This window comes from Rhizobium sp. RU35A (assembly GCF_900156005.1).
Lineage (GTDB): Bacteria > Pseudomonadota > Alphaproteobacteria > Rhizobiales > Rhizobiaceae > Neorhizobium > Neorhizobium straminoryzae.
The window spans coordinates 1-110093 of sequence record NZ_FTMR01000011.1 but is presented as its reverse complement, the minus strand read 5'-3'; the positions used below and the strand labels follow the sequence as shown (position 1 = coordinate 110093).

117 protein-coding genes, 2 tRNA genes and 1 pseudogene (1 of these 120 running past the window's edge) are annotated in these 110093 nt (G+C 63.0%); 80 read left to right on the top strand and 40 right to left on the bottom strand.

Annotated features, from left to right (window positions below):
• From F3H95_RS21500 to pncB, 7 genes are all read left to right on the top strand, one after another.
• A protein-coding gene (locus F3H95_RS21500) for a microcin C ABC transporter permease YejB (protein ID WP_149747511.1) crosses the window boundary here: on the top strand, window positions 1-616 show its 3' portion. The gene continues 470 nt to the left of window position 1, outside the view; the window shows 616 of its 1086 coding nt (coding positions 471-1086); its start codon lies beyond the left edge, outside the window; it ends in the stop codon at window positions 614-616.
• The gene (locus F3H95_RS21495) at window positions 616-1770 is read left to right on the top strand and encodes an ABC transporter permease (RefSeq protein WP_149747510.1); all 1155 of its coding nucleotides are present in this window, start codon (window positions 616-618) and stop codon (window positions 1768-1770) included. The genes F3H95_RS21500 and F3H95_RS21495 overlap by 1 nt, the downstream gene beginning before the upstream one ends.
• A 64-nt stretch (window positions 1771-1834) precedes the next feature.
• The gene (locus F3H95_RS21490) at window positions 1835-2086 is read left to right on the top strand and encodes a siderophore-interacting protein (RefSeq protein WP_149747509.1); all 252 of its coding nucleotides are present in this window, start codon (window positions 1835-1837) and stop codon (window positions 2084-2086) included.
• Window positions 2083-2583: a PIN domain-containing protein gene (locus F3H95_RS21485; protein ID WP_149747508.1), complete on the top strand. Its 501-nt coding sequence runs from the start codon at window positions 2083-2085 to the stop codon at window positions 2581-2583. Before F3H95_RS21490 ends, F3H95_RS21485 begins: the two co-directional genes overlap by 4 nt.
• Entirely contained in the window at window positions 2580-4208 is a 1629-nt protein-coding gene (locus tag F3H95_RS21480; protein WP_149747507.1) for an ABC transporter ATP-binding protein, read from the top strand. The genes F3H95_RS21485 and F3H95_RS21480 overlap by 4 nt, the downstream gene beginning before the upstream one ends.
• A gap of 121 nt (window positions 4209-4329) precedes the next feature.
• Window positions 4330-4626, top strand: coding sequence for a hypothetical protein (locus F3H95_RS21475; RefSeq protein ID WP_149747506.1), 297 nt, complete (start codon window positions 4330-4332; stop codon window positions 4624-4626).
• Window positions 4627-4823: 197 nt separating this feature from the next.
• A complete protein-coding gene (gene pncB, locus F3H95_RS21470; RefSeq protein WP_143126608.1) occupies window positions 4824-6131 on the top strand; it encodes a nicotinate phosphoribosyltransferase in 1308 nt (435 codons plus the stop codon).
• 53 nt (window positions 6132-6184) lie between these two features.
• On the opposite strand, the gene F3H95_RS21465 is transcribed toward pncB, so the two are convergent.
• Window positions 6185-6580, bottom strand: a complete 396-nt coding sequence (locus tag F3H95_RS21465) for a DUF1236 domain-containing protein (protein ID WP_149747505.1) — start codon at window positions 6578-6580, stop codon at window positions 6185-6187.
• A 218-nt stretch (window positions 6581-6798) separates the two neighbouring features.
• On the opposite strand from F3H95_RS21465, the gene F3H95_RS21460 reads away from it, so the two are divergent.
• Window positions 6799-7917 carry a carbohydrate kinase gene (locus F3H95_RS21460; protein ID WP_143126610.1) on the top strand — a complete coding sequence of 373 codons (1119 nt, stop codon included), beginning with the start codon at window positions 6799-6801 and terminating at the stop codon, window positions 7915-7917.
• A 2-nt stretch (window positions 7918-7919) separates the two neighbouring features.
• The gene (locus tag F3H95_RS21455) at window positions 7920-8846 is read left to right on the top strand and encodes a pseudouridine-5'-phosphate glycosidase (RefSeq protein ID WP_149747504.1); all 927 of its coding nucleotides are present in this window, start codon (window positions 7920-7922) and stop codon (window positions 8844-8846) included.
• A 63-nt stretch (window positions 8847-8909) separates the two neighbouring features.
• On the opposite strand, the gene F3H95_RS21450 is transcribed toward F3H95_RS21455, so the two are convergent.
• Window positions 8910-9857 (bottom strand): nucleoside hydrolase, encoded by a 948-nt coding sequence (locus F3H95_RS21450; RefSeq protein ID WP_149747503.1) that lies wholly within the window; start codon window positions 9855-9857, stop codon window positions 8910-8912.
• A 199-nt stretch (window positions 9858-10056) separates the two neighbouring features.
• Between F3H95_RS21450 and F3H95_RS21445 the strand changes: the two genes are divergently transcribed.
• Window positions 10057-10830, top strand: coding sequence for an SDR family NAD(P)-dependent oxidoreductase (locus F3H95_RS21445; protein WP_149747502.1), 774 nt, complete (start codon window positions 10057-10059; stop codon window positions 10828-10830).
• Window positions 10831-10893: 63 nt separating this feature from the next.
• Here F3H95_RS21445 and F3H95_RS21440 read toward each other — a convergent pair whose 3' ends face one another.
• Genes F3H95_RS21440 through F3H95_RS21430 form a run of 3 tightly spaced genes read right to left on the bottom strand, consistent with a single transcriptional unit; the run spans window position 10894 to window position 14251 of the window.
• Window positions 10894-12114 (bottom strand): cyclopropane-fatty-acyl-phospholipid synthase family protein, encoded by a 1221-nt coding sequence (locus F3H95_RS21440; RefSeq protein ID WP_143126614.1) that lies wholly within the window; start codon window positions 12112-12114, stop codon window positions 10894-10896.
• Window positions 12111-12911, bottom strand: a complete 801-nt coding sequence (locus F3H95_RS21435) for a DUF1365 family protein (protein WP_149747501.1) — start codon at window positions 12909-12911, stop codon at window positions 12111-12113. The genes F3H95_RS21440 and F3H95_RS21435 overlap by 4 nt, the downstream gene beginning before the upstream one ends.
• Entirely contained in the window at window positions 12908-14251 is a 1344-nt protein-coding gene (locus F3H95_RS21430; RefSeq protein ID WP_149747500.1) for an FAD-dependent oxidoreductase, read from the bottom strand. The genes F3H95_RS21435 and F3H95_RS21430 overlap by 4 nt, the downstream gene beginning before the upstream one ends.
• Window positions 14252-14274: 23 nt before the next feature.
• Between F3H95_RS21430 and F3H95_RS21425 the strand changes: the two genes are divergently transcribed.
• From F3H95_RS21425 to F3H95_RS21340, 19 genes and pseudogenes are all read left to right on the top strand, one after another.
• Complete coding sequence (locus F3H95_RS21425) at window positions 14275-15045, top strand: sigma-70 family RNA polymerase sigma factor (protein ID WP_342782397.1); 771 nt, start codon at window positions 14275-14277, stop codon at window positions 15043-15045.
• Window positions 15042-15725, top strand: a complete 684-nt coding sequence (locus F3H95_RS21420) for a ChrR family anti-sigma-E factor (protein ID WP_149747499.1) — start codon at window positions 15042-15044, stop codon at window positions 15723-15725. The genes F3H95_RS21425 and F3H95_RS21420 overlap by 4 nt, the downstream gene beginning before the upstream one ends.
• Before the next feature lie 335 nt (window positions 15726-16060).
• Window positions 16061-16462, top strand: coding sequence for a DUF2177 family protein (locus F3H95_RS21415; protein ID WP_143126652.1), 402 nt, complete (start codon window positions 16061-16063; stop codon window positions 16460-16462).
• 144 nt (window positions 16463-16606) lie between these two features.
• Window positions 16607-16828 carry a hypothetical protein gene (locus F3H95_RS21410; protein ID WP_149747498.1) on the top strand — a complete coding sequence of 74 codons (222 nt, stop codon included), beginning with the start codon at window positions 16607-16609 and terminating at the stop codon, window positions 16826-16828.
• A gap of 2 nt (window positions 16829-16830) precedes the next feature.
• A complete protein-coding gene (locus F3H95_RS21405) occupies window positions 16831-17166 on the top strand; it encodes a hypothetical protein (protein ID WP_149747497.1) in 336 nt (111 codons plus the stop codon).
• Window positions 17163-18137 (top strand): hypothetical protein, encoded by a 975-nt coding sequence (locus F3H95_RS21400; protein WP_149747496.1) that lies wholly within the window; start codon window positions 17163-17165, stop codon window positions 18135-18137. Before F3H95_RS21405 ends, F3H95_RS21400 begins: the two co-directional genes overlap by 4 nt.
• Window positions 18100-18672: a hypothetical protein gene (locus F3H95_RS21395; protein ID WP_149747495.1), complete on the top strand. Its 573-nt coding sequence runs from the start codon at window positions 18100-18102 to the stop codon at window positions 18670-18672. Before F3H95_RS21400 ends, F3H95_RS21395 begins: the two co-directional genes overlap by 38 nt.
• A gap of 820 nt (window positions 18673-19492) precedes the next feature.
• Entirely contained in the window at window positions 19493-19957 is a 465-nt protein-coding gene (locus tag F3H95_RS21390) for a hypothetical protein (protein ID WP_149747494.1), read from the top strand.
• A gap of 36 nt (window positions 19958-19993) precedes the next feature.
• A complete protein-coding gene (locus F3H95_RS21385; protein ID WP_149747493.1) occupies window positions 19994-20617 on the top strand; it encodes a hypothetical protein in 624 nt (207 codons plus the stop codon).
• On the top strand, window positions 20614-22332 hold the full coding sequence (locus F3H95_RS21380) for a phage major capsid protein (RefSeq protein WP_149747492.1): 1719 nt from the start codon (window positions 20614-20616) through the stop codon (window positions 22330-22332). The genes F3H95_RS21385 and F3H95_RS21380 overlap by 4 nt, the downstream gene beginning before the upstream one ends.
• A gap of 116 nt (window positions 22333-22448) precedes the next feature.
• Entirely contained in the window at window positions 22449-22673 is a 225-nt protein-coding gene (locus F3H95_RS21375; RefSeq protein ID WP_149747491.1) for a hypothetical protein, read from the top strand.
• A complete protein-coding gene (locus F3H95_RS21370) occupies window positions 22670-23275 on the top strand; it encodes a hypothetical protein (RefSeq protein ID WP_149747490.1) in 606 nt (201 codons plus the stop codon). The genes F3H95_RS21375 and F3H95_RS21370 overlap by 4 nt, the downstream gene beginning before the upstream one ends.
• Window positions 23276-23339: 64 nt before the next feature.
• The gene (locus F3H95_RS27710) at window positions 23340-23876 is read left to right on the top strand and encodes a hypothetical protein (protein ID WP_348530076.1); all 537 of its coding nucleotides are present in this window, start codon (window positions 23340-23342) and stop codon (window positions 23874-23876) included.
• A gap of 101 nt (window positions 23877-23977) precedes the next feature.
• Window positions 23978-24466 (top strand): tyrosine-type recombinase/integrase, encoded by a 489-nt coding sequence (locus F3H95_RS27705; protein WP_348530075.1) that lies wholly within the window; start codon window positions 23978-23980, stop codon window positions 24464-24466.
• A 327-nt stretch (window positions 24467-24793) separates the two neighbouring features.
• The gene (locus F3H95_RS21360; protein WP_149747489.1) at window positions 24794-25156 is read left to right on the top strand and encodes an XRE family transcriptional regulator; all 363 of its coding nucleotides are present in this window, start codon (window positions 24794-24796) and stop codon (window positions 25154-25156) included.
• Entirely contained in the window at window positions 25149-25685 is a 537-nt protein-coding gene (locus tag F3H95_RS21355; protein WP_149747488.1) for an ImmA/IrrE family metallo-endopeptidase, read from the top strand. Before F3H95_RS21360 ends, F3H95_RS21355 begins: the two co-directional genes overlap by 8 nt.
• A gap of 531 nt (window positions 25686-26216) precedes the next feature.
• Window positions 26217-26459: pseudogene (locus tag F3H95_RS21350) on the top strand (tyrosine-type recombinase/integrase); the annotation flags it as partial.
• A 324-nt stretch (window positions 26460-26783) separates the two neighbouring features.
• Window positions 26784-27686, top strand: a complete 903-nt coding sequence (locus tag F3H95_RS21345) for a hypothetical protein (protein ID WP_149747486.1) — start codon at window positions 26784-26786, stop codon at window positions 27684-27686.
• Between the two features lie 103 nt (window positions 27687-27789).
• A complete protein-coding gene (locus F3H95_RS21340; protein WP_149747485.1) occupies window positions 27790-27984 on the top strand; it encodes a hypothetical protein in 195 nt (64 codons plus the stop codon).
• Between the two features lie 194 nt (window positions 27985-28178).
• On the opposite strand, the gene F3H95_RS21335 is transcribed toward F3H95_RS21340, so the two are convergent.
• Entirely contained in the window at window positions 28179-28793 is a 615-nt protein-coding gene (locus F3H95_RS21335) for an Arc family DNA-binding protein (protein ID WP_210248578.1), read from the bottom strand.
• Between the two features lie 38 nt (window positions 28794-28831).
• Between F3H95_RS21335 and F3H95_RS21330 the strand changes: the two genes are divergently transcribed.
• The 5 genes from F3H95_RS21330 to F3H95_RS21310 are packed head-to-tail and all read left to right on the top strand — an operon-like array spanning window position 28832 to window position 31415.
• Complete coding sequence (locus F3H95_RS21330; RefSeq protein WP_244618101.1) at window positions 28832-29002, top strand: Arc domain-containing protein; 171 nt, start codon at window positions 28832-28834, stop codon at window positions 29000-29002.
• A 49-nt stretch (window positions 29003-29051) separates the two neighbouring features.
• Entirely contained in the window at window positions 29052-29789 is a 738-nt protein-coding gene (locus tag F3H95_RS21325; protein WP_149747484.1) for a hypothetical protein, read from the top strand.
• Window positions 29782-30132, top strand: coding sequence for a hypothetical protein (locus F3H95_RS21320; RefSeq protein WP_149747483.1), 351 nt, complete (start codon window positions 29782-29784; stop codon window positions 30130-30132). Before F3H95_RS21325 ends, F3H95_RS21320 begins: the two co-directional genes overlap by 8 nt.
• 3 nt (window positions 30133-30135) lie before the next feature.
• Window positions 30136-30324, top strand: coding sequence for a hypothetical protein (locus F3H95_RS21315; RefSeq protein WP_149747482.1), 189 nt, complete (start codon window positions 30136-30138; stop codon window positions 30322-30324).
• Window positions 30321-31415, top strand: a complete 1095-nt coding sequence (locus tag F3H95_RS21310; RefSeq protein ID WP_149747481.1) for a tyrosine-type recombinase/integrase — start codon at window positions 30321-30323, stop codon at window positions 31413-31415. Before F3H95_RS21315 ends, F3H95_RS21310 begins: the two co-directional genes overlap by 4 nt.
• Before the next feature lie 30 nt (window positions 31416-31445).
• On the opposite strand, the gene F3H95_RS21305 is transcribed toward F3H95_RS21310, so the two are convergent.
• Window positions 31446-31535, bottom strand: a tRNA-Ser gene (locus tag F3H95_RS21305).
• A gap of 223 nt (window positions 31536-31758) precedes the next feature.
• Between F3H95_RS21305 and F3H95_RS21300 the strand changes: the two genes are divergently transcribed.
• The 10 genes from F3H95_RS21300 to deoA all read left to right on the top strand — a co-directional run bounded on the left by F3H95_RS21300 (window position 31759) and on the right by deoA (window position 41100).
• Complete coding sequence (locus F3H95_RS21300; protein WP_149747480.1) at window positions 31759-32073, top strand: hypothetical protein; 315 nt, start codon at window positions 31759-31761, stop codon at window positions 32071-32073.
• A gap of 43 nt (window positions 32074-32116) precedes the next feature.
• Window positions 32117-32770: a peptide-methionine (S)-S-oxide reductase MsrA gene (gene msrA, locus F3H95_RS21295; protein WP_143126626.1), complete on the top strand. Its 654-nt coding sequence runs from the start codon at window positions 32117-32119 to the stop codon at window positions 32768-32770.
• A gap of 241 nt (window positions 32771-33011) precedes the next feature.
• Entirely contained in the window at window positions 33012-34004 is a 993-nt protein-coding gene (locus F3H95_RS21290) for a BMP family ABC transporter substrate-binding protein (RefSeq protein ID WP_143126627.1), read from the top strand.
• A gap of 79 nt (window positions 34005-34083) precedes the next feature.
• Window positions 34084-35595, top strand: a complete 1512-nt coding sequence (locus F3H95_RS21285; RefSeq protein ID WP_185969902.1) for an ABC transporter ATP-binding protein — start codon at window positions 34084-34086, stop codon at window positions 35593-35595.
• Between the two features lie 13 nt (window positions 35596-35608).
• Window positions 35609-36712 (top strand): ABC transporter permease, encoded by a 1104-nt coding sequence (locus tag F3H95_RS21280; RefSeq protein ID WP_143126629.1) that lies wholly within the window; start codon window positions 35609-35611, stop codon window positions 36710-36712.
• A gap of 10 nt (window positions 36713-36722) precedes the next feature.
• Window positions 36723-37694, top strand: coding sequence for an ABC transporter permease (locus tag F3H95_RS21275; RefSeq protein ID WP_143126630.1), 972 nt, complete (start codon window positions 36723-36725; stop codon window positions 37692-37694).
• Window positions 37695-37696: 2 nt separating this feature from the next.
• The gene (locus F3H95_RS21270) at window positions 37697-38089 is read left to right on the top strand and encodes a cytidine deaminase (protein WP_143126631.1); all 393 of its coding nucleotides are present in this window, start codon (window positions 37697-37699) and stop codon (window positions 38087-38089) included.
• The gene (locus tag F3H95_RS21265) at window positions 38086-38889 is read left to right on the top strand and encodes a purine-nucleoside phosphorylase (RefSeq protein ID WP_149747479.1); all 804 of its coding nucleotides are present in this window, start codon (window positions 38086-38088) and stop codon (window positions 38887-38889) included. The genes F3H95_RS21270 and F3H95_RS21265 overlap by 4 nt, the downstream gene beginning before the upstream one ends.
• Before the next feature lie 127 nt (window positions 38890-39016).
• Window positions 39017-39787: a deoxyribose-phosphate aldolase gene (gene deoC, locus F3H95_RS21260; RefSeq protein WP_149747478.1), complete on the top strand. Its 771-nt coding sequence runs from the start codon at window positions 39017-39019 to the stop codon at window positions 39785-39787.
• A gap of 2 nt (window positions 39788-39789) precedes the next feature.
• Window positions 39790-41100, top strand: a complete 1311-nt coding sequence (gene deoA / locus F3H95_RS21255; protein ID WP_149747477.1) for a thymidine phosphorylase — start codon at window positions 39790-39792, stop codon at window positions 41098-41100.
• Between the two features lie 84 nt (window positions 41101-41184).
• On the opposite strand, the gene upp is transcribed toward deoA, so the two are convergent.
• From upp to F3H95_RS21225, 6 genes are all read right to left on the bottom strand, one after another.
• Window positions 41185-41814, bottom strand: coding sequence for a uracil phosphoribosyltransferase (upp, locus tag F3H95_RS21250; protein ID WP_149747476.1), 630 nt, complete (start codon window positions 41812-41814; stop codon window positions 41185-41187).
• Window positions 41815-41892: 78 nt separating this feature from the next.
• Window positions 41893-42906, bottom strand: coding sequence for an adenosine deaminase (locus F3H95_RS21245; RefSeq protein ID WP_149747475.1), 1014 nt, complete (start codon window positions 42904-42906; stop codon window positions 41893-41895).
• Complete coding sequence (locus F3H95_RS21240; protein WP_149747474.1) at window positions 42903-44123, bottom strand: phosphopentomutase; 1221 nt, start codon at window positions 44121-44123, stop codon at window positions 42903-42905. The genes F3H95_RS21245 and F3H95_RS21240 overlap by 4 nt, the downstream gene beginning before the upstream one ends.
• Before the next feature lie 93 nt (window positions 44124-44216).
• The gene (locus F3H95_RS21235) at window positions 44217-44819 is read right to left on the bottom strand and encodes a TadE/TadG family type IV pilus assembly protein (protein ID WP_143126638.1); all 603 of its coding nucleotides are present in this window, start codon (window positions 44817-44819) and stop codon (window positions 44217-44219) included.
• Window positions 44816-45445: a TadE/TadG family type IV pilus assembly protein gene (locus tag F3H95_RS21230; protein ID WP_149747473.1), complete on the bottom strand. Its 630-nt coding sequence runs from the start codon at window positions 45443-45445 to the stop codon at window positions 44816-44818. Before F3H95_RS21230 ends, F3H95_RS21235 begins: the two co-directional genes overlap by 4 nt.
• Window positions 45446-45586: 141 nt before the next feature.
• Entirely contained in the window at window positions 45587-45958 is a 372-nt protein-coding gene (locus tag F3H95_RS21225) for a pilus assembly protein N-terminal domain-containing protein (protein ID WP_143126640.1), read from the bottom strand.
• Window positions 45959-46355: 397 nt separating this feature from the next.
• Here F3H95_RS21225 and F3H95_RS21220 point away from each other — a divergent pair, with 397 nt between their 5' ends.
• The 9 genes from F3H95_RS21220 (at window position 46356) to F3H95_RS21180 (ending at window position 55214) form a co-directional block, all read left to right on the top strand.
• Window positions 46356-46541, top strand: a complete 186-nt coding sequence (locus tag F3H95_RS21220) for a Flp family type IVb pilin (protein WP_143126641.1) — start codon at window positions 46356-46358, stop codon at window positions 46539-46541.
• A gap of 107 nt (window positions 46542-46648) precedes the next feature.
• Window positions 46649-47161, top strand: a complete 513-nt coding sequence (locus tag F3H95_RS21215; RefSeq protein ID WP_149747472.1) for a prepilin peptidase — start codon at window positions 46649-46651, stop codon at window positions 47159-47161.
• A gap of 128 nt (window positions 47162-47289) precedes the next feature.
• Complete coding sequence (gene cpaB, locus F3H95_RS21210) at window positions 47290-48102, top strand: Flp pilus assembly protein CpaB (RefSeq protein ID WP_143126643.1); 813 nt, start codon at window positions 47290-47292, stop codon at window positions 48100-48102.
• Entirely contained in the window at window positions 48099-49700 is a 1602-nt protein-coding gene (locus tag F3H95_RS21205) for a type II and III secretion system protein family protein (protein WP_244618100.1), read from the top strand. The genes cpaB and F3H95_RS21205 overlap by 4 nt, the downstream gene beginning before the upstream one ends.
• Window positions 49701-49714: 14 nt before the next feature.
• Entirely contained in the window at window positions 49715-50365 is a 651-nt protein-coding gene (locus tag F3H95_RS21200) for a CpaD family pilus assembly lipoprotein (RefSeq protein ID WP_244618099.1), read from the top strand.
• 22 nt (window positions 50366-50387) lie between these two features.
• Window positions 50388-51671: a CtpF protein gene (locus F3H95_RS21195; protein WP_149747470.1), complete on the top strand. Its 1284-nt coding sequence runs from the start codon at window positions 50388-50390 to the stop codon at window positions 51669-51671.
• Window positions 51672-51708: 37 nt separating this feature from the next.
• The gene (locus F3H95_RS21190) at window positions 51709-53196 is read left to right on the top strand and encodes a CpaF family protein (protein WP_149747469.1); all 1488 of its coding nucleotides are present in this window, start codon (window positions 51709-51711) and stop codon (window positions 53194-53196) included.
• Window positions 53197-53209: 13 nt separating this feature from the next.
• Entirely contained in the window at window positions 53210-54223 is a 1014-nt protein-coding gene (locus F3H95_RS21185; protein ID WP_149747468.1) for a type II secretion system F family protein, read from the top strand.
• 10 nt (window positions 54224-54233) lie between these two features.
• Window positions 54234-55214: a type II secretion system F family protein gene (locus tag F3H95_RS21180; RefSeq protein WP_149747467.1), complete on the top strand. Its 981-nt coding sequence runs from the start codon at window positions 54234-54236 to the stop codon at window positions 55212-55214.
• A 39-nt stretch (window positions 55215-55253) separates the two neighbouring features.
• Here the strand turns inward: F3H95_RS21180 and F3H95_RS21175 are convergent, their stop codons facing one another.
• Complete coding sequence (locus tag F3H95_RS21175; protein ID WP_149747466.1) at window positions 55254-56093, bottom strand: tetratricopeptide repeat protein; 840 nt, start codon at window positions 56091-56093, stop codon at window positions 55254-55256.
• Between the two features lie 139 nt (window positions 56094-56232).
• Here F3H95_RS21175 and F3H95_RS21170 point away from each other — a divergent pair, with 139 nt between their 5' ends.
• The 4 genes from F3H95_RS21170 (at window position 56233) to F3H95_RS21155 (ending at window position 59363) form a co-directional block, all read left to right on the top strand.
• Window positions 56233-57615 (top strand): leucyl aminopeptidase family protein, encoded by a 1383-nt coding sequence (locus F3H95_RS21170; RefSeq protein WP_149747465.1) that lies wholly within the window; start codon window positions 56233-56235, stop codon window positions 57613-57615.
• A 78-nt stretch (window positions 57616-57693) separates the two neighbouring features.
• Window positions 57694-58044: a MarR family winged helix-turn-helix transcriptional regulator gene (locus F3H95_RS21165; RefSeq protein ID WP_143127208.1), complete on the top strand. Its 351-nt coding sequence runs from the start codon at window positions 57694-57696 to the stop codon at window positions 58042-58044.
• Between the two features lie 12 nt (window positions 58045-58056).
• Entirely contained in the window at window positions 58057-58908 is an 852-nt protein-coding gene (locus F3H95_RS21160; protein WP_149747464.1) for an NlpC/P60 family protein, read from the top strand.
• Window positions 58909-59003: 95 nt separating this feature from the next.
• Window positions 59004-59363, top strand: a complete 360-nt coding sequence (locus tag F3H95_RS21155; RefSeq protein WP_143127206.1) for a hypothetical protein — start codon at window positions 59004-59006, stop codon at window positions 59361-59363.
• A 133-nt stretch (window positions 59364-59496) separates the two neighbouring features.
• Here the strand turns inward: F3H95_RS21155 and F3H95_RS21150 are convergent.
• The 3 genes from F3H95_RS21150 to F3H95_RS21140 form a co-directional block, all read right to left on the bottom strand.
• Window positions 59497-59581 (bottom strand) — tRNA-Leu (locus F3H95_RS21150).
• Between the two features lie 118 nt (window positions 59582-59699).
• Window positions 59700-60017, bottom strand: coding sequence for a SelT/SelW/SelH family protein (locus F3H95_RS21145; protein ID WP_143127198.1), 318 nt, complete (start codon window positions 60015-60017; stop codon window positions 59700-59702).
• Window positions 60018-60022: 5 nt separating this feature from the next.
• A complete protein-coding gene (locus F3H95_RS21140) occupies window positions 60023-60892 on the bottom strand; it encodes an NAD(P)-dependent oxidoreductase (protein WP_149747463.1) in 870 nt (289 codons plus the stop codon).
• A 187-nt stretch (window positions 60893-61079) separates the two neighbouring features.
• On the opposite strand from F3H95_RS21140, the gene F3H95_RS21135 reads away from it, so the two are divergent.
• Window positions 61080-61829: a PRC-barrel domain-containing protein gene (locus F3H95_RS21135; RefSeq protein WP_149747462.1), complete on the top strand. Its 750-nt coding sequence runs from the start codon at window positions 61080-61082 to the stop codon at window positions 61827-61829.
• A gap of 135 nt (window positions 61830-61964) precedes the next feature.
• The gene (locus F3H95_RS21130) at window positions 61965-63251 is read left to right on the top strand and encodes a UDP-N-acetylglucosamine 1-carboxyvinyltransferase (protein WP_143127195.1); all 1287 of its coding nucleotides are present in this window, start codon (window positions 61965-61967) and stop codon (window positions 63249-63251) included.
• A gap of 6 nt (window positions 63252-63257) precedes the next feature.
• On the opposite strand, the gene F3H95_RS21125 is transcribed toward F3H95_RS21130, so the two are convergent.
• From F3H95_RS21125 to F3H95_RS21110, 4 genes are all read right to left on the bottom strand, one after another.
• Window positions 63258-63488, bottom strand: a complete 231-nt coding sequence (locus F3H95_RS21125) for a CcdB family protein (RefSeq protein WP_348530072.1) — start codon at window positions 63486-63488, stop codon at window positions 63258-63260.
• A 67-nt stretch (window positions 63489-63555) separates the two neighbouring features.
• Window positions 63556-63786, bottom strand: coding sequence for a type II toxin-antitoxin system CcdA family antitoxin (locus tag F3H95_RS21120; protein ID WP_149747461.1), 231 nt, complete (start codon window positions 63784-63786; stop codon window positions 63556-63558).
• A gap of 79 nt (window positions 63787-63865) precedes the next feature.
• The gene (gene lepA / locus F3H95_RS21115; RefSeq protein WP_143127192.1) at window positions 63866-65686 is read right to left on the bottom strand and encodes a translation elongation factor 4; all 1821 of its coding nucleotides are present in this window, start codon (window positions 65684-65686) and stop codon (window positions 63866-63868) included.
• A 105-nt stretch (window positions 65687-65791) separates the two neighbouring features.
• The gene (locus tag F3H95_RS21110; protein WP_149747460.1) at window positions 65792-67066 is read right to left on the bottom strand and encodes an MFS transporter; all 1275 of its coding nucleotides are present in this window, start codon (window positions 67064-67066) and stop codon (window positions 65792-65794) included.
• Between the two features lie 196 nt (window positions 67067-67262).
• Between F3H95_RS21110 and F3H95_RS21105 the strand changes: the two genes are divergently transcribed.
• Together F3H95_RS21105 and F3H95_RS21100 are read left to right on the top strand one after the other, a co-directional pair.
• Window positions 67263-67838, top strand: a complete 576-nt coding sequence (locus tag F3H95_RS21105; protein ID WP_143127190.1) for a helix-turn-helix transcriptional regulator — start codon at window positions 67263-67265, stop codon at window positions 67836-67838.
• Between the two features lie 24 nt (window positions 67839-67862).
• On the top strand, window positions 67863-68381 hold the full coding sequence (locus F3H95_RS21100; RefSeq protein ID WP_149747559.1) for a GNAT family N-acetyltransferase: 519 nt from the start codon (window positions 67863-67865) through the stop codon (window positions 68379-68381).
• A gap of 2 nt (window positions 68382-68383) precedes the next feature.
• Here the strand turns inward: F3H95_RS21100 and F3H95_RS21095 are convergent, their stop codons facing one another.
• Window positions 68384-69448, bottom strand: a complete 1065-nt coding sequence (locus F3H95_RS21095; RefSeq protein WP_149747459.1) for an alpha/beta hydrolase — start codon at window positions 69446-69448, stop codon at window positions 68384-68386.
• Window positions 69449-69635: 187 nt separating this feature from the next.
• On the opposite strand from F3H95_RS21095, the gene F3H95_RS27230 reads away from it, so the two are divergent.
• Entirely contained in the window at window positions 69636-69809 is a 174-nt protein-coding gene (locus F3H95_RS27230; RefSeq protein ID WP_188134448.1) for a hypothetical protein, read from the top strand.
• A 65-nt stretch (window positions 69810-69874) separates the two neighbouring features.
• Here F3H95_RS27230 and F3H95_RS21090 read toward each other — a convergent pair whose 3' ends face one another.
• The gene (locus F3H95_RS21090) at window positions 69875-70162 is read right to left on the bottom strand and encodes a hypothetical protein (RefSeq protein WP_149747458.1); all 288 of its coding nucleotides are present in this window, start codon (window positions 70160-70162) and stop codon (window positions 69875-69877) included.
• Window positions 70163-70350: 188 nt separating this feature from the next.
• Window positions 70351-71448 carry a TRAP transporter substrate-binding protein gene (locus F3H95_RS21085; RefSeq protein ID WP_143127187.1) on the bottom strand — a complete coding sequence of 366 codons (1098 nt, stop codon included), beginning with the start codon at window positions 71446-71448 and terminating at the stop codon, window positions 70351-70353.
• A 214-nt stretch (window positions 71449-71662) separates the two neighbouring features.
• Between F3H95_RS21085 and mbfA the strand changes: the two genes are divergently transcribed.
• Window positions 71663-72646 (top strand): iron exporter MbfA, encoded by a 984-nt coding sequence (mbfA, locus tag F3H95_RS21080; RefSeq protein WP_143127186.1) that lies wholly within the window; start codon window positions 71663-71665, stop codon window positions 72644-72646.
• Window positions 72647-73093: 447 nt separating this feature from the next.
• On the opposite strand, the gene F3H95_RS21075 is transcribed toward mbfA, so the two are convergent.
• Both F3H95_RS21075 and F3H95_RS21070 read right to left on the bottom strand, forming a co-directional pair.
• Entirely contained in the window at window positions 73094-73708 is a 615-nt protein-coding gene (locus F3H95_RS21075) for a transglutaminase-like cysteine peptidase (RefSeq protein WP_143127185.1), read from the bottom strand.
• A gap of 148 nt (window positions 73709-73856) precedes the next feature.
• Window positions 73857-74654 (bottom strand): alpha/beta hydrolase, encoded by a 798-nt coding sequence (locus F3H95_RS21070; protein ID WP_149747457.1) that lies wholly within the window; start codon window positions 74652-74654, stop codon window positions 73857-73859.
• Window positions 74655-74837: 183 nt separating this feature from the next.
• Here F3H95_RS21070 and infC point away from each other — a divergent pair, with 183 nt between their 5' ends.
• The 5 genes from infC (at window position 74838) to pheT (ending at window position 79916) form a co-directional block, all read left to right on the top strand.
• Window positions 74838-75374 carry a translation initiation factor IF-3 gene (gene infC, locus F3H95_RS21065; RefSeq protein WP_215568157.1) on the top strand — a complete coding sequence of 179 codons (537 nt, stop codon included), beginning with the start codon at window positions 74838-74840 and terminating at the stop codon, window positions 75372-75374.
• Window positions 75375-75578: 204 nt separating this feature from the next.
• Window positions 75579-75782 (top strand): 50S ribosomal protein L35, encoded by a 204-nt coding sequence (gene rpmI, locus F3H95_RS21060; RefSeq protein ID WP_099056273.1) that lies wholly within the window; start codon window positions 75579-75581, stop codon window positions 75780-75782.
• A gap of 39 nt (window positions 75783-75821) precedes the next feature.
• Window positions 75822-76226, top strand: a complete 405-nt coding sequence (gene rplT / locus F3H95_RS21055) for a 50S ribosomal protein L20 (RefSeq protein ID WP_143127182.1) — start codon at window positions 75822-75824, stop codon at window positions 76224-76226.
• A 156-nt stretch (window positions 76227-76382) separates the two neighbouring features.
• Window positions 76383-77468 carry a phenylalanine--tRNA ligase subunit alpha gene (pheS, locus tag F3H95_RS21050; RefSeq protein ID WP_143127181.1) on the top strand — a complete coding sequence of 362 codons (1086 nt, stop codon included), beginning with the start codon at window positions 76383-76385 and terminating at the stop codon, window positions 77466-77468.
• A 21-nt stretch (window positions 77469-77489) separates the two neighbouring features.
• A complete protein-coding gene (pheT, locus tag F3H95_RS21045) occupies window positions 77490-79916 on the top strand; it encodes a phenylalanine--tRNA ligase subunit beta (RefSeq protein WP_149747456.1) in 2427 nt (808 codons plus the stop codon).
• A gap of 1088 nt (window positions 79917-81004) precedes the next feature.
• Here pheT and F3H95_RS21040 read toward each other — a convergent pair.
• Window positions 81005-82000, bottom strand: a complete 996-nt coding sequence (locus F3H95_RS21040) for an aldo/keto reductase (protein WP_149747455.1) — start codon at window positions 81998-82000, stop codon at window positions 81005-81007.
• A gap of 151 nt (window positions 82001-82151) precedes the next feature.
• Here F3H95_RS21040 and F3H95_RS21035 point away from each other — a divergent pair, with 151 nt between their 5' ends.
• A complete protein-coding gene (locus F3H95_RS21035) occupies window positions 82152-83042 on the top strand; it encodes a LysR family transcriptional regulator (RefSeq protein ID WP_149747454.1) in 891 nt (296 codons plus the stop codon).
• Window positions 83043-83081: 39 nt separating this feature from the next.
• On the opposite strand, the gene F3H95_RS21030 is transcribed toward F3H95_RS21035, so the two are convergent.
• The 5 genes from F3H95_RS21030 to F3H95_RS21010 form a co-directional block, all read right to left on the bottom strand.
• The gene (locus tag F3H95_RS21030; protein ID WP_149747453.1) at window positions 83082-83525 is read right to left on the bottom strand and encodes a GNAT family N-acetyltransferase; all 444 of its coding nucleotides are present in this window, start codon (window positions 83523-83525) and stop codon (window positions 83082-83084) included.
• Window positions 83522-84472: an aldo/keto reductase gene (locus F3H95_RS21025; RefSeq protein ID WP_149747452.1), complete on the bottom strand. Its 951-nt coding sequence runs from the start codon at window positions 84470-84472 to the stop codon at window positions 83522-83524. Before F3H95_RS21025 ends, F3H95_RS21030 begins: the two co-directional genes overlap by 4 nt.
• Window positions 84473-84564: 92 nt before the next feature.
• On the bottom strand, window positions 84565-85563 hold the full coding sequence (locus F3H95_RS21020) for a helix-turn-helix domain-containing protein (RefSeq protein ID WP_149747451.1): 999 nt from the start codon (window positions 85561-85563) through the stop codon (window positions 84565-84567).
• Window positions 85560-86114, bottom strand: coding sequence for an isochorismatase family protein (locus tag F3H95_RS21015; RefSeq protein ID WP_143125666.1), 555 nt, complete (start codon window positions 86112-86114; stop codon window positions 85560-85562). Before F3H95_RS21015 ends, F3H95_RS21020 begins: the two co-directional genes overlap by 4 nt.
• A gap of 127 nt (window positions 86115-86241) precedes the next feature.
• The gene (locus F3H95_RS21010) at window positions 86242-87099 is read right to left on the bottom strand and encodes an EamA family transporter (RefSeq protein ID WP_149747449.1); all 858 of its coding nucleotides are present in this window, start codon (window positions 87097-87099) and stop codon (window positions 86242-86244) included.
• Between the two features lie 79 nt (window positions 87100-87178).
• On the opposite strand from F3H95_RS21010, the gene F3H95_RS21005 reads away from it, so the two are divergent.
• A complete protein-coding gene (locus F3H95_RS21005) occupies window positions 87179-87670 on the top strand; it encodes a MarR family transcriptional regulator (protein WP_149747448.1) in 492 nt (163 codons plus the stop codon).
• 86 nt (window positions 87671-87756) lie between these two features.
• Here F3H95_RS21005 and F3H95_RS21000 read toward each other — a convergent pair whose 3' ends face one another.
• Together F3H95_RS21000 and xseA are read right to left on the bottom strand one after the other, a co-directional pair.
• On the bottom strand, window positions 87757-88869 hold the full coding sequence (locus F3H95_RS21000) for an endonuclease/exonuclease/phosphatase family protein (RefSeq protein ID WP_149747447.1): 1113 nt from the start codon (window positions 88867-88869) through the stop codon (window positions 87757-87759).
• Window positions 88870-89017: 148 nt separating this feature from the next.
• Window positions 89018-90625 (bottom strand): exodeoxyribonuclease VII large subunit, encoded by a 1608-nt coding sequence (gene xseA, locus F3H95_RS20995; RefSeq protein ID WP_149747558.1) that lies wholly within the window; start codon window positions 90623-90625, stop codon window positions 89018-89020.
• Between the two features lie 229 nt (window positions 90626-90854).
• Between xseA and F3H95_RS20990 the strand changes: the two genes are divergently transcribed.
• Window positions 90855-91088, top strand: coding sequence for a hypothetical protein (locus F3H95_RS20990; RefSeq protein ID WP_149747446.1), 234 nt, complete (start codon window positions 90855-90857; stop codon window positions 91086-91088).
• A 66-nt stretch (window positions 91089-91154) separates the two neighbouring features.
• Here F3H95_RS20990 and F3H95_RS20985 read toward each other — a convergent pair whose 3' ends face one another.
• The 5 genes from F3H95_RS20985 to F3H95_RS20965 all read right to left on the bottom strand — a co-directional run bounded on the left by F3H95_RS20985 (window position 91155) and on the right by F3H95_RS20965 (window position 96475).
• Window positions 91155-93002: a hypothetical protein gene (locus F3H95_RS20985; RefSeq protein ID WP_149747445.1), complete on the bottom strand. Its 1848-nt coding sequence runs from the start codon at window positions 93000-93002 to the stop codon at window positions 91155-91157.
• Window positions 93003-93201: 199 nt separating this feature from the next.
• Complete coding sequence (locus F3H95_RS20980) at window positions 93202-94188, bottom strand: Gfo/Idh/MocA family oxidoreductase (protein WP_149747444.1); 987 nt, start codon at window positions 94186-94188, stop codon at window positions 93202-93204.
• 131 nt (window positions 94189-94319) lie between these two features.
• Window positions 94320-95573, bottom strand: coding sequence for an aminopeptidase (locus tag F3H95_RS20975; RefSeq protein ID WP_149747443.1), 1254 nt, complete (start codon window positions 95571-95573; stop codon window positions 94320-94322).
• Window positions 95574-95628: 55 nt separating this feature from the next.
• On the bottom strand, window positions 95629-96108 hold the full coding sequence (ybaK, locus tag F3H95_RS20970; protein ID WP_149747442.1) for a Cys-tRNA(Pro) deacylase: 480 nt from the start codon (window positions 96106-96108) through the stop codon (window positions 95629-95631).
• Window positions 96109-96127: 19 nt separating this feature from the next.
• Window positions 96128-96475, bottom strand: coding sequence for an ArsC family reductase (locus tag F3H95_RS20965; protein ID WP_149747441.1), 348 nt, complete (start codon window positions 96473-96475; stop codon window positions 96128-96130).
• Between the two features lie 220 nt (window positions 96476-96695).
• Here F3H95_RS20965 and F3H95_RS27225 point away from each other — a divergent pair, with 220 nt between their 5' ends.
• Complete coding sequence (locus tag F3H95_RS27225; protein ID WP_185969844.1) at window positions 96696-96860, top strand: hypothetical protein; 165 nt, start codon at window positions 96696-96698, stop codon at window positions 96858-96860.
• Window positions 96861-96928: 68 nt separating this feature from the next.
• Here F3H95_RS27225 and F3H95_RS20960 read toward each other — a convergent pair whose 3' ends face one another.
• Entirely contained in the window at window positions 96929-98017 is a 1089-nt protein-coding gene (locus F3H95_RS20960; RefSeq protein WP_143125676.1) for a LacI family transcriptional regulator, read from the bottom strand.
• Between the two features lie 414 nt (window positions 98018-98431).
• Between F3H95_RS20960 and F3H95_RS20955 the strand changes: the two genes are divergently transcribed.
• The 8 genes from F3H95_RS20955 to F3H95_RS20920 all read left to right on the top strand — a co-directional run bounded on the left by F3H95_RS20955 (window position 98432) and on the right by F3H95_RS20920 (window position 109176).
• Window positions 98432-99667: an ABC transporter substrate-binding protein gene (locus F3H95_RS20955; RefSeq protein ID WP_143125677.1), complete on the top strand. Its 1236-nt coding sequence runs from the start codon at window positions 98432-98434 to the stop codon at window positions 99665-99667.
• A gap of 234 nt (window positions 99668-99901) precedes the next feature.
• Window positions 99902-100804 (top strand): sugar ABC transporter permease, encoded by a 903-nt coding sequence (locus F3H95_RS20950; RefSeq protein WP_149747440.1) that lies wholly within the window; start codon window positions 99902-99904, stop codon window positions 100802-100804.
• Window positions 100797-101738, top strand: a complete 942-nt coding sequence (locus F3H95_RS20945; protein ID WP_149747439.1) for a carbohydrate ABC transporter permease — start codon at window positions 100797-100799, stop codon at window positions 101736-101738. The genes F3H95_RS20950 and F3H95_RS20945 overlap by 8 nt, the downstream gene beginning before the upstream one ends.
• Window positions 101739-101742: 4 nt before the next feature.
• The gene (locus F3H95_RS20940; RefSeq protein ID WP_149747438.1) at window positions 101743-102831 is read left to right on the top strand and encodes an ABC transporter ATP-binding protein; all 1089 of its coding nucleotides are present in this window, start codon (window positions 101743-101745) and stop codon (window positions 102829-102831) included.
• Between the two features lie 243 nt (window positions 102832-103074).
• Window positions 103075-105507: a glycoside hydrolase family 2 protein gene (locus F3H95_RS20935; protein WP_149747437.1), complete on the top strand. Its 2433-nt coding sequence runs from the start codon at window positions 103075-103077 to the stop codon at window positions 105505-105507.
• A 44-nt stretch (window positions 105508-105551) separates the two neighbouring features.
• Window positions 105552-106313: a sugar phosphate isomerase/epimerase gene (locus F3H95_RS20930; RefSeq protein WP_143125682.1), complete on the top strand. Its 762-nt coding sequence runs from the start codon at window positions 105552-105554 to the stop codon at window positions 106311-106313.
• Window positions 106314-106338: 25 nt separating this feature from the next.
• Window positions 106339-107472, top strand: coding sequence for a Gfo/Idh/MocA family oxidoreductase (locus F3H95_RS20925; RefSeq protein ID WP_149747436.1), 1134 nt, complete (start codon window positions 106339-106341; stop codon window positions 107470-107472).
• 93 nt (window positions 107473-107565) lie between these two features.
• A complete protein-coding gene (locus tag F3H95_RS20920) occupies window positions 107566-109176 on the top strand; it encodes a glycoside hydrolase family 43 protein (protein ID WP_149747435.1) in 1611 nt (536 codons plus the stop codon).
• The last annotated feature ends 917 nt before the right edge of the window (window positions 109177-110093 follow it).

Genomic DNA, 110093 nt, shown 5'->3' with positions numbered 1-110093 from the left:
CGGCTCGACCTTCGACGTCTGGACTTCCGGCATCATCATCATCGGCTATGCGGTGCCGAGCTTCCTGTTCGGCATCCTGCTGATCGTGCTGTTTGCCGGCGGCTCCTTCTTCGACTGGTTCCCGCTGCGCGGCCTCGTGTCGGACAACTGGAGCGACCTGCCCTGGTGGCAGAAGATCCTCGACTATTTCTGGCACCTGACGCTGCCGCTGATCGCGCTGTCGCTGTCGGCCTTTGCCACCACGACCCTGCTGACGAAGAATTCCTTCATCGACGAGATCAAAAAGCAATATGTTGTGACCGCACGCGCCAAAGGCCTCGGTGAACGGCGGGTGCTCTATGGCCATGTCTTTCGCAATGCCATGCTGATCGTGATCGCCGGCTTTCCGGCCTCCTTCATTTCGGCCTTCTTCACCGGCTCGCTCCTGATCGAGAACATTTTTTCGCTCGATGGGCTCGGCCGCCTCGGCTATCTCGCCGTCATCAACCGCGATTATCCGATCGTGTTTGGCACGCTCTACATCTTCTCGCTGCTCGGCCTCGTCGTCGGTCTGGTGTCCGACCTGATCTACACCTGGATCGATCCGCGCATCGATTTTGAAAAGAGGGAGGTGTGATGAGCGCTCCCGCATCCGCCATTGCCCGCGATGCCGTGGCCGCAACGCCGCCCGCACGCCGCCGGCTGTCGCCGACCAATCTGCGCCGCTGGCAGAATTTCAAGGCCAACCGGCGCGGCTACTGGTCGTTCTGGATCTTCCTGGTGCTGTTCGGCCTGTCGCTGTCAGCCGAACTCATCGCCAATGACCGGCCGATCCTCGTCTCCTACAAGGGCGAGCTTCTGGTGCCGGTCTTCGTCAATTATCCGGAGGAAAAGTTCGGCGGCTTCCTGGCGACGACCGATTACCGTTCCGACTTCATCCAGGAAGAAATCAACGCCAATGGCTGGATGGTCTGGCCACCGGTGCGCTACTCCTACCAGACGGTGAACTCCGAAATTCCCCATTCGGCGCCGACGCAGCCCTTCTGGCTGATGGGCGCCGAGGAACGTTGCAGCGCCTATCCGAAGGGTGTCGACGATCCGAAGTGCACGCTCGGCAATCTCAACTGGCTCGGCACCGACGACCAGGCGCGCGACGTGCTGGCCCGCCTGATCTACGGTTTCCGCATCTCGGTTCTGTTCGGTCTTGCGCTGACGGTGCTCTCGGCGCTGATCGGTGTCACGGCCGGCGCCATCCAGGGCTTCTTCGGCGGCTGGACGGATCTCCTGATGCAGCGCTTCATCGAGATCTGGTCGTCGATGCCCTCGCTCTACATCCTGCTGATCATCGCCGCCATCCTGCCGCCCGGCTTCTTCGTGCTGCTCGGCGTGATGCTGCTGTTCCAGTGGGTCGGCTTCGTCGGCGTGGTGCGCGCCGAATTCCTGCGCGCCCGCAATTTTGAATATGTGCGGGCGGCCCGTGCGCTCGGTGTCGGCGACTGGACGATCATGTTCCGCCACCTGCTGCCGAATGCCATGGTTGCGACCCTGACCTTCCTGCCCTTCATTCTCTCCGGCTCGATTGCGACGCTCACCTCGCTCGATTTCCTCGGCTTCGGCATGCCGCCCGGCTCGCCCTCGCTCGGTGAAATGATCGCCCAGGGCAAGAACAACCTGCAGGCGCCCTGGCTGGGGCTGACCGCCTTCTTCTCCATGTCGGTCATGCTGTCGCTGCTGATCTTCATCGGCGAAGCCGTGCGCGATGCCTTCGATCCTCGAAAGACGTTCCGGTGATGGGCGTCGTCTTGTGCGCCATTCTGTGGCAGAGTGGTGTCCTGAGAACATCAAGAGGCACGCCATGAACAAGATCGTGCGTGAGCATTATCCCGTGGAGAATCTGCCGGAAGACCTGCGCGAAGGGCTGCAGCCAGGCGCTACCGTGCGCGTGGTTGTTGAGGTGGATGATGCCGGGATCGAGCGACAGCCCATGAGTTTCGAGGAATCGATGCGCCTGATTAACGATTACAGGCGCGACCATCCGGAGCGCGTCTCCGTTGACGATGCCGTGCGCCGCATCCGCGACCTGCGTGACGAATGGGATGAGCGATGACGGTGGGTCACCGTCTCTATCTCGATACCAATGCGCTCATCCTTCTGAATGAAGGCGATGGTGCCGCGAGACGTGTTATGGAACAGATTGTCACCGTAGCGGCGTCGAAGCCTGCGCCGATTTTGATGACAAGCGCCCTGACCCTGTCGGAGCTTCTGGTCAAGCCATACCGTGACCGGCAGATACAGCTGATCAACGCCTACCGATCCTGGTTTGGTGGTCTCTCATGGCTCGAGATTCTCCCTGTATCGCATGATGCTCTTGATCTTGCATCCTTGCTGAGGGCGACGCGGCCCGGTCTGAAACTGCCGGACGGTATCCATATGGCGACCGCTCTCGTCGCTGGAGCGAGCGGTTTCGTCAGTGCCGACAGAGGCATCCACACGCTTGACCAGATTGTGCATCCTGTGCTCGGGCATCTGCCTTATTCGCCCCTCGCCGTCATCCGCCCCGACGAGCCAACCCTCACGACCCTTCTGGAAAGTCTGACTGCATGACCAACGCGCTCCTCTCCGTCCGCGATCTGTCCGTCGCCTTCCATCAGGGAGGCAGCCAGACTCTCGCGGTCGATCGGGTCTCCTTCGAGATCGGCGAGGGAGAAGTGCTGGCGCTCGTCGGCGAAAGCGGATCGGGCAAGTCGGTCACCGCCAATTCCGTGCTGCAGTTGCTGCCCTATCCCTCGGCCAGCCACCCGTCCGGAAAAATCCTGTTCGATGGCCGCGATCTGCTGACGGTGTCGGAGCGGGAACTGCGCGCGGTGCGCGGCAACGACATCACCATGATCTTCCAGGAGCCGATGACCTCGCTCAATCCGCTGCACACCATCGAGCAGCAGGTGGGCGAGATCCTTGAGCTGCATCAGGCCATGACGCCGCAGGCGGCGCGCAGCCGCACGCTGGAGCTTCTGGCCGAGGTCGGCATCCGCGAGCCGGAAAAGCGGTTGAAGGCCTATCCGCACGAACTGTCCGGCGGGCAGCGCCAGCGCGTGATGATCGCCATGGCGCTCGCCAACCGGCCGAAGCTGTTGATCGCCGACGAGCCGACGACGGCGCTCGACGTGACGGTCCAGGCGCAGATCCTCGAGCTTCTGAAGAAGCTGCAGCGCGATTACGGCATGTCCATCCTGTTCATCACCCATGATCTCGGTATCGTGCGCCGCTTTGCCGACCGTGTGTGCGTGATGACCAAGGGAAAGATCGTGGAAACCGGGCCGGTCGAGCAGGTCTTTCGCGATCCGCAGCATGACTATACCCGTCACCTCCTGTCGTCCGAGCCGCGCGGCGAGCCGCCCGAGGCCGATCCCTTGCGAGCGGTCGTGATGGAGGGCCGCAACATCCGGGTCTGGTTCCCGATCAAGGCCGGGTTCCTGCGCCGCGTGGTCGATCATGTGAAGGCGGTGGACGGCATCGACGTGACGCTGCGCGCCGGCGAAACGGTGGGCGTTGTCGGCGAAAGCGGGTCGGGCAAGACGACGCTCGGCCTGGCGCTCGCCCGTCTGATTTCCTCCGAAGGGCGTGTCAGTTTCATCGGCAGCAATATCGGCCGCTATTCCTTCCGCCAGATGCGTCCGCTGCGCGACCGGCTGCAGGTGGTTTTCCAGGATCCCTATGGGTCGCTCAGTCCGCGCATGTCGGTGGGCGAAATCATCGCCGAGGGCCTGAAAGTGCACCAGCCGCAGCTCTCGTCCGAAGAGCGCGACCGTGCCGTGGCCGCCGCGCTGGACGAGGTCGGCCTTGATCCTGCGACGCGCTGGCGCTACCCGCACGAATTCTCTGGCGGCCAGCGGCAGCGCATCGCGATTGCCCGCGCCATGGTCTTGAAGCCGCGCTTCGTGATGCTGGACGAGCCGACCTCGGCGCTGGACATGACGGTGCAGGCGCAGGTGGTGGATCTGTTGCGCGATCTGCAGAAGAAGCACGATCTCGCCTATCTCTTCATCAGCCATGACCTGAAGGTGGTGCGGGCGCTGGCCAACCACGTCATCGTGATGCGGGCCGGCAAGGTGATGGAGGAAGGTCCATCGCAGGAGATTTTTGCCGCTCCGAAGAGCGATTACACCCGCGCGCTGATGGATGCCGCCTTCAACCTGCGCGCTGTCGCGGCCACAGCCGTCGCGCAGTAGCTTGCGGGAACCCTCGTAGCCGGCGAGAAGCCTGGGCTGGCGGGAACAAAGAGGATCGCTGCCGGTTTGCTCTTCCATCCTGCGCCGCCCTTCTGGCGGTGTGCTGCCGGAGGAATGTCCCATGAGCGATCGAAACGAGACGGACCGCCGTCCCTTGCCGCGCGAGAATGACGTGGCTTCCGTCACGCCGTCGGCCGCCCCCGACGCGCCGCTGAGCGCCACCGAGGCGCGGCAGGGCCGGCGCGGCATGCCGGTCATGGTCGTGCTGGGGGGCGGCCTTCTGCTCGCCATGCTCGCCTGGGGCGGCGTGGAATGGTGGGCACAGACCAACGAACCGCCGGCCGAGCAGGCCGCCACGCCGCCCGCCGGCGACAATACGCCCGTCAATCCCGATGCACGGCCTCCCTCGACACCGTGAGGGCGCATGCTATCGGCGGACCTCGCCTGTCGACAGCATCCAGGCGGGTGGCACGGACCAACATCAATCGATTTGATGATCGGGTCACTGGACTTTGATCCCCGTTTTTTCGATAACGTGCGGGGAGGTTGTCGGCCGATGCCTCTGATGTTGAGGGAAGGAGCCCTCTGCCGGATACGGCGAGGGCAAAGGCAGCCATGGCAGCAAAGACCGATATCGCCAGACGCGTGTATAACCACACGTGGAAGCTCGACCCCATCGTTCGCAGCCTGATCGATACCGATTTCTACAAGCTGCTGATGCTCCAGATGATCTGGAAGCTCTATCCGGATACGGATGTCACCTTTTCCCTGATCAACCGCACCAAGAGCGTGCGGCTGGCGGATGAGATCGACGAGCAGGAACTGCGCAACCAGCTGGACCACGCCCGGTCCCTGCGATTGTCGAAGAAGGAAATGATCTGGCTCGCCGGCAACAGCTTCTATGGTCGCTCGCAGATCTTCGAGCCGGAATTCCTGGCCTGGCTCGCAAATTATCGCCTGCCGGACTACGAGCTTTCCAAGCGTGACGGCCAGTATGAGCTGACCTTCCATGGCCGCTGGACCGATACCACCATGTGGGAAATTCCGGCACTTGCCATCATCAACGAGTTGCGGTCGCGGGCGGCAATGAAGTCGCTCGGCCCCTTCACGCTCGATGTTCTCTATGCGCGTGCCAAGGCGAAGATGTGGGAAAAGGTGGAGCGGCTCCGGACGCTGCCGGGCCTGCGCATCTCCGATTTCGGCACCCGCCGCCGCCACAGTTTTCTCTGGCAGCGCTGGTGCGTCGAAGCGTTGAAGGAAGGCATCGGCCCAGCCTTTACCGGCACCAGCAACGTGCTTCTCGCGATGGATTCCGATCTCGAAGCCGTCGGCACCAATGCGCATGAACTGCCGATGGTGGTGGCCGCGCTTGCCAATACGGATGAGGAACTGCGCGCGGCGCCCTACAAGGTCCTGAAGGACTGGAACCGTCTCTATGGCGGCAACCTGCTGATCGTGCTGCCGGATGCCTTCGGCACCGCCTCCTTCCTGCGCAATGCCCCCGAATGGGTGGCGGACTGGACGGGGTTTCGCCCGGATAGCGCCCCGCCGATCGAGGGCGGCGAGAAGATCATTGCCTGGTGGCAGAAGATGGGGCGCGATCCCCGGCAGAAACTGCTGATCTTTTCCGATGGCCTCGATGTCGATGCGATCATCGATACCTATCGCCATTTCGAAGGCCGGGTGCGCATGGGCTTTGGCTGGGGCACCAATCTCACCAACGACTTTGCCGGCTGCGCGCCGCGTGAAATCGACGGGCTGAAGCCGATTTCCATCGTCTGCAAGGTGAGCGAGGCGAACGGCCGACCGGCAGTCAAACTCTCCGACAATCCCCGCAAGGCGACCGGCACGCCGGAAGAGGTGCAGCGCTATCTGCGTTTCTTCGGCCAGGAGGACCGCGTGGAACAGGCTGTTCTGGTCTAGAACCGGGAAGGCGGCCTCCGTCTGGAACCCGCCCACGTTCTCGATGCTGGAGATCAATCGAGGATCTGCACGACCGTGTGTGTTTTCGGGTCGACAATCACCCGCTGCTCATTGACCACGGCATAGGCGTAGTCACGGTGCTCCGGAACCGGCGTCAGCACGACCGTTTCCGGGATCGGCTTGCCAACCACAATCTGGCGCTCGACTACCACTGGCTCGGGGGCTGGCTGGGCGCGCACATAGGTCACGACCTCCTGCGGCGGCGGGTCAATGGCGGTGCCGATGGCGGCGCCGGCAATGCCGCCGACCGCGGCACCAATCGGGCCGCCGACGATGGCGCCAGTGATCGCGCCACTGGCGGCGCCCGTCGTCGTCCCATCCTGCGCTGCAGCAAAATTTGCGAAACCTGCTGCGAGAACAGCAGTTGATGTCAGTAGAAACTTACGCATGCGATCTCTCCTCTCGGGTCAAGGGCGTGGCAGGACAACACGCGCGCCCGCAATTCGTTCCGCCCGCTGCATCATCTTCCACCGTTCCGGCGCAGGGGATGGGACGCTGCTGCACCGCGGCATCTGACGTCCGACGTCGCGGATAAGATCCACAAAACAGATGTTGACATGAAAAACAAAAGTTACGATAAGTTGCCCGACGAGAGATCGAGGCTTCCATGGAAGAACTGAGCGCCCAGGAAAACGCCGTCCTGACGATGATCCGGGACAATCCCTTTGCCGGCCAGCAGGAGATTGCCGACCAGCTGGGCCTTGCCCGGTCCACGGTTGCGGCGCATGTGGTGCAGCTCGTCAACAAGGGCTATATCCTCGGCCGCGGCTATCTTCTGCCGGAGCCTTCGCGGGCGGTGTGCATCGGCGGCGCCGTGTTCGATCGCAAGTATCGCGCCCGTCAGGCCATCATTCCCGAAACCTCCAATCCGGTCGATGGCGCCAAGAGCTTTGGCGGCGTGGCCCGCAATGTGGCGGAAAATCTGGCGCTGCTCGGCACACCGGTCAGCTTCATTTCCATCCTCGGTGAGGATGAGACCGGCAGTGCCATGCTCGCGCATCTGAGGGAACGCGGCGTGGATGTCAGTCAGGTCGTCACCGTCCGCGAGCGCCCGACGGCCGAATATGCGGCCGTGCTGGATCCGGCCGGCGATCTGGTGCTGGGGCTTGCCGATATGGGCATTTTCGATCTGTTCCAGCCCGGCCATATCGACCGCGCCTGGTCGCATCTTGCCTCCGCAAGCCTTGTGTTTGCCGATTGCAACCTGCCGGCTGTGACGCTGCAGCATCTCATCATGCGGCGACAGGGTGCCCGCTTCCGGCTGGCGATCGATGCCGTCTCGACGCCGAAAGTGGTGCGGTTGCCGGAGGATCTGACCGGTATCGACCTGCTGTTCATGAATCTCGACGAGGCAAACGCGCTGCTTTCCCGGCAGGGGAAACCGCGCGTGGAGGACAGTTTCCAGGCCGCAGCCGCTCTTACCCGGCTCGGCGTCACGGAGGCCATCGTCACCATGGGACCCCGCGGCGTCGCGGTGGCGGCCGGCGAAACGGTGTGTCACGTGCCCGCCGTCCATGCCAAGCCTGTCGACATGACCGGCGCCGGCGATGCGATGATTGCCGCGACGCTGCATCGCCTGCTGGCCGGCGACGAGACGGCCCGGGCCGCACGAATGGGCGCGCTGCTTGGCGCGCTGACCACAGAAACGGCTTCCAGTGTGCATGCGGAGCTTTCGCCCCGCTTCCTGGAGGCAAACCTCCATCGGCTTGCCGAAGAGAAAGGATGATCATGACCCTTCTGAAACCGAAACTCAGCCGTGAGGTTGCCGATGCGCTTGCCGCCGGTGGTCCCGTCGTGGCGCTCGAATCGACCATCATCACCCACGGCATGCCCTATCCGGCCAATCTGGAAACGGCGCTCGCGGTGGAAGCCGTCGTGCGCGAGAACGGTGCCGTACCGGCGACCATCGCCGTGATCGATGGCGAGCTGCGCGCCGGTCTCGAGCTGGCCGAACTGGAAGCGCTTGCCCAGGCCAAGGGCGTGGTGAAGGCCTCCGGCCGCGATCTGGCGGTTGCCATGGTGCGCAAGGCCTCGGCCGGCACCACGGTCTCTGCCACCATGCTGCTCGCCGATCTCGCCGGCATCGACATCTTTGCGACGGGCGGCGTCGGCGGCGTGCATCGCGGCGCCGAACAGACCTTCGATATTTCCGCGGACCTGACCGAACTCGGCCGCACCAAGACCGCCGTCGTCTGCGCCGGCGTGAAGTCCATCCTCGATATCGCCAAGACGCTGGAATATCTGGAAACCCAGCGCGTGCCGGTCATCGCTTACGGCACCGAGGAATTCCCGGCCTTCTTCACCCGCCAGAGCGGCTACAAGGCCGATCACCGTCTCGATACGCCGGAAGAGATCGCACAGGCCATGCACCTGCACCACAGGCTCGGCACCGGCACCGGCCTGTTGATTGCCAATCCGATTCCGGAAGCCTTCGCCCTGATGCCGGACTTCATCGACGGCACCATTGCCGACGCTGTCCGTGAAGCGGATGAAAAGGGCATTGGCCGCAAGGAACTCACCCCCTTCCTGCTCGCCCGCATCAACGAACTGTCGAAGGGCGAAAGCCTGAAGGCCAACATCGCGCTGGTGAAGAACAATGCCGCTCTCGCCTCCCGCATGGCGGTTGCCTATGCGGCGCTGAAGAAGAGCGCCTGACAGACATGACAGCAAAAAGGGGCGTCGGCACGCAGCCAATGCCCCTTTTCTTGATCTTGAGGATCAGCCCTTGGCCGGCAGCCGCGCCAGGCGTTCGGTCAAGAGCGCGTAGAAGCCGTCGGCATCGACGTGGCGCATGAACGTGGCATTCTTTGGCCGGTCGGTCACGCCCCACCAGTCGGCAACCGTCATGCCCTTGGTCAGCACCGAGTCCGTTTCGATTTCCACATTGCAGAGGCGCCCCTCGTAAAGCTCCGGCTTCAGCAGGTAGGCAATCACGTTCGGATCATGCAGCGGGCCGCCATCGGTGCCGTATTTCTGCTCGTCGAAGCGTTCGAAGAATTCCAGCCAGCCGACCACGGCGTCTGCCAGCGGCGTGCCGATGGCCTTGATCGCAGCCACTCGCTTGGCCGTTGTCAGCGTCTGGTGGGTCACGTCGAGCGGCATCATGACGACCGGCGCACCGCAGCCGAAGCAGATCCTGGCGGCCTTCGGATCGACGAAGATGTTGAATTCGGCGGCGGGCGTCACGTTGCCGCCCTCGAACAGGCCGCCGCCCATCAGCACGATCTGCCGGATGCGTTCGGCAATCGCCGGCTCGCGGGTGAGCGCCGTGCCAAGATTGGTCATCGGGCCGAGCGTGCAGATCGTCACGGTGCCCGGCTCGTTTGCCATCAGCGTCTCGATGATGAAGTCGACGCCATGCATTTCCTGCAGCGGCATCTCGGGATCGGGCAGATCGGCGCCGTCCATGCCGGTCGCGCCATGCACGTATTCGGCAGTGAACAGGCTGCCTTCCATTGGACCTTCGCAGCCGGCAAACACCTTCACGTCGGTGCGGCCGGCCAGTTCGCAAACCTTGCGGATGTTCTTCGAGGTCAGCGTCACCGGCACATTGCCGGCCGCCGCCGTAATCCCCAGCACCTCGATCTCCGGGCTTGCCAGGGCAAGCAGGATGGCCAGCGCGTCGTCCTGGCCGGGATCGGTATCGATGATGATCTTCTGGGGCATGTCGGTCTCTTTATCCTGGAAGGTTTTTTTGCGGACGCCGGTGTTGAAGCATGTCGCGACGCGCCGGGCAAGCGGGTCTCCGCCGGAGGAAGGCGGTAGCGCGCCCATTCGCGGCATCCTGGGCAAAGAGCCTGTGTCGCGCGGCGAAAGAGAACCAAACCACCTGTGCGGCGTAGTATCGGTTAAAACGGAGGCTTGCATGCACGAAACCAGCTCATCAGAGACGGGGAAGCTTGCCTGGATCACCGGTGCCAGCACCGGCATCGGCCGGGCGGTGGCTGAACGGCTTGTGCGCGATGGATGGCGGGTCGCCGTCAGCGCCCGCAGCGCTGACATGTTGGAAGCCTTTGCCGCCGCGCATCCCGGCCGCGTCCTGGCTTACCCGCTCGACGTCACCGATCGTGAGGCGACGCTGACGGTGGGAGACAGGATCCGTGCCGAGCACGGCCCGATCGACCTCGCTTTGTTCTCCGCCGGCACCTACAAGCGCGACAGCGTGCGCCAGTTCGACAGCCGCGATCTCGCCACCACCATGAACCTCAACGTACTCGGCACTGCACAGGCCATGGAGGCGGTGATCCCGGCCATGGTGGCGCGGCGCAGCGGCGAGATCGCGGTGATCGCCTCGGTCGCCGGTCTGGTCGGCCTGCCCGGCGGCGGCTTCTACGGCGCGACGAAGGCAGCGCTCAACAATCTCTGCCAGTCGCTCGCGCCGGAACTCGCACGGGAGGGCGTGCGGCTGCGCATCATCAATCCAGGCTTCGTCGAAACGCCGCTGACGGCAAAAAACGACTTTCCAATGCCCTTCCTGATCTCCTCGGAACAGGCGGCGGATGCGATTGTCGCAGGGCTGAAGCAGGATCGTTTCGAGATCATCTTTCCCTGGAAGATGGCCTTGGCGATCAAGCTTCTGTCTCTGCTGCCTTACGGACTGTTCTTCCGCGTTACCCGCAGGATGCTGCGCAAGCCGTAAGCCAAAGGAAAAGGGGCAGCCGGACCGCTGCCCCGTTTGCCGTCCCTTGCCGACCGGATTTCGTCAGGCGGATTTGCTCAGCCTGAACTGCGCTACATCAATACGGCCGGTGCGAAAGCCGGCGGCGCAGTAATGCAGATAGTAGTGCCAGGTACGGAAGAAGCGTTCGTCGAAGCCCAGCGGCGCAATCCGGTTCCAGCTGGCGCGGAAGCTCCTGTCCCAGGCGAGCAATGTGCGCTCGTAATCCCGCCCGAACCGGAAGCAGTCGCTGACCGTCAGCCTTGCCTTGCGTGCAATCTCCGCAAAACCCGTCAGCGTGGGCAGCATGCCGCCCGGAAAGATATAGGTCTGGATGAAATCGGCGTGGCGGCGATAGTGTTCGAAGCGGCTTTCCTCGATGGTGATGACCTGGATCATCGCCTCGCCGCCCGGCACCAGAAGCTCGCGCACCTGCTCGAAATAGATCGGCCAGTGTTCCTCGCCGACTGCCTCGAACATCTCGATGGAGACGATCTTGGTAAACTGGCCGCGGCAGTCGCGGTAGTCTTCAAGACGGATATCGCCCTTGTCCGCCAGTCCGGCATCCGATAGCCGTTGGCGGGCATAGGCCGCCTGCTCCTTGGAAAGCGTCAGCCCGGTCACGCGGCATCCGGTCTCGCGGATCGCCTGCTCCATGAAGCCGCCCCAGCCGCAGCCGATTTCCAGCACATGATCCTGCGGCCCGATGCCGAGTTCCCGGATGATGCGGCCGTATTTTTCCCGCTGCGCCTCTTCGAGGCTTGCCTCCGGGTGTGTGTAGATCGCCGAGGAATAGGTCATCGTGCGGTCGAGCCAGTGGCGATAGAAGGCATTGCCGAGATCGTAGTGAAAGGCGATGTTGCGGCGGCTGCCGGCCTTGGAATTGCGGCGCAGGCGGTGACGCCAATGCGCGAGCCGTGCCATCACCGCCATTGGACGGGCAAGCTTTGCCCAGTCCTGCTCATTGGCAATCGCAAGATCCAGCACCTGGCCGAGATCGGGCGTCGACCAGTCGCCATCCATGTAGGAGCGGGCAAAGCCCAGCCCGCCGTGGGTGATGATCTGGCGCAGCACGCGCGGCCGGGTGAAGCGAATGGTCGCGTTCGGACCCTGCCGGCCCTCGCCGAAATGGTGCTCGCGCCCGCTCGGAAAGACCACCGTCAGGCGGCCGTGGCGGGTGCGGGCCAGCATGCGGCACAGCATGCGTTCCCACAGCGGTGCGCGGTCTGCAACGAGAATGGGATCTCCGTGTCCGGCATGCGTCATGTCTGCGTTCCTCCACTCACGACTGGATGTTCCACCGAACTGGCGATGCGGCTGGCGGCGGGCCGGTGCCGATGGATCGGCACGCCCTTCAGCCAGAGGCGCAGGGCCTCCCAGTGGATGCCCGCCATGACCTTCATGGTCATCAGCGGAAAGGTGATCAGCGCGCGCGCCAGACTGGCATCGGACAGCGACCGGCGGCGGCCGGCAAAGCTGGCGAACAACAGGTTGCCTTGCGCGTCCCGCTCGTTGATCGCGATTTTCACATGCTCGCCCGGCGGCAGGATATCGAAGTCGTAAGTGCAGTCCATCGGCACGAAGGGCGACACATACATCGCCTTGGCGCAGGAGTGCCTCACAACCGTCTCGGACTGGCCGCCGGCCGGAATGATGTATGTATGACGTTCCATGAATGTATTGCAGACCTCATACAGCAAGGCCAGCAGATTCCCGTTGCGATCCTCGCAGAAATAGACAGTCAAGGGATTGAAGACATAGCCGAAAATGCGGGGATAGCAGAGCATGCGGATGCGCACGTCGACGGTCGGCAGGCCGGCTTCGCGCAGATGGCTTTCCACCCAGGCCCGCAGGCCGCCTTCCTCGCCCGTGCCGTGATCCTTGTCCCAGAAACTGTAGATGGCGGCGCGGTTGTGGCCGAACAGCCGAAGGCCGCGATCAAGGCTGTCCAACTCGTCGAGATCGAGCAGCAGGGAAAACACGCTGTAGCGCAGACTGTGCTGCTTCGGCCGATGGCGCTGATGCACCACCGTGCCGACATAGAGGGCGGAAACGGGGCTCATTCGGCCGCCGCCAGCAGCGGTGTCGCAAAGATGCGGCCGGATTCGTTATCCACCTGCCAGGGACGGCGCAGGCCGGTGGCCGCTTCCGCCGCCGCAAGTCCTGCCTGCAACCCGTCCTCGTGAAAGCCGCTGCCGAAATGCGCGCCGCAGAACCAGGTGTTGCGGCGGCCCTGCAGCTGCCAGAGCTGACGCTGCGCGGTGGCGGCCGCCTGATCGAACAGCGGATGCGTGTATCGATAGGTGGCGATGACCTTGTCCGGATCGATCTTTCGGCAGGCATTCAGCGTGACGAACAGCGGATGGCGGGGATCGAGATCCTGCAGCCGGTTCATCCAGTAGGTCACGCAGAGCGGCGCCTCGTCATCCACCCGCTTTCCGCCGATATAGTTCCAGCTGGACCAGACACCCTTGCGCTTCGGCATCAGGCGTTCGTCTGAATGCAGCACGGCGATGTTTTCGGTGTAGCGGAAGGCGCTGAGCACCGAACGTTCCATCGGGTCCGCATCGGCGAGCATGGCAAGCGCTTCGTTGGCATGGGCCGCAATGATCACGTCGTCGAAACGGTCCTGATGGCCGCGACTGTCGGTGACCAGAACGCCGGCCTTGGTACGCACGACCGAGACCACCCTGCTGTTCAGGCGGATCTCGCCGGAAAAATCCGCCGCGATCTTTTGCACGTATTCGCGGCTGCCGCCGGTGACGGTGCGCCACTGCGGCCGTCCCTTCAGAAGGATCAGACCGTGATGGACGAAGAAGCGGACGAAGCTTTCGAACGGATAGGCGCGCATGTCGGTGGTGGTCATCGACCAGATGGCGGCGCCCATCGGCAAAAGGTGATCCTCGATGAAGGCCTTGGAATAGCGCTCGCGCGCCAGATAATCGCCGAGTGTCAGCGCCTCCAGATCGGGCCGCTCCAGCAGCTTTTCCGCCTCGCGGTAGAAGCGCAGCACATCGGAAAGCATCCGCCAGAAGCGGGGCCGCACGATGTTGAGCCGCTGGCTGAGCAGGCCCTTGAGGCCGGTGCCGGAATATTCGAAGGCGCCGTCATCGATCGAGGCGGCAAAAGACATGTCGGAGGCCTGCGTACCGACACCGAGATGCTCGAACAGCGCCACCAGATTGGGATAGTTACGGTCGTTGAAGACGATAAAGCCGGTATCGACCGGGATCTCGCCATGGGACGTCGGAACCATGGCCGTATTGGAATGGCCGCCCAGTCGGTCGGCCGCTTCATAGAGCACCACGTCGTTGCCGCGGGCGGCAAGCCAGGCGGCGGACAATCCGCTGATGCCGGAGCCGATGACGGCGAAGCGACGATTATTTCCCCCAGATGCAACCATGAGCCCTTGTCCGTTGTTTGCCTATGCTTGGCCTTTACGCCAGCGGCAGGCAAACGGATTGTCGGCGATTTTTCTTTTGCGCTGTGATCTGCTGCGGAGACGCTGGCGTAAAGCCTGCCATGAACGCAACTGTTTCCATCTCGTCAGGGACGTGCCACAACGATGCCAGACCGGCTTCTCGTCCGGTGTCGCGTGTGAAGCATGGCCTGAAGATGAAACGGACTGACAGACAGTTTGCCGACCAGGACCTTTCGCCGATGGAGCTGTCCAATCTGCTCACGGCGGTGGGACAGGACCGCAGCATTGAGGCGTTTGAGACGATCTTTCGTTATTATGGCCCGCGGGTGCGTTCCTTCATGGCCATGAAGACGCGCGATGCGCAGCTGGCGGAAGAGCTGATGCAGGAAACCATGACGGCCGTGTGGAACAAGGCCGTCCAGTTTGATCCGGCCCGTGGCAATGTCTCGGCCTGGATTTTTACCATTGCGCGCAACCTGCGCATCGATGCCTTCCGCCGCAAGCGGCCTGTCTTCGACGAGAACGATCCGGTTTTCGTGGCGGACAATGCCCCGGCGGCAGATGTGGAACTGGAAGGGCGACAGGATGCCGAACTCTTGCGCGAGGCCATGGAATCATTGCCTCCGGAACAGCTCGACGTTCTCAAGCGTGCCTTCTTCGATGAAGCCTCGCATTCGACGATAGCAGAAGACATGGGCATTCCCTTGGGTACCGTCAAATCGCGCATCCGGCTCGCTTTCGACAAATTGCGGACCGCGCTGGAGGGCCGCCGATGACCATCAACCACCATATCAGCGACGCGCTCCTGATGGATTATGCGTCCGGCAACCTGTCGGAAGGCTGGAGCCTTGCGGTTGCCACCCATCTGGCGCTGTGCCCGGGCTGTCGCCGGCGCCTTGATGCGATGGAGGGCGCTGCCGGTGCTCTCTTCGACAAGTTGATTGCTCGCGAGCCCGTCACCGGCAGCGACTGGGAAAAGATGAAGGCGCGGATTGCCTGCGAACCCGGTGCGGTCACAGCCGTCGCGGAAAAGCCGCCTGTCGCTGCGGCGCCGAAGCCGGCGCGGTCGGCCGGCGTGATTCCCGAGCCGCTGCGTTCTTATCTCGGCGGCGATGTGGAGACGCTGAAATGGCGCGCGCTTGGGCGCGGTGCCTATCAGATCCGCATCGAGACCGGCGATCCGGAAACCCAGGTGCGTCTCCTGAAAATCCCTGCCGGCCGGCCGGTGCCCGAACACACGCATGAGGGGCGCGAACTGACGCTGGTGCTGAGCGGCAGCTTTCGCGATGGCAATGACCTGTTTGCCCGCGGCGATCTTGAGGAAGCCGATGGCGATCTCTTGCATACGCCGACCGCCACGGACGATGAGGACTGCATCTGCCTCGCCGTGACCGAGGCGCCGCTGAAATTCTCCAGCTGGATCGTGCGTCTCATCCAGCCGGTGCTGAAGATCTAGGGCAAGTCCAGCGAAAGCGTGTTCCGACTTCATGCCTGTACTTGCTGGAAAACAGCGAGACAGATCGTCCCGCATGTATGTTTCGGAGGCAACGCCTCGGCAGGCTTTCACGAGTGCGATGGTCCGTTGTTGATCTGCCCGAGCGCCAACCGTGGGATGTCGACGCGACATTGGTCCTCTCTGGAACTGACGGGTGTCAGAGGCGTTCAGCTGGTCTATCCGTCTTGCGAAAAGTGTCCTCTGCCGCGCTGCACATGTCCCGGTTTCGACCGAAGGGACTGAGTGCGTTGTTATCACGCGCCGCGCTGCGGCATCTTACGGAGAACAAGGCCATGCTGACCTATGCGCTTGCCTATGGCGCGACCGCGCTTGTGTTTTTCGGGCTTGATTTTCTCTGGCTCGGCCATGTGGCGACCGGCTTTTACCGCAACCAGCTCGGCGACATGATGCGCGAACGGCCGGACTTCGTCGCGGCAGGCCTGTTCTACCTCGTCTATGTCGCCGGCATCGTCTATTTCGCCGTCGGCCCCAATCTTGCAGGCGGCGGTCTTCGCCAGGCCGCACTGTCCGGCGCGATCCTCGGCTTGATCGCCTATGGCACCTACGACATCACAAACCTCGCCACGCTGAAGAACTGGCCGCTTGCCATGAGTCTCGTGGACCTCGCCTGGGGCACAGCCCTCACCGCGACCGCCGCGACCGCCGGCGTCTGGATCACGGAGAAAATCCTCGGGTAATCAGAGCCATCAAAGCATCCCCTGGCATCGATAGATCGAGACTGGCGATGTTTTCCCAAGTGCAACGAAAATAGCGTGTAAACTCAAAAGCCTTCGTAAAGGCATGGCGGACAGAGAGGTTGTACGGTTAGCCAGAAAAATCAATTGGCTAAAGCGACTAACCCGGATGCTGACGCTGTTGAAATTGCTGGGGAATTTGGGGCAATTCCTAACCGAATTCAGGCGGCTGCGCTTTGGCTTCATCAGCATAGAGAAACCATATCGCGCCCTGTCATTCCGGCCTTGAAGGAGCGCTTCGCTCTCAGCAACCTTGAAGCTATTGAGGCCGCCAAAAAGGCGCACGCTCTTTCTCATGCAGGGGCGTAAAAATGGCGCTGCTTGACGAGAATGCTACCTTGTTCGCCCACAAGGCGCTCAACCTGACAGCCAGCCCTAAAGAGGTGACAAAGCGTGTTGCCGGCGCCGTCGTTGGCGATTGCAACACAAGCACCGGCAAACCCGATCCGGAGGCCGATCACCTCGCAAACTTGTTTGGTCTCGATCTCGTTGCAAAATGGTTTTTGGCGAACTGGCATGATGCTGAAAGTCCGATCTTTCCCGCTCTTGGTTGCCGGTTCAAGCTGACAGATCGGGAACTGGTGGCGGGTGTTTTATGGGCTTCCATCGTTAAGAACGCGCGTCGAAAAGCAGGGGGTGCCGAATGAGCCGCATTCGAAGCGTTCACCCGAGCATCTGGACCGATGAAGACTTCATGTCAGTCTCTGCCCTCGCGAGGCTATTTCTGATCGGGCTTTGGACTGAGGCCTTTGATGATGGTGTCTTCGAATGGAAGCCGCTGACGCTCAAGGCTCGTATCTTTCCCGTAGACAATGTTGACGTGAATGCATTGCTTCAAGAGCTATGCTCAGTCGGCTTCATTGCTCGCATTGAAACGCATCCCAAGAAACCGGGCGTGATCCGGAACTTTCGGAAGTATCAGAGGCCGAAAAAGCCCAACAGTTCGGGAATGCTGCCGGATGAATGGCTTGAATTTACCGGCGCTGACGGAAGCAATCCTTACTCTGACGATGACCAGGAGGCACCAGTTCCGCACCAGTTCGGAACTGGTGGGGAAAAGTCCTCGCAGATGGAGGATGGAGGATGGAGGATGGAAGAGGGAGGGGAGGAAAGAGAAGAAGAAAGCAGTTCCTCCCTTCGCTCGGAACAGCGTTCATCGGCGCATGGTCACGATTATCGACGTGAGTTCGATCAAGAATTCTGGCCTGTCTATCCGAACAAGGTGGGCAAGCCGGTGGCGTTCAGAAGCTTCGTCAAAGCACGGAAGGCTGCCTCTCTCGACGTGATCATGAACGGCTTGAAGACCTACGTCGTCAAGACTGACGACCGGGCATGGTGCAATCCGTCCACCTGGTTGAACCAAGAGCGGTGGAACGACATGCCCGCTTCCGTACCCCGTGGTGGTTCGCAACGATCTCCTCCCAACGCGGCACCTCGCCTGGGGGCGTTTCAGGAACGCCAGGAGCAGGCAAAAGCTATTTTCGGAAGCCTTGCCAACGGAGGCCGCAGTGAACACGGAGATTTCCACGACAGCCGCAGCATTGGACCCGATCTCGACCTTGGACGCGAGGATTACCGGCATGAACCGGGACCTTTCTCGCCTGGTCGAGGACGCTGACTTGGGACGCTGCATGCGGCAGTTGCTTGAGATGGGGTTGTCGCTTCCGGGCTCGGTGCGGATTGATGTCGCCCATCTGGCTTATGGCGCTGCCCTGAGTGGACTTTCGGTTCTCGCCCTTGAGGCGGTTACGTTGCGGCTCATGCGCGGCGAGTATGACAGGCATCTCACCTTCCTGCCCAATCCACCCGAACTGGCAGCTTTGGTGCGTGAGCGGCAGCTGGCTATGCGGAATGACCTGCGTCGATTGGAGGAGACGCGTAGGGCGCTCGTTGATCTGCGGCATATGCGACAAGCGCCACAAAAGACCGAGGCTGAGAAAGCGCGAGTGCGGGCGTTGGTGAGGCGTGCGACTTCTGAACTGCGGGTTCATCAACCAACCGAAGATCAGCACATAGGTGGCCGGATGCTGGCGCAGAACCGCTTCGTGGAGGGTGTCCAAAGAATTGCGGGGACGGATCCTATTGGAGATCCAACATTGGTGGATGTGCAGGAAAGTCGTCACCCGGGGTCGGATTGCGGAGGTGCGGATTGATGCAGTCCGGAGATCAAGCCGGTGACATCGCTGGAGTAACTGCGGTGAATGATTGCTCGATCACCTATGGCGGAAGGCTACCGCTCGGAAGCGCGGACGATGCGCCAGTGGTGGCTGAGGTGCTGCGCGCCCTGACGGTTGAGGCAGAGCGTAGGGGCTGGAGCGGTGCGCGCGTGGTCGCTGTCCGGCGGGATGGCGCATATCGGCAGATTGAGATCGTGCCGGCGGATAGTTGGTCGCTTGATCTGCCTGACCTTACCGGGCGAGAGCCTGGGGGGTAGGGGGTTTAATTCCGCTGTCTGGATGAGGGGGTGTAACCGCACGGGTCTCATCCAGACAGTTTTTTCTTAGGAGCGGGATTTTTCCCCGGTGGACCGCCAAATGAGCGGCAATCAAAATGCAAGTGGGCAAAAAATGAAACAAATACAAATAGTTGAGTTTCCAGATGTCCCGCAAATGCGAAATCCAGTCGAATTATTCCCAACTGACGATACCGGGTCTCGAAGAGCCGAATTCTATCTGTCAGCGCTGCGGTGCGTCGTTTGTTCCGACCGGCAAAGGGGGGCGGCCGGCGCGCTACTGCTGCGATGAATGCAGGCAACTGGCGATAGCCGATCAGCAAAGGGCATGGCGCCGGCAACGAGATGCGAAGTCGGCACGGTCTGAAGACCTGATCTGTCGAGTGTGTCATCAACCGTTTCAGGCTGCAGATGCAACGGCGGGCAGAGTTCCGGCCTACTGTGGCGAAGACTGCCGCAAACGTGGGATCCTGGCGAAGAAGCTTGAGCGCCGTTCGGCCCGGCTCACGGGGTGACCGCAGATGGCTAAGCGTATTCCTGAAATCGAAATCACGGAGGTCGATCGAGAGCGTCTCATTCGGATCGCTTTGGCCTCCCCATTGGCGATGCCGGCCAACGGTGATGGTGAGTGGCTATCCACTTGGTTGCTGTTGATGATCGCCAAGCTTCCCCCAAGTGTCGAACGCCGGGATCAAGCGCTGCGCACCCTTTACGCCGAGCACACGATCGGCGCAGAGCGCCAGCGTCGGGATGAAGTTCGGAGACTGTGCCGCATGTACGAGGCAGGTCGCTGGCGCTTTGATCAACATCGATCTTCTGTCCCCGTCGATTACCTGGGGACGCGGGATGCGCTTCTGTTCGAGATCTACACATTGAGCGATGGCGCGCCTCCTCTTTCCGACAGGCGTCTTGGGATGATTTTGACAAGTGATTGCATTTACAAGCGAAACGGGCGCAACAAAATGCGGTTTTCGTGTCCGGATTAATCCCACATCATCAGTGATGAAGACGTGAGGGCAATCATGACCAAGGTTGAAAAATTCCCCGATATCCCTGATGCAGCTGAAACGCTGTCGCTGTTGCATGGCTCCAGTGTGGTTCAGGCGGCACGGGCTGAGAAGGTAAAGCGCATTGCCGAAGCGAGGAAGCTCGCCGTCGAAATGCGCGATCGTGTCGATGCAATTCGGGAGAAGGAATTCCCCGAGATGGACGCCGCTCTCGCGAAAAAGTTTGTAGCCGTTCAATCTGCCGAAAAAGCGCTGCATGATGCGAAGGTTGCCTACGGCGAGGCGTTTCGACGTAACATGGTGCGGAAAAATGAATTGGATTTCGCATTCAACGAACACAATCGTCACCTGCTCGAAACTTGTGATCCGAGCATTGATCTGTTCATTTCCGAGATGCGCGATGCCCTGTATGACGCGCACAGGATGGTCCGGATCGGACCGGAAGTGATCGAGCGCCATCCGGTCACCGGTCGTACAAACCGCCGGTGGGAAACCAATGCACCATCCGTCAACGCCCGCGTCTCGGCAATTCGCGAGGCAATGGATGCGGCTGAGCGAATGAAACTTGAAGCCGATCAATCGAAGGTTCCGGAGCGTCTGCAGAAAATCCGTAACGAACTGCCGGCGGTAAAATCATGAGCAAGGCCTACGAAGCCTCCATCCTGGTGCGTGAAGGTGTTTTGCCTGCAGGCGCCTGCATCCGCTCTCGCGGTAGCGCTCTCCTTTCCAACGACAACGGCCGCCTCATCCGTTATCGGTTCTCGGACGATGCCGTCGCTCGCGACAATCACCGCATTCTCAGTGGAGCCTGGCGGCTCGCCAATTTTCTCCGGAATCCTGTTTTCCTCTGGGCTCACGATGCGCAGCAGCCTCCGATCGGCAGGGTTGTCGAGATCGGTGAAACTGGCGGCGTGCTGGCCGGGACGGTCGAATATGCGACCGCGGACTTGAACCCGCTGGCTGAAACAATCTTCCGGATGGTCAAGGAAGGCTATCTGAGTGCCACATCGGTCAGCTGGAACCCGATCAATTGGCGGCTTGCCAATGATCGTGATCGGCCAGGCGGCGTTGATTTTGAGACGGTCGACCTGATGGAAATTTCTCAGGTGCCCGTCCCGGCACTCCCGACTGCGTTAGTCGCGGCAAGGTCCGCGGGCATCGATACCAATCCGGTGCGGCACTGGGCGGAACACGCTCTTGAACGAAAGGACATCCCCATGACGCGTGAAACTCTCGCGACAGTGCGCCGCGCGGCCGGCGCGCCAATCGCTTACGCAAGCGCCGCCTTGGACCCCGCAGGAGCTGTCCGGTTCCCCACGTTGGGCAGCCAGCTGGTAGCCATCCGCAATGCAGCCATGCGACCGGAAAGCGCCGATCCGCGCCTGGTGCGAGCTCCCTCTGGCCTGAACGAAGGCGAGGGTGCATTCGGTGGATTTCTGGTGCAGACCAACTTCGTGCAGGAACTGATCGGCAGTCTCTATGAGGAGAGCGAAATCGCCAGCCGTTGCGATCGTCGTCCCACTGGTGGGCCTCTCGCAAGCGTCAAGATGCCGGGCATTGATGAAACCAGTCGGGCAGATGGATCGCGCTGGGGCGGTCTCCAGTCCTATTGGGCGGCTGAGGCGGATCAAGTAAGTTCGTCACTCCCCCGGTTCCGCCAGATCGAGTTTTCGACGAAGAAGCTTATTTGCCTGGTTCGAGGCACCACGGAACTGCACGAAGATGTCCCCATGCTGGAGGCTCATATCCGGCGCGGCTTCGCGGCGGAAGCTGCATTCAAGCTGGATCTGTCGGTTCTGTCCGGCTCCGGCGCTGGTGATCCGCTCGGCATTGTGAATGCGCCGGGAACCGTTGTGGTCGAAAAGGAAGCCGGGCAGGCATCGGGAACCATCGTTGCCGAGAATGTTCGGAAAATGTGGTCGCGGTTGCCCGCCTCCAGCAGAAAGCGGGCCGTCTGGCTCGTCAATGAGGATGCAGAGACCAAACTGGAAGCGATGATCGATGTGGTCGGCGCTGGGGCAGTTGCGTCTCCCGCGGCGCAAGCTCTCTACATGCCGGCCGGAAGTTCGGCTGGCAATGAGTATCCCCTCCTGAAAGGGCGGCCGGTGATCGCCGTTGAACAGTGCCCGCCGCTTGGCGCCAAGGGAGACATCGTCCTGGCGGATCTGTCCCGGTACATCATCATCGACGGAGGCACCACACCCGCACTTTCGGTGCATGTGCGCTTCATGAATGATGAAGTTGTCTGGCGCTTCGTACTCAGGATTGATGGACAACCGGCCTTCGTCAGCCCGGTTACGCCCTACCACGGCGGCAATGCGCGATCGGCATTTGTCACCCTCCAATCTCGCTGAAGAGACGGTCAGCGAGTATGACGGGTGGCCGCAAGGTTGCCCGCGCCAGGCGGACCGCCGGAGCTTGCCGACAAGCTCCGGCGGTTTGGCAAGTTGAAAAGCCAAGGAGCCACGCAATGCGCATGCACTATGAAAACATGCCGAGCGAAGAGATTTTCCGGCGCGTAAGGGAAATGGACGGTTGTTCGGCTTCCGCGAGTTATGACCCGATTTTCACACCGATTTTCACCGGATTTTTCTCCACCACTTTGGGGTGGAGTGCAACCGCCGCCACCCTCGGCGGCGTGCTGGCCTCTGCCGTCGTGACCACCTCGGTATCCGAAGGAGTAAACCGCAAATGACTATCGTCAACGTGCTGCTGCATGATGGCTATGCCATGCTGATCACGGACACCCGGGCGACTTCGCTGGACGGCAATCATTTCGAGGTGTCGAAGGTTCACCCGATTCCGCACATGCGATGCGCCGTCGCCACGCGTGGCCCGGTCGATGCCCTGGGCAAAGCGGTAACTGCGATCTGCCGCAATTCTACGAATTTCGCCACCGCGCGCGAATTTCTGGATCTTTGCTTTGCCGGCCTCGGGCTGGGTGGGGCGGAAATCTTTGTGGTGGGGTATGATGAAGACAAGCCGGCCGCCTTCATGGTGTCCAGCGTCAACTCTGGCGGCCGGGTTCTCGATATCCCCTATGCGCTTGTCACGCCAACTGTCCCGGCCGATGTGTTCGAGACGTTTTCGAAAGATCCTGTCTCCGGACTGGCGGATCTGATGGCGCACCAGACGAAGGGGAACAAGACGTGCGGCGGCTGGATCAACGTCACTCAGGTCGGGCCAGCCGTTATCGAGACCTATTCGGCCGGCGTCATTGAGTTCGGTTATCTGCCTGTGCCGACCGGCAGGACAACGTTGGCAGGAGCGGATTGCAGCGCATGCGCGTCAGTTTAGTCTGTCAATTGAAGGTAGGGATTCTCGCGCCGTTCCGGAAATTTAAGACTGAGGTCTTGTCATCATGGGTTCGATCAACGAACCCATGCGCCGCAACGACGCAAAATCATATACGGCGCAGATCCGGGTTAGACGCGAGGGGCGGATCGTCCATTCCGAGGCGCAGACTTTCGCGCGGTATGGGGTTGCATCTGCCTGGCTGAAGAAGAGGAAAACGGAACTGGCGGAGCCCGGCGCGCTGGAAGCACTGCACGCGCCCGGTGTTACGGTGGATGATGTGATCGAGAAATATCTGCAAACGGAACGCAGGGGCGTCGGCCGCAGCAAGGCGCAGGTGCTGGAAACGATCCGCAAGCACCCGTTGTCGCTCATGCGGTGCGAGAAGATCACCTCGGTCGAGATCTGCGCGTTTGCAGAGGATCTTCTCGAGGGGTGGGTTCCAGACGGTCGCGAGGCTCGGCCGCGAAAGCCTCAGACCGTTGGGCACTACCTTTCCACCTCGGCTCGGTGTTCGCCGTCGCGCGGCCGATGTGGGGCTATCCGCTGGATTGCAACGCCTTTCAGGATGCTTTCACCGTCAATAAGCGCATGGGTGTTGTGAGGGCCAGCGATCGGCGCGATCGCCGTCCCTCACTGGAGGAACTGGACGCCCTGCCTTCACATTTTGCCGTGCGTGCAAAGCATCTTCCTCAGGCTATACCCATGCATCAGGTCATCCTCTTCGCGCTCTTTTCCACGCGCCGGCAGGAAGAGATTACCCGCATCACCTGGGCCTATTACCATCCGAAAGACAGCCGGGTGCTCGTGCGCGACATGAAGAACCCGAGCCAGAATAAGGGGAACCATGTCTGGTGCGATCTGCCGCCGCCGGCCATGGCCGTGATCGAGGCGATGCCGCGTCAGGATGAGAGGATCCTCCCGTTTCAAGGCGACGCCATCAGCGCCGCCTTCAAGCGGGCTTGCAAGCTGCTGGGCATCGTCGATCTGCATTTCCATGACCTGCGGCACGAAGGCGTCATCCTGCTGTTTGAGCAGGGCTTGACCATCCCTGTTGTAGCAACGGTGTTCAGACACCGTTCGTGGACCAGCTTGCAGCGTTATGCACACATCCGGGCAGGGGCAGACAAATATGCGGGGTGGCGGTGGCTGCCGCAGTTGGTGGATGCTGATTGTAGGGCAGGTTCGGTGTGATCGTTGGCATCTAGCAATTTTGCCGACGCGGTCTGCCCGCTCGCTTTTCCTGGCAAAGAAAGGGTTGTTGAGTATGTGCCTAGCTGCACTTGCTGCAGTAGGCGGGTGTGAGCGGCGCCATGGCGTGTCCCGCCCCCGAGCGTCTCATCTACCTTCCTTGTGCTGTCACCTCCAAACTGCATGCATTTTGGTCTGGCCTCACGGTTAAAATTTTTAACCTGCTAGTGAAAAAAACGAACAAAGGTATTGCGGAATTTTCGCCGACGGTTATATAAGGACTGAGCGCCACCCTGAACTCCATCCTGCGCGCTCTAAGGAGTAGCTAACATGGCAACCGAACTTGGAAAGGAACTGCGGAAACTTCGCATCGATCAAGACGAAAATCTGATGGATATGGCCAAGAAGCTGGATCGTTCCGCCGCTTTTATATCGTCAGTGGAAACCGGTAAAAAGGCTCCGCCCAGCGGATTTGAGGACTTAGTGATCAAAGCTTACGGGCTTTTTTCGGACACAGCGGAAAAGCTTCGCCGCGCGGCAGACGCTTCGAGAAAAGCATTCGTTCTTGAGCCTAGCAATGCCCTTGGGAGGGACACAGCTGGTCTTATGGCTCGTCGAATGAATTCGCTGTCCGATGAGGACCTGAGAGAGATCAAAGAGATTCTTGAAAGAGGAGCAAAGTGGAATGAGTAGTACTGATTTTGTGGTCCCACCTAGATCTTGGGATGACATACATGCTGTTGCTGAAAGTGTGAGGTCGGCTATAGGCCTCGAAAACCAGCCCTATGTACCGGTTGTCGATGTTCTCGAACGTGTTCTTGATTACCGTATGAACTTGGTGCGTTTTGAAGTGGGAGACTTTGCTGAGATGGAAGGGGCTGAAGGGCTCACCGATCCTAACGGCGAGTTCATTCAAATTCGCGAGGATGTTTACCAAGATGCGATTGCCGGAGACGGGCGCGCCCGCTTCACTATTGCGCATGAGATGGGACACTTTTTCCTTCACACTGGTATTCCCCTCGCGCGAAGTACTAGAGGTGACGGTGTGGCTATCTATCGAAAAAGCGAGCCTCAAGCTAACCAGTTTGCGGCGGAGTTGTTGATGCCACGAAAGCTAATTTTTCCGGGCACTTCTTCGGAAAAGATCGCAACCGATCACGGTGTGTCTGAAGAAGCCGCCCGCAACCGCATCAAATTTTTGTCAAGGAAGGGAATAATGTGAAAAGGAGACTTGGTTGCAGCCAAATCTCCTTTTCCAAGATTTTCCGTATCGGGCTTGCAAAGGGGCTAGCCGAACGGAAGCCGTGATGCAAGGCGGTCGAAATATCTGTTGGTTCGCAGCTTCAGATAATACCGGCCAAACCTTGTGTCAAGGTAAACAGCGCCCCTTAGGGAGTCGCAAATGTCCTCAACGAGGTACGTGGCACCACCAGGCTACAAGTACATCTTCCGCCCGTCGCGGAAGTGCTCGAAGACCGGTAAGGTCCTTTGGGCGCGTGCTTTTGGTCTGAAGGCATGGCCGATTCTTGTTCCGGTTTAAGGATCTGGCTTCGGTAAAGGCGGAAAGGGGGGCTTCGGCTCCCCTTTTCTTCGGCCGATGACGCGTGTTAAGCACGTCACGCATCGAGGCCTTTGAGATAATTTTTGCCTTCGATCCATTGGTTTGGGGGCTTACCTGTCAAAAGCCAGTCTGGGCTATCGATTGCGGTCACTGCGCTCCGGGATGTGGCTTGGTGTGGAAGGGGTGATTGTATTTATCCAAGCTTGCAAGCTGTTGGGTATCGTCGATCTGCATTTCCATGACCTGCGGCACGAAGGTGTCAGCCTGCTGTTTGAGCAGGGCTTGACCATTCCTGTTGTGGCAACGGTGTCCGGCCACCGTTCGTGGGTCAGTCTGCAGCGTTATGCACACATCCGGGCAGGGGCAGACAAATATGCGGGGTGGCGGTGGCCGCCGCAGTTGGTGGCTGCTGATTGTGGGGCAGGTTCGGTGTGATCTCTCGCCTGGGGTGCGTCTTTCCGCGCCTCAGGCCTTCGGTTCCGGCGGCGGTGTCGCAAGCTTGCCCAGGTGCTTCTCGATCTCGATCAGGATTGCCAGCAATCCGCAGACGACAGCTGCCGCGAGATTGTGAACAGAAAGCCAAGGATGGCAAGACCGGCAGATCCAACTGTTTCTCAGTCTCCATAGCCGGCGACCGTGCACAGGCTAGCGCGGTGTTATGTGGCAAACACACCTGCCGGAAATGAGGTGGGGAAATGACGACTCCACACTGTGATGTGTTTGTGCTCAGATGCAACCCGTTCTTGCGGGAGGGGGTGCATGGAACTGAGATTGCCTTTTCGTGTCGAATACAAAACGGAAAATCCAGTTCCTATTCCGGAAATAGTAGGCAGTCTGCTGTCCTTGCAGATGCTGTTGGAAGAAGCAGCATCAAATCTCGAAACCTTCGTTCCTGGCCTTACAATTGAAAAAATTGATATCCGCGTCCAAGAAATATCGCATGGGAGTTTAAAAGAGATCTTGTTTGTAAGCCTGTTCGGCGTGTTTCAAGACGAACTCGATCACGATCTACCGGATCTGGTACAAGAGTTTATGGGGGTGGAGATGCCTGAGAACACCCATACGCTTCTGACAATTCTGGTTATCGTCGCGATCGTCTATGGAGCCGATTATATCAAATCCATCGTGACTGACGGTGTAAAAGAGACGCTTACAGCCAGTTGGAAGAAGAACCTGATCCAAGATTTGGCCGACAAAACAGGGCGCTCGTATGACGAGACAAAGAAAGCTCTTGATGACCGTTATGGCAAGCCCGGTCGGATCAAACGACTAGCGGACGCATCGGTGAAATTTTTCCAACCAAGCAAGCGTCAAGGCAATGCGCCCATAGATGTGGGGAGTAAGCGGATTGACCCTCGGTTTGTCGAGGATACGGAAGCGGATTTCGTATACGAGGAAGCCGCAAGCGCCGAAAAGTCTCAGGATCTTTACGGGGTACGGCTGCGGATCCACCAAAAGGACCTCGACAGAGAAACAAGTGGTTGGGCTGCCATGCCATTAGGCATTCATAATAAGCGCCTCCCCATGAAGCTGCTTGATGGAGTGACCGCTGACCAGGTGTGGGGGAACGACGAAATCACGGCAGATATCGTTTTACTCTCCAAGCGAAAGGGGGTCGATTTTGTCCCTTCAGAAATTCATGTTCTGCGAGTCTCGGATTAGACCGTGATCTGGCTCGCCTTGATTGCGACCATGCGCTGAAGCAGAAATTCTGCTGTCAACTTACCTTAAGAGCAATGTGACGATAACTTTTGAGAGGTGCAGCATGGGGCGGCGGACGATACCTTTTACGCAGGATGCGATCACGCGGGCTATCAAGGCCGTGCAGAAGGCGGGTGTTGAAATCCGCAGCATTCGGATCGAGCCGGATGGTGCCGTTGTCATCAACGGCGAGAGCGTCCGTAGCGGTGATGCCTTCACCCTGGAGGAGTATGAAGCGAGTCCAAGGGGCTATCTTTAACGACGGGTCGGACATCATTTCGCGTGGGTTTGTAAAACATGGGTGTCCGGTCATCGCTCGGCGTCAACCTCCAGCGTTACACACGCATCCGAATGGGGGAATACAAATATGTGGGATGGCCGTGGCTGACACTGCAGATCAAACGCGAGCGCGGGGGGCACGCAGCAGCACTGCATGCACTGACGAACGCCGCTTCATGAATCGCCGCTATCTCCATTATCTGACAAGCTTTCCCGAATTATTTCAATTTGCCTTTTTATGAAGGTTTGGCGTTTCTCCCTTATCTTTCGAATGGAATCTTGCCCGGATATTTTCCCCTGAAGAATTTGCTCACGCAATATGTCGTCTTTTTTGTCGGCCATCGCCACGTCGTGTGCCCAAATCGCCAAATCTTCTGGTATTTCATCAATGTAATTCAATACGTGAAACATAAGTCTTCGTTGATAATCACGGTTTTTATCTAAGAAATACTTAGCGTTGGAAATAATTTCTCGTAGGCTTTCCATTTCAGAGGCTTGATCTTTTAGGTCTTGCTCCATCAAACCTATTTCGGACTCTAGTGCTTCAATCCTGCGTCTGAGCCCTTCAACGGTGCTCGGCGGGTTTGCTATCGAAAACTCAAGTCGAGCAGTGATTTCAGCGTTTACCGAGCGATTGGCAGCCTCCGCTGAGTTTTCGATAGCTGCATAGACGTCCCGAGGGACGCGGATCGTGTACCGTGAATAGTCGTCTTGTTTGGCCATGGTCATGTTAGACACTGAAATAGTGAAAAAACCAAGAGTGTGTCGTTGCGCACTAATTTGGTGCATGCTACCTTCCTTTCACTAAATTGGTGAAAGGAGCCGCGGTGAACGAGAACCAAGTGCAGTTCAAGCTGAACATACCCGCTGACGTGAAGCGCTGGCTTGCGTCTGAGGCGGAGAAGAACCTTCGGTCTCAAACGGCCGAAATCTTGTTGGCGCTGAAGGAAAAGATGAGCCGGCAGGCAGAAATGCAAAAAGCCGACGCTACGGCCTGAGAAACCAGCGTCGGCTTTTCTATAACCACCCCTTAAGGAGGAAGTGAGCATGGATATCAATACCCCGAAAACACCGGTCGGCGCAAGGCCGGCGCTGGCGGCTATGCTGGATGAACTCCAGCTGAATGAGCGGGCAACTGCCGCCCTCGATGCGGAATGGATGGGCTTTCGCCGCCGCCATAGTCCCGAGAATTTCGATAGCCTTCCGCTTGGGGAAAAGGCGCAGATCGAGATGCGCATCCGGGAGATGCCCGAAGCGCGCAACATTTGCAGCGCCATGGCAAAGCGTGAGGCCGCGGCCGAGGCCCTTCGCAAGAAGATCATGGCTTTCCCCTGTCAGAACTTCGCAGATGCCCAGCTGAAATACGATTTTGCCAAGGGCTGGCTGTGGAGCGGCGAGGCGGAACTCTGGGCCGATGAAAGCATAGCGATGCTGCAGAGCCTGTATTCGCTGCTGCGCGATCCTCCGGCGCCTTCCGTTCCGGCGCCGGTTGATGTGGCGAATGACCCGCTCGGCGTCAATGTGGACCGCATTTACGATGACGTGCGCGAGGCCCTGGCGATGGTCCGCCTGATGCACCAGAGCCTGGTTCAAGTCTCAATGGCACCAATGCGCGGCATTCCGATGGAGGTTGTCGACAATTTAGGCGACTTGCGGCGATGCTCGGAGGTTGTCGCGCGCGGTCTCTCCGGCGTGCTGACGAGGATCGACAACGCGATCGAGGCCGCTTCGGAGGGCTCTGACGATAAGGTTGGAATTCTTGCTGGTGAGGCCAATCATGGTTAAGCGCGTTTCCTTGAAAAAGCCGCTTTCCCGGCCGGCCCCCAGCCTTTCCGAAACAATCGCCGCATTCCGTAATGGCTGGGAAACGGCGATGGCCGAAGACCTCGCCGGCGCGTCCGACGCGCGCAAGGCAGTTCAGCCGTGGGCGCCGCCGTTGGAGGCGCTGAAAACCTGGGCAAGCCCGGCCGGGGGCATGGGCGAGGCTCTGGAGGCGCTGCGGCTCGCTCGCGACGAGGCAAGGGACTTTGACGAATCGCCACTGATCTTTTCGCTGGTTTCCGCTGCGCTCGGGTTTCTTGAAAATCGTCCTGCCGGCGCACGTGCCGATCAAAAGGCGGAGGTCTGATCGATGGCAAACCGTGGCGCGGCAATCAAGCAGATCGATGCGAAGCGCCTGTTCAAGGCCGGCCTTGAGGCCGGGTTTGAAGCCGTCCGCATCATTCTTCATCCCGACGGGCGTATCGAAGCGAGCGCCTCGCTTACGGAAACGGTGGCAAAAGCGAACGATATCAACACCTGGGATGATCTGAAGACATGAAGGGCAAGCGTCGTAACGGCCTGCCGCAATACTGCTCGCTGGTCATCGACCGGCATAAGAAACGGCGTATTCGGTTTCGGGCAAAGGGCGTGGATACGTATCTTCCCTTTCCGCCGGTTGGTGCCGAATTTGAAAAAGCATACGCGGCGGCGCTTGCGGGCGTCACAGAATGGCGGGCCAATATCGGTGCGGCGCGCACCAAGCCCGGTTCGATGGATGCCTTGGCTGTTTCCTATTACCGCTCGCCACAATTTCAGGGGCTGCGTGACAGCACAAAGCAGACCTATCGGCGGATCATTGAGACGTTTCGGGTGAAGCACGGAAGCAGGCTCGTTCGAGACCTTCGCCGCGAACACCTGAAAATTCTCCTGGGCAATATGGCGGATCGCCCGCAGGCGGCGAACCGCCTCCTGTCCCTTTTGAAGATCATGCTCGATCACGCCCTCGATAACGGGTGGATCGCGGTCAATCCTGCCGCCGGGGTTCGTGGCTTCAAGAAAAAGACCGATGGCTTTCATACGTGGACGGAAACAGAAATCGCAACTTACGAGGCGCGGCATCCGGAGGGAACCAAGGCGCGGCTTGCCCTCAACCTGTTGCTCTACACCGCACAGCGCCGCAGCGATGTTATCGCCATGGGATGGCATCAGGTTTCCGGAAAGACGATCAGAGTGAAGCAGCGCAAGACAGGGGCGGAGCTTGATCTGTTCATGCTGCCGGCGCTGACAGATGTCCTGTTCCTGCTTCCAAAAGATAAACCGTCCTTCCTTCTGACGGAGTTTGGCAAGCCGTTCACAGCGGCAGGCTTTGGAAACTGGTTCCGGGACCGCTGCAATGAAGCCGGCCTTTCTCATTGCTCGGCCCACGGGCTTAGAAAGGCGGCGGCGCGTCGGATGGCCGAGGGCGGCATGAGCGGCGACATCATCAAAGCGGTCACCGGCCATACGGATCTTAAGCAGGTGTCTGTCTACACGGCCGCAGCCAATCAAGCGGCTCTCGCTGAGAAGGGGCTTAAGGCCATCGCGGGGAAGAAAAAGAGAACAGCTTCTGTCCAACCAGTTCGAAAAGTTGGACAAGAGAAAGGCGAATAAGATGGAAAATCAGCGTGTTACGCAAAGGCATGGCGGACAGAGAGGGATTCGAACCCTCGATACGCTTTCACGTATACACGCGTTCCAGGCGTGCGCCTTCAACCACTCGGCCACCTGTCCTTGATCCAAGGGCTGCCCGGCCGGTTTGGCGAAGCAGCGGTCGGGGCGGATATATACCGATGAATTTCGCGCAATCAACCGGAATCTGAAACTTTTGTGACCTCGGGCTCAAGTCGCTGCTTTTGCTGGCAGAAAACTCCCGCGGTGGCGGCCGCATTGCCAAGTGGAGGGTGCGGCCCTAATCTTCGCTTCCCATCGGCTGCCAGCAGGATCGGACAGGACCATGGCATTTTTCTTCCGGTTTCTGAGCTTTCTCGCGCTTGTGCTGGCGATTGCCGCCGGCACGATCGATGCGATCGCTTCGGTGGCATCCTCATCCGTGGTCCTGACCAGTCTGGAAGAGGATTGGCTGGCGGCAAGCCCCCGGAGTCTGCCTCTGGTGCAAGGCATGGTCGAACACTATATTCACCCGCAAGTCTGGCAGAACGGGTTTGCCGTGATCATCCGCCAGCCGGCATTCGCGGTGTGCCTTGGTCTGTCGCTGGCGCTGTGGATGATCGGTTACCGGCGCCCCCGGCCACGAAGCCTGTTTGCCTGAAGCGACGGCGCGTGCGACGCGACCGCAACGAGGGAGGTTCGAAATGTTCCTGATCGACATGTTCAACAAGAAGACCGTGATGCCGAGTGCCGATGCGGCGCTGCCCGGACGTGCGGAGGCGCTGCCCACCGCGGAGCACCATTTCGTCAACGGCAACCCCTTGCAGGGCCCCTATCCCGATCACCTCCACGTGGCCTATTTCGGCATGGGCTGCTTCTGGGGTGCGGAGCGTCTGTTCTGGCGGCTGCCGGGTGTCTGGGTTACCGCGGTCGGCTATCAGGGTGGCTTGACGCCCAATCCGACCTATCATGAAACGACGACGGGCCTCACCGGTCATGCCGAAATCGTCAAGGTGGTCTTTGATCCCGCCATCATCTCCTACGAAACCCTGCTGAAGACCTTCTTCGAGGAGCATGACCCGACCCAGGGCATGCGCCAGGGCAATGACATTGGCACGACCTACCGGTCGGCGATCTATACCACGACCGCTGACCAGCTGGAGAAGGCGGAGGCTGCGCGCGCAGCATTCCAGGCGGCGCTCAAGGCGGCGGGACGCACTTCTGTCATCACGACCGAGATCGCCCCGGCAGACGTTTTCTATTACGCGGAAGACTATCACCAGCAGTACCTGGCCAAGAACCCGGCTGGCTATTGCGGTCTGCGTGGCACCGGCGTCAGCTGCCCCATTGGCGGCTGATCTGTCTGTTTCGGCGGCGTAAAGCCGCCCTCTTGTGCAGTCCTGCGGGGAAAATGGCGATCGGTTGCGCAGATTTTTCGTTTTTGACCAAACGAAAAATTTCTGGTGAATTTTGCTGAAACCCATGCAAGGATAAGGGCCTGCCAGGCATAATGATGAAGAGGCCGGCAACCGCAGACATGCCTTCGCGAGACAGGCGTGCGGGGGGACCCACAATGACGAGCAAAAACAGGGCTGCACGATGAAGAAAACCCTTTTGACACTGATTGCCATGGCAGCGCTTTCGACCACGGCGCTGGCGGCTGACATCAAGCCGGCGCTGGTCTATGGCACCGGCGGCAAGTTCGACAAATCCTTCAACGAAGCGGCTTTCCAGGGCGCAGAGAAGTACAAGAAGGAAACCGGCACCGATTTCCGTGACTTCGAGCCGACCAGCGACACCCAGGGCGAGCAGGCGATCCGCAACTTTGCCTCGCGCGGCTATAATCCGATCGTTGCCGTTTCCTTCGCCTGGACCTCGGCCATGGAGAAGGTGGCTGCCGAATTCCCGGACACCAAGTTCGTGATCGTTGATTCCGTGGTGAAGCTGCCGAACGTGCGCTCCGTCGTCTTCAAGGAAGAAGAGGGCTCCTATCTCGTCGGCATCCTGGCCGGCATGGCGTCCAAGTCCGGCAAGGTCGGCTTCATTGGCGGCATGGATATTCCGCTGATCCGCAAGTTCGCCTGCGGCTATGCCCAGGGCGCCAAGGCTGCCAATGCCAAGATCGAAGTTCTGCAGAACATGACCGGCACCACCGGTGCTGCCTGGAACGACCCGGTTCGCGGCGGTGAGCTGACCAAGAACCAGATCGACCAGGGTGCGGATGTCATTTACGCGGCTGCCGGCGCCACCGGTCTCGGCGTGCTGCAGACGGCTGCCGACAACAAGAAGCTGTCGATCGGCGTCGATTCCAACCAGAACCATCTGCATCCGGGTTCGGTGCTGACCTCGATGGTCAAGCGCGTCGATCTCGCGGTCTACAATGCCTACAAGGATGCCGCAGCCGGCAAATTCACCGGTGGCATCCAGACCAACGGTGTGAAGGAAGACGGCGTTGCCTATGCGCTGGACGACAACAACGCCAAGCTGATCACGCCGGAGATGAAGACTGCCGTCGAAAAGGCGAAGGCCGATATCATCTCGGGTTCCGTCAAGGTTCACGATTACATGTCGGACAACAGCTGCCCGATGTAATTCATCACGGTCAGGGCGCATCGCGGGTTCCGCCATGCGCCCTTACCATGTCCGGCTTCCGGAAAGGAAAGGCCAGCGCGTGAGCCAGCATCCCGCTATTGAACTGGTGGGCATCGACAAGAGTTTCGGTGCCGTTCATGCCAACAAGAACATCAATCTGAAGGTGGAAAAGGGAACGATCCACGGCATCATCGGGGAGAATGGTGCCGGCAAGTCGACCCTGATGTCCATCATCTACGGCTTCTACCAGGCCGATCGCGGCGAGATCCGCATCGACGGCAAGCCGCTCGACATTCGTGACAGCCAGACCGCGATTGCCGCCGGCATCGGCATGGTGCACCAGCATTTCATGCTGGTGGAGAACTTCACGGTTCTGGAAAACGTCATGCTCGGTGCCGAGGGCGGGCAACTGCTCGCCAAGGGCGTTTCCGGCGCGCGCAAGGAGTTGAAGCGTCTGGAGACCGATTACGGTCTCGACGTCGATCCTGACGCGCTGATCGAGGATCTGCCCGTCGGCAAGCAGCAGCGCGTGGAAATCCTGAAGGCGCTCTATCGCAGCGCCGATATCCTGATTCTCGACGAGCCGACCGGCGTTCTGACGCCCGCCGAGGCCGACCACCTGTTCAAGGTGCTGAAGGTGTTGCGCGACCAGGGCAAGACGGTGATCCTCATCACCCACAAGCTGCGCGAGATCATGGCGATCACCGACGAGGTTTCCGTCATGCGCCGCGGCGAAATGGTTGCCACCCGCAAGACCGCCGAGACGACGGTCGAGGAACTGGCCGAACTGATGGTCGGCCGCCGCGTTCTGCTGCGCGTCGAAAAGGGCGCCGCAAAGCCCGGCAAGGTGCTGCTGTCGGTGAAGAACCTCACCGTCAAGGACGCCCGTGGCGTCACCATGGTCGATAACGTCTCCTTCGATGTGCGCGAAGGCGAGATCGTCGGCATTGCGGGCGTCGCCGGCAACGGCCAGTCGGAACTGCTGGAGGCGATTGCCGGCATCCGCAAGCCGGCCTCGGGCGAGATCCTGCTCGATGGCCAGCCGATCGCCAATGCCGATCCGGCGCGGCTTCGGGCGCTTGGTCTTGCCCATATCCCGGAAGACCGGCACCACATGGGCCTCGTCTTGAAGTTCGAGGAATATGAGAATTCGGTGCTCGGCTATCACCGCGATCCCCGTTATGGCCGCGGTGCGCTGCTTGATCTGAAGGCAATCCAGGCGGATGCCGTAGAGAAGATCGAAAAGTACGACATCCGCCCGCCGAATCCGCGCCTGAAGACGGCGAACTTCTCCGGTGGCAACCAGCAGAAGATCGTCGTGGCGCGCGAGATCGAGCGCGATCCCAAGGCGCTGATCATCGGCCAGCCCACCCGCGGCGTCGATATCGGCGCGATCGAATTCATTCACCGCCGCATCGTGGAAATGCGCGATGCCGGCAAGGCGCTCCTGCTCGTTTCCGTCGAACTGGACGAGATCCGATCCCTGTCCGACCGCATCCTCGTGATGTTTGCCGGCAAGGTGGTTGGCGAAAAGACCCCGGATGCCGGCGAGCAGACACTGGGTCTGATGATGGCAGGCATTGCCGCATGAGGACGAACCTTTCATGAGTACCGCTTCCGTACCCTTGCCCAACTGGATCACCTACGGGTTGATGCCGCTCCTCAACCTGCTGGTCGCCTTCTTCATCTCCGGGCTCGTCGTCTGGTGGATCGGCGAGGATCCCTTGGCTGCGCTGAAGCTTCTGATCGAAGGCTCGCTCGGACGCGGCGATGCGATCGGCTTCACGCTGTTCTATGCCACCAGCTTCATCTTCACCGGCCTGTCGGTGGCGGTCGCCTTCCATGCCGGCCTGTTCAACATCGGCTCGGAAGGTCAGGCCTATCTCGGCGGTCTCGGCGCGGCGCTGGTCGCGCTTGCGCTCGATCGCTACGTGCCCTGGTATGTGACGATGCCGTTTGCCGTGATCGGCGCAGCCCTGTTCGGTGCCGCCTGGGCCTTCATTCCGGCCTGGCTGCAGGCCAAACGCGGCAGCCATGTCGTCATCACCACCATCATGTTCAACTTCATCGGCGCAGCGCTGATGGTCTACCTGCTGGTCAACGTGCTGATCGTGCCGGGCAAGATGGCGCCGGAAACGCGCACCTTCTTGCCCGGCGGACAGTTGCCGAAGCTCGACTGGCTGATGGCCTGGTTCGGCCTGAAGCTCGGGCCAGCGCCCTTCAACGTCTCCTTCCTGATCGCGCTGGTCATGGCCTTTCTTGTCTGGGTGCTGATCTGGCGCACCAAGCTCGGCTATGAGATGCGCACGCTCGGCATCAGCCCCTCTGCTGCGATCTATGCCGGTATTCCCTATGGGCGTACCGTCATCATCGCCATGCTGATCTCCGGGGGGCTGGCCGGCATGATGGCGCTGAACCCGGTGATGGGCGCCTCTGCCCGCCTGCAGGTGGAGTTCGTCGGCGGCGCGGGCTTCGTCGGCATCGCCGTTTCGCTGATGGGGCGCAGCCATCCGCTTGGCATCGTGCTGGCCGCCCTTCTGTTCGGCATTCTCTACCAGGGCGGTGCCGATCTCTCCTTTGAAATGCCCAACATCACCCGCGAGATGATCGTGGTGATCCAGGGTCTGGTGATCCTGTTTGCCGGCGCGCTGGAATACATGTTCCGGCCGGCCATGGTGCACCTGTACCAGCGTCTGAAACGGGCCTGAGGAGCAAGAGATGGAATTCTACGATATCGTCGTCAGCATTCTCGGCTCGACCATTCGCCTGTCGATCCCGCTGCTGTTCACCGCGCTGGCCGGCCTCTTCACCGAGCGTGCCGGGGTCTTCGACATCGGGCTGGAGGGCAAGATGCTGGCGGCTGCCTTTGCATCCGCCTGCGTCGCCTATGTCACCGGCAATGCCTGGCTTGGCCTTCTCGGCGGCATCGGGGTGTCGATCCTGTTCTCGCTGATCCACGGTTTTGCCTCGATCACCAATCGCGGCAACCAGATCGTCTCCGGTGTGGCGCTGAACTTCGTGGCGGCCGGTCTCACCGTCGTTCTCGGCCAGGCCTGGTTCGGGCAGGGAGGACGTACTCCCCAGATCTCCGGCGAGGCGCGCTTCTCGCCAATCACGCTGCCCTTCGTCGATGCCATGCGCGACGTGCCCTTCATCGGGCCGCTCTATGTGCATGTCATCTCCGGCAACAACATCCTGACCTATCTCGCCTTCCTCGCCGTACCGATCACCTGGTGGGTGCTGTTTCGCACCCGCTTCGGCCTTCGGCTGCGTGCGGTCGGCGAAAATCCGGGCGCGGTGGATACGGCCGGCATTTCCGTCACCTGGCTGCGCTACCGCGCCGTCATCGTGGCGGGCTTCCTTTGCGGCTTCTCCGGCGCCTATCTGTCGATTGCCCAGTCGGCCGCCTTCATCAAGGACATGTCGGCCGGCAAGGGCTATATCGCGCTCGCCGCCCTGATCTTTGCCAAGTGGAAGCCGGTGCCGGTGATGTTTGCCTGCCTGCTGTTCGGCTTCCTCGATGCCTTCGCCAATTTCATGCAGGGCAAGGCGGTGCCGGGAATCGGCGAAGTGCCGGTTCAGATCTTCCAGGCGCTGCCCTATATCCTCACCTGCATTCTGCTGGCCGGGTTCATCGGCGTCGCCCACCCGCCCAAGGCCGGCGGCGTGCCCTATACGAAGGAACGTTGATCATGGCGCAAGACCTGTTCGAGGCGGCCCGCGCGGCAATGGGAAGGGCCTATGCGCCCTATTCCAAGTTCCCGGTCGGTGCAGCCATCCGCGCCGATGACGGCAAGATCTATCTCGGCGCCAATGTCGAGAACCTGTCCTTCCCGCAGGGCTGGTGCGCCGAACCGACCGCCATCGGCAACATGGTGATGGGCGGTGGCCGCAAGATCGTCGAGATCGCGGTGATTGCCGAGAAACTGGCCTGCTGCCCGCCCTGCGGCGGATGCCGCCAGAAGATCGCCGAATTCGCGGGTCCCGACACCCGCGTCTACCTCTGCGACGAGGTCGGCGTGCAGAAGACGCTGACCATGGACGAACTTCTGCCCTTCTCCTTCCAGACGGATGTAATCGGATGAAGTCCGTCATCGATCTGCTGGTGGACCGGCTAGGCGGCCTGATGCCGCGTCATGCCATCGTGCTGGGCTCGGGCCTTGGTTCGCTGGTGGCGGAGGTCGAGAAGCCTGTGCGGATTTCCTACGGCGAACTGCCCGGCTTTCCGGCAAGCGGCGTCACCGGCCATGCGGGCGAGCTCGTGGCCGGTTTTCTCGGCCGCCATCCTGTCATCATGCTGTCCGGCCGTGCGCACTACTACGAACACGGCGATGCCTCGGCCATGCGCTTTCCCATCGAGGTGCTGCAGGGGATTGGTGTTCAGGCGCTGATCCTTACCAATTCCGCGGGGTCACTGAAGGACGACATGCCGCCCGGTTCGGTGATGCAGATCGCCGATCACATCAACTATTCCGGCATGAACCCGCTGATCGGCGAAAGCGGCGACCGGCGTTTTGTCGGCATGACCAGCGCCTATGATGCCGATCTCGCGCTTGCCATCCGCAATGCCTCGATCCGCACCGCCACGCCCCTCTATTCCGGCGTCTACATGTGGTTCTCCGGCCCGAGTTTCGAAACGCCGGCGGAAATCCGCATGGCGCGCATTCTGGGGGCCGATGCGGTCGGCATGTCCACCGTGCCGGAGGTGATCCTCGCCCGCTATGTCGGACTGAAGGTCGCCGCCTGCTCGGTCATCACCAATTTCGGCGCCGGCATGACCGGGGCGGAATTGTCGCACGAGGAGACGAAGGAAATGGCGCCGCTGGGCGGTCGCCGCCTCGCCACCATTCTCAAGGACCTGTTCGCGCAGGACACCATTGCCTGACAGGCCGTTCGATCGAACCCGTGCCGCCCGGTCAAGCTTGCCGGCCGGCCGGCCGGTCCTTCCTGTCTTGCGTCTAATCGATTGAAGGATAATGATGCACACTCCGAAAAAGCCGGGAGGTAAGCCCATGGAACTGTTGAGCCCGCGCGAGGCGGCTGCGTTCGCACTGTCGCTGCTGGACCTGACGAACCTGCGTGACGATTGCGATGCCGCCGCAATCGCGGCCTTGTGCGCCCGTGCGCAGACGCCGAACGGCCATTCGGCCGCCATCTGCATCTGGCCGCGCTTCGTGGCGCAGGCACGCGGCATTCTCGGGTCGGATCATCCGGTGCGGATTGCCACTGTCGTCAACTTTCCGTCCGGCGATCTGCCGGTCGAGACCGTCGTCGCGGAAACCCGCCAGGCGATTGCCGATGGCGCCGACGAGATCGATCTCGTCATTCCCTACAAGGCCTTCCTCGCCGGCGATGAGGCGGCCGTCACCGAGATGGTCACTGCCGTGCGCGCCGCCTGCCCGGAGGCCTGCCTGAAGGTGATCCTCGAAACCGGCGAGATCCGCGACAGCGGCAAGATCCGCCGGGCATCCGAACTGGCGATCGAGGCCGGCGCCGATTTCATCAAGACCTCGACGGGCAAGGTCTCCGTCAACGCCACGCTCGAAGCAGCCGACATCATGCTGCAGGCGATCCGCGACAGCCGCAGGAAGGTGGGCTTCAAGCCGGCCGGCGGCATTTCCACGGTGGCGGATGCCGATCTCTACCTACGGCTTGCCGAGACGATCATGGGCGCCAACTGGCTGATGCCCTCCACCTTCCGCTTCGGCGCGTCCAGCCTGCTGGACGATATCCTGAACGTGATTGCCGGCGCGCCTTCCAGCCGCGTGTCGAGCGGTTACTGAGCATGATCCCGCAGGAGATCATCCGCCGCAAGCGCGACGGGGTGGAACTGTCGCCCGCGGAAATTGCCGGCTTCATCGAAGGAGTGACGGCGAATCGCATTTCCGAGGGGCAGCTGGCGGCCTTTGCCATGGCCACCTTCTTTCGCGGCATGACGCGCGCCGAAACCGTGGCGCTGACGCTTGCCATGCGCGACAGCGGCGACGTTCTCTCCTGGTCGGAGATCGGCCGTCCGGTCGGCGACAAGCATTCGACCGGCGGCATCGGCGACAATGTCTCGCTGATGCTGGCGCCGATCGTCGCTGCCTGCGGGTTGGCGGTGCCGATGATTTCCGGCCGCGGCCTCGGCCATACGGGCGGCACGCTGGACAAGCTGGAAGCGATTCCCGGCTATGATGTGGCGCCTTCGGAAGCGCAGTTTCGCCGGGTGGTCCGCGAGGCGGGGGCTGCGATCATTGGCCAGACGGGCGATCTCGCGCCCGCCGACCGGCGCCTTTATGCGATCCGCGACGTCACGGCGACGGTCGAATCCATTCCGCTGATCACCGCCTCGATCCTCTCGAAGAAGCTCGCCGCCGGGCTTGAAACGCTGGTTCTCGACGTGAAGTTCGGCAATGGCGCCTTCATGCAGGGCGTCGAGGAGGCCGAGGCGCTGGCCCGCTCGCTGGTCGAGGTGGCGAACGGGGCAGGGGTGAAGACCTCGGCCCTGCTGACCGACATGAACGAGCCGCTGGCGGATGCCGCCGGCAATGCGGTCGAGATCGCCCACGCCGTCGATTTCCTCGCCGGCCGCAAGGGCAGAACCCGCATCGAGGCGGTCACATTGGCCTTTGCTGGGGAAATGCTGCTGCAGGCCGGCCTCGTTTCCACCCTCACCGAGGGGCAGGAGAAGGCGACAGCGGCGCTTGCCTCCGGCCGGGCGCTGGAGCATTTCGGCCGCATGGTGCATCTGCTGGGCGGCCCGGCCGATTTCGTCGAACGCTTTGCCACCTATCTTCCGGCAGCACCCGTCATCCGTCCAGTGCCTGCGCCGGACAGCGGCATCCTGGCGGCCACCGATGCGCGCGGCATCGGCCTTGCCGTGGTGGAACTCGGCGGCGGGCGGCGGCTTGCCAGCGATGGCATCGATCACCGTGTCGGCTTCGATCGTATCCTGCCGCTCGGCACCCGTGTCGAAAGGGGCGATCCGATCGCCTTTGTGCATGCCGCGGATGAGGCTCAGGCGGAAAAGGCCGTGGCCAGCATGGCTGCGCTTTACCGCATCGCGGATCAGGCACCTGTGGAGCGGCCGGTCATCCTCAAGCGCATCGGCTGAGGGCCGCGCGCGCTGTTTCGGCCATGAAAAATGCCCGCGACCATCCGGTCTGCGGGCATTGTTCAATCCATAGGGCGCCGAGGCTTACTTGGTGCCGTACATGCGGTCGCCGGCATCGCCGAGGCCGGGCATGATATAGCCCTTCTCGTTCAGATGGCTGTCGATGGAGGCCGTGAAGATCGGTACGTCCGGATGGGCGGTCTGGAAATTCTTGATGCCTTCCGGCGCCGCGAGCAGGCAGAGGAAGCGGATGTTCTTTGCGCCGCGTTCCTTCAGCTTTTCGATCGCGGCAATCGAGGAATTGCCGGTGGCCAGCATCGGGTCGACGACGATCACGAGGCGTTCCGAGAGCGCATCCGGCGCCTTGAAGTAATATTCGACCGCCTGCAGCGTCTCATGGTCGCGGTAGACGCCGACATGGGCGACGCGCGCGGCCGGAACCAGTTCCAGCATGCCTTCCAGCAGGCCGTTGCCGGCGCGCAGGATCGACGCGAAGACCAGCTTCTTGCCTTCCAGGATCGGCGACTGCATCTCGGTCAGCGGCGTCTCGATCGTCTCCATGGTCAGTTCGAGATCGCGGGTGACCTCGTAGCAGAGCAGGGTGGAAATTTCGCGCAGCAGCCGGCGGAAGCTCGATGTCGAGGTTTCCTTGCGGCGCATGATGGTGAGCTTGTGCTGCACAAGCGGGTGATTGATGACTGTTACGCCGTCCATGGGAAGCTGCCTTCGTCCTTCTTCTTGTGTGTTCTCTTGTGATCTTTCTTTCATGGAAAGGCGGACAACCGCAAGCGTTCACCGCAGGTTTGGTGCATCTTCCCCAGCCGGCTGTACCGATTCATCGAAGCGGGCAAGCAGCCGGCCCCGCGTTTCCTCGTCCACGAAGGCACATTCCAGCGCCGTGCGCGTCATCGCGTTGATCTCAGCCGTGCCGAAACCCATCACGCCGGCAGCGATCTCGTATTCGCGGGAAAGGGAGGTGCGGAAGAAGGGCGGATCGTCGGAATTGAGGCAGACGCGCACGCCGGCCTCCCGCAGGCGGCGCAAGGGATGGCTCTCGAAATCGGGATAGACGGCAAGCGCAATGTTGGAGCCGGGGCAGACTTCCAGCACCACGCCGGTTTCGACAAGCCTTGCGACCAGTGCTGCGTCCTCGATGGCGCGCACGCCATGGCCGATGCGCGAGGGCCGCACGAGATCGAGCGCGTCGGTGACACTGAAGGCGCCGCAAACCTCACCCGCATGGATCGTCAGGCCAAGGCCCGCATCGCGGGCGATGTCGAAGGCCCGCGCATAATCGGCCACCCGGCCCATGCGTTCCTCGCCGGCCATGTTGAAGCCGGTGACCAGCGGATTATGGCTGCGCGCCGCGTATTCTGCGGCGGCGACTACCCGCTCCGGCCCGAAATGCCGCTCGCCCGTCACGATGATGCGGGCCTCGATGCCGGTCTTCTCGCGGGCCGACAGGATGCCGTCGGTGATGCCGGCGAGATAGGCGTCGGCACCAAGACCGATGCGGTCGCCATGGTCGGGCGAAACGATGATCTCGCTGTAGATCGTGTTGATCGCGGCCAGGTCCAGCAGGTAGCTTTCCGTCAGCAGCGCATAGTCGTCCTCGGTGCGAAACAGCGCGGCGACCCGGTCATAGGCCTGAATGAATTCGGCAAAGTCGTGCCAGGCATAGCCGTCGCCGGCCATGAAGCCGGCGGGATCGACACCGTATTTCTCGGCCTGCCGCAGTGCCAGCGCCGGCGGCGCTGCCCCTTCGATATGGCAGTGGATCTCGGCCTTCAGCAGATGCGTCGTCACAGGAAGCTCCGTCCATGGCGGCCGGGCGCAATGCCGAGATGGGCCGCAACTGTTTCGCCGATGTCGGCATAGGTATTGCGAATGCCGACCATGCGGGCCGCGATGCCCGGACCATAGGCCATGATCGGCACGCGCTCGCGGGTGTGGTCTGTGCCGCGCCAGGTCGGGTCGCAGCCGTGGTCGGCGGTCAGGATCATCAGGTCGCCCGGCTTCATGCGTCGGTGCACGTCTAGAAGCCGCTTGTCTAGTGCTTCGAGTGCCGCCGCATAGCCCGGGACGTCGCGGCGATGGCCGTAGAGCATGTCGAAATCGACGAAATTGGTGAAGACCAGATCGCCATCCTGAGCCGTCTCGATGGCGGCGAGCGTCGCATCCATCAGCGCCTCGTTGCCGTTCGCCTTGATGACCCGGGACACGCCCTGATGGGCGAAGATGTCGCCGATCTTGCCGACGGCATGCACGGTGCGGCCCGCCTCCACCAGACGGTCGAGCAGCGTCGGCTCCGGCGGCAGCACGGAAAAGTCACGGCGGTTGCCGGTGCGCTCGAAGGTGTCGGCGGTTTCGCCGAGGAAGGGGCGGGCAATCACGCGGCCGATGTTCAAGGGATCGATCAGCCGGCGCACGCTTTCGCAAAGCGCGATCAGCCGGTCGAGCCCGAAATGGATCTCATGCGCGGCGATCTGGAAGACGGAATCGGTCGAGGTGTAGCAGATCGGCTTGCCGGAGCGGATATGCTCCTCGCCGAGGCGGGCAATGATCTCCGTGCCGGAGGCATGGCAGTTACCAAGGATGCCCGGCAGGTCGTTCTCGCGGCAGATCGCCTCCACCAGTTCGGGCGGAAAGGCCTCGCCTTCCGCGGAAAAATACCCCCAGTCGAACATCACGGGGGTACCCGCGATTTCCCAGTGGCCCGACGGCGTATCCTTGCCGCGCGACACTTCGCTTGCCGCACCATGCAGGCCGAAAACGCGCTCCGGCATCGGCATGCCGGCCGGCAGATCGCCGCTGGCGAGCCTTGCCACATGCACGAGGCCAAGCGCCGACATGTTGGGCAGCTTCAGCGGCCCCTTGCGCAGACCGGCACGATCGGCGGCCCCGGCGGCACAGAATTCGGCGATATGGCCGAGCGTGTTGGCGCCGAGGTCGTTATAGCGTTCGGCATCCGGGGCGCCGCCAATGCCGAAGGAATCGAGTACGAAAAGGAAGGCGCGTGCCATCGTTCACCTGATCTGAAGGGCAGCCAAGCCCGACGCAAGGCGGCTGTCAAAGCCTCCCTCTTACAGTTCCAAGGGCGGATTGGCAAAGCCTGCTCAGCAGTCGCTGCAGGCGATGCTGTCGCCGACCCGCTGGCGATAGAAGAAGGTGCGGCTGATGGTGATGGTGCGCGTCTCGGTGGAGATGCCGGGCAGGAACATCAGCAGTTGATGTGGCACGGACAACTCGGCGCGCACCAGAAAGCTGTTGGCGGTCTTCAACTCGTCCGGCACGTCGCTGACGCTGGTGCCCACGCCGTAGGGCCGGGTGCCATCCTGCTGCCATGACCACAGAACCCTGGGCGTGGCATTGGCATCCATGGCAATGCCGGTGATCTTGAGGCTCACCGCATCGGCTTCCGTCCTGTAGGGAACGAAGATCGCCTCGGTCACGTCCGGCATGGTCGCGAGAAAGGCCTTGTTGACGGAGGTCTGCTGCGTGACCAGATCGGCGATGGTGGAGGCCGAGCGGGTGGCGCGCTTGGCGACGCTGAGGCCCATCGTCAGCTCGAAGCAGGTGATGTAGAGCGATATCAGGATCGGTGCCAGAATGGCGAATTCCACCCCGCCGACGCCCTGCCGGTCGCGGAAAAACCGGCGAAGCGTCAGCATCAGGCCGCGCGGGCGGTGCTGTCTGTCGCGCGGTCTCTGCGGCCTCATGGATAATCCTCGTTCTGGAAGGCGGAGGTGGCCACGATCAGGAAATCGGTCGGCAGCGACCCGTCAGCCGGCCGGATATTGGTGATATAGGGGCGCACCAGATCGGTGATCACCTGCCAGCGGTAATAGGCGCGCACCATGTTGATGGTCTTCGCCCCGCCCGGCGCATAGCGGAAGGCGGTGGCATCAATATCCGCGTAAGGATCGCTCGATTGGCGGGGAATGGTCGTCGGAATGTCGGCGAAGCTGTTGAAGCTGCGCACATCGAGATAAAGCAGGCCGGAACTCGCGTCGTCGCCCGAGCAGTGGATCAGGATGGAGACCTCGTCGCAGAACGCCTGTCGGAACTGTGTGGCGTTCTTGTCTGTTGTCCGGTTCAGACCATAGGTGATGCGGCCCGTGCGCAGGTCGCGGGACAGCTTCTCCACCGCGTTGGCCACCAGTTGCTCGGCGGTATAGGCCACGAAGGTCTCGATGATGGCAAAGACGATCAGGAAATAGGGTATGGCGAGGATGGCGAATTCGATCGCCGCCGCACCCTCGCGTGCACGCCAGATTCGCCGCCAGGGGCGGGGCGGCGGCGCGGTGTCTGCGCTTGGCTTCTGATGATCGTCCACCTGTTGCATTGTCTTCGTCTGGGCCTGTCGTCAGGCTTCGACGCTAGGGTGATTGTCTTGACATTCCGTTGCGCCAGTCGGTCGATTTGCGCCAATCCGGAACAGCAGCCGGCGATGGCGGAAGAACTGGCTGCCATTTCGGGCGGCCGACTAGTTGCCGGGCGGCTCGCAGGAGGGCGTGCAGGATAGAACGGTGCGCTCCGTCTGTCGGTAAACCCGCACCGTGTTGCCCTCGTCCGTCGAGACAAGGATGCGTTCGTCGGCAATCGCTTCGCCGCGGGCATCCAGAAGGACGAGATTGGTGGTGCCGAAGGCGCGACCCGTCAGAACGATGGTGGTGGGATCTGCGACCGTGGCGTCCGCGACATCCGCATTCCCGACAATCACCTTGGCCACGGGCCGATCGAGCTTCAGCACCCGCGCCTGGTTCATGTAGACACGCACAAAGGCGCCCGGCTCGGCGCCGTATGCTGCGGCCGAAGCGGCGAAGATGATCGGGAAAATCATGGCGCAGCGCAGCATGATGGGCAGCCTGTTGCGGTCTCTGTTCAGCAATGAAGCATGGACGTTAATGCTGAATGAAGAGTGAACGTCCCGAAATTGCTCGATTTTCCATCTCGCCCCGGTTCACGCTCCGAAAAGCATGGGACGCAAGCCGGGGTCAACTGTCGCGGATGTAGCAGAAAAAGCCTTGCAATGCAGGGTATCAGCCGCTTCCGGCGCCGGCGAGACAGATGGTTCAAATGCCACAGGTTCTGCTCGTCATCCGTTTACCGTGCAAGGCGACATTGGCCATTAACCAAATCCTAACCAGACATCTTAAGCCGATCGCAAGGCCCTGTCCGTAGTTTGCCCGTCAAGCGCACCGACGGATGCCGTCGTCGGCGTGGCTGAGAATGACCCGAACAAGGAGAGATGAATGTCCAGGCTTTTCGCACGTTTCCTGAAGAGTGAATCGGGTGCCACGGCCATTGAATACGGCCTGATCGCCGCGCTGATTTCAGTTGCCCTGATTGCCGGTGCAAGCACGCTTGGAGACAATCTGAGCGCCACCTTCACGCGCGTTTCGACCGAAATGTCCACCGCCAATCAGGCGCACAAGTAAGATCAGGTTCCGCCTGCCTCCGGGGAGCCGCCATCCGGCGGCTTTTGACCTGTGTGGACGACAGGGCCCGATGCAGAACTTTTATCGCGCAGGGGAACGGTTTGCTCATGCTTGCCACGCTTCTGCTCTGCGCCCTTCCGCTGGCCTTCGGCCTTGCGGCCGTCAGCGATCTCCTGACGATGAAAATCCCCGACGCCATTGCGATCGCTCTGATCATGCTGTTTTTCCCGGCTGCCGTGGTGGCTGGCCTGGCGGGTCCGCAGGTCGGCCTTGCCCTTGTGGCGGCCCTTGCCGTCTTCCTGCTTGGCTTTGGTCTCTTTGCGCTGAACGTGATGGGCGGCGGTGATGCAAAGCTGCTGGCCGCCTCTGCGCTCTGGTATGGTTTCACCATATCGCTTTTCGAATATCTTGTGACGGTGTGTCTGGCCGGCGGCGTGCTGACGCTCGCAATCCTGCTGTTGCGGTTCGCGGCCCGTCGCGTGGCGTGGCTGGCAGGTGTCCTGCCCGCCTCGCTCGCAAGTGCGCAGAAGGTTCCCTATGCGGTGGCCATCGCCATCGGTGGTCTGTGGAGCATGGGCCATGCGCCGCTTGTCGTTGCACTGCGGGCGGCGATTTCCTAACGAAAGGTTAATTTCAAAGGGAAATGGTTAGCGGGAATTAACCATTTCCCTAAGGCAGTCATTAACCTTAATTACACCAATCAGCGACATCCTTCGGGAACATATTCGAAGTTCCCCAAGGTCTCGTCATGAAACCCGCGCGTCTGATCATCCTCGCCGTTGCCGTCGTGGCGGCCGGCCTTGCCGGCGTGCTTGCCATGCGTCTGGCCGGCCAGAAAACGGTGGTCGAGCAGGCGCGGGAGGTGATCCGCCGCGAACCGACTGTCAATGTGCTGGTCTCCGCCGACAACCTTCCGGTTGGTGCCCGCATTGGCCGCAATTCGATTCGCTGGATGGCCTGGCCGGCGGGTGGCGTGGCGGATGGCTTCATCACCGACACCGCGCAGCCCGATGCCCTGGCGAAGCTGGAAGGGCTCGTGGTGCGCCTGCCGATCTTTGCCGGCGAACCGATCCGCGGAGAAAAGGTCGCCGATTCCTCCAACCGGATCATGTCTTCCCTCCTGCCGGCCGGCAAGCGGGCGGTTGCCACGGAAATCTCGGTCGCCACGGGTGCCGGTGGCTTCGTGCTGCCGAACGACCGGGTGGATGTCATCATGGTGCGCAAGAATGCCGAGGGACGCTATCTCTCCGAGGCGGTGCTCACCAACATCCGCGTCCTCGCCATCGACCAACAGGTCGAGGAAAAGCAGGATGGCAGCAAGTCCGTGCTTGGCACCACGGCAACGCTGGAATTGTCTCCGGATCAGGCTCGGGTTCTTGCGGCGGCCCAGCAGATGGCCGACCGGCTGACGCTGGCGCTGCGCTCCGTCGCCGATGCACAGGAGGCCGATGACAGCGCGGCCGCCTATCTGCTCTCGGGCAGTGACGACAAGTCGGCCGTCCAGGTCATCAAGTCCGGGACCATCGTGACCGGCAGCATTGCACGCACGGAGCAGCGATGAGCGCCATGTCCTTCACCACCGGCACGCCCTTCGCCACAGGCGGTCCGCGCAGACGCGGCCGCATCAGTCTTGTTGTCTCCCTTGCCCTCATTCTTGCCGGGTTCGTGCCGGCTTCGCCCGGCCCGGGTTTCGGCGCCGGTGCCGCTCGTGCCGAGGAACAGAGCCTCATCCGCATCACGGAAGCCGGGCGGGGCGTGCGCAAGCGCCTGCATCTCGGCCTCAACAAGGCGCTGGTGGTGGACCTGCCGACTGATGCGCACGACATTCTGGTCGCCGATCCCTCGATTGCCGATGCCGTGACCCGCACCTCGCGGCGCATCTATCTGTTCGGCAAGGCGGTCGGTCAGACCAACATCTTCATCTTCGGCGCCGGCGGCGAGGAAATCGTCAGTCTCGACCTGGAGATCGAGCGCGACATCGCCGGCCTGCAGCAGAACTTGCGCCGCTTCCTGCCCGAATCCGACATCAAGGTGGAGATCATCTCCGACAACATCGTGCTGACCGGCTCGGTGCGCACGCCGCAGGATGCGCTGCAGGCGGAAAAGCTCGCCAGCGCCTTCCTGAAGGGCGGTGAGGCGACCACCCGCAACCAGACGGCCGCCAGCACGGCGCAGAACGGCGACGTGGCGATCTTTGCCGAAGACCGGCAGGTCTCGCAGATCGTCAACCTGCTGAAGATCGAGGGCGAGGATCAGGTCACGCTGAAGGTCACCGTCGCCGAGGTCAGCCGGCAGGTGCTGAAACAGCTCGGCTTCAACGGTTCGGTCAGCACCACCGGCAGCAAGGCCAATGGCGGCATTTCCTTCGCCAATCCGGCCAATCTCGGCAATGCCATCGATGTCGGCGGCGTCGGCGGCGTGGTGGGCAAGATCGGCACAACCAGCATCGCCACCTATGTGAATGCCATGGAGCAGGCGGGCGTGATGCGCACGCTGGCCGAACCCAGCCTCACCGCGATCTCTGGCGAGCAGGCGAAGTTCTACGTGGGCGGCGAATACCGGCTTGCCGGCCAGCAGGATGTGGATATCGACGACAACAACAAGACCACCGTCAGCCGCACGGTGGAGACGGTGGATTACGGCGTCGAGCTGAATTTTCGCCCGGTGGTGCTGTCGGCCGGCCGCATCAGCCTGAAGATCGAGACCAATGTGTCGGAGCCGACCTATGAAGGCTCGATCGCCACCGGCAACGGCACCTCCAATGCCGTGCCCGGTTCCACCTATCTGTCGCTGCGCAAGCGCGAGGCCTCCACCACGGTGGAACTTCCCTCCGGCGGCTCGATCGTGATTGCCGGTCTCGTGCAGGACAATGTGCGCCAGGCCATGTCGGGGCTTCCCGGCATCTCCAAGGTGCCCGTGTTCGGCACGCTGTTCCGCAGCAAGGATTTCATCCGCAACGAGACGGAACTCGTCATCATCGCCACCCCCTATCTCGTGCGGCCGGTCGCTCGCAACCAGCTCGCCCGTCCGGACGACAACTTCAATCCGGAGGCCGATGGCCCGACCTTCTTCATGAACCGCGTCAACCAGCTTTACGGGCGCAAGGAACAGGCGGCGAGCGGCCGCTATCACGGCGCCGTGGGCTTCATCTACAAATGAGAGGCGCAAGGACAATGACCCGCACATCCTCCGCTGCCGCCCTGCTGATCGCCATGACGCTGATTGCCGGCTGCGCCGACCGCAGCCTGACCACCGGCTCCATTCCGATGGATTATCGCCAGCGCCATCCCGTCGTGCTGACCGAAGCACAGAACGCACTCGACATCCCGGTCGGCCCCAATGACATGCGGCTTACCACCGGCATGCGCGAGACGCTGCGGGGCTTCGTGCAGAGCTATCTCGCCTCGTCGGCCGGGCATGTTCTGGTGCAGCTGCCGTATGGTTCGCCCAATGCGCCGGCCGCCGCGCGGCTTTCGAACGAGATCCGTGCCACCCTGACCACTGCAGGCGTTCCTGCGCGGGCAATCGTCTTCACCGGTTATGCGGCAGGTGCGGTGGGAGATGCAGCACCGGTGCGCCTGTCCTTCACGGCAACACGGGCCGTCACCGCCGCCTGCGGCGAATGGCCGGAGGATCTTGCCAACGATACGGGCGGAAACCGCAACTGGTACAATTTCGGCTGCGCCACACAGAACAACCTGGCCGCCCAGCTCGACAATCCCGGCGATCTGCTGGGGCCGCGCGGGGCCACCCCGATCGATGCGGCGCGCCGCTCCACCGTCATCGGCAATTACCGGTCCGGCAAGGATACGAGTTCGGATTGATGTGGCGAAGGACAGACACCCCATGAGCGCCGTGGACTACGACATTCGCCTGAGCGACCAGCCCGAGGAGCCGGACACCCTTCGCGCCGGCGATCTCGACCAGCTGCGTCCGCTGCCGCGCATTTCGGTGCATGCCTTTTGCGAAAGCGAGGCATTGCAGCGGGTGATGGAACGGCTGGGACAGGATCGTCGCATGGCCAAGGTCAACATGCGCGTGACGAGCGGCAGCACGCAGGCCGCCGCCAACATGTTTGCCGCGGCCCCCACGCCGAACCTCATCATTCTGGAGACGCAGGCCAGACCCGCCGACCTTCTGGCGGAGCTTGCGCCGCTGGCCGAGGTTTGTGATTCCTCCACCCGCGTCATCATCATCGGTTGCCACAACGACATCACGCTCTATCGCGAACTGGTGCGCAACGGCATCTCCGACTATCTCGTTACGCCGGTGCAGATGCCGGACCTGCTTGCGGCGATTGCCACGATCTTCGTCGATCCGGATGCCGAGCCGCTCGGTCGCTCCATCGCCTTCATCGGGGCGAAGGGCGGCGTCGGCTCCTCCACCATCGCCCACAACTGCGCCTTCGGCATATCCTCGCTGTTTGCCACCGAAACGATCCTGGCCGATTTCGACCTTGCCTATGGCACCGCCAATATCGACTTCGACCAGGATCCTGCGCAGGGCATTGCCGAGGCGGTTTACGCGCCGGAGCGGCTGGACGAGGTGTTCCTCGACCGTCTGCTGACCAAGTGTTCCGAGCACCTGTCGCTGCTGGCCGCCCCCTCGATGCTGGATCGCGCCTATGATTTTGACGCCACGGCCTTCCAGCCGCTGATCGATGTGCTGCAGCGCAGCGCGCCCGTCTCCGTCATCGACCTGCCGCATGCCTGGTCGGAATGGACGCGCAGCGTGCTCGCGGATGTCGACGAGGTGGTCATCACCGCCGTGCCGGACCTGCCCAACCTGCGCAATGCCAAGAACCAGATCGACGCGCTGAAGAAGCTGCGGCCCAACGACCGGCCGCCGCATCTCATCCTCAACCAGGTCGGCATGCCGAAGCGGCCGGAAATCGCGCCCGCCGAATTCGTCGAGCCGCTGGAGCTGGAGCCGCTGGCGATCATTCCCTTCGACGTGCAGCTGTTCGGCAATGCCTCCAACAGCGGACGGATGATCTCCGAGATCGATGCGAAATGCCCGACGGCGGAAATCTTCTCGCAGCTGTCGCATGCGCTGACCGGTCGCGCCTCGGTGAAGAAGAGCCGCAAGGGCGGGCTTGCGCGCATGCTGGATCTTTTGCGCGGCACGTAAGCGCCGGCAGGCACTGGACAGGAAACGGAACGACGGCATGTTTGGCAGACGCGGACAGGATGGGGTCGCAAAGACGGGCAGGGGCGCACCCGCGGCAGCACCTGTGAGCCCGGCCGCGCCCGCGACGCCGCAGCCGCTTCTGCCGGAGATCCTGATCGAGGTCGGTTCCGGCGCGGTCCGCCCGCAGATCCCGTCGCCGCCCGTCGCGCCCTCTGCCGCCCCGCGCCGCCGCCAGACCCGCACAGAAGCCTATTACGACACCAAGGGCGAGGTATTTTCCGCGCTCATCGATACGATCGACCTGTCGCAGCTCGCGAGGCTCGATGCCGAAAGCGCGCGCGAGGAAATCCGCGACATCGTCAACGACATCATCACCATCAAGAACTTCGCCATGTCGATTTCCGAGCAGGAGGAACTGCTCGAGGATATCTGCAACGACGTTCTGGGTTATGGCCCGCTGGAGCCGCTGCTGGCGCGTGACGATATCGCCGACATCATGGTCAACGGCGCGGGGCAGACCTTCATCGAAGTGGGCGGCAAGACCATCGAGTCGGATGTGCGCTTCCGCGACAATGCGCAGCTTCTGTCGGTGTGCCAGCGCATCGTCAGCCAGGTGGGCCGCCGCGTCGACGAATCGAGTCCGATCTGCGATGCGCGCCTGCCGGATGGCTCCCGCGTCAACGTCATTGCCCCGCCGCTCGCGCTCGATGGCCCGGCGCTGACGATCCGCAAGTTCAAGCGCGACAAGCTGACACTCGAACAGCTGGTGCGCTTCGGCGCGATCAGCCCGGAAGGCGCCACACTTCTGCAGATCATCGGCCGCGTGCGGTGCAATGTGGTCATTTCCGGCGGCACCGGCTCCGGCAAGACGACGCTGCTCAATTGCCTGACGCGCTATATCGATCTCGACGAGCGTGTCATCACCTGCGAGGACACCGCCGAACTGCAGTTGCAGCAGCCGCATGTGGTGCGCCTCGAAACCCGCCCGCCCAATATCGAGGGCGAAGGGGAGGTGACCATGCGCGATCTCGTGAAAAACTGTCTGCGCATGCGCCCCGAGCGGATCATCGTCGGCGAAGTGCGCGGCCCCGAAGTGTTCGACCTGCTGCAGGCGATGAACACCGGCCATGACGGTTCGATGGGGACGATCCACGCCAATACGCCGCGCGAATGCCTCAGCCGCATGGAATCGATGATCGCCATGGGCGGCTTCTCGCTGCCGGCCCGCACCGTGCGCGAGATGATCGCCGGTTCGATCGACGTCATCATCCAGGCTGCTCGCCTGCGCGACGGTTCGCGCCGCATCACCCATGTGACGGAGGTTGTCGGCATGGAAGGCGACGTGATCATCACCCAGGATCTCATGCGTTACGAGATCGAGGGCGAGGATGCCGCCGGCCGGCTGATCGGCCGCCATCTCTCCACCGGCATCGTCAAGCCGCATTTCTGGGAGCGGGCCCGCTACTACAACGAGGACCGGCGCCTCGCCACCGCCCTCGACCAGATGGAAAAGCTGAGCAATTGAGGGAGGGGATGACATGTTCGGTCTCGATCTGACGGTCCTTGCGCTCGTGGCCCTCATTGCGATTTCCGCCGGGGGGCTTGCCTATGTCTTCCTGTTTTCCCGGCTGGAGGCGGAGCGCAAGACGGAAAGCCGCGTCATCCGCGTCAAGGCCGCCGAGACCGACCGCGGCAAGGTGAAGGCCGCGCGCGACCGCGTGCAGGAAATTTCCAAGCGCCGAAAATCCCTGCAGGATTCGCTGAAGGCGCTGGAGAAGAAGCAGCAGGAGCAGTCGAAGAAGATCGGCGACCAGAGCCTGAAGGCAAAGCTGTCCCGGTCCGGCCTGTCGCTGTCGCCCGCGCGCTTCCATCTCCTGAGTGCCGGCCTCGGTCTCCTTGTCTCGCTGCTCGCTCTGATGGCCGGCCTGCCGCTTTATGCCATTGCCGGTGCCGGTTTCGTCGCCGCCGCCGGCCTGCCGCGCTGGGGGCTTAGCGCTCTCATCCGGCGCCGGCAGGAGAAATTTCTCGAGGAGTTTCCGAACGCACTCGACCTCATCACCCGCTCGATCCGCTCCGGCCTGCCGCTCAACGATGCCATGCGGCTGATCGCCAGCGACGGGCAGGAGCCGGTCCGCAGCGAATTTCGCCGGGTGGTCGAAGGCCAGCAGGTGGGGCTCAGCCTGCCGGATGCCTGTGGGCGCATGATCCTCACCATGCCGCTGCCGGAGGTGAATTTCTTTTCCATCGTCATCGCGATCCAGTCGCAGGCGGGCGGCAATCTGTCGGAAGCGATCGGCAATCTCGCCAAGGTGCTGCGCGAGCGGCGGCGAATGAAGGCCAAGGTGCAGGCGCTGTCCATGGAAGCCAAGGCATCGGCTGCCATCATCGGTGCGCTGCCCTTCATCGTGGCGCTGCTCGTCTATCTCACCTCGCCGCATTATCTCGCGGTGCTCTTCACCGATCCGCGTGGCCACATGATCCTGCTGTTTTCCGGCGTGTGGATGTCGATCGGGATCTTCGTGATGCGCAACATGATCAACTTCGAGATCTGAGGGCGGCGGCATGATCGAGACACTGGTCGCGAAACTGAACGATCCCGGCCTGCTGGTGGCGATCCTCGTCGCGGTCGCGGTGTTTGCCACGCTTTCAACGCTCGTCCTGCCGCTTCTGGAGGGCGATGCGCTGAAGAAGCGTATGAAGGCGGTTTCCTCCGAGCGCGAACAGATGCGGGCCCGCGAGCGCGCACGCCTCAATGCCGAGCACAGCCGCGCCTCGCTTCGCGCGCAGAACAACCAGTCGGTCCGCCAGATCGTCGAACGCTTCAATCTCTATTCAGCGCTGGTGGATGACAAGACGGTCAACCGGCTGAAGGCGGCGGGTCTGCGCTCGCAGAATGCGCTGAACATCTTCCTCGTCTGCCGCTTCGTGCTGCCCTTCGTCTGCCTCACGCTGGCGGCCGTCTGGATCTTCGGGTTTGGCAATCTTGCCACCCGGCCGCTGCCCATGCGGCTTTTCGCCACCATCCTTGCCGCCTATGCCGGCTTCTATGCGCCGAACATCTATGTCAGCAACCGCGTCACCAAGCGGCAGGCCTCGATCAAGCGGGCCTGGCCGGATGCGCTGGACCTGATGCTGATCTGCGTCGAATCGGGTATTTCGCTGGAAGCGGCCATGCGCCGGGTGGCGGAGGAGCTTGCCCCGCAATCGCCTGAACTGGCGGAAGAAATGGTGCTGACCACGGCGGAACTGTCCTTCCTGCCCGACCGGCGGCAGGCACTCGACAACCTTGCCATCCGCACCCAGCTGGATATCGTCAAGGCCGTCACCACGGCGCTGGTCCAGGCCGACCGTTACGGCACGCCGATTGCCCAGGCGCTGAGGGTTCTGGCGCAGGAGGGGCGCGACGAGCGGATGAATGCGGCCGAGAAGAAGGCCGCTGCTTTGCCGCCAAAACTCACCGTGCCGATGATCCTGTTCTTCCTGCCGGTGCTGATCGCCGTCATTCTCGGGCCCGCCGGCATTCAGGTCGCCTCCCGCTTCTGATCAGGCGCAGGCCCACCCGGTGCAGACGGAGCGGCTCGCTCAGTCGATCTGGCGTTTTGCCGCCTTGCCGTCCTTGCCGGCAAGCCTGGCCCAGGCATTCTGCTGGGACAGCATGCCGCGCAGATAGGTCACGTTCGCCTCCGCCTGGCTCGGCGTCAGCTCCTTGCGGGCAATCTCTTCCGCCTCGGCGAAGCGGCCCTGCAGGCCGACGACAAGCGCGAGGTTCTGGCGCACGCGGCTGTCGGCCGCCGGCTGCTGGATCGCGGTGCGCAGATAGGTTTCGGCGGCGCGCAGATCGCCCGACAGCACATAGGACATGCCGAGATTGGACAGCACGCTCGGCTCGTTCGGCTGCACATCGAGCGCCATGCGATATTTGCGGCGCGCCTCGTCGGAACGGCCAAGCTGGTCCAGCACTGCCCCTTCCGCGGAATAGAGCCGCCAGTCCGGCCGGTCGGGCGTCTGGGCGCGGGCAATGGTGGCGAGCGCCTGTTCCAGCTGCCCGGCAGCGGCCTGTGCCTTGCCATAGGCCGCCAGCACCTCGCGGTCGGAGGGATTGGCGATCACCACCTGCTGCATCACCGCCAGCGCCTGTTCGTTCTTGCCGTTCATGCGCAGGATGGTCGCGTAGTTCAGGCCGGTGGCGCGGTCTTTCGGGTTGCGGTCATAGGCCGCGCCAACGGATCGTTCGGCCTCCGAGAGTTCCGGCGCGGTCATCGATTCGACCGGTTTCGTCAGCCGTGGCGCCGCGATGGATCCGGTCGTCATGCGGTCCTGACCCTGCGTCGCACAGGAGGCGAGCGCCAGCGACATGAGCAGGGTGCCGGCCATGCCGCGCAGCAGACCGAAGCGGAGGAAGGGCAGGGAGGAGGCAGTCATGGTGATATCCCGCAAGGCGACGCAGGCCCCGCCATTTTTCTGCTTCACGAGCCGCAGATCATGGGTGGCGCAATCTCGATACAAGCAATAGTCTGTTAACCCTAACAACACGTTAAGTGCCCGATTCTGAAAGCATTCCATGGCTCCCTATCAGTTCCTCGAAAGACCCTCTCCCTTCGTTTCCGGAAATTCCGAGGCGCTGGTTGTCCATGCGCTGACCCCCGTCGAGCTGGAGGAGGGCAAACCCTCTGCCGCTGCGGTGGCCTTTGCGCGCTCCGCCGGCTTCAAGGCGGAGGCGGGCAGCCTGCTGCTTCTGCAAGGGGCCGATGGTGCCGTCGCTGGCGCCCTGTTCGGTCTCGGCGCCGAGCCGGATCCCTTCATCGCGGCCAAGCTCGCCCGCGCCCTTCCGCCCGGCGCCTGGCGCATCGAGGCCACCGCGCTGGCGCCGGAGCAGGTCGCGCTCGGCTTCGGCCTTGGCGGCTACAGTTTTGACACCTACCGCACGCCGAAGCCGATCGAGGCCTTCCTTGCCCTGCCGGACGGGGTCGATGCCGACGCCCTGAACCGTCAGCTGGCCGCCGTCTTCCTCGCTCGCGATCTCGTCAACACGCCGACCAACGACATGGGGCCGGAGCGGCTCGAGGCCGTGTTCCGGGCGCTCGGCAGCCATTACGGCGCGACCGTGTCCTCCATCGTCGGCGAGGACCTGCTGACGGCGAATTTTCCGCTGGTGCACACGGTCGGCCGTGCCAGTGCGGAAGCGCCGCGCCTGCTCGAGATGCGCTGGGGCCGCACCGGTGCCCGCAAGGTCACGCTGGTCGGCAAGGGCGTCTGCTTCGATACCGGCGGCCTCGACATCAAGCCGCCCTCCTCCATGCTGCTCATGAAGAAGGACATGGGCGGTGCCGCCAATGTCCTGGCGCTGGCGCTGATGATCATGGATGCGGGCCTCGATCTCGATTTGCGCGTGCTGGTGCCGGCGGTTGAAAATTCCATTTCTGCCAATGCCTTCCGCCCGGGCGACATCTATCGCAGCCGCAAGGGCCTGACCGTGCAGATCGACAATACCGATGCCGAGGGCCGCCTCGTTCTGGCCGATGCGCTGGCCTATGCCGACGAGGAAACGCCCGATCTGATGATCGACATGGCGACGCTGACGGGCGCTGCCCGCGTGGCACTCGGACCCGATGTGCCGCCCTTCTTTACCGATGACGAGGATCTGGCGCTGGCGCTGGCGGCTGCCAGCCGCGCCGAATCCGATCCCATCTGGCGTCTGCCGCTGTTCAAGGGCTATGAGAAGGATCTGCGCACGCGGGTGGCCGATCTGACCAACGCGCCCTCGGGCGGCATGGCGGGGTCGATCACGGCGGCGCTGTTCCTCAAGCGGTTCGTTGCGAACGCGAAAAGCTGGGCGCATTTCGACATCTATGCCTGGTCACCCGCCGAAAAGCCGCAGACGCCGGTCGGTGGCGAGGCACAGGCCATTCGCGCGCTCTACCGTCACATCGCCTCGCTGGCCTGATCGGGGCTTGCCTCCCTCCCGGCCTGGCGGGAGGATGAGGGCGTGAGGCAAAGGGAAGGCAGGAAAGAGGAGGGCCATATGCCGGCGGAACTTTCGGCCACCGAGGCGCTCGGCCTCTGGCACCGCGTCACCCTGGAGCAGGTGCGCCAGGGCGGGTACGACCTCAGCTTTCGCCAGCTCTCGATCCTCCTGCACATTTACCTCGTGCCTCCGCCCCACACGGTGCGGGGGCTTGCCGCAACGCTCGGCGTCAGCAAGCCGGTCATCACGCGAGCGCTCGACAGCATGGGCGCCTTGCAACTGGTCGACCGGGTGCGTGACGAGCGTGACCGGCGCAATGTCGTCATCAAGCGCACGCTTTCCGGTGCGCTCTATCTGGAAAAATTCGGCGACCTCATTCGCAGCGAGGCCCGCCGGCCGATGCCCTGAGGAGAGCCTGTCATGACCGAACCGCTCGACCGCCGCCTGCATGCCTTCCGCCCGGATCTCGCCGACGAGCGGCTCTCCGGCCGCGTCGAGGCCCTCCGCTTCGTGTCTGGCGAACCGGCGACAATTGCCGTGTCCGTCGCCGATCTTCGACCCGCGCCCGATCTTGCGCGCGGCATCGATACGCAGCTTCTGTTCGGAGAAGCAGTCCGCGTCTTCGAGCGTCGCGATGGCTGGGCCTGGGTTCAGACGGAGCAGGATGGCTATGTGGGCTATCTGCCGGAGAGCGCGCTGCAGGGGCCGGTGACGCCCACCCACTGGATTTCTGCGCCGCGCACCTTCGTCTATCCCGAGGCGGAACTGCGCAAGGTGCCGCTGATGACGCTCTCCATGGGCAGCCGCGTCACGGTGACGGGCGAGGCGGAAACGCGCGGCACGCGCTATTTCACGCTGGCCTCCGGCGGTGCCGTCATCGCCGCCCATTGCCTGTCCGTCGAGACGGTCGTCGCCGAGGATTATACCAGGATTGCCGCGCGCTTTCTGGAGACGCCCTATCTCTGGGGTGGTCGCTCCGGTTTCGGCATCGATTGCTCCGGGTTGGTGCAACTGGCGCTGATGATGGCCGGCCACGCCGCGCCGCGCGATTCCGACATGCTGGCCGCCTTCGGCACGCCGCTTCTGCCGGAAGAAGCCCGCCATGGCGATCTCGTCTTCTGGAAGGGCCATGTCGGCATTCTGGAAGATCATGGCATGCTGCTGCACGCCAATGGCCACAGCATGACGGTGGCGCGCGAGCCGCTCACCGATGCCATTGCCCGCATCGGCTGGCTCTATGGCCAGCCCACCGGCTTCCGCCGCCCTGTGTGACGTGGCGGTCATCACGCAAACGTTTCGCAGACCTATGGCGGCGTCACCCGCGAGCCCTTACATGACAATCGGATAACAAGCGCGGAGGACGTACGATGCGGATGGTGACGAAGGATTTCTGGCGGCTGCTGATGCTGGGCGCGTTGATGTCTGCGCCCGTGCTAGCCGCCGACGGCAAGGCCCAGCCCAACTGGGCCAATCCTGCGCCGGTCTACAAGGATCTGCCGGGCGTCGTCTCGCCGGAAACGCTCGCAAAGCAGAAGGCGGCGGACGAACCCAATTGCACCACGGATATTGAATACCGCCGCTGGCGGCGCGACGACATTCTCAGCAGCGACAGCGTGCCGGTGACTGTCTATCGTTGTGAGAAGAATGGCGTGACCTATTCCAGCACGCAGATGCCCGACCGCCCCTGGGTGCCCGGCCTCAACCCCACGGATCTGCCAAGACAGTAAAACGACGTCCCAGCACGGCTGGCTGCCGGAGCACGGTATTCGTCCGGAAATTTAGGCAACAAAAAAGCCCGGCTCAGCCGGGCTTTTTTGTAAAAAAATTCAAGTCGTTGGTACCGACTTGACCTTGGGAATTTGGTGCCCAGAAGAGGACTCGAACCTCCACGCCTCGCGGCACAGGTACCTGAAACCTGCGCGTCTACCAATTCCGCCATCTGGGCGACGAGGAGCCATGTACTGGGACCTGCTTCGCCTGTCAACGCCCTTTTTGAAGTTTCTGTGTCAGGCGTGATTTTTCTTGGTCGGCCGTTTATGAGGCTTTTTGCGGATAGCCTGGCTTTACGGGGCTTTGGCCGCTTCCTCGTTGTTTTTGCTGGAAGATCGATCGATATGGCCGAGATCGCGTTCGGGGTCGATGACGTCGCGCACCCGCTGCTTCAGCTCCTTCGGTCCCGGAAAACCGCCGTCGCGCACCCGTTCCCAAATCAGCTGGCCATCGACGCGGATCTCGAAAATGCCGCCGGATCCGGGTTGCAAAGCCACCTCGCCAAGGCTTTCGGCAAAGGTCTGCAGCAGTTCCTGCGCCATCCAGGCGGAACGCAGCAGCCAGTTGCACTGGATGCAGTAGTGGATCGTCACGCGGGGTTTGTCGGTCATGCCTGTTATCCTTTCGATTCGGTTGCGGCGCGCACCATGGTGGCAAGGTCCCTTTCGCCGAGACCCGCCTGTTCGGCGCCGAGAAAGCTTTGCCGGGCCGCGGCCATTGCGGGCAGCGGCAGGTCCAAAGCGGCGGCGAGATCCATCACTACGCCCGCATCCTTCACCACGCCGGAGAGCGAAAAGCCGACGCTATCGCTTTCGCCGAGAATGACGGGCAGGCGGGATTTGAAGGCGGGGCTTGCCGCCGGGCTCGTCTCCAGGAAACGCAGCATGGTCTCGCGGGCAAGGCCCGCCGCCTGGCCGAGTTGCAGCGCCTCCTTCAGGGTCTGCCACAGGCCGAGCAGCATCATGTTGTTGACGAGTTTGGCGGTTGCGCCGTGGCCGAGCGGGCCGATGTGATGGATCCGGTTGGAGAGCTGTTCGGCCACCGGCCGGAAGCGTGCGACATCCTCGGCCGCGCCGCCGATATAGAGGCCGATGGTGCCTTCCAGAACCTGCTGGGGGCCGCCGGAGATCGGCGCGTCGAGCGCCCGGCTCCCCGCCGCCTGCAGTGCTTCTTGATGTGCCGGCAGGATTTTGGGACTGACCGTGCTCGTTTCCACCACCAGTCGGCCTGAGAGATCGAGCTGTCCCAGCTGGCCGAGAATGCTCTCCACGGCTGCGTCATCCATCAGCGAGAGGATCATGATGTCGGAGGCATCGACCAGTGCGGCAAGATCGGCGGCGGAGCAGATCCCGAGCGCTGACGCCTGCTCGGCGTTCAACCCGCGCCGCGTCCAGCCGGTTACGGCAAAACCCTGCGCCGAAAGCCGCGTGGCCATCGCGCTGCCCATGCGCCCAAGGCCAATGATCCCGATGCGTTCTCGTGTCATCGCTCCCCCTCATCCTGTCTCTGCGTATCCGCAGTCATACCGCCTTCGCTGCGCCGATGGATAGCGAAAACAGGAGGATCGGGAACAGTCGCTGCGCCGGGGCGCCGGGGCTGTCGTCCGAAAAATTGGAACAACACCGCCCCCGGCCGGTTTGCGAACCAGTGCAATCACCCGGGAAGAAACATTCATGACACGCAAGCTCATCGCCGCTCTCGCCTTTTCGACCGTTCTCCCCATGGCCGCCATGGCACAGACGGGCACTGCCCCGGCCGCGCCGAACACCGGTGCGGGCCAGATGACCAATCAGAACAACGCGCACGGTGGCACGGCCGATGCGCCGCGCAGCACCGCCGATACGACCGCCGGCCCGTTCGTCACCGTTCCGGGGCAGGGCGCCTGGCGCGTCAGCGATCTCCAGGGCAAGGCCGTCTATGGCGCCAATGGCGAGAATATCGGCGACATTTCCGATGTGCTGGTAAGCCAGGATGGCAGCGTGAATGCGGTGATCATCGGCGTCGGCGGCTTCCTTGGCATCGGCCAGAAAGATGTGGCGGTGCAGATGAACGCGCTGCAGCTCGGCCCGGGCATGACTCAGCAGCAGGCCGACCAGGCCGCTGCCGGCAATCCGGCGGTATCCGGTGAGACCACCGCCTCCACCGGTACCACGGCCACGGGCACCACTTCCAACCCGGCACCGAGCGCCAACACCAATCAGGGCGGCGGCATGGGCGCGCAGGGCGCGAACACCGCCGCCAGCCCCAATGCCACCGTGCCGAACGCCACCACCGGCACCCGGACGGCGGCCAACAGCGCGGCATCCTCCAGCAGCGATGCAACGATCGGCGAAAACGGCCTGCCGGAGCGCATCGTGCTGAACGTGACGCGCGAGCAGCTGGAAGACGCGCCGGCCTTCCGGGGCATGACGCCGGCCCGCTGATCCGTTCCGATTTCTATCGAGGGCTTCGCGACGCATGCCGCGGAACCCTTTGTCGTGCCGGTGCTTCGGACCGCATATGCATTTTCGCCATGATTGACGCCCAATCAGCGGACCTCGACATATCCTGGGGGCATGATGGCGGATCTGGTGGTGGAAGGCGGCTTTCCGGTCGCGGGAACAATGCGGCCCTCGGGCAACAAGAATGCGGTGCTGCCAATGCTGTGCGCCACGCTTCTGACCGATGACGAGGTGACACTGGAAAATGTGCCCGACATCAGCGATATCGACAAGCTCGTCGCCTATTTCGAGAGCAAGGGATCGAAGGTTCATCGCGACCGGGCCGCGCATCGGCTGACCATCCGTCACGATTTTGCAGGCTTTGCCGCCCGCGAGGCCGAATTGCCGCTCGGCATGCGCGCCGCCGTGCTGCTTCTGGCGCCGGCCATGATCCGCACCGGCCGGCTGGATTTCGATACGGAAGCGAAGGGCTGCGCGCTGGGCGTGCGCGAGATCGATCCGCATCTGGAAATCCTGCAGGCCTTCGGCTGCCGCATCCTTTCCTCCCATCCGTGCGCGATGGAGGCCCCGGATGTTTATCGCGGCGCGCGCATCTGGCCGGATTATGCCTCGGTTACGGCGACCGAAACCTTCATCATGATGGCAAGCGTGGCGAGCGGCACTTCGGTGCTGAACAATGCCGCCTCCGAGCCGCATGTGCAGGCGCTCTGCGAGATGCTGGTGACGATGGGTGCCCGCATCGAGGGGATCGGCACCTCGAAGCTCACCATCACCGGGGTCGGGCGCCTGTCCGGAACAAAGGCCACCGTGCCGGACGATCACCACGAGGTGGCAACCTTCCTCGCCATCGCCGCCGTCACCGGCGGCCGGCTGCGGGTCGAATCGCAGGTCGGCCATCACATGGAGCTGATTCTCCGCCAGTTCGGCAAGCTGGGCCTTGCCTTCGATGTGGAGGAGGATGCGATCACCACCGCCGGCTGGAGCCGCAGGGTGACGGAACCGTTCACCGCCGAACTGCTGCCGAAGATCGAGGCGGCCCCCTGGCCTTATTTTCCGGCAGACCTGCTGCCGCAGGCGATCGGCGTCGCCGTCGGTTGCCAGGGCGACATCATGTTCTGGAACAAGGTGTATGAAGGCGCACTCGGCTGGTCGGCGGAACTCCTGAAATTCGGTGCGCGCGTGCATCTCTCCGATCCGCATCGCCTGATCGTCTTCGGGGGTAACACGCTGCGCCCGGCCGTGGTGGAGGCACCCTATATCATCCGCGTGGTGGTGGCGCTGCTGGTGGCGGCGATCCAGGTGCCGGGCATCAGCCGCATCAAGAATGCCGATCCGATCCGCCGCGCCTATCCCGATTTCGTGGAAAAGCTGACGGCACTCGGCGCCCGCGTGCATTGGGAATAGGCCGGGTCAAAAACCCTGAAACAGGAAATCCGTCGCGGCGGTGATGTCATCGGCGCGGTGGGAGAGGTCATCGAGCAGCGGACCAAGCTGGGATACGTTGATCGCAGCCATCCGCTGCGTCGCCATCACATAGCGATGGCCGTCAATGTCGAAGCGCGGGTTCATCCGCCCCATCGCCCAAGACATGGTTTCGATCCGGTAGAGCGGAACCACCACGCGCGTCCGCAACACATCCATAAATCGGCCTGAAGGTCGAGGAGAAGGATGTCCCTGTCCTCGGACCGGTACACCGAAAAACGCGCCATCAGAACAGCCGGTATTTGGCGAGCGGCAGCCCATGCTTCTCGATATCGGTATTTTCCGCCGCAATCGCCTCGGCATTCTCGATCCGCCAGAGCCGTTCCTTTTCGGCCTTCACGGCGCGCGCGATTCCATCTTCCGCCGCGCGTGACACATCAAGCTTCAGGTCGGTCGCCTCGGCCAGAAGTGCGCAATCAATGGAAATCTTATCCTTTGCGGATGCTGCCTGAACCATGAAACCACATCCCTTGTTACGCAGGCCCCCAAGGGTCCGCAGGCGGGATTATGAAGCAGATGCGAGGCCGCGAAAAGCCTCACTCGTCGTTCATCTTCAGCGCTGCGATAAACGCTTCCTGCGGGATTTCCACCTTGCCGAACTGGCGCATGCGCTTCTTGCCTTCCTTCTGCTTGTCCAGAAGTTTGCGCTTGCGGGTGGCGTCGCCGCCGTAGCACTTGGCGGTCACGTCCTTGCGCAGGGCGCGCACGGTTTCGCGCGCGATCACCTTGCCGCCGATGGCGGCCTGGATCGGGATCTGGAACATGTGCGGCGGAATGAGTTCCTTCAGCTTCTCGCACATGCCGCGGCCGCGCCGGTCGGCCGCCGAGCGGTGCACCAGCATGGAGAGCGCATCGACAGGATCGCCATTGACGAGGATCGACATCTTCACGAGGTCGCCGGCGCGGTAGTCGGTGATCGTATAGTCGAAGGAGGCATAGCCCTTCGAGATGGACTTCAGCCGGTCGTAGAAGTCGAACACCACTTCGTTGAGCGGCAGTTCGTAGGTCACCATGGCGCGGGTGCCGACATAGGTGAGTTCGGTCTGGATACCGCGGCGGTCCTGGCAGAGTTTGAGCACGGAACCGAGATACTCGTCCGGCGTCAGGATGGTCGCCTTGATCCAGGGCTCGCGGATCTCGTCGATCTTCACCACATCCGGCATGTCGGCCGGGTTGTGCAATTCCTTCTCCGTGCCGTCGGTCAGCGTCATCTGGTAGACGACGGAGGGCGCGGTCGCGACGAGATCGAGATTGAACTCGCGCTCCAGGCGTTCCTGGATGATTTCGAGGTGCAGCAGGCCGAGGAAGCCGCAGCGGAAGCCGAAGCCGAGTGCTGCCGAGCTTTCCATTTCGAAGGAGAAGGAGGCGTCGTTCAGGCGCAGCTTGCCCATGGCAGAGCGCAGGTCTTCAAAGTCAGCGGCATCGACGGGGAAGAGGCCGCAGAACACCACCGGCTGGGCCGGCTTGAAGCCGGGCAGGGCTGCCGCCGTCGGGCGCTTGTCCTCGGTGATCGTATCGCCGACGCGGGTATCGGCCACTTCCTTGATCGAGGCGGTGATGAAGCCGATCTCGCCGGGGCCGAGGCTGTCTACATTGACCATCTTCGGCGTCAGCACGCCGACGCGCTCGACGGTATACTTGGCATCCGTGCCCATCATGCGGATCTGCTGACCCTTCGACAGCACGCCATCGATGATGCGCACCAGAACCATCACGCCGAGATAGGTGTCGTACCAGCTGTCGACCAGCAGCGCCTTCAGCGGCGCCTTTTCGCCGCCGGGGCTCTGCGGCGCCGGCAGCTTGTGCACGATGGCTTCCAGCACGTCCGGAATGCCAAGGCCGGTCTTGGCCGAAATCAGCACGGCGTCGGAAGCGTCGATGCCGATGACTTCCTCGATCTGTTCCTTGATCCGCTCCGGTTCGGCGGCGGGCAGGTCGATCTTGTTGAGAACCGTCACCAGCTCGTGGTTGTTGTCGATCGCCTGATAGACGTTGGCGAGCGTCTGGGCTTCCACGCCCTGGCTGGCATCGACCACGAGCAGCGAGCCTTCGCAAGCCGAGAGCGAGCGCGAGACCTCATAGGCGAAGTCCACGTGGCCGGGCGTGTCGATCAGGTTCAGCACATAGGTTTCGCCATTGTTGGCCTTGTAGTGCAGGCGCACCGTCTGGGCCTTGATGGTGATGCCGCGCTCCTTCTCGATCTCCATGTTGTCGAGAACCTGCTCCGACATCTCACGGTCGGCCAGGCCGCCGGTCGACTGGATCAGGCGGTCGGCAAGCGTCGATTTGCCATGGTCGATATGGGCGACGATGGAAAAGTTGCGGATATGGTCGAGGGGCGTACGGTCTGTGCTCATGGCTCGCGCATATAGCAGCGAGGCCTTGCAACGCCTAGCGGGAAATTGCGGCAAAGCTTGAGAAAACCGGGGCTTTCGCCGGTCCGGACGCCGCTTTGTCCGTCGTCAGCCGGTCGGTTCCGTCGACTGGTCGGCCGCGCGCGCTTCCGGATCGGTCAGCACGGCGGCATTCGGCAGTTGCGCGCTGCGCAGTTCGAAGCTCTCGCGTTCGGCGGTTGGAACGGGATCGCGTTCGTTCAGCCGCCACAATGTGAAGAGCATATAGGCGGCCGCAACGAGAAGGGCGGCACCGATGAAGGTTTTGGGGCCGAAGACGGGCATCAGCGCCGTCACGGCCAGCGGCACCACGGTGGCGGCGGCCGACCAGGCCACCAGCAGCGTGCTGGACAGCGGCACGTAATCGCCGGGATCGGCCCGGTCGTTCGAATGGGCGTTGGCAATCGAATAGATCGTCTCGATCGCGCCGCCGAACACCAGGAAGATGAGCATGAACAGGATCATGTGGGTGAGGGAGGCAAACAGCGCTGCGGTTCCGGCCGTCAGAATGATGGCGCAGGTGATGAGCAGCACCCGGCGCCGGTCCATCCGGTCGGAAAGGATGCCGAGCGGATACTGCACGAAGAGCAGGCCGGTCTGCATTACGAACATCAGCAGACCCACCTCTTGCTGCGCCACCCCGTTGGTGGTGGCATAGATCGGCACGAAGCCCTGCACCACCATCGACAGCCCGCCGGAGGCAAGAACGCCGATGAGGCCGACCGGCGAAATCTGCCAGGCCATGCCGACATCGACATTGACCCGCGCCGGGGCCGGCGGGTTCGGCAGCCGCGTCAGGCCGATCGGCAGAATGGCCAGCGCCGTGAAGAAGATCGTCAGCAGCGGCGTCAGGTTGCCCGAGGTCGGGATCTGCCCGAACAGCCAGGAGCCGCAGCCGAGCCCCAGCACATAGGCCATGTAGAAGAAGGACATGGCGCGGCCCCGCCAGGCGTTCGAGGCCGCATGGTTCAGCCAGCTCTGGGCGATGATGAAGTTGCAATTGGCCGCCGCGCCATAGAGCCCGCGCCCGAGAATCCACAGAGAGACGGAGAGGTTCGAGGCGATGAAGGCGGCTGCAATGATGACGATCCCCATCGAGCAGGCAAACAGCCGCGCATGGCCGACCCGCTGGATCAGCGGCCCCGTGACGACACAGCCCACCAGCCCGCCAAAGGCAACGGCGGTGACGGCCGCCCCCGGTGCCCAGGCCGCATCGGCCGATCGCGCCAGCATATAGGGGCTGTAGGCAAACATCAGGCCGCTGCCCACCGCCGCCGTGGTCATCGAGGCGACGATACTGGCGATCGACAGGGGAGAGGAACCCCGATCAGGCGGGCCGTGCATGAAGCCTCCCAAAGGACAAGGTGGTGACGGGACCTGTGACCGGTGCCGACCGAAGGGATATGCGAGATGGGCGCAAGAGTAACTTCTTCGCTAGGCTCAGGCTATCGCGAAGACGCCGCAGCCTGTCGTTCGAATTCGCAAAAATTCCATCATGCGCTCTATTGACTCCATTATAATGGAAATGCAGGATCAGGCCATGGAACAGAATGACGAACAGTTCGAAGGCGCGCTCGGCGAGCGGTTGAAGGCACTCAGGCAGCGGGAAGGGTTTACGCTCGACCAGCTGGCCTCCGCCTCCCGGGTCAGCCGCGCGATGATCTCCCGCATCGAGCGGGGCGAGGCCAGCCCCACGGCGGCGCTGCTGGCGCGTCTGTGCGAGGCGCTCGGCCTGTCGCTCTCGGAATTCTTTGCACCGGATCAGCCGGACCGCTCGCCCGTCGCGCGGCGGGGGCAGCAGCGGATCTGGCGCGATCCGGTCACCGGCTATCTGCGCCGCTCCGTCTCGCCGCCGGGTGTTTCGTCGCGCGTCGATATCGTCGAGGTGGATTTTCCGCCCGGCGCGCGCGTCAGCTTCCCGCCGCGGGAGGAGAGCCGGTTCATGACCCAGCATATCTGGGTGTTTGCGGGCGTGCTCGAGATGATCCTGCCCGGCGAGACCTACCGGCTGGAGGCGGGCGACTGCCTGTTCATGGATATCGGCGACGCCTTCCAGTTCCACAATCCCACCGATCAACCCGTGCGCTATGCCGTCATCCTGGACCGCGGGCGCTGAGCGATGAAAGACATGCCGATGCCTATGACCACCTGCCGCCTCGTCTCCGCCGAAAATGCTGCCCCTCTGGTTGCCGACCTGTGCGAGGTTCTGTCCGACTGCGTCAATGGTGGCGCTTCCGTCGGTTTCATGCTGCCTTTTGCGCCTGAGGACGCGTTGGGCTACTGGCAGGGCATCGTCGAGAGCGTCGCCGCCGGCCACACGATCCTTGCGGTTGCGGAGGTGGAGGGCCGCGTGGTCGGCACCGTGCAGGTCGGGCTGGCACAGAAGCCGAACCAGCCGCATCGCGGCGATCTGATGAAGCTTCTCGTGCACCGCTCGGCCCGCGGCCTTGGCCTGTCGCGCAAGCTGATGGCGCTGGTGGAGGAGGAAGCCGCGCGGCGCGGTCGCATCCTTCTGGTGCTCGATACCGCGACCGGCAGCGAAGCGGAGGCGATCTACCCCCGCTTCGGTTGGGAAAAGGCCGGCGTCATTCCCGATTACGCGCTGTGGCCGCAGGGCGGCTTCTGCAGCACCACCCTGTTCTACAAGCGGGTGGCCTGACCTTACTTCAGCGTCGTCTCGAAGGCCTCGACAATCAGCTTTTCCGCATCCTTGTGAACTTCCGCCCGGTCGCGCAGGCCCTTGCCGTCGCAGATGGGATCGGCATCGCCGGATTCGCTCAGCACATCCTGCGCATCGGGCTTGCAGACCGGCAGGAAGCTGAAATGGTTGGCGCCGGGGATCTGGCGGTACTGGGCGCCGGGGATTTTGGCGGAAAGCATATCGGCCTTGACGGCGACGGGCACGCTGCCCGGGCTGCCCAGATTGATGACGGTCGTCGGCACCTTGATCGCCGTCAGGCTGTCGGCCTTGAAGGCGGTCGCGAGACCGGGGTCGACGATGACGGCGGAGGTGACGCGGGGATCGAGATTCGACTGCTCGAAATGTGCCTTGTCGAAGTCCCGCAGTTTCACGACCGGCGAGGCGACCCGCTTGCCGTCAACGAAGCCGAAGCCGCCGGCAAACCACTGGCAATCCATCATCATGGTATAGCGGTCGCAGTAATCGGCATAGGCGTTGAGGTCGGCGCGGGCGCCGATCAGTTCCAGTGCCGTGCTGGCGCCGAGCGAAAAGCCGATGACGCCGATCTTCGCGGCGTCGACGGAAGCCTGCCAGCGGGCATCTCCTGTCATCCAGGTGATGATGTTGGAGAGATCCTGCGTCCGCTCCCAGATGCGCGGCGTGGCAATCGGCGTTGAATCGCCGCTGGTCGTGCCGGGATGATCGGGGCCGGCAACGATGAAACCCTGTTCCGCAAGACGGGCTGCAATCCAGGTCATGCCTTGCGCCCGTGAGCCGGAGCCGTGCGACAGCAGGACCAGCGGGTGGTGGCCGGGATCGATCGCCGCATCCGGCTTGGCGGCGGCACCGGTGAAGATGCGGTTGTCGCCGACGAGAGCCTCCGGCGCCTTGGCCTTCGAGGGATACCAGACATCGACGGAGAGCGGCTTGCCGCGTTGCATCGAGGGAACGGAAATCGTGGTGACGCCGATGGCGGTCTCGGCAAAGGCCGTCCAGGGCAGGAAGGCGCTTGAAAGAAGGGCGGTCAGGAGAAGAAGCCTTTTCATGGGAAAACCTCGTTGGATGAAGCGACGAGGGCAAACTTTCGGTTTTCGGCAGGCTTCTCGACCTGAAACATGATCAAGGTCGTCTCGAAACGCGATCCGGGACGGACGACCCGGCGAGATGTCCAGGGGGAACTTCCAGGTGGTTTGAGGGTTGGTCACCATCACCCCTGCCAACCCGGAGGCAAGCATGAGCAAGACCAATGTCAAGGAACTGCAGGCCCGCGCCAAGGCTCAGGTGCAAAACACCAGCGCCGGCGGCCATCTCGGCGGCACCTATTACGGGCAACAGCCGGACGGCAAGACCGCCAGCCAGAACGACCGTGTCGGTGCCAAGAGCCGGCGCAACAACGGCAGCAAGTGAGCGGCGCCAAGCCTCTCGATCCTTCGATGGCATATCGATCCGAGACCCCGCTGCAATGCGGGGTTTCAGCGCCGGGAGGGAGAAGGGACGGCCGCCCTGCGGGCAAACCGGTCCGCACCGCTGCCTGAGATGGCGGCGGCGCAGGCCAGTCGTGCCGACAGCGCTGCCAGCTTTTCCGGCTGCGTCAGACCCATGCGGTAAAGCCGCAGCACGATGCGCGCAATGCTGTCCGGATCGGGCGCATCCGCCTGCCTGTCACAGGCAAACACGACGGAGCGGATCGCCCTGTCCAGAATGGCAAGGTCGCTCGGTCCGAGGATGCTGGGATAGAACCGGGTGTGCCGTTGCGGCATGACTTTCTCCGTGCAGCAGGCGACACCATAGGCCCATGGTCTTCTTGCGCAATATCAAATGTTAAGGCCGCGCATAGAGCGGAGTGGCAGGCCAGGAGGCCGAGTCTGGTCCATTTTCCCTGCATGACAAAAAGGCGGCCGCCGCTGCCGGCCGCCGCCTTCCCTATCGTTTTTGGCGGTTGCGCCGCTTACAGCGTGCCGTTGCGCTGCTGGATCATCATGAAGGTATCGAAGCTGTAGTCGGCGATCTGCAGCCACAGATAGCCGTCCTTCTTGAAGGCCTGCTGGCTGTCGTAGATCTTCTTGAAGTTGGGATTGGTCGCGCTGATTTCGGCATAGGTTTCCTGGGCCGCCTTGTAGCAGACCTCCAGAATGTCCTGGCTGAAGGGGCGCAGGATGGCGCCTTCGCCCACCAGTTCGCGCAGCGCCTTGGCGTTCAGCGCATCGTAGCGCTCCAGCATCAGGGCATTGACGCGGGCGCAGGCATCGGTCAGCACCCGCTGGTAGCGCTTCGGCAGGTTCTTGAACTTGTCACGGTTGAAGAAGGTGTGAACCGTCGGACCGCCTTCCCACCACGCAGGATAGTAGTAGTATTTGGCCACCTTGTAGAAGCCGAGCTTGTAGTCGTCATAGGGACCGACGAATTCGGTGGCGTCGATCGTGCCCTTTTCGAGCGCTGCATAGACATCGCCGCCGGCGATCTGCTGCGGCGTCACGCCCACCTTGCTCATCACCTGGCCGGCAAGGCCGGCAATGCGCATCTTCAGGCCCTTCAGATCGTCAACGGTCTTGATTTCCTTGCGGAACCAGCCGCCCATCTGCGCGCCGGTATTGCCCGACGGCAGAGCATAGAGGTTGTGGCCGGCGAAGAATTCGTTGAGCAGGTCGTTGCCGCCACCGACGGTGAACCAGGAATTGCTGAGACGTGCATTGAGGCCGAAGGGAATGGCGGTGCCGAGCGCGAAGGTCGGATCCTTGCCGACATAGTAGTAGGCGCAGGTATGGGCCATTTCCACCGTGCCGGCCGCCACCGCATCGGCCGCCTGCAGCGGCGGCACGATTTCGCCGGCCGCAAAGGTCTGGATCTGGAACTTGCCATCGGTGGCTTCCGACACGCTTCTGGCGATCTCGGTGGCGCTGTCGAACAGGATGTTGAGGCTCTTCGGGAAGGACGAGGTGAGGCGCCAGGTCAGTTCCGGGTTTTCCTGGGCAATGGCGGGAGCGGCAAGGGCGGCTGCGCCAACTCCGGCAACACCGGCCTGGCGGAAGAAGGATCTGCGGTTCATGGACTAAAAGCCTTCAATTTCAGGGGGTGCTGAGCATATGCCCAGGCTACCGGCCCCTAAATCATTTTGTTGTCGGCGCTGCAAGGCAAAAGGGCGGCCGCGCTGACCCTTCGCGGTTTTCGGGTGGCGCGCGACACTTCGGCCGTTTGTTTCAGGCTTGTCAGATTTTCCGGGAACCCTTATTATTAGAATAATTCTAAAAAGGAATTCCGACATGCTCGACCTGTTTCGCGGCTCTTCCCGCCGCAGCTTCGATTCCCTCAGCGAGGCGGAGATCCTCGCGCTCGCCATTTCATCGGAAGAGGAGGATGCACGGATCTATCAGTCCTATGCCCGCGCCCTCGAGCCTCAGGCGCCGGACAGCGCCAAGGTTTTTCGCGATATGGCCGAGGTGGAGCATGCGCACCGCAACATGCTGATCTCGCAGTTTCGCCAGCGGTTCGGCGAGGACATCCCGCTGATCCGGCGCGAGCATGTGCGCGGCTTCTACCAGCGCCGGCCGGACTGGCTGATGACCAATCTCTCGCTCGAGACGATCCGGGCCCAGGCCGAACTGATGGAGGAGCAGGCTGCTCGCTTCTATCTGGAAGCCATCAAGCGGGTGACGGACGCCTCAACACGACAGCTTCTGGGCGATCTTGCCGTGGCCGAGCAGGGGCATGGCGAGATTGCCCGCATGCTGGGCGACAAGCATGCGCCGGAAGAGGTGCGCGAGGAGGAGGCGGCCACCGAGCGCCGCCAGTTCATCCTTACCTATGTGCAGCCCGGTCTTGCCGGCCTGATGGATGGATCGGTATCCACGCTCGCCCCCATCTTCGCGGCGGCCTTTGCCACCCAGGACACATGGCAGACCTTTCTGGTCGGCCTCTCGGCATCGGTCGGTGCCGGCATCTCCATGGGGTTCACGGAGGCTTCGCATGACGACGGCAAGCTGTCCGGGCGTGGTTCGCCGCTGAAGCGCGGCCTTGCCTGCGGCATCATGACGGCGCTTGGCGGCCTCGGCCACGCACTGCCTTATCTCATCCCACACTTCTGGACGGCGACGATCGTCGCGGCCTTCATCGTCTTCATCGAATTGTGGGCGATCGCCTTCATCCAGAACAAGTATATGGAAACGCCCTTCCTGCGGGCTGTCTTCCAGGTGGTGTTCGGCGGCTCCCTCGTCCTCGCCGCCGGCATTTTGATTGGGAATGGGTGAGCTGCGAAGGCGTAGCCGGCAAAACGTGCCAGTGGCACGTTTTGAGCAGCGAACGCGCCGAGCCCAAGCGAGGCGCCGGGGCTTCAGCCAGGAGCGACGGCGTAGCCGGCAAAACTTAGCCGTGGCACGTTTTGAGCAGCGAACGCGCCGAGCCCAAGCGAGGCGCCAGGGCTTCAGCCAGGAGCGACGGCGTAGCCGGCAAAACTTAGCCGTGGCACGTTTGAGCGACGAACGCGCCGAGCCCAAGCGAGGCGCCGGTGCTTCAGCCAGGAGCGACGGCGTAGCCGGCAAAACTTAGCCGTGGCACGTTTTGAGCAGCGAACGCGCCGAGCCTGAAGCGAGGCGCCGGGGCTTTCGCCAGTTGCGACGGCCAGCCGTACTGCCCGTCCAGACAACAAAAAAGGCCAGCATCCGCCGGCCTCTCTTCTGTGCCCTATGTCCGGTCAATCAGCGCAGTGCGCCGACCAGAATGTCGCGGCCATCCTCGATGGTGACCCAGCGGCCGGTGTTGAAGGTCGCCTGACGCTTCAGATAGGTGTAGGGCGTGGCCGTCCAGAGGTTCACGTCATCGGTCAGGTTGTCGAGGATGAAGTCGCCCTCGGAGGTGCGCACCGTCAGAACCGCATGGCCCTCGCCATCGGGCTTGCGGACCACGGTGATCAGCAGATCGGCCAGCGAAAAGCCCTTTTCGGAGAGTTCCTTGCGCTTTTCCAGCACATAGTCCTCGCAGTCGCCGGCATCCACCGGATATTCCCAGTATTCTTCCTTGCCGTAGACTTCCATGTCGGTCTTGGCGGTGATGCGATGGTTTACCGACTCATTGACCTCGTGGATCATCTGCCAGCCATAGGCGGTGACCTTGGCCGGCGGAGTCGAGGTGAAGCGGATGTTGCATTCGTCGGGATGGCGCTGGCAGAATTCGTAATGGCCGATCGGCTGGGAGGTCACATTGCCCGTCACCATATTGGCCAGTGGACGAGAGGCCGGAACCGCGGCCGAGGCGGAGCCAAGCACAACAGCAAGCACCACGGCTACATGCCGCGCGTTCAGGGCATTCATCATGGACCCGTCCCTTCAAATCCTAACAAAAGGTTAAGAGCCAAAGGGACGAGGTGTCAATTATGAACAGAGTCTTAACGGCGGGACTCTGCGTTTATGGTTAAGATTGCTGCGTGAATGCTGCATCCCCTGCGGCGCAAGGCGGGACGCCCTATAGGAGAGCGGTGATCGCGGCCTGCATCCGTTCGATATCCTGCGGCCGCGACAGCCGGTGATCGCCGTCACGGACCAGCGTCAGCACCACGTCGTCGGCCGGCAGGAACTCCATCAGCTTGAGTGCATGCTGGTAGGGCACGTCTTCGTCGCGCATGCCCTGCAGGATGTGGACCGGGCAACGGGTCTCGATCAGTCCCTGCAGCACGCGGTTGCGGCGACCATCCTCGATGAGGGCGCGGGTGAAGATATTGGGCTCCGGACTGTATTGCGAGGGTTCCTCGAAGAAGCCGCGCTCCTCCAGCGACCGGCGTTCGGCGTCGGACAATGCCGGTTCGATCAGTTCGCTGGTAAAGTCGGGTGCGGGTGCGATCAGCACCATGCCGCGCACCGTCGGCGCTCCGGGGCGGCGGCCAAGTTCCTGCACGGCCCTCAGCGCAATCCAGCCGCCCATGGAAGAGCCGACCAGGATGATCTCGGTCGCCGGATGAGCATCGATCACCGCGAGCGTTTCCTCCAGCCAGCGGGAAATTGTCCCGTCGCGAAAGGCGCCGCCGGACTGGCCGTGGCCCGAATAGTCAAAGCGCAGCGCCGCAAGGCCCCGCTCACCGGCCAGCCTGTCCATCTCCAGCGCCTTGGTGCCTGTCATGTCCGAGCGATAGCCGCCAAGCCAGACGAGCATCGGCCCGGTCTCTGCACGTTCTGCGGGACGGTAAAGCGTCGCGATCGGGCGGGCCTGCCCGTTCTCGCCGACGGCAAGGGTGGCGGCGCGGATGGGGTCGGATGGCTGTGTCATGCGTCTGTCTCTCCGGCTGTGTGGCTGCCTATAGAGCAGATTCGCGAAAAGCCGGCAGCAGGTGATTTCTCCCAGCAAATATGCTATTGACTTCGAAGCAGCGTTGACGACATTGCCCGCTATTGCGCTTGAGCGCAGATGATCGCCGCTGCGATCCAGAAACAATTCGAGGAGAATACGACCATTCGCAGACCTTTCAAAGCCGACGCTCCAGTCAAGGACGGGCCGCGCTCCAACCGGGAAATCCGCATCCCCCGCGTTCAGCTGATCAACGCAGAGGGTGAAAACCTCGGCATCGTGCCGACAGATCAGGCGCTCAAGATGGCGGAGGAGGCGGGTCTCGATCTGGTCGAGATTTCTCCCAACAACGACCCGCCGGTCTGCAAGATCCTCGATCTCGGCAAGCTGAAATACGCCAACCAGAAGAAGGCGGCCGAAGCACGCAAGAAGCAGAAGATCGTCGAAATCAAAGAAATCAAGATGCGTCCGAACATCGACACCCATGATTATGAGGTGAAGATGAAGGCCATCAACCGCTTCTTCGAGGATGGCGACAAGGTTCGCGTGACGCTTCGCTTCCGCGGTCGCGAAATGGCGCACCAGGAACTGGGCATGAAGCTTCTGCTTCAGGTGAAGGAAGACACCGCGGCGATTGCCAAGGTGGAGGCCGAGCCGAAGCTTGAAGGCCGCCAGATGATGATGGTGTTGGCCCCTCGTTGAGGCCAGCCTGTCCGTCTCTGTGAGGCGCCCGGATCTGCCGCCTGCGACGGTTGCGACAATCCCGCTTTCCCCATTGCGCTTTGCGGCATCAGCCGCTATAAGCGCGCGTCCGAACGGTCCGGCAGGGCATGCCGTGTCCGTTCTTGAATTGCTTGGCGCTGGCCTCGTCAGCCGGTGCCGATACAAGAATTATGGAGTAGCAAAATGCCCAAGATGAAGACGAAGTCCTCCGCCAAGAAGCGGTTCAAGATCACCGCGACCGGCAAGGTCGTTGCGGCTGCCGCCGGCAAGCGCCACGGCATGATCAAGCGTTCCAACAAGTTCATCCGCGATGCACGCGGCACGATGATTCTGGCCGAAGCTGACGGCAAGAAGGTCATCAAGAACTACCTGCCGAACGGTCTCTGAGACCTTTTCGCTTCCGGAACACTTTAAGGAGATCATGACATGGCACGCGTAAAACGTGGCGTAACCTCTCGCGCCAAGCACACCAAGACCCTCAAGGCCGCCAAGGGCTTCTACGGTCGCCGCAAGAACACCATCCGCGCCGCAAAGGCTGCCGTCGATCGTTCGCGCCAGATGGCGACGCGCGACCGTCGCGTCAAGAAGCGGAACTTCCGCGCCCTCTGGATCCAGCGCATCAACGCTGCCGTCCGCGAATTCGGCCTGACCTACGGCCGCTTCATCGACGGCCTGAACAAGGCTGGCATCGAAGTGGACCGCAAGGTTCTCTCCGACATGGCAATCCATGAGCCGGCTGCCTTCGGCGCCCTGGTCGAAGCCTCCAAGAAGGCTCTCGCCTATCTCAAGGATGCCGGCACGGCCAACGAGTTTGAAAGCGCGGTTCGTTAACCAGCGCTTCCCAGGCTTATCTAGCTTCACTGAATTTGGGAAACCCGCGCTGGTCTCGGCTGGCGCGGGTTTTTCATTTGTCTGTCAAGGCTTCATGTCACGACCGTACGTCAGGGTCACGTTCCGGCCTTTGCCGGGCTTCATATGGAAGAAACCATGTCCGATCTGGAAAACCTGAAAACCTCGCTTCTGACGGAAATCGCGGCTGCCGGCGACGAAGCGGCCCTCGAAGCCGTCCGCGTCTCTGCGCTCGGCAAGAAGGGCTCCGTCTCCGACCTGTTGAAGACGCTCGGCGCCATGAGCGCTGAAGAGCGCCAGACCCGCGGCGCGGCGATCAATGCGCTGAAGACTGAGGTGACGGAGGCGCTTGCCGCCCGCAAGACCGTGCTGCGCGATGCCGCGATCAACGCCCGCCTCGCTGCGGAAACGCTGGATGTGACGCTGCCGGTCCGTTCCTCGCCGGCCGAGCGCGGCCGCATCCACCCGATCAGCCAGATCATCGACGAGATCACTGCCATCTTTGCCGACATGGGCTTTTCCATTGCGGAAGGTCCCGATATCGAGACGGATTATTACAACTTCACGGCGCTGAATTTCCCGGAAGGGCACCCTGCCCGCGAGATGCACGACACCTTTTTCCTGGCCCCGGACGAGAAGGGCGAGCGCAAGGTGCTGCGCACGCATACCTCGCCGGTGCAGGTGCGCACGATGGAAATCCAGAAGCCGCCGATCCGCATCGTCATTCCCGGTAAGACCTATCGCCAGGATTCGGATGCCACCCATTCGCCGATGTTCCATCAGGTCGAAGGCCTTGTCGTCGACAAGAAGAGCCATGTCGGCAACATGCGCTGGATTCTGGAAGAATTCTGCAAGGCCTTCTTCGAGGTGGACAGCGTCACCATGCGTTTCCGCCCGTCCTTCTTCCCCTTCACGGAGCCGAGCTTCGAGGTAGATATCCAGTGCGACCGCTCGTCCGGTCCGATCGTCAAGTTCGGCGAGGGCAAGGACTGGATGGAAATTCTGGGCTGCGGCATGGTCCATCCCAACGTGCTGCGCGCCGGCGGGCTTGATCCCGATGAATACCAGGGTTTTGCCTGGGGCATGGGCCTCGACCGCATCGCCATGCTGAAGTACGGCATGCCCGACCTGCGCGACTTCTTCAACGCCGACGTGCGCTGGATGAGCCATTACGGTTTTCGTCCGCTCGACATGCCGACCCTGTTCGGCGGTTTGAGTGTGTAATTCTGCAAGGAGGATAGACCCATGAAATTCACGCTCTCCTGGCTGAAGGAACATCTGGAAACCGACGCGAACCTTGAACAGGTCTGCGAGCGCCTCACCGCGATCGGCCTCGAAGTCGAGGATGTCGATGATCGTGCGACCTACAGGCCCTTCGTCATCGCCAAGGTGGTTTCCGCCGAAAAGCATCCGTCTGCCGACCGGCTGAAGGTGCTGATGGTGGATACGGGCGACGGCAAACCGGTGCAGGTCGTCTGCGGTGCGCCGAATGCGCGGGCAGGCCTCGTCGGGGCGCTGGCGCGGCCGGGCACCTATGTTCCGGGCATCGACGTGACGCTCTCCGTCGGCAATATCCGCGGCGTCGAAAGTCATGGCATGATGTGCTCGGAGAAGGAACTCAACATCTCCGACAACCATGACGGCATCATCGACTTGGCCGACGATGCGCCGGTGGGCACGCCGTTTGCGACCTATGCCGGTCTCGATGATCCGGTCATCGAGATCAACCTGACGCCGAACCGCCCGGACTGCACCAGCGTCTACGGCATCGCACGCGATCTGGCGGCGTCGGGCCTCGGCACGCTGAAGGCGCCGAAGGTTCCGGCGCTGCCGGTGGATGGCGAAACCACCGTCGACGTGCGCATCGATCTCGATGACGAGCGGCTTTGCCCGGGCTTTGCGCTGCGTCTCGTGCGCGGCGTCAAAAACGGCCCGAGCCCGGCCTGGATGCAGCAGCGGCTGAAGGCGATCGGCCTTCGCCCCATCAATGCGCTGGTCGATATCACCAATTACATGACCTTCGATCAGGGTCGGCCCATGCACGTGTTCGACGCCGCAAAGGTGAAGGGCAATCTCGTGGTGCGCCGTGCCGTCGAGGGCGAGGAAATCCTTGCGCTCGACACCCGCACCTACAAGCTGTCTGCCAGTAATGTCGTCATTTCCGATGACAATGGCGTCGAATCGATCGGCGGCATCATGGGCGGCGAGCATTCCGGCTGCGACGAGAACACCGTGGACGTGCTGATCGAATCGGCGCTGTGGGACCCGATCAACATCGCCAAATCCGGCCGCGCGCTCGGCATCATCACCGATGCGCGCTACCGCTTCGAGCGCGGCGTCGATCCCGAATATATGATGCCGGGGCTGGAGCGCACCACGGAACTGGTCGTGCAGCTCTGCGGCGGCACGCCGGCCAAGGCGAAGATCGCCGGCTACAAGGGCCATGACCGCAAGGTCGTCGATTTCCCCTTCTCGGACGTCAAGCGGCTGACGGGCCTGACCGTTTCCGTCGAAGAAAGCCGGCAGATCCTGACCGGCCTCGGCTTCGAGATCCTGTCCGGCGACAAAAGCCGCGTGCAGGTGGCGGTTCCTTCCTGGCGACCGGATGTCGACGGCAAGGCCGATCTCGTGGAAGAGGTCATGCGCATCCACGGCGTCGACAACATCAAGCCCGAGCCGCTGCCGGCCAAGGAGACGGTCAATGGCCGCATCCTGACGACGCTGCAGATCCGCACCCGCACGGCGCGGCGTGCGCTTGCCTCGCGCGGTATGCTGGAAGCCGTCACCTGGTCCTTCATTCCGGAAGATCAGGCAAGACTGTTCGGCGGCGGCAAGCCTTCGCTGAAACTCGTCAACCCGATCGCCGCCGACATGTCCGACATGCGCCCTTCGCTGCTGCCGGGACTTTTGACGGCTGCCCAGCGCAATGCCGACAAGGGCTATGGCGACGTGGCGATCTTCGAAGTGTCCGGCACCTATGAGGGCGATACGCCCGACGCACAGCGGCGCGTGGCGGGCGGTATCCGCCGCGGCACGGCGTCGCTTGCCGGCGCCGGCCGCTCCTGGTCGAATGCCGCCAAGGGCGGCGGCAAGCCGGTCGATGTCTTCGATGCCAAGGCCGATGCGCTGGCGGTGATCGAGGCCTGCGGCCTGCCCATGGCCAATGTGCAGGTGGAGCAGGGCGGTCCGGCCTGGTATCACCCCGGCCGCTGCGGCACGATCAAGATGGGCCCGAAGGTGGTGCTCGGCCATTTCGGCGAATTCCATCCGAACACGCTGTCGGCGCTGGACGTGTCCGGCGCGCTGGCGGGCTTCGAGGTCTATCTCGATGCGATGCCGGAGCCGAAGAAGAAGGCCACCCGCACCAAGCCGGCGCTGGAGCTTTCGCCCTTCCAGATGGTGAAGCGCGACTTCGCCTTCGTCGTTGACAAGGCGGTCGATGCCGGATCGATCATCAAGGCGGCCAGCAGCGCCGACCGCAAGCTGATCACCGGCGTCACTGTCTTCGACGTGTTCGAGGGCGCCTCGCTCGGCGAGGGTCGCAAGTCGGTTGCCATCGAGGTACTGATCCAGCCGACCGACAAGACGCTGACGGATGAGGATTTCGACGCGCTGACGAAGAAGATCGTCGGCAATGTGGAAAAGACGACCGGCGGCACCCTGCGCGCCTGACCTGCCATTGCAGATCCTTCTTTCGGCCGGAATGCGACGAGACCGCATTCCGGCCGATCATGTTTCCGGGCACAGGTTTGTCAAAAAACGGGGTTCATGAGTTTTGCGCTCATGCTCCTTTGCGCACGCGGCACTTGCTGCCCGTGGCGTGACTCTGTTTCATCGCCGCCCCTTGCGGGTGCGGGCATGTTCGGCCGGGGCGCTGAAAGCTGCCTCGTAGGGGAGTTTATATGTGACACCTCTCAGCGCCCCGTTCGGTTGTTTGTGCCCGCCGGTCGGTCCCTCTGTCTGAAAGGCCGGTGGTGCCGTTTGCCATCGCCGTTCCCGTCATCCTTCCCCTGCGGGAGGGATGCGGGCGGACAACGGGCGATGCGGCCCCTGCCGGCCTTCCCCATGTGTGCCACATAAGGCACGCCCGACGCGCAGCTGGGAGCGTTGAAGGACAAGGCGCAGACGTCCGACGCGCCTTGTCCTCCACCCGGTCGCCGGAGGGGGACCCTGTTGACGGACCCGGCTCAGGCGGTTTTGCGTCTCACCCGCCTGCCCCGAACCGGCCCCGCATCGCCGGCACGCCTGCCGGTGTATCCGCTGCGGGACGAGGCGATTGTAGGCATGGATTTCAGGGGTGGGGATGAGGGGGATGAAGATTTTTTTGTCGTGGCGCTTGTCGTTGGCCCTGCAATTCGCCGAAAGATGTTTTTGGACAGAGGGTTGACGACGTCAGTGCATCGGCAAAATACCCCCTCTGGCTGCCGCGTTCGTCCCTGCAATCGATTCACTGGATCGATTGCTTCGCTTCGCGAACCACTCCTCACCCCACCACAAGGGGGGAGACCGCAGACGGCACCCGCCCATGCTTCGATTGGCTTCGGCGGGTCGGCTGGGTTAAAGCCCTCCCCCTTGTGGGGAGGGTTGGGAGGGGTCTTTTTGTTTTTAGGGACGGTCGCTACCCTGAGAGGTCAAAGCGCTTTCTTCGATTGCGACGGTCATGGGGCGGGAAGGCGATGCCGCGATGCGATCTCCTCCCCTTGAGGGGAAGATGCCCCGCAGGCATAGGGGGAGAGTCGTGCGCGAACGGGACGGCGGCCCTACCGGTTTGCCATCTTCGCCATCGATTCCGGATAGCGTGCGCCCTTCACCTTGGCGGGGGAAAGAAGATCGCCCAGTTCCTTCACCTCGTCCGGCGAAAGCGTGATCGCGGCAGCGGCGACGTTCTTTTCCAGGTTGGCGATCTTGGTGGTGCCGGGGATCGGGACGATGAAATCGCCCTGCGCCAGCACCCAGGCCAGCGCCAGCTGGCCGGCAGTGACGCCCTTTGCCTCGGCCATCTGTTCGAGCAGCGAGATGAGCGCGACATTGGCGTCAAAATTCTCGCCTTGGAAGCGCGGCAGGGCGCGGCGGAAGTCGTTGTCGGCCAGGCCGTCGAGGCTTTTCAGCGCGCCGGTCAGCGCGCCGCGGCCGAGCGGTGAGAAGGGCACGAAGCCGATGCCAAGGTCGCGGCAGGTGGCGAGAACGCCGTTTTCCTCCGGATCGCGCGTCCACAGCGAATATTCGCTCTGGATGGCGGCGATGGGATGCACGGCATGCGCCCGCCGCAGCGTTGCGGCGCTGGCTTCGGACAGGCCGAGCGCCCTGACCTTGCCTTCTTTCACGAGATCGGCCATGGCGCCGACAGTCTCTTCGATCGGCACGTCCGGATCGACGCGGTGCTGGTAGAAGAGATCGATCACCTCGACGCCGAGCCGCTTCAGCGAGGCTTCGGCGACCGCCCGCAGATGCTCCGGCCGGCTGTCGGTGCCGGAGGGACGGGCGGCCTTCGCCTCGTCTCCGATGGTGAAGCCGAACTTGGTGGCGATCAGAACCCTGTCGCGATAGGGCTTCAGGCCCTTGCCGACCAGTTCCTCATTGGTGAAGGGGCCGTAGACCTCGGCCGTATCGAACAGGGTGACGCCGAGATCGACGGCGCGGGCAAGCGTGGCAAGCGAGGCAGCCTCGTCGGTCGAAGGGCTGTAGGCATGCGTCATGCCCATGCAGCCAAGGCCAAGCGCCGAGGTGGTGAGCGAACCGAGAGAACGGGTTTGCATGAAAGGATCTCCTGATGCGGCTGTTCTGGTGAAACCTGTTGCGGCAGACGCGGACGGCAAGGTCTGGCACCGGCATGAGGGCACTCTAGAGGGAACCGATCGGAACGAAAATGGCTGCAAATCGCCTCAGGCTGTTCTATCATTTCGAACAATGAACCGGACCCAGCTTTCCCAACTCGCCGTTCTCGCGGCCGTCGCCGAACATCGCAGCTTCCGCAAGGCGGCGGCGGAACTGGCGATCGCGCCGTCTGCCGTCAGCCATGCCGTCTCGGCGCTGGAGGACAGCCTCGGCATCCGGCTGTTGCAGCGCACCACCCGCAGCGTCGCGCCGACCGAGGAAGGCCGGCAGCTGATCGCGACGCTCGGACCGGCCTTGTCCGAAATCTCCGCGGTGCTGGACGGGCTGGCCGACGGGCGGGATCGGCCGGCCGGGCCACTGCGGCTGACCATGCCGCAGCTGGCGGCGGATGAGCTGATCCTGCCGCGCCTCTCCGAATTTCTGGCCCTCTATCCCGATATCGAGCTGGACCTGCGCACGGAGGATCGCTTCGAGGATATCGTCGAACGTGGCCGCGATGCGGGCTTGAGGCTTGGCGAGCATCTGGAGGCGGATATGATCGCGGTCCGGGCCAGCGGCCCCTGGCAGGGCGCAATCGTCGGCTCGCCCGCCTATCTCGCCACCCGGCCGGCGCCCGAGCATCCGCGCGATCTCATGCAGCACCGCTGCATCCGCCGGCGCTTCTCAAGCGGTGCCATCTATCGCTGGGAACTGGAGCGGGAGGGCAAACCGCTGATCGTGGATGTCAACGGCCCGCTGATCCTCTCGGATCAGGGCATGATGCGCCGCGCCGCCCTCGACGGTATCGGGCTTGCCTTCCTGTTCGACCGGCGCGTGGACGAGGATATCGCGGCGGGACGGCTGATCCGCGTGCTGAAGGACTGGTGCCCGCCCTTCGACGGCTTCTACATCTATTATCCCTCCCGGCGGCAGATGCGCCCGCCGCTCAGGGCCTTTGTCGATTTCTTCCGCCATCGCGGATGAGACGCCGCGCGGCCGTGGCCGCGGCAGCGCGGGCCGTGCTCAGAAATTGATCCGGTAGCGCAGATGGCCGTCGGACGCGACATAGGAATCGTAGAGTTTTCGCGCGGTCACGTTGGTTTCGGCGGTGTGCCAGTAGAGGCGCGACCAGCCGTGCTCCTTCGACAGGGCGACGAGGTCATCGAGCAGCGCGCGACCGACGCCCTTGCCCCGTTCGCTGGCATCGACGAACAGATCCTCCAGATAGCAGTCGCGGCCGAGAATCCAGCTGCCCTCATGGGTGAGGCAGAGTGCGAAACCGACAATCCGGCCCTCCCGCTCCGCCACCCGCAGGAAGAGGGCGCTGTCCGGGCTCAGGATCTTGCCCCAGGTGGAGGCGGTGACCGCCTCGGAAATGTCGACCTGGTAGAAGTGGACATAGGCGGCCCAGAGGCGGCGCCAGCCCGCCTCGTCCCCGGCGCGGGCCTCACGGATGATCAGGCTCATGCGCCGGCCTCGTTCAGACGCTGCAGCTGCGCTTCTGTCAGCCTCAGCGAGCCGGCGGCGATCATCGCATCGAGCTGCGACAGCGAGGTGGCCGAGGCAATCGGCGCGGTGATGCCGGGGCGCGCCGCCACCCAGGCGATCGCGATGGTGGCAAGGCTCGCGCCCGTCTCGGCGGCAACCGCATCGAGGGCGGCGAGAACCCGGTGACCCTTCTCGTCCAGATAGCTGCCGACGCGGTAGGAGCGGGCGACACCTTCCGTATCCTGCGCCTTGCGGTACTTGCCGGTGAGAAAGCCGGCGGCCAGCGCATAATAGCTGATCACGCCGATCTCCTCGGCGATGCAGAGATCCGCCAGCGGCCCTTCGAACTTGTCGCGCGTATAGAGATTGTATTCGGGCTGCAGCACATCATAGCGCGGCAGGCCGGCCGTGGCCGCGGCATCGAGCGCGGCGCGAAGCTGGCCGGCATCCAGATTGGAGCAGCCGATGGCGCGGATCTTGCCGGCCTGTTTCAGCCGGTCGAAGGCGGCGAGCGTTTCCTCATAGGGCGTTTCGGCGTCCGGCCAGTGGGACAGGTAGAGATCGATGTAATCGGTGCCGAGGCGCGTGAGCGAAGCCTCGACGGCCTTCTCGATCCATTTTGCCGAGAGGTCCACCTTGCCCTGGCCCATGTCCGAGCCGACCTTGGTGACGATGATGGCCTTGTCGCGCGCCACGCTGCCGCGCTTCAGCCAGCGGCCGATGATGGTTTCGGATTCGCCGCCCTGGTGGCCGGGCGCCCAGCGGGAATAGACATCCGCCGTGTCGATCGTGTTGAAGCCCGCCTCGAAAAAGCGGTCGAGCAGGGCAAAGGAGGTGTTCTCGTCGGCCGTCCAGCCGAAGACATTGCCGCCGAAGACGACGGGGGCGATGGAAAGGCCGGTGCGGCCGAGCGGGCGCAAGTGCATGAAAACCTCCGGGTCGGAAAAGGGATGACGGATATGGCGCGACCCTAGCGTCCCGGACAGGCTTCGACCATTCAATTTGCGTGATGGACGGATCAGGCGGATGAACGGCCGGCATGTTCGCGCGCCAGGCTCGGCGGCTGGTCGTAATGCTGGCGCCAGATGCGCCGCAGGTGCCGCGCCGAGGCAAAGCCGGTGCGGGCGGCGACATTTTCGAGATCGAGCCGCGACTGGCGGATGATGTCACGCGCCAGCGTCACCCGCATCAGGTTGACGTAATCGATCAGCGACAGGCCGGTATGCTCGCGAAACAGCCGCGACAGGTGCCGCTCGCTGAGATGGCCAAGGCCGGCAAGCCGCGCCACGGACCAGTCTGCGGCGGGATCGGCCATGATCGCATCCTGCACGGCATGGATTGCCGGATGGACATGGTTGCGGCCGGAGAGCCAGGGCGAAATCTGCGGGTCGCTGCCGTTGCGCCTCAGATAGATCACCATCTTGCGCGCGGCCGCCAGCGCGACGGGGGCAGACGTCATCTCCGCCACGATATGCAGCATCAGGTCGATGCCGGTGGAAATGCCGGCGCTGGAGAGGATCCTGCCATCATCCACGTAGAGCCGGTTTTCAAGCACGGTCGCGGTCGGCGCGAGACGGCGCAGGTCGGCGATGCAATCGGCATGGGTGGTGCAGGCGCGCCCCTCCATCAGGCCGGCCTCCGCCACAAGCAGCGCGCCCGAGCAGATGCTGGCGATCCGCATGTCCGGCCGCACGACGCGGCGCATCCAGCGCGCCAGTTCGGCGCGCTCGGCGGCGGTTTCCTGCGGATCGGGCACGGCGGAGGTCGCGCCGGAGACGACGAGCAGCGCATTGTCCGGCAGTTCGTCGGGCAGCGGTTCGAGGCCGGAAAGCGCAAGGCCGATGGAAGTCACCTGGCTCGGTTTCGGCGAGACATAGTGCAGGGCGAAGGTCAGCGCGTCCTGATGCTGGTTGGCATAGCGCAGGACCTCCATGGGTCCTGCGATATCGAGCAGCAGCGAATGCGGCGGCACCACCATGATGACGGGAACGGTGCGGGCGGTGCCGGGTGTCGTCATGCGGCGAGCCTGTCGGCGCCGAGTGCGTCTTCCACGCTGGCGATGCGGGCAAAGCGATCCTTCAGCACCATGGCCGTATGGCGGCGGATGTCGGCCGGAGTGTGGGTCACGCCCTCGGCATCCGTCATCGGGAAGGTCAGCGTTGCCTCGGCCACGTAGGTGACCTTGAAGCCGAGATCGGAGGCGTGGCGGGTGGTGGTTTCGCAGCATTGTTCCGTGCGGATGCCGGAGATGATCAGGTTGCGGATGCCGTTCTGCACCAGCCAGACATCGAGGCCGGAGCCGACCAGCGCGGAGTGGCGGCGCTTCTCGACGATGCGGGTGGGAGCGATGCGCAGGCCCTCCAGCGTGCGGACATGGCCGCTTTCCTTGCTGAAGGGGCCGCTCTCTTCCACATGGAAGACCTGGATCACCGGCAGGCCGCGGGCGGTGGCGGCGTCGATCAGCGCCTGCTGGCGCTCCAGATAGCGGGGCAGGTCCGCCGTGTCCCAGTAGGGGCGGTGGCGGAAGGATTCCTGCACGTCGATGACGACAAGGGCGGTATCGGACATTTTCAGCTCTCCATGGCTTGAAAGGATAGCCGCACTCTATCGCTGCTGGCGAGAGGCAAAAGCATCGATGCGGACGAAGAGCGGACGTTTTCGGCCATCGTCTTCGCCCGCAGGCGATCCGGATCCGTCAGCGGCTGGCGCCGGCCTGGGCGCGCTGGCTGATCCAGACGCTGGCGAGCACCACGGCGACGCCTGTGATCTGCGGGGCGGTCAGCGCCTGGCCAAGCAGGCTCCAGCCGAGCAGCACGGCCACCAGCGGGCTGAGGAAACCGAGGGCGGCGACGGCGGACGGTTCCAGCCGGGCAAGGCCGCGGAACCAGAGCAGATAGGTCAGCGCCGCGCCGATCAGGCCGAGATAGGCAAAGCCGATCAGGTTCTGCAGTGTCGGCACCGGCAGGCCGGGTTCCAGCCACAGCGCGGCGGGCAGAAGCAGCAGGCCGCCCGCCGTCAGCTGCCAGGCGGTGAAGGTGAGCGGCGAGACCGGCGGCTTCCAGCGCCGGCTCATCACCGTGCCGCAGGCCATGGAGACGGCGCCGGCCAGCCCTGCCGCGACACCCAGCGGATCGAGCGCCGCCTGCGGCGAGAGCACCAGAAGCGCCACGCCCGCGATACCGGCAAGACCGCCCAGCACCGACAGGAGTTTCACCGGGGAGCCCAGCACCACGCGGGCAAGCGCGATGACGATCAGCGGCTGGATGGCGCCGACGGTGGCGGCCACCCCGCCCGGCAGCCGATAGGCCGAGACGAAGAGGCAGGCCCAGAACAGCGAGAAATTCAGCGCGCCGAGGACAAAGCTCTTCCACCACCAGGCGCCCCAGGGCAGGCGGCGCACGATGAGAAGCAGACACAGGCCGGCCGGCAGGGCGCGCAGCGCCGCCACCGTCAACGGCAGGCCGGGCGGCAGAAGCTGGGTGGTGACGATATAGGTCGAGCCCCAGATGGCGGGGGCAAGCGCGGTCAGCGCGGTATCGGTGAGGCGGCTCATGGACGGTCTCCAATTATCTTGATGTCAAGATATTGGGATAAATCTTGACGTCAAGATAATTTGGCGGCTTAGTGTCGTCATGGATCACGTCACCCGCATTCTCGACCAGTGGCACCGCGAGCGCCCGGATCTCGACGTCGCCCCGATGGGCCTGCTTGGCCGGCTTGGCCGCCTGCATGCCCATCTGTCGCGCGAAATCGAGGCGGAGCTGGCCGCCCACGGCCTCAACCGCGCCAGCTTCGACGTGCTGGCGACGCTGCGCCGCGCCGGCCACCCGCACCGTCTCTCCCCCGGCGACCTGCTGGCCGCCACCATGGTGACATCAGGCACCATGACCAACCGCATCGACCAGCTGGAGAAACAGGGCCTGGTGGAACGCATCGCCCATCCGGAAGACCGCCGCAGCGTGCTGATCGGCCTGACGGACAAGGGTTTCGCCACCATCGACCGGGCTGTGACCGCGCATGTGGCAAACCAGCATCGCCTGACGGCGGCGCTCACGGCGGCGGAGTTCGGGGCGCTGGATGGGCTGCTGTCCCGCTATCTCTCGGCGTTCGAGGAGAAGGGGTAAGGGGCGGCAATGATCGGGAGCGTCTCATCCTCGATGATCGGCGCGCTTTTCAATTCCGTCGCACCGGCCCTTCTGCTCCGCATGCATCACCCGAGATCGAGATCAACCCAGATCGCCGCGTGGTCGGAGGCGGCGTTGACCTTGGCGGTGAGGCTCGCCAGCACGTCCCACTTCTTCGGACGCGTTCCGGGCCACATGCCGAGACGGATCACGCCGCCGGCGGTGACCTTGTCGAACAGAGCCTTCGACAGCAGCAGGTAATCGATCTTGTTGTTGGCGGTGCAGCTGCCATAGGTGCCGGGATAGCCGCCATCCTCGAAGGCAGGATGATGGAAGGCGTCGGTCAGCAGGCCGCCCTCGATCAGCGGCGCCAGAGGATCGCTGTCCGGCGTGTCGTTGAGGTCGCCGATCACGGCCACATGCATCTCTCCGGCCGCGATCAGGCCCTCCACGATGGCGTGGACGCGGGTGGCCTGTTCCTTGCGGTGCGCATCGGAACGGCGCGGATCACCATAGCCCTTGCTCTTGAAGTGGTTGACCAGCACATGCAGCCGCGCACCGGACGGGGTGGCAAGCGTATAATCCGGGCAGTCGCGCGAAAAGATCCGCTCGCCGCCGACAACATCGTCGACATGGCTCACCATGGACACCAGCGGATAGGCGGCGCGGGTGAGAATGCCGACATCGATGCCGCGGCTGTCATTGCCGTCGATCACCATCACATGGTCGAAGGGCGTGCCTCCCACGGAGGGCAGGATCTGCTCGTTGAAAGCCAGCAGGCTCGGACGGCTTTCCGCCTCCACCACGCCCAGCACATCCGCCTTCAGCGCCTCCATGACGCGGGCCGTGTTCAGCATGGATTCGTGATCGACCGGCGCCTCCTTGAGTTCCAGCGACCCGACCCAGTCGGCGCGGCCCTCTGCCTTGATCTCCAGGCCGCCGGTGCGCGGGCGCTTCAGCAGCTCGCCGCGATTGCGCCGCAGGATCACGAAACCGGCCTCGTCGGACTTTTCCAGCCCGAGTTCGATCAGAAGTTCCGCCAGCTTGTCCTTGTCGGCCTGCGAATATTGCGGCTTGCCGAGAATCTCGTTCGCCTCGGCAAAGGCCTGCAGCACCTCGCTGCCCTCCGCCCAGGTATCCAGCATCATCACCTTGGCGCGGTCGAACAGGTTTTCGACATTGTAGGATGCCAGTCGCATGGTCTTCCTCCCCATCGTCCTCAGCGAGGATAGGTCCGGCAGATTGCAGTTTTAAGGCGGGACCGTGTCGGAGTTTGAAAGTACGCGGCAGAGCGCAGCCGCAGCGGTGATGCAGTTGGCCTATGCGTTGGAACGGGTTGCCGCTGGGTCAGAACAGGCTGCCCTGATCGGGTCCCTTCTCGGGTGCCGGTTTTGTGGTTCGCTTGCGGGGCGCGGGGGGCGATGCGGGGGCGGGCGGAACGGCATCCGTCGCAGCGCCTGCGGTGGCGGACACGGCGCCATCGGCAAACTGCAGGGAGAGGGCCTGACCCGTCGCCACCTCCGCCGCCCGTGTCAGCGGCGTTCCATCCTCGCTGCGGATCACCGCATAGCCGCGCTTCAGCACGTTCTTGTAGGAGAGCGATTGCAGCACGCGGTCCTGTGCGGCAATCGCGGCGCGGCTGCGGCTGAGGGAATGGCCAAGCGCGCTGTCCGCCTGACGGGCAAGGGCCGCAAGATGCAGTCTTTCACGGGCGATCTGGCCGGAAAGCCGCTGTGGCAGGCCGGACAGCCGTGCCTCTGCGCGGTCGATGCGGCCGCGTTCGCCAAGCAGCCTGCGCTCCAGCCAGCGATCCATGCGCAGCATCTGGTCGCCCACCTGACGGCGGCGCTCGGCGAGGCGGTTTGCGAGAAGGTCGAGGCGAAGGCCGGCGGCGGCGCGTTCGAAACTGCGGCGCTTTTCGATCGCGGTGCGTTCAAGCCCGCGGCCGAGACCGGCGGCGGCCTCATCGAAGCGCCGGCGGGGCAGGGCAAGCAGCTGGTCGAGCGAGGGGAGCGCCCGCACCAGACCGCGCAGGCTCTGCCGGCGCGTCTCCATCTGGCGGCTGGTGGCACCGCGCAGGCGCGCGCCGAGGCTTGCCAGTTGCGCATCGAGATCGGCCTTCACCGGCACGGCCATTTCGGCGGCACCGGTCGGCGTGGGCGCACGCACATCCGCGGCGTAATCGATCAGCGTCCAGTCCGTCTCGTGGCCGACGGCCGAGATCAGCGGGATGGCGCTGGCGGCGGCGGCGCGCACCACCGCCTCGTCGTTGAAACTCCAGAGATCCTCGAGGCTGCCGCCGCCGCGCGCCACGATCAGCACGTCCGGCCGGCGGATGGGGCCCAGCGGATCGAGCGCATTGAAGCCGCGGATCGCATTCGCCACTTCGTCGCCCGAGCCTTCGCCCTGCACTTTCACCGGCCAGACGATGACATGCACGGGAAAGCGGTCCGTGATGCGATGGAGAATATCGCGGATCACGGCGCCGGTCGGCGAGGTGACGACGCCGATCACCTGCGGCATGAAGGGCAGGGGCCGCTTGCGCGCCGGATCGAACAGGCCTTCGGCGCCAAGCTTGCGCTTGCGCTCCTCGATGAGGGCCATCAGCGCGCCGGCGCCGGCCGGCTCCAGCGTCTCGATGACGATCTGGTATTTCGACGAACCGGGGAAGGTGGTGACCTTGCCGGTGGCAATCACCTCCATGCCCTCTTCCGGGCGGAACTTCAGCCTGGAAAAGCTGCCCTTCCAGATCACTGCATCGATGCGGGCCTTGTCGTCCTTCAACGCAAAATAGGCGTGGCCGGAGGAATGCGGCCCACGATAGCCGGAAATCTCGCCCCGCACGCGAACGTGATCGAAGGCGGTTTCGACCGTGCGTTTGATCGAACCCGAAAGCTCCGAGACAGTTTGCTCTGTCAGATTGGTCGGGGGATCGGAGGAGAAGAGCGTGTTCATCAGGCTCATCTAGCGCATTTCATAGGGTATTTCACCCGTTGGGGCGGCGCAAACCTGCATTTTCCCGGGATGCTACAAGAAACCAATGACGACAATTCGAACTATCCGCTTTAAGGCCCATTAAAGCTAGGAGCGATCTTTTAAGGTCGAACCGGCCTCGAACCGGACTCTTTTACAAGTTTGCGTCTAAGTGTGGATCCGTCACGCGAGGATGAAAAGGAGACCGAACGTGCTCTTTCTGACGGCTACCTGCATCGGCTTTGCCACCGGCGCCCTGAGATCCGTGCTGTCGCTCGCGCTCGTCGCGACGCTGATCCTGTTCGTGTTTGGCGGCGCAGCCCTCGTCTCCGCCGGCCCGGTGTCCTTCCTCAGCCTCGGCATTGCGATTGCCGGTTACAATGTCGGCGTGATGGCGCTGATGGGCGCCGTGTTCGCTTTCGACGGTCGCCGCCAGACGGCGTAACACACGTTCGACAGGCATCGCCCCCGGCGTTCCGGGGCGCTGCCGCGGTTGGCCGTGACCTGGTCGTCACTGGGGCCGTACCGCATAGACCGCGAGATCGCCGGCTTTCGGCGCCGCAACCAGCCGGAGATCGTTCGGCACCTCCCCCCTCAGCAGCATGGCATAGAGACCTTCGGGATAGGCACGGGCCACGGCAATGGTTTGCGCGTCCGTCGGGCAGAGCGCGAGCAGCGCGACGTTTGCCCCGTGCAGCAGGTCGAGCGCCTGCCGTTCCGGGGAAAGGCCGATCTCGACGGGCAGCGATGCGCCGGCCGTGTCAGCCGTAGCGGAAACCGAGAGGACCCGGTGGCGGGTGAAGCGCAGGATATCCGGTCCGCTGGCGGAGGGGGCTGCGACCGTGCGGGGCGACAGGCGGGCGAGCAGCGCGGTGCTGGCCGCACCCCGGCAGGTGCCGGCCGGCGACAGCGGCGCCACGGCGTGCGTCATCGCCGGAACGGTGATTGCATTGCCGATGCCCTTCTGGCTGACGGTGCCGAGGAAGATCCAGACGATGGGCGCGGCGGCCAGCACGGCCAGCGTATAGGCAAAGCCGGCATTGATGTTTTCCGGCTCCGCCTGCGACAGCCGGCGCAGATCGGTGATCAGGAAGGAGAGCGGCAGGATCGACAATGCATTGGCGAAGGCGGCGTAGCGGACCGTCGCAAGCGTCAGCAGCCAGGCGGTCAGGATCAGCGCGCCGAGCAGCAGGTGGGCCTCCACCTGCTGGCGATCGCGGATCCGGAACAGGCAGACGGCCACGGCAAACAGGCCGACCGCATAGAAGCCGCCGGCAATTTCGGGGGCAAGGCGGATCTGCGTCAGGATCGCGCGCGTCTCGGCCGGCCCGGCCAGCCCTGGTTCCGGGACCCGCAGATCGGCTCCGGACAGCAGGCCGTCCAGGCCGTGCGGCGCAAGCAGCAGGCTGGCGGCGGCAAGAGCGAGCAGAAGCCCGCCGGCCAGCCGCAGGCGAAGGCCGCGCGCGCGATCTCGGCCCGCCAGCGTCAGCAGCGAAAGCCCGGCACCGAAGGCGGCGGCAAGGGCAAAGAGGCCGAGCGAGGCGCCGTTGCCGCTCACCTCCCCATAGGCGGAGGGCGGCACGGTGGCGAAAAGGACGGCGGTGACGGCGAGGCACAGCGAGAGGCCGAAGGCACGGGCGGCGCGGGCGAAGGCCTCGCCATGCCAGGCCCATTGGACGGCCACACCGAGTGCCGCAACGGCAACCAGCGGCGCGGTTTCTGTTCCGATTGCCAGCGACAGCGCGGCCAGCGCGCCGGCCAGCGCATGCGCGGCGGCCGAGCGACGGCGCTCGATCAGCAGGCCCGCCACCGCGAGAAGCAGGAACAGTTCCACGTTGATGGCATCGATGCCGCCCGGATAGAAGCGCAGCGAGGTGAAGGCATGGAGGCTGGCCAGGCCGAAAGCCACATGCATGCCGATCATGCCGGCCAGCTGGCGTCCGCCGAAACCGGCCGCCGCAATGAACAGCGTGGCGATGGCAAGCGGCCAGACCGTCAGCGCCAGTGCTTCCGCCGCAAGGGGCGGGTGTCCGACCGCGGCAAACAGCCGGATCAGCCCGGCAAGCGGCAGGTCGATCAGGCGCGACAGGCCGAGGATCGTGCCCCCCTCCGCGCCGAGGCGGTATTGCGTGAGGTCGAACCAGCCCTGGCCGGCGAGAAAATCGCGCAGCTGCACGAGACGCAGCGTGTCGCCGTCATGCGGGCCGACATAATCGCCGGCCTTCGGCAGCACGAGCAGCAGGATGCCGGTGATCGTCACGGCGGCATAGACGCTCAGCGCCGGCAGGAAGCGGGTAAACGGGCCGGAGGGTGTTACGGTGGCGCGGGCCGCCAGCGCGGCAAAGGTCGATCTGGTCACGATGGGTCCCCGTGTGGCATCCGGCAACCTCATGTCCGGCGGCGTGCCGATCTCGGGATCGGCAGGTCCAGTGCGCGAAACCTAGACTGGTCATGGTCAACAAAGCGTAAAACGCCGGCGGACGGGTCCCGTCGCGCCGGCGTTTTATGCTTTTTGATCGGTTTGCCGGAGGCTGTCGCGCGGCGTCGGGCCTTGTGGCTCAGACCGTTTCCCAGCCGTCCTTGTCGCTGGCGCGATAGACCGCATCGATGAAGCGCTGGTTGAGGCGCGAACTTTCGAGCGACACGACCTCCGCCTCGCCGCCGAGCGCGCGGGTGGCGAAGGCTTCGGCCTGGCGCTTGTACTGGCGGCTGTCGGGGAAGCGGAAGATTTCCGAACGGCCATGCTTCTGGTCCGTCAGTTCCACCTCCTCGGCGCCGTAGCGGTCGGCATTGAAGGGCGATTTCACCTCGATGAAGCCGTCCGTGCCGTGGAAGACCATGACCTGGCGGGCGGCGAGCTGGGTGGCGATGTAGAAGGTGAGGTCGAAATCGCCGAAATCGGCCTTCACGCTCGAATAGATGTCGGTGCCGAAATCCGGGTCGCGCTCGGTGGTGGCCTGCACGCGCAGCGGTTCCTTGGCCGTCGAGAAGCGGGTCGCCATGGTGGGGTAGACGCCGATATCCGGCAGGCCGCCGCCGCCGAGTTCGGGAATGTTGCGCATGTTGGAGGCGTCGCGGTTGAAATAGCTGAAGGCGCCCTGCACATGGCGCAGCCGGCCGATGGCGCCGTTGGCGAGAAGCTCGCGCACTTTCAGCCAGACCGGCGCATAGGTGATCATGAAGGCTTCGGCGATCAGCACCTTATTGCGGTCGCGCGCGGCGATCAGCTGGTCGATCTCGTCGGCCTTCAGGGCAATCGGCTTTTCGCAGAGCACATGCTTGCCGGCATCCGCCGCCTTCACCGTCCATTCCACATGCTGGCTGGTGGGCAGCGGGATATAGACCGCATCGATCAGGTCGGAGGCGAGCATCGCCTCGTAGGAGCCGAAGGCGTGGGGCACGGAAAAGCGGTCGGCCATCGCGCGGGCGCGGGCCTCGTCGCGGCTGGCAATGGCGGTAACGACGGCGTTCTCCGCATCCTGGATGGCCGGTATGACGGCCTGCTGGCCGATGCGGGCGGTGGAGAGAATTCCGAAACGCAGCATGAGATCCTCCGAAGGTCTGTTACCGCGGCCGGAATCTCGGGCGAGGCCGGCATCGACGCGGTAGGATGGGGTGGGGAATGAAGGCCCTGCCGCTCCTCCGCGGCAGGGCAGGGATCAGAAAAGCCGGTGCGTCAGGCCCATTCGCCCTGGCGCATCACCGGCACGCGGCTGCCGTCGGCGCGAATGCCGTCGATATCGACCTGTCCGGAACCGATCATCCAGTCGATATGGATCAGCGAGGAATTGCCGCCCTGCGCCCTGATCTGATCCTGCGACAGCGAGGCGCCATCGAGGAAGCACTTCGAATAGCACTGGCCGAGCGCGATGTGGCAGGAGGCGTTCTCGTCGAACAGCGTGTTGTAGAACAGGATGCCGGAGGCTGAGATCGGCGAGGAATGCGGCACCAGCGCCACCTCGCCAAGGCGGCGTGCGCCTTCATCGGTATCCAGCACCTTGTTCAGCACGGCCTCGCCCTTCGAGGCCTTCGCCTGCACGATGCGGCCCGCCTCGAAGCGCACCTGGATATTGTCGATCAGCGTGCCCTGGTGCGACAGCGGCTTGGTGGAGGACACGGTGCCTTCCACCTTCAGCGCATGCGGCGTGGTGAAGACCTCTTCGGTCGGGATGTTCGGATTGCAGGTAATGCCGTTCTTGGCGGTGGAGGCGCCGCCATGCCATTCGTGCCCATCGGCCAGGCCGACCGTCAGATCGGTGCCGGGGCCGGAGAAATGCAGGGCGGCAAAGCGCTCGCTATTCAGCCAGCTCGAGCGTTTTTTCAGGTTGGCATTGTGCTCGGCCCAGGCGGCGATCGGGTCCGGCGTGTTGATGCGCGATGCGGAGAAGATCGCTTCGGCCAGCTTGTGCACGGCTTCCTCTTCCGGCAGATCCGGGAAAACCTGCCGCGCCCAGGACGGGTTGGGATAGGAGCAGATGTGCCAGTTGATGTCGAAGTTGGAGATTTTTTCCAGCGCCGGCTTGTAGGCGATCGAATTGGCCTTGTTGGCGCGCGCCACCTTCTGCGGGTCCTCGTTGGCGAGCATCATCGGATTGTCGCCGGAAATCGCCAGACGCGCGGCACCACCCTCATAAGCCTTTGCCATGCCGTCATAGAGCCAGTTCGCGGCGCGGTCGAAGCTTGCGTCAGGCGCATGGCGGTAGCGCGCCAGCGTCGTTTCCTCGTCGGAATAGAAGGTCGAGACGAGGCCGGCGCCGGCCATGTAGGCATGCTTGGTGATCTCGCGCACCAGCGGAAGGGCGGCAATCGGGGCGGTGATGACGAGATCCTGGTTCGCCTTCAGCTGCAGGCCGACCTTGACGGCCACCTCCGCCAGCTTATCGAGTTTCACCGGATCGACGGAGGGGGCGAGGACGGAATGGATCGTCATGGGGCGCAACACCTGTCTTGTGGACGTTCAATGTCTGACAGACATAGTCCGGCGATCAGGTGTCCGCAACAACCGGCGCGACGATGGCGCTCAGCACGGCGCGCGCATCGGCGGGCGACAGGCGCACCTGCAGCCCGCGCTGGCCGCCGTTCATGTAGACGAGCGCCTCCGCCATCGCAGTCTCCTCGATGGCGGTCGGCACCTGCTTCTTCTGGCCGAACGGGCTGATGCCGCCGACCACATAGCCGGTGGCCTTCTCGGCCGCAGCCGGCTTCATCATCGCCGCCGATTTTCCACCGAAGGCGGCGGCCAGCTTCTTCATCGACACCTCGCGATCCGAGGGCACGACGACGCAGGCCGGCTTGCCGTCCACCTCGACCATCAGCGTCTTCAGCACCCGATGCGGCGCTTCGCCGATCGCTTCCGCCGCCTGCAGGCCGATCCGTTCGGCATTGGGATCATAGTCATAGGTATGGACGCTAAAGGCGATGCCGGCCTTGGCAAGCATCTGGGTGGCGCGGGTTGTTTTGGACATTGAGGATTCCGGGGCCGCATCAGCGGGCAAACAGGCTTTCGTAGATCTCCGGCTTGAAGCCGATGGTGATCTCGCCGTCACGCTCCAGCACGGGGCGCTTGATCAGCGAGGGCTGCGCGAGCATCAGGCTGATCGCCTTGTCGGCGGAAAGATCGGCCTTCTCCGGCTCGGAGAGCTTGCGGAAGGTGGTGCCGGCCCGGTTCAGAACGGTTTCCCAGCCTCTGGCCTTAATCCAGGCTTCCAGATGCGCGCGGTCGATGCCGTCCACCTTGTAGTCGTGGAAGCGGTACGCGATCCCCTTTTCCTCCAGCCAGCTGCGGGCCTTCTTCATCGTGTCGCAGTTCTTGATGCCGTAAAGCGTGGTCATGGTATTTCCTGTGCTGCCCGCCGGACTGGTCTTTTGAGGCCGGCGATCCCGGCGGGCAGACTGTGCGACAAGATCGGCGCTGCGACAAGGGACGAGTCTTTACCAAATGATAAGGCTGATGTCGTTTCGCATGCGAAGGTTGCATGGCTCCCATCCTCTCTTGTGCGTTGCCGAAATATGTCGTCACTCCCATATTTCGGACAGACAAAAGGAGATGAACATGTCTACGACAATCAACAGGATGCGCGGTGGTTTCCTCGGTCGTGCCATCGCTGTTTTCGGTGCTGCCGCCGCCGCTTCCGCCGCCGTCGAGGCTGGTCGCAAGCCTGCCCGTCGCGATCTCGTGACGCTCGGCATCGACCCGGCTGCCTTCGAGCGCCACTGATCCGACCGATGACCGGCAGTTCCGATCTGGCCTGTCATGTGATCGTTCGGCACGACCTGACCTTGCCGTCAGTCGTGCGGGGACATGGCTGACCAGACAGGGCCGCTGATGCTCTGCAACAGTTCCGGCGCGACGCCATCAATGCGGGCAATCACCGCCTTGGCGAGCTCGCGTCCCGCATGGCGGATATTCTCGTTGATGGTATAGATCTCGGGACGGATCCAGTTGAGAAGGTCCGCCGACTGCTTCGAGACCAGGTCCACCTCGTGGCCCAGCCGTTTGCCGGCGGCCTCCAGCCCGGCGACGAGCGAGATGGTGGCGCTGCCGCTGATCGAGATGATGCCATCCGGCGGTTCCGCCGACTGCATCAGTGCCTGCATCTGCATGCGGATATCATCCAGCGGCGCCTCGCTGGTGACGCGGCCCATGGCGGCTTCCGTCACGCCGAAGGTCGCAAGCCCCCGTTCGAAGCCGATGCGGGTATGCAGGTAGTAAGAGAGCTTGGCCGGCGGCGCCAGAAGCGCGATGCGTCGGCGTCCGCGTGCCGCCAGCCGTTCCACCGCCTGGAAGGCATAGGCTTCGTTGTCGAAATCGTGGAAGGGGTGGGAAATCCCCATGTCGGTGCGGCCATGGGTGGCAAATGGAAAGTTCCGTTCCGTCATCAGCGCCACGCGCGGATCGTCCGGCAGCGTCCGGGAGATGATCATTCCGTCGGCGGAGCCGGTATCGAGAATGTAGCGCACCGGTGCCATCGGATCCTTCTGGTGCACGTGCGGCGTCAGCACCAGATGATACTGCGTGCCGGCCAGCACTTCGGAAATACCGAACATCATCTGGCTGGTGAAGCCCATCAGCTCCTCCTCGATACTCAGCACCAACGCAATCACATTGGTCTTGCCGGTGCGCAGGCGCACACCCGCGCGGTTCGGCTGGTAGCCGAGCTGGGCGGCGACAAGGCGGACGCGTTCCTTGGTGTCAACGCCGATATCCGGCGCATCCTTCAGCGCCCGTGACACGGTGGTGATGCCGAGACCGGTCATGTAGGCGATTGTCTTCAGGGTCGGCCGGGCATTGCCCGAGACGGTTCCCGACGGCTGTCCGGATTTTTGCCCGGATTGGGGGCGGCCGAGATTCTTCGAAATATTGCTGTCGTCCATGCGCATCCACTCGTTCAAGCGACGGACTATAACCGTCTTCCTGCCGCCTGGAAACGAGCGCCTCCTCCCGCAAAGGCCTCTGCCAGAACATGAAACTGTAACGTTGCAGGAGAATTGTCGAGGAGAAATTTCAGGAGATCTGAATTTTATGCCCCTTGTGATTGTGCAACGCAGGCGCGGGAAAGATTATGCGGTTGCGAAACGAATATGACGGCCTTTGAGGCTGATATCTGGAAAATAGCAGTGTTTTCTAATGCTTGTTCCGGCCGATGATGGGGATCTCGCGGAGCAGCGTAATTCAATTATGGATTGAAAATTGAACGTATCAGGAAAATTTCGAAGAAGCCCGGTTGCACCCAATCCGATATTCGCATAGGTTTTTTTACGGCAACGTTTCAGTGAGGGAGGAGACTCATGAATATGCGTGCATTGAAAGCCATTCTCGTGGCCAGTGCCCTGATCCCCGCGGCTCATGCGGGTGCGGCGGACCTCGAAGTTACCCATTGGTGGACCTCCGGTGGCGAAGCAGCCGCCGTGAAGGAGCTCGCCAAGGCCTTCGACGCCACCGGCAACAAGTGGGTCGACGGCGCGATCGCCGGGTCCGGCGGTACGGCCCGTCCGATCATGATCAGCCGCATCACCGGCGGCGACCCGATGGGCGCCACCCAGTTCAACCACGGCCGCCAGGCGCAGGAACTCGTCGAGGCCGGCCTGATGCGCGATCTGAGCGACGTGGCCGCCAAGGGCAAGTGGAAGGAGATCATCAAGCCTGCCAGCCTGCTCGACAGCTGCACGATCGACGGCAAGATTTATTGCGCGCCTGTCAACATTCATTCGTGGCAGTGGCTGTGGCTTTCCAATGCCGCCTTCAAGAAGGCGGGCGTCGACGTGCCGAAGAACTGGAACGAGTTCGTGGCGGCCGGTCCGGCGCTGCAGAAGGCCGGCATCCAGCCTCTGGCCATCGGTGGCCAGCCCTGGCAGGCGACCGGCGCCTTCGATACGCTCATCATTTCGCTGGGCGGCAAGGATCTCTACATGAAGGTCTTCAAGGACAAGGACGCCAAGGCGGCGGCTGGTCCGGAGGTCGCGAAGATCTTCAAGGCGGCCGACGATGCGCGCAAGATGGCGCAGGGCACCAATGTGCAGGACTGGAACCAGGCCACCAACATGGTGATCACCGGCAAGGCGGCCGGCCAGATCATGGGTGACTGGGCCCAGGGCGAATTCCAGCTGGCCGGCCAGAAGGCCGGCACGGACTATACCTGCCTTCCGGGCCTTGGCCTCAACCAGTATCTCACCGCAGGTGGTGATGCCTTCTACTTCCCCAAGCTGAAGGACGCGGCAAAGTCGAAGGCGCAGGACGTTCTGGCTGAGACCATTGTCGATCCCAAGGTCCAGGTGGCCTTCAACCTGAAGAAGGGTTCGCTGCCGATCCGGGGCGACGTCGATCTGTCGGCGGCCAATGACTGCATGAAGAAGGGGCTCGAGGTTCTGGCCAAGGGCAACATTCTCTCCAGCACCGACCAGCTGTTGTCGCCCGATACGCAGAAGCAGAAGGAAGACCTGTTCTCGCAGTTCTTCGCCAATCCGTCGATGACGGCGGAGGCCGCGCAGAAGCGCTTCGCCGAGATCATCGCCGCGGCGGACTGATCCCCGCCCGGTGATGCGGCCGCCTCGGCCTTCGGGTGCGGCGGCCGTTCATCCATGCCCGTCTCGGGATTGAAAGAATGCATGGCGGCCGGGAGCGGACGCGATGACGGTGAAGCCTTGTCCTCCCGCGCCGCACCCGTCGCCATGCATCCCGGACCGCCCGTCCGAAGCGAAGGCTGGCGCGAACCGGATCCCGCAGGCAATCCTGGCGGTCCTTGAGGAGGATGATGCAGCATGAGGTCCCACGCGCCGGCTGGGCGACCAAACCAGCTTTTCCGCAACCTGAACTCCAAGATCGCGCTGATCCCGATGATGCTGGTGGCACTCGTCGTGTTTCTCGGCGGCACGGTCTGGACGGTTGTCTATTCCTTCACCAATTCCAAGCTGCTGCCCCGGCTGAAATTCGTCGGGCTCGAGCAGTATGAGCGTCTGTGGGATGCGCCGCGCTGGATCATCTCGATCCAGAATCTTGCCATCTACGGCATTCTCTCGCTGATTTTCAGTCTCGTCATCGGCTTCGTGCTGGCTGCGCTGATGGACCAGAAGATCCGGTTCGAAAACACCTTCCGCACCATCTTTCTCTATCCCTTCGCGCTGTCCTTCATCGTGACGGGGCTGGTGTGGCAGTGGGTGCTCAATCCGGAATACGGCGTGCAGTTCATCGTGCGCAGCCTCGGCTTCACGAGCTTCCAGTTCGATCCGCTCTACAATGCCGACATCGTCATCTACGGCATCCTGATCGCCGGGCTGTGGCAGGGCACGGGCCTTGTGATGTGCCTGATGCTGGCAGGGCTTCGCGGCATCGACGAGGACATCTGGAAGGCCGCGCGCGTCGACGGCATCCCGATGTGGCGCACCTACATCTTCATCATCATCCCGATGATGCGGCCGGTTTTCATCACCACGCTGGTGCTGATCGCGAGCAGCATCGTGAAGGTCTACGACCTCGTGGTGGCGCAGACCAGCGGCGGGCCGGGCATCGCCTCGGAAGTGCCGGCGAAATATGTCTACGACTACATGTTCCAGGCGCAGAACCTGGGGCAGGGCTTTGCCGCCTCCACCATGATGCTGATCACGGTCGCCATCATCGTCATCCCCTGGGCCTATCTCGAATTCGGAGGGAAGAAGCGTGGCTAATGTCAGCTCTCTCAACGCCGCCGCCGCCAGCTTCGATGCCGTGTCGGGGCAGGTGGCCGGCCCGCGCGGCAAAAAGCCCCGCAAGGCGCTCTCGCGGCGCAACATCATCCTCTACGGTACGCTGATCGTGGCGGCCCTCTATTATCTCCTGCCGCTTTACGTGATGGTCGTCACCTCGCTGAAGGGCATGCCGGAGATCCGCCTCGGCAACATCTTCTCGCCGCCGGTGGAGATCACCTTCGAACCCTGGGTGAAGGCCTGGGCGACCGCCTGCACCGGATTGAACTGCGACGGCCTTTCGCGCGGCTTCTGGAATTCGGTGCGCATCCTCTTGCCGTCCGTGGTGGTATCGATCGCGGTTGCTTCCGTCAGCGGCTATGCGCTTGCCAACTGGCGCTTCAAGGGGGCCGACGTCTTCTTCTCCATCCTGATCGTCGGCGCCTTCATTCCCTATCAGGTGATGATCTACCCGATCGTCATCGTACTGCGCGAGCTCGGCGTCTACGGCACCCTGACCGGCCTCGTCATCGTGCACACCATCTTCGGCATGCCGATCCTGACGCTGTTGTTCCGCAACTATTTCACCTCGCTGCCGGAAGAGCTGTTCAAGGCGGCACGCATCGATGGCGCCGGCTTCTGGCAGATCTATTTCCGCATCATGCTGCCGATGGCGCTGCCGATCTTCGTGGTGGCGATGATCCTGCAGGTTACCGGCATCTGGAACGACTTCCTGTTCGGCGTCGTCTTCACTAGGCCGGATACCTATCCGATGACGGTGCAGCTCAACAACATCGTCAACTCGGTGCAGGGCGTGAAGGAATACAATGTCAACATGGCCGCGACCCTTCTGACCGGCGCCGTGCCCCTGATCGTCTATTTCGTCTCCGGCAGATTGTTCGTCCGCGGCATCGCCGCCGGCGCAGTAAAGGGTTGAGCCCATGGCAACCAGCGTTTCCATTCGTGAACTTTCGCTTTCCTTCGGCGCCGTCACCGTTCTGAAGGATCTCAATCTCGACATCCGCGACGGCGAGTTCCTGGTGCTGCTCGGCTCGTCGGGCTGCGGAAAGTCGACGCTCCTCAACTGCATTGCCGGCCTCCTGGAGCCGACCGACGGCCAGATCTTCATCAAGGACCGCAATGTCACCTGGGAGGAGCCGAAGGACCGCGGCATCGGCATGGTATTCCAGTCCTATGCGCTCTATCCGCAGATGACGGTGGAGAAGAACCTCTCCTTCGGCCTGCAGGTGGCCAAGGTGCCGCAGGCGGAGATCGACAAGCGGGTGGCGCGCGCCGCCGAGATCCTGCAGATCGGCCCGCTTCTGAAGCGCAAGCCCGCCGAGCTGTCCGGCGGCCAGCGCCAGCGCGTGGCGATCGGCCGCGCGCTGGTGCGCGACGTGGATGTCTTCCTGTTCGACGAGCCGCTGTCCAACCTCGACGCCAAGCTGCGCTCCGAACTGCGCGTCGAAATCAAGCGCCTGCACCAGAACCTCAAGAACACGATGATTTACGTGACGCACGACCAGATCGAGGCGCTGACGCTGGCCGACCGCATCGCCATCATGAAGAGCGGCGTCATCCAGCAGCTCGATGATCCGATCGTCATCTACAACCGGCCGAGAAACCTGTTCGTCGCCGGTTTCATCGGCTCGCCCTCGATGAACTTCCTGCGTGGCGAGATCGCTCTTGCCGGTGACCGACCGGTGTTCACGACGCATGGCGTCACCTTCGGCCTCGACGCCTATGACGCCGCCGAGTCGTTGACGCCGGGGCGCAAGGTGGTTCTCGGCCTGCGTCCCGAACACATCATGATTGATAGCGATGTCAATTCACCGGAACTGCACGAGGCGACGGTCGACATCGAGGAACCGATGGGAGCCGACAATCTTCTCTGGCTGAAACATGCCGGCCATACCATGTCGGTGCGCATCGGCGGCGCCCGCCGCTATGCGCCCGGCGCCCGGGTGCGCATGAGCTTCGACATGGGACTTGCCTCGCTGTTCGACGCGGAAACCGAAGACCGTATCTGATGATGTCGGCCGCAGGAAAAGTCCCCTTCCCAATCCCTCCCCACATGGGGGAGGGACGGAGCTGGCCGCCTCACCCCTGCGCTGATGATGGCGCGTCGGTGCCGCGGATCCTCTCCATCTGCGTGGCTGGGTCCGAAGGGCGGGCCGAGGTCCGCGGCTCGGCCCCCAGTTCGGCCCCCCGTTCGGCCCACAGTGCGGCAACCGGAGGGGCTTTCCTTTCATGGCTGAAACAGGACGGACATCATGACCACCCTTGATCTCGCCGGCACCTGGCGGCTGTCATCCCTCGATGAGGAGACCCAGGCCCTGATGCCCGTTCCGGGCGACGTGCACACGGCACTGCGCAATGCCGGCCTCATTCCCGACCCCTATGTCGGTCGCAACGAAACCGACCTCGGCTGGGTGGCGGCTCGGGACTGGCAGATCGAGCAGGATTTCGTGCTGGAGGATGCCGAGGGCGACTGGTATCTCGACATCACCGATCTCGACACCGTGGCGACGGTGGAGATCAACGGGCAGGTGGTGCTGGAGGCCGACAATTGCTTCCGCCGGTATCGTCCGTCGGTTGGCGCTTACCTGAAGCGCGGCGACAACCGCATCCGCATCCTCTTCCATTCCAGCATCCGCGAAGGGGCGGCGCGGCAGGCGCGCCAGCCCTTCTATATTCCCTACCACAGCGGCAATTCGCCGATCCCGAACGGCAACATGCTGCGCAAGCCGCAATGCCATTTCGGCTGGGACTGGAACATCGCCCTCGCGCCGCTTGGCCTTTACGGCACGATTGCGCTCAGAAAATTGGAGGCGGCGCGCATCGAGCACGTCATCACGCGCCAGACCCATCATGCGGATCGGGTCGAGGTGGCGGTCACCGTCACGCTGTTTGCCGAAGCCCCCGGCGTCGTGCCGGTTGTGCTGGCGCTCGGTCAGGAGCGGGTGCGGCTGGACTGCGGGGTGAAGGCCGGCGAAACACAGGTGGCCTATCGCTTCGAGATCGACGAGCCGCGCCTCTGGTGGCCGGCCGGCAGCGGCGAGCAGGCGCTGTATACGCTGACCGTCTCGCTTCCCGACGAAACGGTGACGCGCAAGATCGGCCTGCGCACCGCGGAACTTCTGACAGACCCGGATGCGGCCGGCAGCCGCTTTGCGCTGTCCATCAACGGGCGCGAGATCTTCTGCCGCGGCGCCAACTGGATTCCGGCCGATGCGCTGTTTTCGCTGACGAGCGTTGAGAAGACCCGCGATCTCCTGCAATCGGCGGTCGATGCCAACATGAACATGATCCGCGTCTGGGGCGGCGGCTTCTACGAGGCGGACTGGTTCTACGATCTCTGCGACGAATTCGGCCTGATGGTCTGGCAGGATTTCCAGTTCTCCTGCAACCTTTATCCCTCGACGCCGGATTTTCTCGAGAATGTGGCGGCGGAGGTGGATTATCAGGTGCGCCGGCTCGCCTCGCATGCCGCGATCGTGCTCTGGTGCGGCGACAACGAACTGGTCGGCGCGCTGACCTGGTTCAAGGAATCGGTCGAGAACCGCGACCGCTACCTCGTTTCCTACGACCGGCTGAACCGCACGATCGAGCAGGCGATGAAGGCGGCGGCGCCGGAGGCGATCTGGTGGCCCTCAAGCCCGGCCTCCGGTTACATGGATTACGGCGACGCCTGGCATGCCGACGGGTCCGGCGACATGCACTACTGGTCCGTCTGGCACGAGAACAAGCCGTTCGAGGATTACCGCAAGGTCAGGCCGCGTTTCTGCTCGGAATTCGGCTTCCAGTCCTACACCTCGCTGCCGGTGATCCGCAGCTATGCGGCGGAAGCGGACATGAACATCGCCTCGCCGGTGATGGAGCTGCACCAGAAGAATGTCGGCGGCAACGAACGCATCGCCGCGACCATGTTCCGCTATTTCCGCTTTCCGGAAGGCTTCGCGAACTTCGTCTATCTCAGCCAGGTGCAGCAGGCGCTCGCCATCCGCACGGCGGTGGATTACTGGCGCTCGCTGAAGCCCCACTGCATGGGCACGCTCTACTGGCAGCTGAACGACACATGGCCGGTCGCCTCCTGGTCCAGCCTCGATTATGGCGGCGGCTGGAAGGTGCTGCATTATCTGGCCCGGCGCTTCTTCCAGCCGGTGAGCGTGTCCGCTATTCCCTCGCAGGATGGCAGCGAGATCCGCTTTTCGGCGGTGAACGATACGCTCTCGGATGTGGCGCTGACGCTCAACATCCAGCATCTGACGCTCTCCGGTGAACGGCAAACGGTAGAGACGGTCGATCTGGTCTGCCCGCCGGATGCCGCCGTGGTGGCGGCGGTGATCGATGCCGCCAGCCTGCCGGCCGACACGTTGCTGGCCTGGCACTTCACTGCCGGCAACGGCATGGGCGGCAGCGGCCATTACGTGCATGGCAGCTACAAGGCGCTGCCGCTGAAGCCGGCGGGCCTCGGGCTCAGCGTCTCGCCGGCACCGCTCGGCGGCTATGATATCACCGTCGAAAGTGCGGGCCTCGGCCTTTACGTGATGGTGGAGAGCGATACGCCCGGCCGCTTATCCGACAATGCCTTCGATCTGGCTGCGGGCGAAAGCCGCCGCATCACCTTTATCCCTTCGTCCGACAGCGATGGCGAACCGTCGTTCCGGATGTACGATCTGCAGTCCTGCACCACGGCAGGCTGAGTGTTCTTGACCCAGCAGGGGCCATCAGGGCCCGGGAGGATGACATGACCGAACTTGGCTTCCAGCTTTACAGCGCCCGCAATTTTCCGCCGCTGTCGGAGACGCTGACAAAGCTCTCGCAGGCCGGCTACACGCAGGTCGAAGGCTATGGCGGCATCTATGGCACGATGGACGACGCAGCGCTGAAGGCGCTCCGGGCCGATCTCGATGCGGCGGGCCTGACCATGCCGACCGGCCATTTCGGCCTCGACCTTCTTGAGAAGCAGCCGGAACAGGCGCTGGCGATTGCCAAGACGCTCGGCATGGAAGCCATTTATTGCCCCTATCTTCTGCCGGACCTTCGGCCATCCGATGCGGCGGGCTGGTTCGCCTTCGGCCAGCGCCTGCAGGAGGTGGGCAAGCGCTATCGGGATGCCGGCTATGTGTTCGGCTGGCACAACCACGATTTCGAATTCAAGACGCTGGACGATGGCTCGACGCCGCAGGAACAGATCCTGGCCGGCGGGCCGGACCTGGCCTGGGAAGCCGACATTGCCTGGGTGGTGCGCGGCAAGGCCGATCCCTTCGCCTGGATCGAAAGCTATGGCAAACGCATCACGGCCGTGCATGTGAAGGATATTGCGGCACCCGGAGAAAATGCCGACGAGGATGGCTGGGCCGATCTCGGCCATGGCACGGTGCCGTGGAAGGACCTGATCGCCGCGCTGCGCAAGACCTCTGCCAAGCATTTCGTGCTGGAGCACGACAACCCGAAGGACGTCGACCGGCTGATTGCCCGTTCGATCGCCTCCTTCGAAACCTACTGACCCCTGATTATTTGCGGAGCGCCCCATGGCGAAGGAACTTGGCGTCGGCATCATCGGATGCGGCAATATCTCGACCACCTACTTCTCGCTTGCGCCCCTGTTCAAGGGGCTCAAGATCCTGGCCTGCGCGGACCTGAACCGCAGCGCGGCCGAACTGCGCGCCGAGGAATACGGCGTGGCGGCCCAGTCCATCGAGGACCTGCTCGCCAATGACGCGCTGGACGTGATCGTCAACCTGACGATCCCCGCCTCGCATTTTTCCGTTTCCAAGGCGATTCTTGGCGCGGGCAAGCATGTCTATTCGGAAAAGCCGCTGGTCCTGTCGCTGGAGGAGGGCGAGGAACTCAAGGCGCTCGCCCAGGCGAAGGGGCTGGCGGTCGGCTGCGCGCCCGACACCTTCCTCGGCGGCTCGCACCAGCTGGCCCGCAAATACATCGATGAGGGCGGCGTTGGCCGCATCACGTCGGGCACCTGCCATGTGATGAGCCCCGGCATGGAAATGTGGCATCCGAACCCCGGCTTCTTCTTCCTGGCCGGCGGCGGGCCGATCCTCGACCTCGGGCCCTATTACATCGCAAACCTCATCAACCTCGTCGGGCCGGTAAAGCGGGTGGGGGCGCTTACCTCGATGGCGAACCCGACCCGCACCGTGACGAGCCAGCCGCTGGCCGGCACCGTGATCCCGGTCGAGACGCCGACCACGATCCATGCCCTGCTGGAATTCGTGAGCGGCGCCACGATCACGCTGTCGGCAAGCTGGGATGTCTGGTCGCACCGCCATGCCAATATGGAGCTTTACGGCACCGAAGGCTCTATCTTCGTGCCGGATCCGAATTTTTTCGGCGGCAAGGTGGAGGCCTCCGGCCGCAACACCGATATCCAGCCGCTGGAGGAATGGGATCATCCGTTCGGCAAGGCGAACCAGGAAAGCCCGCGCGGGCCGCGCGCCAACTATCGCACCGCAGGCCTTGCCGACATGGCCATGGCGCTCATTGACGGGCGCGATCCGCGATGCTCACTCGACAGGACGCTGCATGGCATCGATGTGATGACCGGGATCCTCAAATCGGGGGAGGAGGGGCGTTTCATCGACATGGTGACCACCTGCACCCAGCCGGAGGCACTCGGCATCGAAGAAGCTCGCGCGCTTCTGCGCTGAGGGGGGCCAGCCGGTCGTGCCTGAGGGACAGGGCGCGACCGGCTGGACGAACCAATGCACTGGCCAGCCCATGTTCCCGCACAGGACAATCCGATGATCCGCAACCCGATCCTGCCGGGGTTCAACCCCGATCCCTCCATCTGCCGTGTCGGCGAGGATTATTACATCGCCACCTCCACCTTCGAATGGTATCCGGGCGTGCAGATCCACCATTCGCGCGATCTGGTGAACTGGCGGCTGGTGCGCCGGCCGCTGGAGCGCAAGGCGCAGCTCGACATGCGCGGCAATCCCGACAGCTGCGGCATCTGGGCTCCGTGCCTGTCCCATGCCGACGGGCAGTTCTGGCTCGTCTATACCGACGTGAAACGCTATGACGGCAACTTCAAGGATGCGCATAATTACATCGTGACCGCGCCGAGCATCGCGGCGGACTGGTCCGATCCGGTCTATGTCAATTCCTCGGGCTTTGACCCTTCGCTGTTCCATGACGATGACGGGCGCAAATGGTTCGTCAACATGCAGTGGAACCACCGCACCGAAAGCTATGGCGGTTCGCCGAAGAGCCCCGCCTTCGACGGCATCCTGCTGCAGGAATGGGATCCGGCGACGAAACGCCTCGTCGGTCCGATCCGCAACATCTTTGCCGGAAGCCCGCTCGGGCTGGTGGAAGGCCCGCATCTCTTCAAGCGCAACGGCTGGTACTACCTGACCACCGCCGAGGGCGGTACGGGCTATGACCATGCGGTGACCATGGCCCGCTCGCGCTCCATCGCGGGACCTTACGAGATGCACCCCGCGATGCATCTGATCACCTCCAAGGATCATCCGGAGGCCGTTCTGCAGCGGGCGGGCCACGGACAATATGTGGAGACGCCGGAAGGCGAGGCCTATCACACCCATCTCTGCGGCCGGCCGCTTGCCCCGCAGCGCCGCTGCACGCTGGGCCGCGAGACGGCGCTGCAAAAATGCGTATGGCGCGACGACTGGCTGTATCTGGCCGATGGCGGCACTGTGCCGAGCGTGGAGGTGCCAGCGCCGACGGATGCCGCGCGGCAGGACCCTCCGGAGCGCATCGACTATCGCTTCGACCAGCCGGTGCTGCCCGAGGATTTCCAGTGGCTGCGCACGCCGGAGCCGGAGCGGATCTTTTCGCTGACGGAGCAGCCGGGCGTTCTGAGGCTTCATGGCCGCGAAAGCATTGGCTCGTGGTTCGAGCAGGCACTGGTGGCACGACGGCAGGAAGATCACCGGTTTCGCGCCGAGACCGTGCTGGCGTTTCAACCGGACACCTATCAGCAGGTCGCCGGGCTGACGCATTATTACAACCGCCACAAGTTCCACGCGCTGGTCGTGACGCTGCATGAGAGGCTCGGCCGGGTCGTCACCATCTTCTCCTGCCCCGGCGATTTTCCGCACGGCCGGATGAGCTTTCCCGTGGAGAGCGGCGAGGCGGTGCCGGACGGAGCACTCGAACTGGCAGCCGACATCCGCGACAACGACCTGCAGTTCTTCTGGCGGGCAAAGGGCGAGGAGGCCTGGCGGCCGATCGGCCCGGTGCTGGATGCCGGCGTGATCTCTGACGAGGGCGGGCGCGGCGAGCATGGTTCCTTCACCGGCGCCTTCATCGGCATGCTTGCCTTCGACACCTCAGGCCGTGCGAAGCCTGCGGATTTTGCCCGTTTCGTCTATCAACGCCTGGACTGAGACGGCTCGGCTTCCCCGATCTTATCTCGATGCGAGACAGACAGCGGCACGGCGGATAACCGCCGTGCCGATTTGCATTGTGGGGCACAGGCGGCAGGAGGCTCTGCGGTCTGACGGAGAGAGGCTGCCTATCTTTCGCAGGCCCTGTCCGCATAGCTGTCCTCGCTGACGTGCTGCTTGGGGTGTGCATAAGCGAGTTCTTGTTTTGCGATGCGGAATAAAACAAGGAAGTAAATATGTATATTTCAGTATAGATGGCTCCTTGTCGATTGTGTGATTCATATTGATGCCCGCGGCGTTGATGACTGCGCCAAAGCGGGAATGTGTGCCGATAGAGGCCAGGTGGTGTAGAGATCAGACTCCGCTTCGCAAGAAGATGCCGTTCGGATCGAGATCCAGTCATGCGGTCCAACTCAGCACCCCATGTCGAAGTCATGATAAAATAATCATATATAATAGAGAGATAACCAGTATCTTCCACGGCTTCCGTGCCGTGTCGCGGTACACTTGGCCTTCGGCTGCGGCTGAAATCCGGAGGGTTTCTTGCCGCGCGCTGGCTCACGATTCGTGACGTTCGAGTCGGCGTGATGCGGATGAACGGCGGATTATCGTCGCAGTCCATCTTGCGGGTCTTTATTTTAGGCGCAGATGAAAACTACGGATTTGCTTTTAACGAATCACTGGACACGTAAAAGCTGAGTCTGTATCCGTCTTATGATTGGGCGGACTCCGATATATATTTCGGATCAAAAATATAATCGGCGCTTTGCCCGCGAATGTTTGTTTGGCGCAGCCAATGCCTGGGGGGGCTGCGCCGGGGGTTTTGGACATGGTCGATCGGTCTCGCCACTGGTATCCGGTGTTGGCGCGCTTTTCCCGCACGCTGACAGTTTCCGTTGTTTCGGGAAGTCTGGTTC

What these genes read in the sequence shown, in the direction of transcription:
- F3H95_RS21070 (WP_149747457.1), bottom strand. Translation starts at nt 74,654, where the DNA reads ATGACACAGCCATCCGACCCCATCCGCGCCGCCACCCTTGCCGTCGGC.
- F3H95_RS21420 (WP_149747499.1), top strand. Translation starts at nt 15,042, where the DNA reads ATGACCATCAACCACCATATCAGCGACGCGCTCCTGATGGATTATGCG.
- upp (WP_149747476.1), bottom strand. Translation starts at nt 41,814, where the DNA reads ATGGACGGCGTAACAGTCATCAATCACCCGCTTGTGCAGCACAAGCTC.
- F3H95_RS21180 (WP_149747467.1), top strand. Translation starts at nt 54,234, where the DNA reads ATGATCGAGACACTGGTCGCGAAACTGAACGATCCCGGCCTGCTGGTG.
- F3H95_RS21235 (WP_143126638.1), bottom strand. Translation starts at nt 44,819, where the DNA reads ATGAGGCCGCAGAGACCGCGCGACAGACAGCACCGCCCGCGCGGCCTG.
- F3H95_RS20980 (WP_149747444.1), bottom strand. Translation starts at nt 94,188, where the DNA reads ATGCTGCGTTTCGGAATTCTCTCCACCGCCCGCATCGGCCAGCAGGCC.
- F3H95_RS21015 (WP_143125666.1), bottom strand. Translation starts at nt 86,114, where the DNA reads ATGTCCGATACCGCCCTTGTCGTCATCGACGTGCAGGAATCCTTCCGC.
- F3H95_RS21215 (WP_149747472.1), top strand. Translation starts at nt 46,649, where the DNA reads ATGCTTGCCACGCTTCTGCTCTGCGCCCTTCCGCTGGCCTTCGGCCTT.
- ybaK (WP_149747442.1), bottom strand. Translation starts at nt 96,108, where the DNA reads ATGTCCAAAACAACCCGCGCCACCCAGATGCTTGCCAAGGCCGGCATC.
- F3H95_RS21265 (WP_149747479.1), top strand. Translation starts at nt 38,086, where the DNA reads ATGAAGTCCGTCATCGATCTGCTGGTGGACCGGCTAGGCGGCCTGATG.
- F3H95_RS20925 (WP_149747436.1), top strand. Translation starts at nt 106,339, where the DNA reads ATGGCGAAGGAACTTGGCGTCGGCATCATCGGATGCGGCAATATCTCG.
- F3H95_RS21190 (WP_149747469.1), top strand. Translation starts at nt 51,709, where the DNA reads ATGTTTGGCAGACGCGGACAGGATGGGGTCGCAAAGACGGGCAGGGGC.
- F3H95_RS21460 (WP_143126610.1), top strand. Translation starts at nt 6,799, where the DNA reads ATGGAAGAACTGAGCGCCCAGGAAAACGCCGTCCTGACGATGATCCGG.
- F3H95_RS21140 (WP_149747463.1), bottom strand. Translation starts at nt 60,892, where the DNA reads ATGACACGAGAACGCATCGGGATCATTGGCCTTGGGCGCATGGGCAGC.
- F3H95_RS21160 (WP_149747464.1), top strand. Translation starts at nt 58,057, where the DNA reads ATGACCGAACCGCTCGACCGCCGCCTGCATGCCTTCCGCCCGGATCTC.
- F3H95_RS27710 (WP_348530076.1), top strand. Translation starts at nt 23,340, where the DNA reads ATGGGTTCGATCAACGAACCCATGCGCCGCAACGACGCAAAATCATAT.
- F3H95_RS21400 (WP_149747496.1), top strand. Translation starts at nt 17,163, where the DNA reads ATGAGCCGCATTCGAAGCGTTCACCCGAGCATCTGGACCGATGAAGAC.
- F3H95_RS21390 (WP_149747494.1), top strand. Translation starts at nt 19,493, where the DNA reads ATGGCTAAGCGTATTCCTGAAATCGAAATCACGGAGGTCGATCGAGAG.
- pheS (WP_143127181.1), top strand. Translation starts at nt 76,383, where the DNA reads ATGTCCGATCTGGAAAACCTGAAAACCTCGCTTCTGACGGAAATCGCG.
- F3H95_RS21395 (WP_149747495.1), top strand. Translation starts at nt 18,100, where the DNA reads ATGAACCGGGACCTTTCTCGCCTGGTCGAGGACGCTGACTTGGGACGC.
- F3H95_RS21100 (WP_149747559.1), top strand. Translation starts at nt 67,863, where the DNA reads ATGACCACCTGCCGCCTCGTCTCCGCCGAAAATGCTGCCCCTCTGGTT.
- pheT (WP_149747456.1), top strand. Translation starts at nt 77,490, where the DNA reads ATGAAATTCACGCTCTCCTGGCTGAAGGAACATCTGGAAACCGACGCG.
- F3H95_RS21020 (WP_149747451.1), bottom strand. Translation starts at nt 85,563, where the DNA reads ATGACGACACCCGGCACCGCCCGCACCGTTCCCGTCATCATGGTGGTG.
- F3H95_RS21445 (WP_149747502.1), top strand. Translation starts at nt 10,057, where the DNA reads ATGCACGAAACCAGCTCATCAGAGACGGGGAAGCTTGCCTGGATCACC.
- F3H95_RS20935 (WP_149747437.1), top strand. Translation starts at nt 103,075, where the DNA reads ATGACCACCCTTGATCTCGCCGGCACCTGGCGGCTGTCATCCCTCGAT.
- F3H95_RS21145 (WP_143127198.1), bottom strand. Translation starts at nt 60,017, where the DNA reads ATGACCGACAAACCCCGCGTGACGATCCACTACTGCATCCAGTGCAAC.
- F3H95_RS21480 (WP_149747507.1), top strand. Translation starts at nt 2,580, where the DNA reads ATGACCAACGCGCTCCTCTCCGTCCGCGATCTGTCCGTCGCCTTCCAT.
- F3H95_RS27230 (WP_188134448.1), top strand. Translation starts at nt 69,636, where the DNA reads ATGAGCAAGACCAATGTCAAGGAACTGCAGGCCCGCGCCAAGGCTCAG.
- F3H95_RS20975 (WP_149747443.1), bottom strand. Translation starts at nt 95,573, where the DNA reads ATGACGATCCATTCCGTCCTCGCCCCCTCCGTCGATCCGGTGAAACTC.
- F3H95_RS20940 (WP_149747438.1), top strand. Translation starts at nt 101,743, where the DNA reads ATGGCAACCAGCGTTTCCATTCGTGAACTTTCGCTTTCCTTCGGCGCC.
- F3H95_RS21490 (WP_149747509.1), top strand. Translation starts at nt 1,835, where the DNA reads ATGAACAAGATCGTGCGTGAGCATTATCCCGTGGAGAATCTGCCGGAA.
- F3H95_RS21270 (WP_143126631.1), top strand. Translation starts at nt 37,697, where the DNA reads ATGGCGCAAGACCTGTTCGAGGCGGCCCGCGCGGCAATGGGAAGGGCC.
- F3H95_RS20920 (WP_149747435.1), top strand. Translation starts at nt 107,566, where the DNA reads ATGATCCGCAACCCGATCCTGCCGGGGTTCAACCCCGATCCCTCCATC.
- F3H95_RS21035 (WP_149747454.1), top strand. Translation starts at nt 82,152, where the DNA reads ATGAACCGGACCCAGCTTTCCCAACTCGCCGTTCTCGCGGCCGTCGCC.
- F3H95_RS21155 (WP_143127206.1), top strand. Translation starts at nt 59,004, where the DNA reads ATGCGGATGGTGACGAAGGATTTCTGGCGGCTGCTGATGCTGGGCGCG.
- F3H95_RS21120 (WP_149747461.1), bottom strand. Translation starts at nt 63,786, where the DNA reads ATGGTTCAGGCAGCATCCGCAAAGGATAAGATTTCCATTGATTGCGCA.
- F3H95_RS20960 (WP_143125676.1), bottom strand. Translation starts at nt 98,017, where the DNA reads ATGGACGACAGCAATATTTCGAAGAATCTCGGCCGCCCCCAATCCGGG.
- F3H95_RS21095 (WP_149747459.1), bottom strand. Translation starts at nt 69,448, where the DNA reads ATGAAAAGGCTTCTTCTCCTGACCGCCCTTCTTTCAAGCGCCTTCCTG.
- F3H95_RS21440 (WP_143126614.1), bottom strand. Translation starts at nt 12,114, where the DNA reads ATGACGCATGCCGGACACGGAGATCCCATTCTCGTTGCAGACCGCGCA.
- F3H95_RS21485 (WP_149747508.1), top strand. Translation starts at nt 2,083, where the DNA reads ATGACGGTGGGTCACCGTCTCTATCTCGATACCAATGCGCTCATCCTT.
- F3H95_RS21405 (WP_149747497.1), top strand. Translation starts at nt 16,831, where the DNA reads ATGGCGCTGCTTGACGAGAATGCTACCTTGTTCGCCCACAAGGCGCTC.
- F3H95_RS21130 (WP_143127195.1), top strand. Translation starts at nt 61,965, where the DNA reads ATGGCGGATCTGGTGGTGGAAGGCGGCTTTCCGGTCGCGGGAACAATG.
- F3H95_RS21230 (WP_149747473.1), bottom strand. Translation starts at nt 45,445, where the DNA reads ATGCAACAGGTGGACGATCATCAGAAGCCAAGCGCAGACACCGCGCCG.
- F3H95_RS21360 (WP_149747489.1), top strand. Translation starts at nt 24,794, where the DNA reads ATGGCAACCGAACTTGGAAAGGAACTGCGGAAACTTCGCATCGATCAA.
- rpmI (WP_099056273.1), top strand. Translation starts at nt 75,579, where the DNA reads ATGCCCAAGATGAAGACGAAGTCCTCCGCCAAGAAGCGGTTCAAGATC.
- F3H95_RS27225 (WP_185969844.1), top strand. Translation starts at nt 96,696, where the DNA reads ATGTCTACGACAATCAACAGGATGCGCGGTGGTTTCCTCGGTCGTGCC.
- F3H95_RS21435 (WP_149747501.1), bottom strand. Translation starts at nt 12,911, where the DNA reads ATGAGCCCCGTTTCCGCCCTCTATGTCGGCACGGTGGTGCATCAGCGC.
- F3H95_RS21455 (WP_149747504.1), top strand. Translation starts at nt 7,920, where the DNA reads ATGACCCTTCTGAAACCGAAACTCAGCCGTGAGGTTGCCGATGCGCTT.
- F3H95_RS21335 (WP_210248578.1), bottom strand. Translation starts at nt 28,793, where the DNA reads ATGCACCAAATTAGTGCGCAACGACACACTCTTGGTTTTTTCACTATT.
- F3H95_RS21175 (WP_149747466.1), bottom strand. Translation starts at nt 56,093, where the DNA reads ATGACTGCCTCCTCCCTGCCCTTCCTCCGCTTCGGTCTGCTGCGCGGC.
- F3H95_RS21165 (WP_143127208.1), top strand. Translation starts at nt 57,694, where the DNA reads ATGCCGGCGGAACTTTCGGCCACCGAGGCGCTCGGCCTCTGGCACCGC.
- F3H95_RS21195 (WP_149747470.1), top strand. Translation starts at nt 50,388, where the DNA reads ATGAGCGCCGTGGACTACGACATTCGCCTGAGCGACCAGCCCGAGGAG.
- F3H95_RS20965 (WP_149747441.1), bottom strand. Translation starts at nt 96,475, where the DNA reads ATGACCACGCTTTACGGCATCAAGAACTGCGACACGATGAAGAAGGCC.
- F3H95_RS21135 (WP_149747462.1), top strand. Translation starts at nt 61,080, where the DNA reads ATGACACGCAAGCTCATCGCCGCTCTCGCCTTTTCGACCGTTCTCCCC.
- F3H95_RS21465 (WP_149747505.1), bottom strand. Translation starts at nt 6,580, where the DNA reads ATGCGTAAGTTTCTACTGACATCAACTGCTGTTCTCGCAGCAGGTTTC.
- F3H95_RS21280 (WP_143126629.1), top strand. Translation starts at nt 35,609, where the DNA reads ATGAGTACCGCTTCCGTACCCTTGCCCAACTGGATCACCTACGGGTTG.
- F3H95_RS21495 (WP_149747510.1), top strand. Translation starts at nt 616, where the DNA reads ATGAGCGCTCCCGCATCCGCCATTGCCCGCGATGCCGTGGCCGCAACG.
- F3H95_RS21185 (WP_149747468.1), top strand. Translation starts at nt 53,210, where the DNA reads ATGTTCGGTCTCGATCTGACGGTCCTTGCGCTCGTGGCCCTCATTGCG.
- F3H95_RS21005 (WP_149747448.1), top strand. Translation starts at nt 87,179, where the DNA reads ATGGATCACGTCACCCGCATTCTCGACCAGTGGCACCGCGAGCGCCCG.
- F3H95_RS21315 (WP_149747482.1), top strand. Translation starts at nt 30,136, where the DNA reads ATGGCAAACCGTGGCGCGGCAATCAAGCAGATCGATGCGAAGCGCCTG.
- F3H95_RS21325 (WP_149747484.1), top strand. Translation starts at nt 29,052, where the DNA reads ATGGATATCAATACCCCGAAAACACCGGTCGGCGCAAGGCCGGCGCTG.
- F3H95_RS21170 (WP_149747465.1), top strand. Translation starts at nt 56,233, where the DNA reads ATGGCTCCCTATCAGTTCCTCGAAAGACCCTCTCCCTTCGTTTCCGGA.
- F3H95_RS21370 (WP_149747490.1), top strand. Translation starts at nt 22,670, where the DNA reads ATGACTATCGTCAACGTGCTGCTGCATGATGGCTATGCCATGCTGATC.
- F3H95_RS21430 (WP_149747500.1), bottom strand. Translation starts at nt 14,251, where the DNA reads ATGGTTGCATCTGGGGGAAATAATCGTCGCTTCGCCGTCATCGGCTCC.
- F3H95_RS21125 (WP_348530072.1), bottom strand. Translation starts at nt 63,488, where the DNA reads ATGGATGTGTTGCGGACGCGCGTGGTGGTTCCGCTCTACCGGATCGAA.
- F3H95_RS20950 (WP_149747440.1), top strand. Translation starts at nt 99,902, where the DNA reads ATGAGGTCCCACGCGCCGGCTGGGCGACCAAACCAGCTTTTCCGCAAC.
- F3H95_RS21300 (WP_149747480.1), top strand. Translation starts at nt 31,759, where the DNA reads ATGGCATTTTTCTTCCGGTTTCTGAGCTTTCTCGCGCTTGTGCTGGCG.
- F3H95_RS21380 (WP_149747492.1), top strand. Translation starts at nt 20,614, where the DNA reads ATGAGCAAGGCCTACGAAGCCTCCATCCTGGTGCGTGAAGGTGTTTTG.
- F3H95_RS21000 (WP_149747447.1), bottom strand. Translation starts at nt 88,869, where the DNA reads ATGCGACTGGCATCCTACAATGTCGAAAACCTGTTCGACCGCGCCAAG.
- F3H95_RS21475 (WP_149747506.1), top strand. Translation starts at nt 4,330, where the DNA reads ATGAGCGATCGAAACGAGACGGACCGCCGTCCCTTGCCGCGCGAGAAT.
- F3H95_RS21290 (WP_143126627.1), top strand. Translation starts at nt 33,012, where the DNA reads ATGAAGAAAACCCTTTTGACACTGATTGCCATGGCAGCGCTTTCGACC.
- F3H95_RS21085 (WP_143127187.1), bottom strand. Translation starts at nt 71,448, where the DNA reads ATGAACCGCAGATCCTTCTTCCGCCAGGCCGGTGTTGCCGGAGTTGGC.
- deoC (WP_149747478.1), top strand. Translation starts at nt 39,017, where the DNA reads ATGGAACTGTTGAGCCCGCGCGAGGCGGCTGCGTTCGCACTGTCGCTG.
- F3H95_RS21200 (WP_244618099.1), top strand. Translation starts at nt 49,715, where the DNA reads ATGACCCGCACATCCTCCGCTGCCGCCCTGCTGATCGCCATGACGCTG.
- F3H95_RS21025 (WP_149747452.1), bottom strand. Translation starts at nt 84,472, where the DNA reads ATGCACTTGCGCCCGCTCGGCCGCACCGGCCTTTCCATCGCCCCCGTC.
- F3H95_RS21220 (WP_143126641.1), top strand. Translation starts at nt 46,356, where the DNA reads ATGTCCAGGCTTTTCGCACGTTTCCTGAAGAGTGAATCGGGTGCCACG.
- deoA (WP_149747477.1), top strand. Translation starts at nt 39,790, where the DNA reads ATGATCCCGCAGGAGATCATCCGCCGCAAGCGCGACGGGGTGGAACTG.
- F3H95_RS21275 (WP_143126630.1), top strand. Translation starts at nt 36,723, where the DNA reads ATGGAATTCTACGATATCGTCGTCAGCATTCTCGGCTCGACCATTCGC.
- F3H95_RS21450 (WP_149747503.1), bottom strand. Translation starts at nt 9,857, where the DNA reads ATGCCCCAGAAGATCATCATCGATACCGATCCCGGCCAGGACGACGCG.
- F3H95_RS21345 (WP_149747486.1), top strand. Translation starts at nt 26,784, where the DNA reads ATGGAACTGAGATTGCCTTTTCGTGTCGAATACAAAACGGAAAATCCA.
- F3H95_RS21355 (WP_149747488.1), top strand. Translation starts at nt 25,149, where the DNA reads ATGAGTAGTACTGATTTTGTGGTCCCACCTAGATCTTGGGATGACATA.
- F3H95_RS21030 (WP_149747453.1), bottom strand. Translation starts at nt 83,525, where the DNA reads ATGAGCCTGATCATCCGTGAGGCCCGCGCCGGGGACGAGGCGGGCTGG.
- F3H95_RS21340 (WP_149747485.1), top strand. Translation starts at nt 27,790, where the DNA reads ATGGGGCGGCGGACGATACCTTTTACGCAGGATGCGATCACGCGGGCT.
- F3H95_RS21040 (WP_149747455.1), bottom strand. Translation starts at nt 82,000, where the DNA reads ATGCAAACCCGTTCTCTCGGTTCGCTCACCACCTCGGCGCTTGGCCTT.
- F3H95_RS20930 (WP_143125682.1), top strand. Translation starts at nt 105,552, where the DNA reads ATGACCGAACTTGGCTTCCAGCTTTACAGCGCCCGCAATTTTCCGCCG.
- F3H95_RS21375 (WP_149747491.1), top strand. Translation starts at nt 22,449, where the DNA reads ATGCGCATGCACTATGAAAACATGCCGAGCGAAGAGATTTTCCGGCGC.
- rplT (WP_143127182.1), top strand. Translation starts at nt 75,822, where the DNA reads ATGGCACGCGTAAAACGTGGCGTAACCTCTCGCGCCAAGCACACCAAG.
- mbfA (WP_143127186.1), top strand. Translation starts at nt 71,663, where the DNA reads ATGCTCGACCTGTTTCGCGGCTCTTCCCGCCGCAGCTTCGATTCCCTC.
- F3H95_RS21105 (WP_143127190.1), top strand. Translation starts at nt 67,263, where the DNA reads ATGGAACAGAATGACGAACAGTTCGAAGGCGCGCTCGGCGAGCGGTTG.
- F3H95_RS21320 (WP_149747483.1), top strand. Translation starts at nt 29,782, where the DNA reads ATGGTTAAGCGCGTTTCCTTGAAAAAGCCGCTTTCCCGGCCGGCCCCC.
- F3H95_RS21385 (WP_149747493.1), top strand. Translation starts at nt 19,994, where the DNA reads ATGACCAAGGTTGAAAAATTCCCCGATATCCCTGATGCAGCTGAAACG.
- F3H95_RS21205 (WP_244618100.1), top strand. Translation starts at nt 48,099, where the DNA reads ATGAGCGCCATGTCCTTCACCACCGGCACGCCCTTCGCCACAGGCGGT.
- F3H95_RS21225 (WP_143126640.1), bottom strand. Translation starts at nt 45,958, where the DNA reads ATGCTGCGCTGCGCCATGATTTTCCCGATCATCTTCGCCGCTTCGGCC.
- msrA (WP_143126626.1), top strand. Translation starts at nt 32,117, where the DNA reads ATGTTCCTGATCGACATGTTCAACAAGAAGACCGTGATGCCGAGTGCC.
- F3H95_RS21310 (WP_149747481.1), top strand. Translation starts at nt 30,321, where the DNA reads ATGAAGGGCAAGCGTCGTAACGGCCTGCCGCAATACTGCTCGCTGGTC.
- F3H95_RS21090 (WP_149747458.1), bottom strand. Translation starts at nt 70,162, where the DNA reads ATGCCGCAACGGCACACCCGGTTCTATCCCAGCATCCTCGGACCGAGC.
- pncB (WP_143126608.1), top strand. Translation starts at nt 4,824, where the DNA reads ATGGCAGCAAAGACCGATATCGCCAGACGCGTGTATAACCACACGTGG.
- F3H95_RS27705 (WP_348530075.1), top strand. Translation starts at nt 23,978, where the DNA reads ATGCATCAGGTCATCCTCTTCGCGCTCTTTTCCACGCGCCGGCAGGAA.
- F3H95_RS21010 (WP_149747449.1), bottom strand. Translation starts at nt 87,099, where the DNA reads ATGAGCCGCCTCACCGATACCGCGCTGACCGCGCTTGCCCCCGCCATC.
- F3H95_RS21110 (WP_149747460.1), bottom strand. Translation starts at nt 67,066, where the DNA reads ATGCACGGCCCGCCTGATCGGGGTTCCTCTCCCCTGTCGATCGCCAGT.
- F3H95_RS21075 (WP_143127185.1), bottom strand. Translation starts at nt 73,708, where the DNA reads ATGATGAATGCCCTGAACGCGCGGCATGTAGCCGTGGTGCTTGCTGTT.
- cpaB (WP_143126643.1), top strand. Translation starts at nt 47,290, where the DNA reads ATGAAACCCGCGCGTCTGATCATCCTCGCCGTTGCCGTCGTGGCGGCC.
- F3H95_RS20955 (WP_143125677.1), top strand. Translation starts at nt 98,432, where the DNA reads ATGAATATGCGTGCATTGAAAGCCATTCTCGTGGCCAGTGCCCTGATC.
- lepA (WP_143127192.1), bottom strand. Translation starts at nt 65,686, where the DNA reads ATGAGCACAGACCGTACGCCCCTCGACCATATCCGCAACTTTTCCATC.
- F3H95_RS21425 (WP_342782397.1), top strand. Translation starts at nt 14,275, where the DNA reads ATGCTTGGCCTTTACGCCAGCGGCAGGCAAACGGATTGTCGGCGATTT.
- F3H95_RS21240 (WP_149747474.1), bottom strand. Translation starts at nt 44,123, where the DNA reads ATGGCACGCGCCTTCCTTTTCGTACTCGATTCCTTCGGCATTGGCGGC.
- xseA (WP_149747558.1), bottom strand. Translation starts at nt 90,625, where the DNA reads ATGAACACGCTCTTCTCCTCCGATCCCCCGACCAATCTGACAGAGCAA.